The 113,428-nt window shown below is 60.6% G+C and carries 99 protein-coding genes (1 of these 99 only partly in view); 40 read left to right on the top strand and 59 right to left on the bottom strand.

What is annotated here, in order from left to right; translation table 11 throughout:
* The first annotated feature begins 93 nt into the window (after positions 1-93).
* Together VWY75_RS01050 and VWY75_RS01045 are read left to right on the top strand one after the other, a co-directional pair.
* A complete protein-coding gene (locus VWY75_RS01050) occupies positions 94-1,308 on the top strand; it encodes an ROK family protein (protein ID WP_416535395.1) in 1,215 nt (404 codons plus the stop codon).
* Entirely contained in the window at positions 1,298-2,854 is a 1,557-nt protein-coding gene (locus VWY75_RS01045; RefSeq protein ID WP_416537937.1) for a CRTAC1 family protein, read from the top strand. Before VWY75_RS01050 ends, VWY75_RS01045 begins: the two co-directional genes overlap by 11 nt.
* A 17-nt stretch (positions 2,855-2,871) precedes the next feature.
* On the opposite strand, the gene VWY75_RS01040 is transcribed toward VWY75_RS01045, so the two are convergent.
* Complete coding sequence (locus VWY75_RS01040) at positions 2,872-4,125, bottom strand: cytochrome-c peroxidase (RefSeq protein ID WP_416537936.1); 1,254 nt, start codon at positions 4,123-4,125, stop codon at positions 2,872-2,874.
* A 91-nt stretch (positions 4,126-4,216) separates the two neighbouring features.
* Positions 4,217-5,275: an aldose epimerase family protein gene (locus tag VWY75_RS01035; protein WP_416537935.1), complete on the bottom strand. Its 1,059-nt coding sequence runs from the start codon at positions 5,273-5,275 to the stop codon at positions 4,217-4,219.
* Between the two features lie 319 nt (positions 5,276-5,594).
* Between VWY75_RS01035 and VWY75_RS01030 the strand changes: the two genes are divergently transcribed.
* Together VWY75_RS01030 and VWY75_RS01025 are read left to right on the top strand one after the other, a co-directional pair.
* Positions 5,595-6,278, top strand: a complete 684-nt coding sequence (locus VWY75_RS01030; RefSeq protein ID WP_340547574.1) for a sugar transferase — start codon at positions 5,595-5,597, stop codon at positions 6,276-6,278.
* Positions 6,279-6,364: 86 nt separating this feature from the next.
* Positions 6,365-7,909 carry a lipopolysaccharide biosynthesis protein gene (locus VWY75_RS01025; RefSeq protein ID WP_416537934.1) on the top strand — a complete coding sequence of 515 codons (1,545 nt, stop codon included), beginning with the start codon at positions 6,365-6,367 and terminating at the stop codon, positions 7,907-7,909.
* Between the two features lie 830 nt (positions 7,910-8,739).
* Here VWY75_RS01025 and VWY75_RS01020 read toward each other — a convergent pair.
* The 8 genes from VWY75_RS01020 to VWY75_RS00985 all read right to left on the bottom strand — a co-directional run bounded on the left by VWY75_RS01020 (position 8,740) and on the right by VWY75_RS00985 (position 19,171).
* Positions 8,740-10,893 carry a methyl-accepting chemotaxis protein gene (locus tag VWY75_RS01020; protein ID WP_416535388.1) on the bottom strand — a complete coding sequence of 718 codons (2,154 nt, stop codon included), beginning with the start codon at positions 10,891-10,893 and terminating at the stop codon, positions 8,740-8,742.
* A 190-nt stretch (positions 10,894-11,083) separates the two neighbouring features.
* Positions 11,084-12,886 (bottom strand): aminopeptidase P family protein, encoded by a 1,803-nt coding sequence (locus VWY75_RS01015; protein ID WP_416541654.1) that lies wholly within the window; start codon positions 12,884-12,886, stop codon positions 11,084-11,086.
* The gene (locus VWY75_RS01010; RefSeq protein ID WP_416535386.1) at positions 12,879-13,877 is read right to left on the bottom strand and encodes an ABC transporter ATP-binding protein; all 999 of its coding nucleotides are present in this window, start codon (positions 13,875-13,877) and stop codon (positions 12,879-12,881) included. Before VWY75_RS01010 ends, VWY75_RS01015 begins: the two co-directional genes overlap by 8 nt.
* The gene (locus tag VWY75_RS01005) at positions 13,874-14,872 is read right to left on the bottom strand and encodes an ABC transporter ATP-binding protein (RefSeq protein ID WP_374015656.1); all 999 of its coding nucleotides are present in this window, start codon (positions 14,870-14,872) and stop codon (positions 13,874-13,876) included. The genes VWY75_RS01010 and VWY75_RS01005 overlap by 4 nt, the downstream gene beginning before the upstream one ends.
* Before the next feature lie 13 nt (positions 14,873-14,885).
* On the bottom strand, positions 14,886-15,752 hold the full coding sequence (locus VWY75_RS01000; RefSeq protein ID WP_340547568.1) for an ABC transporter permease: 867 nt from the start codon (positions 15,750-15,752) through the stop codon (positions 14,886-14,888).
* Positions 15,749-16,690: an ABC transporter permease gene (locus VWY75_RS00995; RefSeq protein ID WP_340547567.1), complete on the bottom strand. Its 942-nt coding sequence runs from the start codon at positions 16,688-16,690 to the stop codon at positions 15,749-15,751. The genes VWY75_RS01000 and VWY75_RS00995 overlap by 4 nt, the downstream gene beginning before the upstream one ends.
* Before the next feature lie 70 nt (positions 16,691-16,760).
* Complete coding sequence (locus VWY75_RS00990) at positions 16,761-18,347, bottom strand: ABC transporter substrate-binding protein (protein ID WP_416537932.1); 1,587 nt, start codon at positions 18,345-18,347, stop codon at positions 16,761-16,763.
* Positions 18,348-18,544: 197 nt separating this feature from the next.
* Entirely contained in the window at positions 18,545-19,171 is a 627-nt protein-coding gene (locus VWY75_RS00985) for a helix-turn-helix domain-containing protein (RefSeq protein WP_340547565.1), read from the bottom strand.
* Positions 19,172-19,380: 209 nt separating this feature from the next.
* Here VWY75_RS00985 and VWY75_RS00980 point away from each other — a divergent pair, with 209 nt between their 5' ends.
* The 4 genes from VWY75_RS00980 to VWY75_RS00965 all read left to right on the top strand — a co-directional run bounded on the left by VWY75_RS00980 (position 19,381) and on the right by VWY75_RS00965 (position 22,330).
* Positions 19,381-20,406, top strand: a complete 1,026-nt coding sequence (locus VWY75_RS00980) for a trans-3-hydroxy-L-proline dehydratase (RefSeq protein ID WP_416537931.1) — start codon at positions 19,381-19,383, stop codon at positions 20,404-20,406.
* Positions 20,407-20,499: 93 nt separating this feature from the next.
* Complete coding sequence (locus tag VWY75_RS00975; protein ID WP_340547563.1) at positions 20,500-21,168, top strand: GntR family transcriptional regulator; 669 nt, start codon at positions 20,500-20,502, stop codon at positions 21,166-21,168.
* 141 nt (positions 21,169-21,309) lie between these two features.
* Positions 21,310-21,750 (top strand): hypothetical protein, encoded by a 441-nt coding sequence (locus tag VWY75_RS00970; protein ID WP_416537930.1) that lies wholly within the window; start codon positions 21,310-21,312, stop codon positions 21,748-21,750.
* A 106-nt stretch (positions 21,751-21,856) separates the two neighbouring features.
* Positions 21,857-22,330, top strand: a complete 474-nt coding sequence (locus tag VWY75_RS00965) for a Dps family protein (RefSeq protein WP_340547561.1) — start codon at positions 21,857-21,859, stop codon at positions 22,328-22,330.
* A gap of 53 nt (positions 22,331-22,383) precedes the next feature.
* Here the strand turns inward: VWY75_RS00965 and VWY75_RS00960 are convergent, their stop codons facing one another.
* The 3 genes from VWY75_RS00960 to VWY75_RS00950 all read right to left on the bottom strand — a co-directional run bounded on the left by VWY75_RS00960 (position 22,384) and on the right by VWY75_RS00950 (position 25,578).
* Positions 22,384-22,629, bottom strand: a complete 246-nt coding sequence (locus VWY75_RS00960) for a DUF1289 domain-containing protein (protein ID WP_416537929.1) — start codon at positions 22,627-22,629, stop codon at positions 22,384-22,386.
* 172 nt (positions 22,630-22,801) lie between these two features.
* Positions 22,802-23,971 carry a mandelate racemase/muconate lactonizing enzyme family protein gene (locus VWY75_RS00955; RefSeq protein WP_416537928.1) on the bottom strand — a complete coding sequence of 390 codons (1,170 nt, stop codon included), beginning with the start codon at positions 23,969-23,971 and terminating at the stop codon, positions 22,802-22,804.
* Positions 23,968-25,578 carry a GMC family oxidoreductase gene (locus VWY75_RS00950; RefSeq protein WP_416537927.1) on the bottom strand — a complete coding sequence of 537 codons (1,611 nt, stop codon included), beginning with the start codon at positions 25,576-25,578 and terminating at the stop codon, positions 23,968-23,970. The genes VWY75_RS00955 and VWY75_RS00950 overlap by 4 nt, the downstream gene beginning before the upstream one ends.
* Before the next feature lie 139 nt (positions 25,579-25,717).
* Between VWY75_RS00950 and VWY75_RS00945 the strand changes: the two genes are divergently transcribed.
* Both VWY75_RS00945 and VWY75_RS00940 read left to right on the top strand, forming a co-directional pair.
* A complete protein-coding gene (locus VWY75_RS00945) occupies positions 25,718-26,623 on the top strand; it encodes a LysR substrate-binding domain-containing protein (RefSeq protein WP_416535376.1) in 906 nt (301 codons plus the stop codon).
* Positions 26,624-26,746: 123 nt separating this feature from the next.
* A complete protein-coding gene (locus tag VWY75_RS00940; protein ID WP_416537926.1) occupies positions 26,747-28,045 on the top strand; it encodes an MFS transporter in 1,299 nt (432 codons plus the stop codon).
* A gap of 207 nt (positions 28,046-28,252) precedes the next feature.
* Here the strand turns inward: VWY75_RS00940 and VWY75_RS00935 are convergent, their stop codons facing one another.
* A complete protein-coding gene (locus tag VWY75_RS00935; protein WP_416535374.1) occupies positions 28,253-30,958 on the bottom strand; it encodes a methyl-accepting chemotaxis protein in 2,706 nt (901 codons plus the stop codon).
* Between the two features lie 100 nt (positions 30,959-31,058).
* On the bottom strand, positions 31,059-32,219 hold the full coding sequence (locus tag VWY75_RS00930; protein WP_340547554.1) for an ABC transporter substrate-binding protein: 1,161 nt from the start codon (positions 32,217-32,219) through the stop codon (positions 31,059-31,061).
* Between the two features lie 211 nt (positions 32,220-32,430).
* Between VWY75_RS00930 and VWY75_RS00925 the strand changes: the two genes are divergently transcribed.
* Positions 32,431-33,477, top strand: a complete 1,047-nt coding sequence (locus VWY75_RS00925; RefSeq protein ID WP_416537925.1) for a glycosyltransferase — start codon at positions 32,431-32,433, stop codon at positions 33,475-33,477.
* On the opposite strand, the gene VWY75_RS00920 is transcribed toward VWY75_RS00925, so the two are convergent.
* The 3 genes from VWY75_RS00920 to VWY75_RS00910 are packed head-to-tail and all read right to left on the bottom strand — an operon-like array spanning position 33,424 to position 36,620.
* Entirely contained in the window at positions 33,424-34,599 is a 1,176-nt protein-coding gene (locus VWY75_RS00920; RefSeq protein WP_416537924.1) for a glycosyltransferase family 1 protein, read from the bottom strand. The genes VWY75_RS00925 and VWY75_RS00920 overlap by 54 nt on opposite strands.
* 3 nt (positions 34,600-34,602) lie before the next feature.
* Positions 34,603-35,553, bottom strand: coding sequence for a glycosyltransferase family 2 protein (locus VWY75_RS00915; RefSeq protein ID WP_416537923.1), 951 nt, complete (start codon positions 35,551-35,553; stop codon positions 34,603-34,605).
* Positions 35,550-36,620, bottom strand: a complete 1,071-nt coding sequence (locus tag VWY75_RS00910) for a glycosyltransferase family 2 protein (protein WP_416537922.1) — start codon at positions 36,618-36,620, stop codon at positions 35,550-35,552. The genes VWY75_RS00915 and VWY75_RS00910 overlap by 4 nt, the downstream gene beginning before the upstream one ends.
* Positions 36,621-36,801: 181 nt before the next feature.
* Here VWY75_RS00910 and VWY75_RS00905 point away from each other — a divergent pair, with 181 nt between their 5' ends.
* Together VWY75_RS00905 and VWY75_RS00900 are read left to right on the top strand one after the other, a co-directional pair.
* Complete coding sequence (locus VWY75_RS00905; protein WP_416537921.1) at positions 36,802-38,880, top strand: GumC family protein; 2,079 nt, start codon at positions 36,802-36,804, stop codon at positions 38,878-38,880.
* Positions 38,881-38,888: 8 nt separating this feature from the next.
* Positions 38,889-39,671 carry a hypothetical protein gene (locus tag VWY75_RS00900; protein WP_416537920.1) on the top strand — a complete coding sequence of 261 codons (783 nt, stop codon included), beginning with the start codon at positions 38,889-38,891 and terminating at the stop codon, positions 39,669-39,671.
* 15 nt (positions 39,672-39,686) lie between these two features.
* Here the strand turns inward: VWY75_RS00900 and VWY75_RS00895 are convergent, their stop codons facing one another.
* From VWY75_RS00895 to VWY75_RS00885, 3 genes are read right to left on the bottom strand one after another with little or no spacing between them, the layout of a single operon-like run.
* Complete coding sequence (locus tag VWY75_RS00895; RefSeq protein ID WP_416535367.1) at positions 39,687-40,967, bottom strand: O-antigen ligase family protein; 1,281 nt, start codon at positions 40,965-40,967, stop codon at positions 39,687-39,689.
* On the bottom strand, positions 40,951-42,264 hold the full coding sequence (locus tag VWY75_RS00890) for a glycosyltransferase family 2 protein (protein WP_416537919.1): 1,314 nt from the start codon (positions 42,262-42,264) through the stop codon (positions 40,951-40,953). Before VWY75_RS00890 ends, VWY75_RS00895 begins: the two co-directional genes overlap by 17 nt.
* Positions 42,257-43,522 (bottom strand): glycosyltransferase family 2 protein, encoded by a 1,266-nt coding sequence (locus VWY75_RS00885; protein ID WP_416537918.1) that lies wholly within the window; start codon positions 43,520-43,522, stop codon positions 42,257-42,259. Before VWY75_RS00885 ends, VWY75_RS00890 begins: the two co-directional genes overlap by 8 nt.
* A 177-nt stretch (positions 43,523-43,699) precedes the next feature.
* Here VWY75_RS00885 and VWY75_RS00880 point away from each other — a divergent pair, with 177 nt between their 5' ends.
* On the top strand, positions 43,700-44,599 hold the full coding sequence (locus VWY75_RS00880; RefSeq protein ID WP_416535364.1) for a sulfotransferase domain-containing protein: 900 nt from the start codon (positions 43,700-43,702) through the stop codon (positions 44,597-44,599).
* A 21-nt stretch (positions 44,600-44,620) separates the two neighbouring features.
* Here the strand turns inward: VWY75_RS00880 and VWY75_RS00875 are convergent, their stop codons facing one another.
* The 3 genes from VWY75_RS00875 to VWY75_RS00865 all read right to left on the bottom strand — a co-directional run bounded on the left by VWY75_RS00875 (position 44,621) and on the right by VWY75_RS00865 (position 48,790).
* The gene (locus VWY75_RS00875; protein ID WP_416537917.1) at positions 44,621-45,919 is read right to left on the bottom strand and encodes a family 16 glycosylhydrolase; all 1,299 of its coding nucleotides are present in this window, start codon (positions 45,917-45,919) and stop codon (positions 44,621-44,623) included.
* Between the two features lie 427 nt (positions 45,920-46,346).
* The gene (locus tag VWY75_RS00870) at positions 46,347-47,489 is read right to left on the bottom strand and encodes a ParB/RepB/Spo0J family partition protein (RefSeq protein ID WP_416537916.1); all 1,143 of its coding nucleotides are present in this window, start codon (positions 47,487-47,489) and stop codon (positions 46,347-46,349) included.
* On the bottom strand, positions 47,486-48,790 hold the full coding sequence (locus VWY75_RS00865) for an AAA family ATPase (protein ID WP_416535361.1): 1,305 nt from the start codon (positions 48,788-48,790) through the stop codon (positions 47,486-47,488). Before VWY75_RS00865 ends, VWY75_RS00870 begins: the two co-directional genes overlap by 4 nt.
* A gap of 580 nt (positions 48,791-49,370) precedes the next feature.
* Here VWY75_RS00865 and VWY75_RS00860 point away from each other — a divergent pair.
* Positions 49,371-50,054: a DnaA N-terminal domain-containing protein gene (locus VWY75_RS00860; RefSeq protein WP_416535360.1), complete on the top strand. Its 684-nt coding sequence runs from the start codon at positions 49,371-49,373 to the stop codon at positions 50,052-50,054.
* Between the two features lie 83 nt (positions 50,055-50,137).
* Here VWY75_RS00860 and VWY75_RS00855 read toward each other — a convergent pair whose 3' ends face one another.
* The 4 genes from VWY75_RS00855 to VWY75_RS00840 are packed head-to-tail and all read right to left on the bottom strand — an operon-like array spanning position 50,138 to position 53,341.
* Positions 50,138-50,914, bottom strand: coding sequence for an ABC transporter permease (locus VWY75_RS00855; RefSeq protein WP_340547740.1), 777 nt, complete (start codon positions 50,912-50,914; stop codon positions 50,138-50,140).
* On the bottom strand, positions 50,911-51,663 hold the full coding sequence (locus tag VWY75_RS00850; protein ID WP_340547739.1) for an ABC transporter permease: 753 nt from the start codon (positions 51,661-51,663) through the stop codon (positions 50,911-50,913). Before VWY75_RS00850 ends, VWY75_RS00855 begins: the two co-directional genes overlap by 4 nt.
* Positions 51,664-51,672: 9 nt before the next feature.
* Positions 51,673-52,452, bottom strand: coding sequence for a transporter substrate-binding domain-containing protein (locus VWY75_RS00845; protein ID WP_340547738.1), 780 nt, complete (start codon positions 52,450-52,452; stop codon positions 51,673-51,675).
* A 43-nt stretch (positions 52,453-52,495) separates the two neighbouring features.
* Complete coding sequence (locus VWY75_RS00840) at positions 52,496-53,341, bottom strand: ABC transporter ATP-binding protein (protein WP_416537915.1); 846 nt, start codon at positions 53,339-53,341, stop codon at positions 52,496-52,498.
* A gap of 104 nt (positions 53,342-53,445) precedes the next feature.
* On the opposite strand from VWY75_RS00840, the gene VWY75_RS00835 reads away from it, so the two are divergent.
* The 5 genes from VWY75_RS00835 to tviB all read left to right on the top strand — a co-directional run bounded on the left by VWY75_RS00835 (position 53,446) and on the right by tviB (position 59,109).
* Entirely contained in the window at positions 53,446-54,093 is a 648-nt protein-coding gene (locus VWY75_RS00835; protein WP_340547736.1) for a TetR/AcrR family transcriptional regulator, read from the top strand.
* Positions 54,090-55,277, top strand: coding sequence for a pyridoxal phosphate-dependent aminotransferase (locus VWY75_RS00830; protein WP_416537914.1), 1,188 nt, complete (start codon positions 54,090-54,092; stop codon positions 55,275-55,277). The genes VWY75_RS00835 and VWY75_RS00830 overlap by 4 nt, the downstream gene beginning before the upstream one ends.
* Positions 55,274-56,929 carry a 5-guanidino-2-oxopentanoate decarboxylase gene (locus VWY75_RS00825; RefSeq protein ID WP_416537913.1) on the top strand — a complete coding sequence of 552 codons (1,656 nt, stop codon included), beginning with the start codon at positions 55,274-55,276 and terminating at the stop codon, positions 56,927-56,929. Before VWY75_RS00830 ends, VWY75_RS00825 begins: the two co-directional genes overlap by 4 nt.
* Before the next feature lie 3 nt (positions 56,930-56,932).
* Positions 56,933-57,715, top strand: coding sequence for a dimethylarginine dimethylaminohydrolase family protein (locus VWY75_RS00820; RefSeq protein ID WP_416537912.1), 783 nt, complete (start codon positions 56,933-56,935; stop codon positions 57,713-57,715).
* Positions 57,716-57,837: 122 nt separating this feature from the next.
* Positions 57,838-59,109, top strand: a complete 1,272-nt coding sequence (tviB, locus tag VWY75_RS00815; RefSeq protein ID WP_416537911.1) for a Vi polysaccharide biosynthesis UDP-N-acetylglucosamine C-6 dehydrogenase TviB — start codon at positions 57,838-57,840, stop codon at positions 59,107-59,109.
* A gap of 25 nt (positions 59,110-59,134) precedes the next feature.
* Here tviB and VWY75_RS00810 read toward each other — a convergent pair whose 3' ends face one another.
* Both VWY75_RS00810 and VWY75_RS00805 read right to left on the bottom strand, forming a co-directional pair.
* On the bottom strand, positions 59,135-60,043 hold the full coding sequence (locus tag VWY75_RS00810; RefSeq protein WP_416537910.1) for a MurR/RpiR family transcriptional regulator: 909 nt from the start codon (positions 60,041-60,043) through the stop codon (positions 59,135-59,137).
* A 106-nt stretch (positions 60,044-60,149) separates the two neighbouring features.
* Positions 60,150-64,010 carry a PEP/pyruvate-binding domain-containing protein gene (locus tag VWY75_RS00805; RefSeq protein WP_416538085.1) on the bottom strand — a complete coding sequence of 1,287 codons (3,861 nt, stop codon included), beginning with the start codon at positions 64,008-64,010 and terminating at the stop codon, positions 60,150-60,152.
* A gap of 392 nt (positions 64,011-64,402) precedes the next feature.
* Here VWY75_RS00805 and VWY75_RS00800 point away from each other — a divergent pair, with 392 nt between their 5' ends.
* Positions 64,403-65,284 (top strand): PhnD/SsuA/transferrin family substrate-binding protein, encoded by an 882-nt coding sequence (locus VWY75_RS00800; protein WP_416535350.1) that lies wholly within the window; start codon positions 64,403-64,405, stop codon positions 65,282-65,284.
* A 20-nt stretch (positions 65,285-65,304) separates the two neighbouring features.
* Entirely contained in the window at positions 65,305-67,587 is a 2,283-nt protein-coding gene (locus tag VWY75_RS00795) for a response regulator (RefSeq protein WP_340547729.1), read from the top strand.
* A gap of 148 nt (positions 67,588-67,735) precedes the next feature.
* Here the strand turns inward: VWY75_RS00795 and VWY75_RS00790 are convergent, their stop codons facing one another.
* Genes VWY75_RS00790 through VWY75_RS00780 form a run of 3 tightly spaced genes read right to left on the bottom strand, consistent with a single transcriptional unit; the run spans position 67,736 to position 69,788 of the window.
* A complete protein-coding gene (locus VWY75_RS00790; RefSeq protein WP_340547728.1) occupies positions 67,736-68,533 on the bottom strand; it encodes a metal ABC transporter permease in 798 nt (265 codons plus the stop codon).
* Positions 68,530-69,309 (bottom strand): metal ABC transporter ATP-binding protein, encoded by a 780-nt coding sequence (locus VWY75_RS00785; RefSeq protein WP_340547727.1) that lies wholly within the window; start codon positions 69,307-69,309, stop codon positions 68,530-68,532. The genes VWY75_RS00790 and VWY75_RS00785 overlap by 4 nt, the downstream gene beginning before the upstream one ends.
* Before the next feature lie 11 nt (positions 69,310-69,320).
* Positions 69,321-69,788: a Fur family transcriptional regulator gene (locus VWY75_RS00780; protein ID WP_416537908.1), complete on the bottom strand. Its 468-nt coding sequence runs from the start codon at positions 69,786-69,788 to the stop codon at positions 69,321-69,323.
* Positions 69,789-69,884: 96 nt separating this feature from the next.
* Here VWY75_RS00780 and VWY75_RS00775 point away from each other — a divergent pair, with 96 nt between their 5' ends.
* A complete protein-coding gene (locus tag VWY75_RS00775; RefSeq protein WP_416537907.1) occupies positions 69,885-70,889 on the top strand; it encodes a zinc ABC transporter substrate-binding protein in 1,005 nt (334 codons plus the stop codon).
* Here the strand turns inward: VWY75_RS00775 and VWY75_RS00770 are convergent.
* The 7 genes from VWY75_RS00770 to VWY75_RS00740 form a co-directional block, all read right to left on the bottom strand.
* Entirely contained in the window at positions 70,883-72,184 is a 1,302-nt protein-coding gene (locus tag VWY75_RS00770) for an NAD(P)/FAD-dependent oxidoreductase (RefSeq protein ID WP_416537906.1), read from the bottom strand. The genes VWY75_RS00775 and VWY75_RS00770 overlap by 7 nt on opposite strands.
* Positions 72,185-72,355: 171 nt before the next feature.
* The gene (gene modC, locus VWY75_RS00765) at positions 72,356-73,474 is read right to left on the bottom strand and encodes a molybdenum ABC transporter ATP-binding protein (RefSeq protein ID WP_416537905.1); all 1,119 of its coding nucleotides are present in this window, start codon (positions 73,472-73,474) and stop codon (positions 72,356-72,358) included.
* The gene (gene modB / locus VWY75_RS00760; protein ID WP_416535347.1) at positions 73,468-74,166 is read right to left on the bottom strand and encodes a molybdate ABC transporter permease subunit; all 699 of its coding nucleotides are present in this window, start codon (positions 74,164-74,166) and stop codon (positions 73,468-73,470) included. The genes modC and modB overlap by 7 nt, the downstream gene beginning before the upstream one ends.
* A 9-nt stretch (positions 74,167-74,175) precedes the next feature.
* Entirely contained in the window at positions 74,176-74,943 is a 768-nt protein-coding gene (modA, locus tag VWY75_RS00755; RefSeq protein ID WP_416538084.1) for a molybdate ABC transporter substrate-binding protein, read from the bottom strand.
* A gap of 235 nt (positions 74,944-75,178) precedes the next feature.
* Positions 75,179-75,733 carry a chemotaxis protein CheD gene (locus VWY75_RS00750; RefSeq protein WP_340547720.1) on the bottom strand — a complete coding sequence of 185 codons (555 nt, stop codon included), beginning with the start codon at positions 75,731-75,733 and terminating at the stop codon, positions 75,179-75,181.
* A gap of 24 nt (positions 75,734-75,757) precedes the next feature.
* On the bottom strand, positions 75,758-76,696 hold the full coding sequence (locus VWY75_RS00745) for a CheB methylesterase domain-containing protein (protein WP_340547745.1): 939 nt from the start codon (positions 76,694-76,696) through the stop codon (positions 75,758-75,760).
* A 156-nt stretch (positions 76,697-76,852) separates the two neighbouring features.
* A complete protein-coding gene (locus tag VWY75_RS00740) occupies positions 76,853-79,285 on the bottom strand; it encodes a methyl-accepting chemotaxis protein (RefSeq protein WP_416556022.1) in 2,433 nt (810 codons plus the stop codon).
* A gap of 389 nt (positions 79,286-79,674) precedes the next feature.
* On the opposite strand from VWY75_RS00740, the gene VWY75_RS00735 reads away from it, so the two are divergent.
* The 7 genes from VWY75_RS00735 to VWY75_RS00705 are packed head-to-tail and all read left to right on the top strand — an operon-like array spanning position 79,675 to position 84,567.
* Complete coding sequence (locus VWY75_RS00735) at positions 79,675-79,962, top strand: STAS domain-containing protein (protein WP_340547718.1); 288 nt, start codon at positions 79,675-79,677, stop codon at positions 79,960-79,962.
* A complete protein-coding gene (locus VWY75_RS00730) occupies positions 79,959-80,333 on the top strand; it encodes a response regulator (RefSeq protein WP_340547717.1) in 375 nt (124 codons plus the stop codon). Before VWY75_RS00735 ends, VWY75_RS00730 begins: the two co-directional genes overlap by 4 nt.
* 1 nt (position 80,334) lies before the next feature.
* Positions 80,335-82,470 (top strand): chemotaxis protein CheA, encoded by a 2,136-nt coding sequence (locus VWY75_RS00725; protein ID WP_416535507.1) that lies wholly within the window; start codon positions 80,335-80,337, stop codon positions 82,468-82,470.
* Positions 82,454-82,942 (top strand): chemotaxis protein CheW, encoded by a 489-nt coding sequence (locus VWY75_RS00720; protein ID WP_340547715.1) that lies wholly within the window; start codon positions 82,454-82,456, stop codon positions 82,940-82,942. The genes VWY75_RS00725 and VWY75_RS00720 overlap by 17 nt, the downstream gene beginning before the upstream one ends.
* The gene (locus VWY75_RS00715) at positions 82,939-83,802 is read left to right on the top strand and encodes a CheR family methyltransferase (protein ID WP_340547714.1); all 864 of its coding nucleotides are present in this window, start codon (positions 82,939-82,941) and stop codon (positions 83,800-83,802) included. The genes VWY75_RS00720 and VWY75_RS00715 overlap by 4 nt, the downstream gene beginning before the upstream one ends.
* A 37-nt stretch (positions 83,803-83,839) precedes the next feature.
* Positions 83,840-84,226, top strand: coding sequence for a response regulator (locus VWY75_RS00710; RefSeq protein WP_340547713.1), 387 nt, complete (start codon positions 83,840-83,842; stop codon positions 84,224-84,226).
* A 35-nt stretch (positions 84,227-84,261) separates the two neighbouring features.
* The gene (locus tag VWY75_RS00705; protein WP_340547712.1) at positions 84,262-84,567 is read left to right on the top strand and encodes a hypothetical protein; all 306 of its coding nucleotides are present in this window, start codon (positions 84,262-84,264) and stop codon (positions 84,565-84,567) included.
* 93 nt (positions 84,568-84,660) lie between these two features.
* On the opposite strand, the gene VWY75_RS00700 is transcribed toward VWY75_RS00705, so the two are convergent.
* The 9 genes from VWY75_RS00700 to VWY75_RS00660 all read right to left on the bottom strand — a co-directional run bounded on the left by VWY75_RS00700 (position 84,661) and on the right by VWY75_RS00660 (position 92,843).
* Complete coding sequence (locus tag VWY75_RS00700) at positions 84,661-86,049, bottom strand: PepSY-associated TM helix domain-containing protein (protein ID WP_416538082.1); 1,389 nt, start codon at positions 86,047-86,049, stop codon at positions 84,661-84,663.
* 59 nt (positions 86,050-86,108) lie between these two features.
* Positions 86,109-86,489 carry a DUF2946 family protein gene (locus VWY75_RS00695; RefSeq protein WP_416538081.1) on the bottom strand — a complete coding sequence of 127 codons (381 nt, stop codon included), beginning with the start codon at positions 86,487-86,489 and terminating at the stop codon, positions 86,109-86,111.
* A 115-nt stretch (positions 86,490-86,604) separates the two neighbouring features.
* Positions 86,605-87,828 carry an NnrS family protein gene (locus VWY75_RS00690; RefSeq protein ID WP_416538080.1) on the bottom strand — a complete coding sequence of 408 codons (1,224 nt, stop codon included), beginning with the start codon at positions 87,826-87,828 and terminating at the stop codon, positions 86,605-86,607.
* 32 nt (positions 87,829-87,860) lie between these two features.
* Positions 87,861-88,031, bottom strand: coding sequence for an NnrT protein (locus VWY75_RS00685; protein ID WP_416535503.1), 171 nt, complete (start codon positions 88,029-88,031; stop codon positions 87,861-87,863).
* Positions 88,032-88,096: 65 nt separating this feature from the next.
* Positions 88,097-88,279, bottom strand: coding sequence for a protein NnrT (locus tag VWY75_RS00680; protein ID WP_416538079.1), 183 nt, complete (start codon positions 88,277-88,279; stop codon positions 88,097-88,099).
* A gap of 1 nt (position 88,280) precedes the next feature.
* Positions 88,281-90,218, bottom strand: a complete 1,938-nt coding sequence (locus VWY75_RS00675; RefSeq protein WP_416538078.1) for a nitric oxide reductase activation protein NorD — start codon at positions 90,216-90,218, stop codon at positions 88,281-88,283.
* A gap of 4 nt (positions 90,219-90,222) precedes the next feature.
* The gene (locus VWY75_RS00670; protein ID WP_416535500.1) at positions 90,223-91,017 is read right to left on the bottom strand and encodes a CbbQ/NirQ/NorQ/GpvN family protein; all 795 of its coding nucleotides are present in this window, start codon (positions 91,015-91,017) and stop codon (positions 90,223-90,225) included.
* Between the two features lie 2 nt (positions 91,018-91,019).
* Positions 91,020-92,378 carry a cbb3-type cytochrome c oxidase subunit I gene (locus VWY75_RS00665; protein ID WP_416538077.1) on the bottom strand — a complete coding sequence of 453 codons (1,359 nt, stop codon included), beginning with the start codon at positions 92,376-92,378 and terminating at the stop codon, positions 91,020-91,022.
* A gap of 12 nt (positions 92,379-92,390) precedes the next feature.
* Positions 92,391-92,843, bottom strand: coding sequence for a c-type cytochrome (locus VWY75_RS00660; RefSeq protein WP_340547703.1), 453 nt, complete (start codon positions 92,841-92,843; stop codon positions 92,391-92,393).
* 133 nt (positions 92,844-92,976) lie between these two features.
* On the opposite strand from VWY75_RS00660, the gene VWY75_RS00655 reads away from it, so the two are divergent.
* The gene (locus VWY75_RS00655; RefSeq protein ID WP_340547744.1) at positions 92,977-93,201 is read left to right on the top strand and encodes a DUF1858 domain-containing protein; all 225 of its coding nucleotides are present in this window, start codon (positions 92,977-92,979) and stop codon (positions 93,199-93,201) included.
* Between the two features lie 55 nt (positions 93,202-93,256).
* On the opposite strand, the gene VWY75_RS00650 is transcribed toward VWY75_RS00655, so the two are convergent.
* Positions 93,257-93,946, bottom strand: a complete 690-nt coding sequence (locus VWY75_RS00650) for a Crp/Fnr family transcriptional regulator (protein ID WP_416538076.1) — start codon at positions 93,944-93,946, stop codon at positions 93,257-93,259.
* A gap of 296 nt (positions 93,947-94,242) precedes the next feature.
* Between VWY75_RS00650 and nirK the strand changes: the two genes are divergently transcribed.
* Together nirK and VWY75_RS00640 are read left to right on the top strand one after the other, a co-directional pair.
* Positions 94,243-95,466, top strand: coding sequence for a copper-containing nitrite reductase (gene nirK, locus VWY75_RS00645; protein WP_340547701.1), 1,224 nt, complete (start codon positions 94,243-94,245; stop codon positions 95,464-95,466).
* 38 nt (positions 95,467-95,504) lie between these two features.
* Positions 95,505-96,263: a formylglycine-generating enzyme family protein gene (locus VWY75_RS00640; RefSeq protein ID WP_416538075.1), complete on the top strand. Its 759-nt coding sequence runs from the start codon at positions 95,505-95,507 to the stop codon at positions 96,261-96,263.
* A gap of 2 nt (positions 96,264-96,265) precedes the next feature.
* Here VWY75_RS00640 and VWY75_RS00635 read toward each other — a convergent pair whose 3' ends face one another.
* Both VWY75_RS00635 and VWY75_RS00630 read right to left on the bottom strand, forming a co-directional pair.
* Positions 96,266-96,874 (bottom strand): TetR/AcrR family transcriptional regulator, encoded by a 609-nt coding sequence (locus VWY75_RS00635; protein ID WP_416535496.1) that lies wholly within the window; start codon positions 96,872-96,874, stop codon positions 96,266-96,268.
* 97 nt (positions 96,875-96,971) lie between these two features.
* Complete coding sequence (locus VWY75_RS00630; RefSeq protein WP_416538074.1) at positions 96,972-97,979, bottom strand: AraC family transcriptional regulator; 1,008 nt, start codon at positions 97,977-97,979, stop codon at positions 96,972-96,974.
* A 155-nt stretch (positions 97,980-98,134) separates the two neighbouring features.
* Between VWY75_RS00630 and VWY75_RS00625 the strand changes: the two genes are divergently transcribed.
* Positions 98,135-98,575, top strand: a complete 441-nt coding sequence (locus VWY75_RS00625) for a cupin domain-containing protein (RefSeq protein WP_416538073.1) — start codon at positions 98,135-98,137, stop codon at positions 98,573-98,575.
* Between the two features lie 131 nt (positions 98,576-98,706).
* Positions 98,707-100,194: a flavin-containing monooxygenase gene (locus VWY75_RS00620; RefSeq protein WP_416538072.1), complete on the top strand. Its 1,488-nt coding sequence runs from the start codon at positions 98,707-98,709 to the stop codon at positions 100,192-100,194.
* 77 nt (positions 100,195-100,271) lie between these two features.
* Here the strand turns inward: VWY75_RS00620 and VWY75_RS00615 are convergent, their stop codons facing one another.
* Together VWY75_RS00615 and VWY75_RS00610 are read right to left on the bottom strand one after the other, a co-directional pair.
* A complete protein-coding gene (locus tag VWY75_RS00615) occupies positions 100,272-100,856 on the bottom strand; it encodes an MOSC domain-containing protein (RefSeq protein ID WP_416538071.1) in 585 nt (194 codons plus the stop codon).
* 103 nt (positions 100,857-100,959) lie between these two features.
* Positions 100,960-101,517: a MarR family winged helix-turn-helix transcriptional regulator gene (locus tag VWY75_RS00610; RefSeq protein ID WP_416538070.1), complete on the bottom strand. Its 558-nt coding sequence runs from the start codon at positions 101,515-101,517 to the stop codon at positions 100,960-100,962.
* Between the two features lie 83 nt (positions 101,518-101,600).
* Between VWY75_RS00610 and VWY75_RS00605 the strand changes: the two genes are divergently transcribed.
* From VWY75_RS00605 to VWY75_RS00585, 5 genes are all read left to right on the top strand, one after another.
* Positions 101,601-102,359: a hypothetical protein gene (locus VWY75_RS00605; protein ID WP_416538069.1), complete on the top strand. Its 759-nt coding sequence runs from the start codon at positions 101,601-101,603 to the stop codon at positions 102,357-102,359.
* Between the two features lie 243 nt (positions 102,360-102,602).
* Positions 102,603-103,508 (top strand): LysR substrate-binding domain-containing protein, encoded by a 906-nt coding sequence (locus tag VWY75_RS00600; RefSeq protein ID WP_416538068.1) that lies wholly within the window; start codon positions 102,603-102,605, stop codon positions 103,506-103,508.
* Between the two features lie 89 nt (positions 103,509-103,597).
* Positions 103,598-104,752: an aromatic ring-hydroxylating oxygenase subunit alpha gene (locus tag VWY75_RS00595; RefSeq protein WP_416538067.1), complete on the top strand. Its 1,155-nt coding sequence runs from the start codon at positions 103,598-103,600 to the stop codon at positions 104,750-104,752.
* Between the two features lie 15 nt (positions 104,753-104,767).
* The gene (locus VWY75_RS00590) at positions 104,768-105,007 is read left to right on the top strand and encodes a hypothetical protein (protein WP_340547690.1); all 240 of its coding nucleotides are present in this window, start codon (positions 104,768-104,770) and stop codon (positions 105,005-105,007) included.
* Between the two features lie 144 nt (positions 105,008-105,151).
* Entirely contained in the window at positions 105,152-107,572 is a 2,421-nt protein-coding gene (locus tag VWY75_RS00585) for a GcvT family protein (protein ID WP_416538066.1), read from the top strand.
* Between the two features lie 71 nt (positions 107,573-107,643).
* Here the strand turns inward: VWY75_RS00585 and VWY75_RS00580 are convergent, their stop codons facing one another.
* The 5 genes from VWY75_RS00580 to VWY75_RS00560 form a co-directional block, all read right to left on the bottom strand.
* Positions 107,644-108,651, bottom strand: coding sequence for an Ldh family oxidoreductase (locus tag VWY75_RS00580; RefSeq protein ID WP_340547688.1), 1,008 nt, complete (start codon positions 108,649-108,651; stop codon positions 107,644-107,646).
* 63 nt (positions 108,652-108,714) lie between these two features.
* A complete protein-coding gene (locus VWY75_RS00575; RefSeq protein WP_416535484.1) occupies positions 108,715-109,365 on the bottom strand; it encodes a DUF3726 domain-containing protein in 651 nt (216 codons plus the stop codon).
* Positions 109,362-111,053 (bottom strand): hypothetical protein, encoded by a 1,692-nt coding sequence (locus tag VWY75_RS00570; protein WP_416538065.1) that lies wholly within the window; start codon positions 111,051-111,053, stop codon positions 109,362-109,364. Before VWY75_RS00570 ends, VWY75_RS00575 begins: the two co-directional genes overlap by 4 nt.
* A 105-nt stretch (positions 111,054-111,158) precedes the next feature.
* Positions 111,159-112,703, bottom strand: a complete 1,545-nt coding sequence (locus tag VWY75_RS00565) for a BCCT family transporter (protein ID WP_416538064.1) — start codon at positions 112,701-112,703, stop codon at positions 111,159-111,161.
* A gap of 62 nt (positions 112,704-112,765) precedes the next feature.
* On the bottom strand, positions 112,766-113,428 hold the 3' portion of the coding sequence (locus tag VWY75_RS00560) for a membrane dipeptidase (protein ID WP_416538063.1). Its footprint extends 327 nt past the window's final position; only the last 663 of its 990 coding nucleotides appear in the window; its start codon lies beyond the right edge, outside the window; its stop codon occupies positions 112,766-112,768.

Here is a 113,428-nt window from a genome sequence, read left to right as displayed (position 1 = left end):
GAAACTCAAATTAAATAATGTATCATGAGGCCAGATATCTTGTCGGGCGGCGCTTTCCTGCGATAAGTCGCCTGATAATAAGGGGGAAATACGGTGGTTAAATCGGACAGGCTTTCACATTCCGGCGAACTGCGTGAAAACAGTCGCCTTCAGGTATTCGATACCATCCGGGCCGCAGGGCAAATCGCACGAATCGATATCGCTCAGGCCACCCGCATCAGCCCCGCCACCGTCACGGCGATCACCGCCGAACTGCTGGCCGCAGGGCTGATCGAGGAAGTCAGCCCGGATACAGCGCGCGGTGCCAAACGCGGCCGCCCACGGGTCGCCCTCAAAATCTGCGGCAGCGCCCATCGGATCGCCGGGCTGAAATTGTCGCATCACGCCATCACGACCCTGATCACCGATTTCGAAGGCACAGAGCTGGTCAGCCACGAAATGCCCCTGCGTGGCGGTCAGATGTCGCCAGAGGCCCTGTGCGAGAAAATTGTCGAAGCCCTGGACCAGAGCTGCGCCAAGGGCGGGTTCACCCGCGCGCACATCTCCGGAGTTGGCATTGGCATGGCCGGCGTTATGGATGCCGAGCGCAATTTCATCTACTGGTCATCGTCGCTCAACGTGCGGAATATCGATCTAGGCAGCCTTCTTGGCAGCTATCTGAGCATGCCGGTGTTTATCGACAACGACGCCAATCTGGTCGCCAAGGCTGAGCATCTCTTCGGTGAAGGTGACACCCGCAGCAACTTTGTCGTGGTGACCGTCGAACATGGTGTCGGCATGGGCATCGTCATCGACAATCAGATATATCGCGGCGCGCGGGGCTGCGGCGCAGAATTTGGCCATATCAAGGTGCAGCTCGAAGGCGCGCTGTGCCAATGCGGCCAGCGCGGCTGTCTGGAAGCTTACGTCGGCGACTACGCCCTGCTGCGCGAGGCGAATATCACCAGTGGCGTCGAACGGCACAAGGATCTCGCCTCGCTTTATGCTGCCGTCGGCGACGGCGACACCATGGCGCAATCCATCCTTGACCGCGCCGGGCGCATGTTTGCCATGGGACTGGCCAATATCGTCAATATATTCGACCCGCAGATGATCGTTTTGGCGGGTGCGCAGCTGGCCTTTGGCTACCTGTCCTCCGACAAAGTGGTGGAGGAAATGCGCCGCTGGGTGGTTCAGGTGGACGGCCCCCTGCCCGAAGTGCGCGTCCATGGCTGGGGCAACAAGATGTGGGCAAAAGGGGCCGCCGCCTATGCGATTGAAGAAGTCTCCGCACTGACCATCCGCGAAGTTGCCAGCCATGCGGGATAAACTCTCATATATCCTCGCGCCGATCTGGCTCCTGCCGCAGATCGCGCTGGCGGACATCCCCGAGCCTCCGGTGTTCCGCTCCCAACCAGTTCCCGCGCATGTCTATGATGGCGGTTGGGAGCATTTCGTGGGTGGGGGGCTCGCCTCGCTGGATTGCAACGACGATAAATTCCCTGATCTGGTGGCGGCGGGCGGCAGCAACCCGGTTCAGCTTATGATCAACCAGAGCGAGGCACCAGGCGCCACGCTGCGGTTTGCATCCGCTACACCGGCCGCCCTGGCACAGACAGGTGTCACCGGCGTCTACCCGCTCGACATTGATGGTGACGGTATTCTCGATCTTGCCCTGCTGCGCGTTGGCGCGGATCAGCTGCTGCGTGGAACCGGAAACTGTCAGTTCGAACCCTTCGATGGTCTGGGTTTTACCAGTGGTGACCACTGGACCACCGCGTTTTCGGCCACCTGGGAGCCGGGCGCTCAGCTGCCGACGCTTGCCTTTGGCACCTATGTCGACCGAAGCGACCCCGAGGGTCCGTTTGAGGCCTGTGACGACACACTGCTGTATCGGCCCGATGGTGACCGCTACGGCCCGGCCATCCGGCTCCAGCCAGGGTACTGCGCGCTGTCCATGCTGTTCACCAATTGGCACCGAAGCGTTGGGGCAACCGCCCGCGGTCGGGCCGATCTTCGGATCAGCAACGACCGACATTACTATGTCCGGGGTGGGCAGGAGCAGATGTGGAAAATGACCACGCCGCCAAGGCTCTACCAACAGGACGACGGCTGGCTGCCCTTTCACCTCTGGGGGATGGGGATAGCGTCTCGCGATCTGAACGGTGACGGGTTTTCCGATGTCTACCTCACCTCGATGGGAGATCAGAAACTACAGCTGTTTGATCCAAGCGGCACCGGCCCCGCCTACCGCGATGTGACTTATGATTACGGCACCACCGCCCACCGCCCAACCAGCGGCGGCGACGGGCGACCATCCACCGGGTGGCACGCGGATTTTGGCGATGTGAACAACGATGGGCATGACGATATCTTTGTCACCAAGGGAAATGTCGAACAGATGCCCGATGCCGCCATGCGCGACCCGAATACCCTGTTGATTCAAGGGGCAGATGGGCGTTTTGCCGACATGGCCGCCGCTGCGGGTATTGCCAGCATGGAACGTTCTCGCGGCGCCGTGCTGCGCGATCTCAATCTCGATGGGCAGCTTGACCTTGCCGTGATCAACCGGCGCGCGCCAATGGAACTCTACCAGAACACCACCAGCCCATCCGGAAACTGGCTGAGCCTGTCACTCAAGGGCACTGCCCCGAACACGCAGGCAATTGGTGCCTTCGTCGAGCTGGACACAGGCATAAGGATACACACCCGCGAGGTCACTGTCGGCGGCGGCCATGCGGGCGGCTCGGCCGGGGATCTGCACTTCGGTCTGGGAGAGAGCGATGATCTGCGGTTGCGCATTATCTGGCCGGATGGGGAAACCACAATCTGGCAAGAAATCACGCCCAACCAGCATCTTACCCGAACACAATAAACTCCTGGACCGGTAGATCAGCGTTCCACCGGCAGGCCCGATGGAACGCTATCCGGCACCCCAAGCCGCCCCTTGGCTGCGGCACTGTCTGTCAGCGCTTCCAGAAAGACCACGAGATCGGCAATATCCCCGTCACTTAGCGCAATCGGATCCAGATCATTCGCTGCCGCGATACGCTCCAGCTCGACCGGATCATCCATGACCGCCCAATCCGACACCCCATCAAGACCGGGCAAGACCGCCTGGCTGCGATCATAAGACATCAGCGCCGCGACGGGATCCAGATGGTGACGCACAACAGCCTCCAAAGTGGCATAGGCGCCGTTATGCCCATAGGGCGCTGTCAGCGCGACATTGCGCAGCGACGGGGTGCGAAAGCGGTAAGCGTCATCCGGATTTCCTGTCACCCGCAACCGCCCCTCGTCGCGGGCGTGGGTTTCAAATCGGGCGGCCTTGCCCGGACCAAGCTGCGGCATCGCGATTGCATGAAACCTATTGTCCGTCTGCAACCAGCCTGTATGGCACTGGCTGCATCCGGCGCCCCCGTAGAAAAGCTCCTGCCCCCTTGCTGCTGTGGTGGGCAAGGCCTCTCCATACAGCTGAGCACGATCAAACGGGCTGTCATCAGCCCGCCATTCAAACCGGATAAACGCCGCCAGCATATTGCCGATATCGGTAAAGCGGATGGGTTCTTCCGCTCCCAGAACCTCATCGAAACGCTGCCGATATTCGGGGATCTCTGCGACCCGGCCCGCGATGATATCCCATGCCCCACCGGGATGGCTCAGCTGACCCAGACGTACCGCGCGCGAGACACCATTTTCGCCGTAGTGGCCAGCCATCTCATCTGCCGAAAGCACCGGAAACATCGCCTGTGCGGCCAGCGCGGAATCGAATCCTGCGACCATGTCACCTTCCAGCGGCGTGCGGATACCCGACCCATATGCGGGGTCAGCCTCCAGTCGGCCGTCGTGGAACATCACATCCATATCATCAGCGCCAAGATTCCAGAGCGCGGGCGCATTACGTGGAATACGCTGTTCAGGACGGTTGTCCGGATCCGCGCGCCGCTCAGGGCCAAGCGTGGTTGCGCCCTCGCCAAGCGACAGGGAGACGCCGTCACCTGTGCCAAACCGTGGATGATGGCAGCTAGCGCAGCTGATGTTGCGGTTGCCCGATAGAATGGGATCATAAAATAGCAGTTGGCCCAGCTCGACCTCTGCCTGTATCTGCGGGGCAAAGCTTGGCCGCGGCCCCAGATCCAAATTCATGGACTGTTCCTCAGCGCTACCAGCACAGGCGAAAGTCGCGTTCGTTATGCAGATCGCAATCGCGCCACACAGGCGATATCGACGCCGGTATTCAGCCATCTTGCTCCCTCTCCGCTACGGAAAATTTCAGCAGCAACTTCTGGCGATACGGATGACCGGGGTCCACCAGAACACTCGGGAAATGGGGCTGATTTACCGCATCCGGCAAACCCTGCGGCTCGATACAGACGGCAGAAAATGGTGCTAACCGCTGTCCATCCCGCGCGGCGCAGGAACTGTTCAGATGACTCGCCGTGTAAATCTGCGCACCCGGTTGATCTGAAAAAACCCGCATGACAACACCATTGGAGGCGCCAAGCTGGGCTACCTCGCGCATATCACCCGAAGCGTTCGGGGGGAAATTCACATGGATATCCGTGCCAAGCCGCTCTGGATCCAGCGCGGCAAAGCTCCGGCCAGCGCGATAGTCAAATCTGGTGCCGCTAGTTGGTGCAACTTCGCCCGTAGGCACCCCATCCCGGCGCAGCGGCAGATAGCTCTCGGCGCTGCTGCGCAGGCGATGCTCCCAGATATCGCCCTTGATACCAAGCGTATAATAGTTGTGCTGCGCCAAGCTAATCGGGGTGAGTTGGTCCACCGAAGCTGTCATATCATAGCTGACCGTTGTGCCGGACACGGCAATCCTAAGCCGGATATCGGCACCGCCCGGATAGCCGTTTTCACCATCTGCGGAGAAGTGGCGCAATTCAACCGCCCCGGCCCCCAGCCGCCGCATATCCCAGAACACCCGTCCAAGCCCCTGCGCGCCGCCGTGAAGTTGGTTGCTCCCTTCATTGGCATTAAGAGAAACCTCGCGACCCGCGAGGTGGAAACCCGCCCCGCCAATCCGATTGGCCACCCGGCCAACAATGGCACCCAGATAATACGGATCCCCCAGATAGGCCGCCATATCGGCATATCCCAGCACCATGGGTTGCCAGATTTCACCATCGCGCAGATCCAGCCAGGCCGTTATGGCGCCAAGGTTCATCACCCTTAGCCGCAGATGATCATTCTCCAGATCGAGCCAACGCAATCTCTCGTCAGCATCGTCCCGCAGATGCGAGTGCTGCTGTAAGGCTCTGGAGCGAGGCTGGCTGGATGATGGCATACAGGGGCGTCCTTTGGGTGCAGAACCCCGGAAGTCCTGGTGATGATATTTATTTCACCGATCAAATTAATACGCCGAACGGCGGCTGTCAATTCAACTGTTCGGCCGCATCACCAGCTCGGGAACGCTTGTTCAGCCTGGCTGCCGATCTGCATACCCCATCTTTAGAACGCCCCAGCATGACTTTGTTTACGACAAAATCTTGCCACGAATTTGAATCAAATCTTAGGAAAGGCGGACGAGATCGCAGCCAGAAAATCGGCCAGCGACCCTGTCGACATCAATGTCGACACCGCGAGGCTGAAGATCGGGGTAAGGCATGAGCGACATCACGAATTTTGACCACCTGCGCGCGCCATCAGACAGCGGTCAGGCGGCAAAACCGCGCTTCGATATTTATGCAAGGATCGGAAAGCGCCTTCTTGATATGTCACTTGCGCTGGCTCTTCTGCCCGCCCTCGCCCCGGTTATCGCGCTCCTCTGGCTCGTCAGCCGACGCGATGGCGGGCCAGGGCTCTTCGGTCATACTCGTATCGGCAAGGACGGAATACCCTTCACCTGCTGGAAAATCCGTACCATGATCCACGGCGCGGAGGATATTCTGGCCGAGCATCTCAAGTCGGACGCCCAAGCGGCCAGCGAATGGGCCCGCGACCGCAAGCTCAGCCGCGATCCACGGGTCACGGGCTTTGGCCTGTTCCTCCGCCGCAGCAGTCTCGATGAGCTGCCACAGATCTGGAACGTGCTGCGCGGTGATATGAGCTTTGTCGGGCCGCGCCCGATCGTGCGCTGCGAACTGCACAGATATGGTCCAGCCGCTTCTGCATATCTGAGCCAAAGACCGGGAATCACCGGGCTGTGGCAGGTATCAGGTCGCAACGATGTCAGCTATGCTGATCGGGTCTCCTTTGACGTTGATTACCTGAAGCGGCGGACATTCGGCTTTGATATCAAACTGATCCTGCTGACCGGCCGCTCAGTCATTGCGCGCACCGGACGGTAAACGGGCCATTAAGCCCTCTGCGGTAATGTTCAGCCAACGGCGATAGGGATCAGGGTCTGCACCAAGGGTGACAGCCGCGGCAGATTATGCTCCCTAACTGCAAAAGCGGGACCAACAGAATGCACGACAGCAATACCGATGCTTCGACACTCAGCCATATATCGCAGGGCCGCGGCCGCCTGGCGCTGATTGGCGTGTTCTGGTCCTTCGTCAACATCATGGTCAGCAACGGCTTGACCGTGGTTGTGTTCCTGGTGACCTCTCTATTGCTGGAGCCCGCCGATTTTGGCGCCGTGGCTCTGGCCACCTCGATCGTCATCTGGGTCATGACATTGGTGCCGCTGCCGCTTGGAGACGCCATCATTCAACGCAGCGACCTGAGGCAGAGCCATCTGGACAGCGCATTCTGGCTGACGATGGTGATCGCACTGGCCACTATTGCGATCCTGGTTCTCTGTGCGCCGATGATCGCGTCCTGGACCAACCTCGAGGCACTTGCGATCATATTGCCGGTGCTGTCGCTCCGTATCCTTTTTGTATCACTTGGAAATATTCCCGCGGCACTGGTGAACCGGCGGATGGAGTTTCGTCATATTGCGTTGCGGACAACCCTTGCAAATGGGCTGGGCGCGGCAGGTTGCCTGCTGCTCGTGTTGCAAGGATATGCCATCTGGGCACTGGTCTGGGCGCAGGTCATTACCGCGATTGTCGGCTGCGTCGTCTCCTACTGGGCCGCTGGCTGGCGCCCTGGGCTACAGCTCTCGAGGGCCGCTTTGACGGATCTGCGCGGCTTTACCCTATTGACGATGGGTGGCCGGATGATCGAACCGACCAAGATCAACCAGATCCTGCTCGGGATCGTCGCCGGCCCAGCAGTGCTCGGCATCTTCTTTTTCGCCCGCAGAATGTGTGAAATCCTGCAGGAGCTTACCATTGGCACGCTCTTGCCTGTCACAAGGGTCCTATTTGCCAGTCTGCAAACTGAAAAAGAACAACGGCGGGAAGCGTTTATTCTCAGCAGCTTCGCCGCTGCAACCGCCGCCTTGCCGCTATTCATCGGCTTCATCATTGTGGCCCCGACGGCGATACCCTTCGTCTTTGGCAGCAAATGGCTCGCCGCGATCTACCCGCTCCAGTGTTTTGCAATGCTCAGCCTGATGATGAGTATCGGCGTCATGCAGGCCTCTTTGCTCAGGTTCTCCGGTCATGCACGTTGGTGGTTCGGATTTGAATGTGTCGTCAGCCTGTCTGGATTTGCAGCGATCCTGCTGCTTGCCCCGGAGGGTCTGAACAGGATCATGTCCGCATTGGTTGGCATTTCCTTCTTGCTCTGGCCGGTCGCCACGCGCAAAACTCTGAAAACCCTCGAAATCTCGGCGACAACCTATATCTTCGATGCACTGCGCCCCGCGCTGATTTCTGTCTCAATGATGTCCATTGCGCTCTTCGCGCTACGTGAGTTGGGGCCGCCGATGTATGGCACCCCACAGCTTATGGCTCAACTTGCGGTCGCAATCCCCACCTATCTGATCATGATCCTCCTCGTGGGCGGCGACCGCTTGCAGCAAATCCTGGGAAAGATCCGCAACAGAAGAGATCGCGATCCGGTTGAACCTGGCGCTCACCAGTAGACGTTTCCACCGGCGACTGCCGTCAGCATTCTGATTTGCACCCGCATCTCAAATCGCAGGCCTACCGGCGTTCGCAGCCAAACTATGATCCGCAGCACCTCTCCAGCGGACGCCAGTCATCTCATGACGCCATGTCGAGGTTTCGAGGAGCTAGGCCGTTCGGTGCGCGCAGCGGACAAAAGCCGGTACCATGGTCAAAGGTGATACGGTGCAGCATCGGACACTCAGGAAGCAGAGGCTGCCTTGCCGCCCAGAACCATGGAAACCGCCGAAAAAGCCGCGCGGTATTGAAGCAACACCCGCCCATCTGCTTTGACAGGCTTCCGGTTGGCACCGCTCCCACCGCAGGGATGCCAACAGACCGCGAGCCAGCTCAGTATCGTCGCCCCGTCAGGATCAAACATCCGCTGGTCGTTTGCATGCTGATGGGTAGCGGACAATGGATGCTCCAGACTGAATGATCTCAATCGGGTGCTCCACCACTACCCGGCATGATAGGGATCTGGATCGTCAAACCTGCTTTGCGCCGCCCCGCAACAAACCACTTCAATCAACCAGAGTTGGCGTTAGCGTGTCATCCTTGCGACCTCGCTGATTGCGGGAAACTCAGATCACGGAAACGCTGACGGACTGCAAACCATCCAGCTCAGGAATGACCCAAAGATCCGACACGGGGCCATCACCGGCAGCAACAGCGGACATCAAAGACGAGAGCCACCACTCAAAGGAGTGGTGGCTCTTAAGCATTTGGCGGAGCTACTCTCGGACTCACCGGCCCCGCTTGGACACCCATTGACGCTCGCGCCTCCAGAGCAGTCTAAGTCAGCGCCCTAGGCCGCAGCCGTATAACTGTGGTGCTGCGCACTCTGCACGGGCTGGCGGCCAGCATCTCCAGTCTGAAAGGCTGTGACCAGCCGCGACAGATTGGTTGTCTCATGGTCCAGCGAACTGCAGGCGGCGGCGGTCTCCTCGCACATGGCGGCATTCTGCTGCTGGGCAGCTTCCAGTGTGCTCATCGCGCCATTCAACTCCGAAATGCCCCTGGATTGCTCGTCGGCCTGTTTGGCAATATCGCCAACATGTTCCGAAATGCTGCCAATGGCATTCATAATGGTCTCCAGAGAGGAATTGGTCCTGCCGACCAGATCCACGCCATGGGCCACCTGCGCTGCGGAGGCGGTAATCAGCTTCTTGATTTCTAGCGCCGATTCAGACGAACGCAGCGCAAGACTACGGACTTCGGCGGCAACAACCGAGAACCCGCGACCCGCTTCGCCAGCCCGCGCGGCTTCAACACCGGCGTTCAGGGCAAGCAGGTTTGTCTGAAACGCGATATCGTCAATCATACCGGTGATCCGGGTGATCTGCTCGGAGGTGGCGGCAATCGAATCCATCGCATCAACCGTCTCCCGGGCTACCGCCGAGCTGTTTGTTGCACTCTGATTCACGGATGTGACCAATGCCTCAGTTTCGCGCGCGCCGCTGGCGACATGCTGGACGTTCTGCGTGAGTTCGCTCAGCGACGCCGCAGTCTCTTCCAGCTGAAGCGCGGATTGTTCTGTGCGCTGCGACAGATCGTTGGTTGCCGAGGAAATCTCCGTCAATCCGGTATCGATCGAACGTGCCGAGTCATTGACCGAGGTGATCAGCTTGCTCAACTGTTCAACAGTATTGTTGAAGTCCTGGCGCAGCCCCTCATACTGGCTGGGCATTTCATCGTGGATTTTGACATCCAGCCGCCCGGAAGCCAGCTGTTGCAAATTCTGGGCAAGGGCCTGAACAACCGCCTGCTGCTGCTGCTGATCGCGCAGCTGATTTGCTTCCAGCTCCTCCTTGGATGCCAAACCCTGGCGCAGGGTCTCGATGGACAGCGCCATCGCCCCGATCTCATCTTTACGCTTTGGAATATCAACGGGTTGATGCACCTTCCCGGCGGTAAGATCCTTCATGACCCCAAGCATTCGCCCCAGGGGGCGCCGGACAAGCGAGCGCACCGAGAAGAAGATGGTGGCCAGAGTCAGCGCCAGCAAGAGAACATTGGCGATCAGCTGTTCGTAGATGCTTGCCTTTACCGGGTTGACGAAGACATGGCGTGGCACATCCAAGACGACAACCCAGGTCTTGTTCATGCCGTAGGCGGTGAAAGGAAAGAACAGGCGTGTCGACCCATCAGCGCGATCCGAAACGATCTGCACCTCTCCGGTTTCGACAGCGGCCTGGAAATCTGCCACCTCTTCCCCTTCAAAGGCCTGAATCAGCATTTCCGGGTCAGGATGTGACAACCATTTGCCGCCCTGGCCCAGCAGCATCACACTGCCGCCTTCATAAACCGACAGCCCCCGGACAAAATCACCGAGATTATCGAGCACGATATCGACACCGGCAACACCGACGATCTGGCCCTGTGCATTCACAGGCACCGACACCGATGTCAGCAGGCGGTTTTCATTTGAGAGATAAGGTTCGGTGATGACGCTCTCGCCACTGTCGATCGGCAGGCGATACCACTCGGATGTGTCATTGGGATCAACGTTGAACGTCTCGAAATTCAGCCCGCCGGACTCCGCTTTGGTCCAGTAGGCGGCAAAGATACCATCGGCATTTCGTCCCTCTTCACCGGTAATGAAATCTTCGGTGGCGCCGTCCGGAATCGCTGACATCCAGGAAGAGAATACAAGATCATAGCGGCCGGGGACGCCTTCCATGATCTTGATCAGATCGGCGGTGGTTGCATCGCCATCTTCAATATATCCGGATAGCGCGCCGCCTAGCGCCGCCGCAGCTGAGGTCGCTTCGACCAGTTGAGACGACAGGCTTTGCGCGATATCTGAGGCTCGCTGCGACGCGCCCTCCAATACCCGCTCCCTGACCTGTGCAGATTCATTTAGGGCCGTAAATACGCTGAAGCAGAGCATCAGCCCGGTAATTGCAACCGTGGTCGCGGCAAGTAGCTTGCCTGATATTGTGTTGAACAGAGCTGGCATTCATATCTCCACTTGGAAGGCTCGTCTTGCACAACCTCTCGCATATTCGCCTGAACAAAGTGTTGACCCACCGCGCCGGGGGCAGTCCCCCAACCGGTTTACCCAGCAGTTTTCAATTAGATTGAAGATATATTTTAGGCCAGCCCCGAACGAGGACTGGCCGCCGCGCAGCAAAGCGAGAGACAGACCTCTAGATCGGGGCCGTCGCCGCCGACAACCACCGGCCCGCTGCATCGCTGACCAAGGGCGATAACCGCTGCAGCACATCCTGATGATACGTATTCAGCCAACAGCGTTCGTCCTCACTCAGATCTGCCGGGATCAGCATGTCGGTTTGTATTGGTGCAAGCGTCATATTGCGAAAGCTGAGGAACCCATCACTTTCTTCAATAACCTCAAAGATGTTCTCAATCCGGATGCCAAAACGCCCGGCCTCGTAATAGCCCGGCTCGATCGACACAACCATGCCAGGCACCAGATCCACCGGATTATAGGGCTTGCCGATGCGTTGCGGGTGCTCGTGCACCGAGAGCCGATGTCCGATGCCATGACCGGTGCCATGGTCGTAATCCAAGCCGAGGTCCCAGAGCGGTCGCCGACAGATCGCATCTATATGATGGCCCTGCGTACCCCGGGGAAACCGCAGCGTGGCCAGCGCATGGAACGCGCGAAACACCGCCGTATACGCCCGGTCATAGCCGTCGGGGCGCATCCCGAAGGCATAGCTGCGCGTGGCATCGGTGGTCCCGGTGTAATACTGGCCGCCGCTGTCCAGCAGATAGGGATTCTGTGGCATTATCGGAGCATTACGCCCGTTGGTGGCCGCGTAGTGGCACATTGCAGCATTGCCTGCCGCGGCTGAGATCGTCTGAAAGCTCTCGGTCAGAAAACCCGGGCGCGCCTGTCGGCAGGACAGGATCTGTGCTTCCGCCTCACGCTCGGTCACCGGCTCACCAGCCGCCGCGCGCGCAGGAACCGTCTGCGCCAACCAGGCCGAGAACTCGACCCATGCCACCCCGTCTTCCAGATGGCAATCATGCAGACCGGCGATTTCGACCGGATTCTTAACGGATTTGGTCCGGGTCAATATACTGGCCACCGCAGCCGCAGTCGCCCCGGCGTCGGCAATAGTATGACGCACCGCAACCGGCGAAAAATCCGGATCAAACAGGATCCGTTCTCCGGCGTTGCATCGGTTTTGAAGAGCGCCCAGAAACTGCGAGACCGGCTGGGCGGTCACGATGTCCGGCAGGTGATCCTTGACCTCATCATCCAGCTTGGCCGGATCAACGAACCAAGTGACCGTCCCGTTTCTCTCGGCAATGAGAAAGGACTGCGGCATCGGGTTGAAGGCCACATCATCCCCGCGCACGTTCAGCAGCCAGGCAATATTGTCAGGTTGTGTCTCAACCAGACATGCGGCGTCCTGCTCACTCAGATATGCTGCAAGATCCGCACATTTCTCGGCACTGCTCCGCCCGGCCCATTGCATCGGAAAAACGCTGATCCGCCCGGTCGGCGCTGGCGGCTGGTCCGACCAGATCGCATCCACCGGATTGTCGCCTTGCGGCAACATCGTCGCACTGGCCTGCACAGCGGATGTGGCAAACCGATCGAACCAGCCGGGTGGCAGGTGCATCGGGTCGAACCCGATCTGCCAGCCTGCCTGCGCAACCGCGCCCAGCCAGTGTTCCGGTGGCTGTTCAAAAATGTGAAGCCGCGAAAACAGCGGTCCTGAGCATTCATTTGCGACCTGCACGGTATAGCGGCCATCCACAAACACGGCGACGGTCTCAGCCGTGATGATGGCCATCCCGGCCGATCCGGTAAAACCTGTGATATAGGCAAGGCGTTCGTCATGGGGAGCCACATATTCCCCCTGATGCGCGTCGAACCGGGGCAGAATGAAGGCATCCAGATCGCGGGCCCGCAGCTCGCGGCGCAGATCGGCAATGCGGGCAGCGGCAGGGGGGCCGCTCAACATGTCATCCATTTTGATTGATCTCTTCCGCAAGATGGCAGGCGACCTCGCCACGGTCGCCAAGAGGACGCAGGTGCGGGACATCCCGCCTGCAAATTTCCGAAGCGTGGGCGCAGCGCACATGGAACGGGCACCCTGGCGGCACGTTCAGCGGCGACGGCAGCTCTCCCTCCAACCGGATCGCATCCCCTTTGTCATCGGGATCAAGCGACGGGGCCGCACTCAGCAACGCCTGTGAATACGGATGCGCCGGATTGGCAAACAGGCGCTCGCTGTCGCCGATTTCCACGATGCGGCCGAGATAGATCACTGCGACACGGTGGGAAACATGGCGCACCAGCCGCAAATCATGGGCGACAAACAGGATGGTCAGATCCAGCTGCTCCTGCAGCTCCAGCAGAAGATTCACCACCTGCGCCTGAACCGAGACATCCAGCGCCGATACCAGCTCATCGGCGATCAGCACCTCAGGCTCCACCGCCAGCGCACGGGCAATGGCAATCCGCTGACGCTGGCCACCGGAGAACTCATGCGGCAGTTTCTGCGCCGCATCTGCGGGCAGCCGCACCAAATCCAGCAGCTCCGCGACTCGTGTCGGGATCTCGTCGGAGGGGCGCATCTTATGGACCTGCAAGGCTTCGCTCAGGATCTGACCGCAGGTCATACGCGGGTTGAGCGACGAATAGGGATCCTGGAACATCATCTGCACGCGCCGGTTATAGCTGCGGTCGCTGCGCGCGCCGTCGGCGAATATATCCTGCCCATGGTGGCGAATGCTGCCACCCTGCGGCTCGTAAAGCCGGACGATGCAGCGCGCCAATGTCGATTTTCCGCACCCCGATTCTCCGACAACACCTAGGGTTTCTCCCTTCCTCAGCGCCAGGCTGACGCCGTTCAGCGCGCGTACGGCGCGACCGGGTTGCTTGCGCATCACATCAATCAGGCTGCGCGGCAGATGAAACGTCAGGCTGAGATTGTCGATCTCCATCACCGGATCAGTCATGCCACCTCTCCCTGGACCGCGGGAACCGGATTGAAACAGGCCGCGCGACGCCCGGCACTGATCGCCTCCAACGGCGGGCGCGCATTCAGGCAGGCCTCAGTCCGTGCGTCGCAACGGGGCGCATATGCGCAGCCTCGGGGGAGCATCTCCAGACTAGGTGGCGTACCCGGCACAGAGTAAAGCGGCGTCCGTGGCGGCACATCCTGTGGCACCGACTGCATCAATCCGGCCGTATAGGGATGGCGCGGCGTGCGCAGCACCTGCCGCACCGCCCCCTGCTCGACGATCCGCCCAGCATACATCACCGCAACATTCTCGCAGGTCTGCGCAACGACCCCCAGATCATGAGTAACGAGGATCACGCCCATGTTCATCTCTTCAGACAGGCGCAGGATCAAATCAAGGATCTGCGCCTGAATGGTGACATCCAGCGCTGTGGTCGGTTCATCCGCCAACAAAAGCTTCGGCTGCGCCGCCAGCGCAATGGCAATCATCACCCGCTGCCGCATCCCGCCCGAAAACTGATGCGGATAATCCTGCAACCGAGAGGCAGCCGCCGGGATACCTACATGATCCAGCATCTCGACCGCCCGGTCCCGACGCGCCGCACGCGGCAGATCGGTATGTGCCTTCAGTGTCTCGGTCAGCTGCAGGCCCACGGTCAATAGCGGGTTGAGCGACGTCATCGGCTCCTGAAAGATCATTGCAACCTCACCGCCGCGCACCTGGCGCAGCTGCCGATCCGACAGGCGGGAAATATCCCGCCCCTGCCAGCGCACCTCGCCTGTGACCTCTCCATGGCGACGGGTCAGCCCCAGGATCGACCTGAGCGTGACGCTCTTCCCCGAGCCGCTTTCGCCGACAAGCCCCAGAACCTCACCCTGTCGCACATCAAAGCTGACATCGCGTACCGCAGGCAGCATCACACCGCCGCGTCGAAACGTCGTACAGAGGTTACGGACCTCAAGTATCGGCTGGGTCTCTTTCATGCTCATACTCTCTTTCCCCTTAACCGCGAGGCCGCAACAGATCGGCCAGCCCGTCGCCGATCAGCGAGAACCCGATCCCGGTCAGCACGATGGCGATGCCCGGCATCAGACTGAGCCACCAGGCCGTGGTGATGAAATTGCGCCCTTCGGCAATCAGGACACCCCATTCAGCCTGCGGTGGCTGCGCCCCCAGACCGAGGTATCCCAGCGATGATCCCAGAAGAATGGCCAGCGACATATCGGTCATCCAGTAGACAATCACCGGGGTGATCGCATTGGGCAGCAGGTGGCGAAAGATCACGCGCCGGTCAGAATATCCCATGACAATTCCGGCCGCCGCATAGTCATTGCCCATCTGGGTGATCACCTCGGCGCGCATCAGCCGGGCATAATAGACCCAGCCCACCGCCGTGATGGCGATATACATATTGACAAGCCCCGGCCCCAGCACCGCAACAACCGCGATCACCAGGACCAAAAACGGGAAGGTAATTACGGCATCCACGACCCGACCAAAGATCATATCGGCAATGCCGCGATAATAGCCCACCAACGCACCAACCGTGACCCCGATCAGCATGGCAAAGACCGTGGCCAGAACGGCCATCTGCATATTCACTGAATAGGCAGAGATCACCCGGCTGAGGCTGTCGCGCCCCAGCATATCGGTGCCGAAAGGATGCGCCCAGCTCGGCGGCTGCCGCACCGCGTTATAATCGATGAAATTGGGATCATATGGGGCGAAGAGCCCCGGCGCGATAGCCAGCAGCGTCGAGGCTGCGATAATCGCGACACCGATCATGAACCCCGGTTTGCGCAGCGCGATCTTCCACCGGCTCTGCTGCGGTCGCGTCGCCTCGGGCGACAGAACTGTGGCATCGGTCATGTCAGACGCATCCTCGGGTCTAGGGCGCTCTGGATCAGATCGGTCATCAGGAACACGATCGACACCAGCACTGCAAATGTCAGGGTCAGCCCCTGGATCAGCGGATAATCACGGGCAAAGATTGCCTCCAGCATCAACCGGCCAACGCCCGGCACCGCAAACACCGTTTCGGTGACCAGGGTTCCGCTCATCAGGTTGCCGATAGACAGGCCAAGCAGCGTGACTGTGGAAATCAGCGCATTGCGCAACACATGCCGCCCCAGGATCTGCCAGGCCGACAGTCCCTTGGCACGGGCAAATTCAACATATTCCGCATCCACCACCTCAACGATGGCCGACCGCAGATTCCGCATGATGATCGCAGAGGTATAAAGCGCCACTGCCACCGATGGCAAAAACAGATGGTAGAGCCGCTCGGAAAAACTGTCGCCATAGCCCCCCACCGGGAACCAGCGCAGCTGCGCGGCTAGAAATGTCAGCAAGATCAATCCGATATAAAACACCGGCATGGACAGGCCGACCTGAAAGACGGTGCGGATCACCGCATCGGGCCAGCGCCCCCGGTTCAGTGCCGCAACAAAGGCCAGCGGCCCCGCGATCAGCACCGACAATGCCACGGCATAAACCGTAAGAAACAGGGTCGTCGGCAGGCGGCTGGCGATCACATCTATCACCGGCGCCCGCATCAGGATCGAGCGCCCCAGATCCCCCTGAACGGTATTGGACAGGAACTGCCAGAACTGGACCACCAGCGGCTGATTCAGTCCCAGCCGTTCGCGAATAGCGGCCAGATCTGCATCCGACGCGCGATCCCCCGCGATGGCGATGGCCGGGTCTCCGGGTAACAGGCGCACCAGAAGAAAGATGATGATCATGACCAGAAAAAAGGTCACGGCCATCAGCAACAGGCGCTTGAGAATATATTGAATAGTGGCCATTCCGGCATCCGTTCGTCTGCACCGCCAGCCCCAGGGCTGACGGCGCTTTTACATTGCAGGGCGAAACTGATCAGCGGCTGATCGACGCTTCCTCAAAGAGGTTGTTGCCCAGCGGTGTCTGCACGTAGCCGCTGACCTTCTTTGACAGGGCCACCGCAAACGGGGTCTCGTACATGAACAGCAGCGGCGCCGCCTCGGCATAGATCGACTGCATCTCGGCATATTGACCAGCACGCGCACCCGGATCCATTTCCGTTGCCGAGGCCTCAAACAGGCTGTTGAACTTCTCGTTCTCCCAACCTGTGCCAACGGCCTTCGCAGTGGGGAAGTAACCGAGCCAACCAGTGACCTGACTTGGGTCATTCACATCATTGACCCACCCATAGGTATGGATATCAAATTCACCCGACCGGTTCTTCGCGCCACGGGTGGCATTGTCGACCTGCTCCACCTTAAGCTCGATGCCCAAAGGCGCCCACATCTGCTGAAGCGCTGCAAAAATGGTGCTGTCATCCGCCGATCCGGCCAGCGTCGTAAAGGTGATCTCGGTTCCAGGCTCAAGACCGGCCTCGGCAATCAAGGCCTTTGCCTTGTCCAGATCATAGCCGTAAAGCGGATCAGTTGATGTCGCCAGCTGGGTCGCCGCCGCCATCAGAGGCGAGGTCATGGGCTTGCCGGCCCCCTGCAGCACCAGCCCGATCAGGGCCTGTTTATTGGTGGCATAGTTCAGCGCCTGACGCACCCGCTCGTCCGCCAGCGGATTGGGCGATCCATCTGCCCGCGTCGGGCGGGTATTGATCGGCGAATAGATAATCCGGGTCGAGGGGAACAGATTCATATCGATGTTCGGATCCGCCTCCAGCTCGGCCACGCGCGAGAACGGGATGAATTCCGCCGCATCCATCTCACCGGCCTGCAGCTTCAGGATACGGGTGGCATCATCGGGGATAATCTCGAAATGCACACCGTCCAGATAGGGCAGCGGTTTGCCGTCCGAGCCACTGCGCCAGTAGTGCTCATTGGCGCAGAAATCCATCGATGTGCCCTGCTCAAACCCGCAGAGATAGAAGGGGCCAGTGCCAACGCCCGCACTCTTTGCAGCAAAGATGGCGGCTGACTTCTCCTGATCCGTTGCGCCTTCGGCGGCCTCGAACGCGGCTTTGGACACGATGCCGGTGGTAAAGGTTGCCAGCATCGACAGGATCGTCGGATCCGGTGCCGAGAGGGTCAGGGTGATCTCGTTTCCATTATTGGCAACTGTATCCAATGTACCGAGGAGACCCGCCCACGGGCTCAGATCAGCATTGCGAGCACGATCCAGCGAAAACACCACGTCCTCTCCGGTCAGCGGTGTGCCATCGGAGAATTTGATCCCGTCGCGCAATGTCAGGGTCACCGTGGTGCCATCTTCAGAGACATTATATGTCTCGGCGAGGCCAGGAACGACCGAATTTCCGTCGTCGCTGGGGCGCAGCAACGTGTCGAACAGGCTGCCAACCATCCAGATATCCGGATTGCGATCCGCATAGATCGGGTCGATCAAGGTCGATCCGTCGTAACGGGCAAAGTTCAGCACGCCGCCGCGATCCTGCGCCAGCGCCGGTACGGTCAGTGCCGTGGTCAGGGCAGCTGCGGCCGCCACCAGTTTTCTTGTCATTTGTGAGATCCTCCCAGATCGATTCTCCGTCTCATGTGGAGAAGCATAGCGCGGGTTTTAAAATTACTAAAATTATTTTTAGCAAAAGTTCTGATTGCGGTAGAAATCTCCGGTGGCTCAACTGCAGATGGACGCCGGACTTGCCGCATCAGCCCCTAGGCCGGAGGGTAGAGATATGCGCATTAGCGCCTGATCCTTCAGCGGGCAGAGCTCTTCATCGGCATGGTGCTCACCCAAAGTTCAACCGCCTCTTCGTCGCTCAGAACGATCGAATAATGCGGCTTCGAGCAGTCATGGTGAACCGTATCCCCCGGCGACATGATATGCACCGAATCCCCCAGATGATATTCAAGCTGCCCCGAGATCAGGTAGCAGAACACCTCGCCCTCATGGCACATCTTCTCCGAGACATGACCAGGTGGGCGGTGAATGATCGACGGGTAGCAGAGCGCGCCGGAAAACCCCGGCCCCAGCTTCTCATACAATCTTCCGTTGGTTCCCAGAGCGTAGGTCTGCCGGTTATCCTTATGTATATACTCTCTAAACTCTTCCTCAACACTCAACAGCTGCTCGACGCTGGTTTGCAGGGCGGCAGCGATGGACAACAGCGAGGACAGCGAGGGCGTGCTGATGCCCCGCTCAACCTGAGAAATGAATCCGGGCGTCAGTTCAGTGTCCTCGGCAACCTGCACCATTGTCATCCCCATCGCCTTGCGGCGGCGGCGGATCGCGTGTCCAAGCTGCTCGGAATTGTCCTTCTTGCGCGTTTTCTTGCTGGCGCCTGCCTTTATGGTCTCTGTCTTGCGCGTCTCTGAGGCGTCCATATCCGTATCCTGAAATTCCGGCAGCCCGACACCGCGCTGACCAAAGTGACCCATCCAACCAGCCGAACCTGTTTGGTCATGATCTGTGATGTGGGCTTCAGGAAAACATATACTAAAATTTATTGTAGTGCTACATCAGAAACAGGCGATCGATTGGCTTGACCGCCTTTCAGCCCGCCCCAAGCCCGCCGGAACCGTAGGAGACCGAGATGCGCAGCACTAGGACCGTACATGTCATTTCCGCCCATGCCGAGGGCGAAGTGGGTGATGTCATCGTCGGCGGCGTGGCACCGCCGCCGGGCGCCACACTCTGGGATCAGCGCACATTCATCGCGCAGGACCAGACCCTGCGCAACTTTGTCCTCAATGAACCCCGCGGCGGCGTATTCCGGCACGTTAATCTGCTGGTGCCCCCCAAACATCCCGACGCCGACATGGGGTTTATCATTATGGAACCGGAATACACGCCGCCTATGTCCGGATCGAATTCGATCTGCGTTGCGACCGTGCTGCTGGATGGGGGCATTCTGCCCATGCAGGAACCGGAAACGCATCTGACGCTGGAAGCGCCAGGGGGGCTGGTCAAGGTGCGCGCCGAATGCAGAAATGGCAAAGCGGAGCGGATATTTGTCCGCAATGTTCCCAGTTTTGCAGGGGCAATTGGCGTTGCCTTGGATGTCCCGGGGATCGGTACGCTCTATGTGGATACGGCCTATGGCGGCGATAGTTTTGTGGTCGTACAGGCCGCCGATCTGGATCTGACCATCTGCGACGCGGAGGCCAAGGCCCTGGCACAGATCGGAACCTGCATTCTGGATGCGGCAAATGAGCAGCTGGGTTTCAGCCATCCAGACAATCCCGACTGGTCGCATATTTCCTTCTGTGCATTTTGCGGTCCGCTGGAGCGCACCGACATCGGGTGGCGCAGTCGCTCTGCCGTGGCCATCCAGCCCGGCAAGGTGGATCGTTCACCCACCGGAACCGCAGTATCGGCCCGGATGGCCCTGATGCTGGCCAAAGGGGAAATGACCGCAGATGAGGAGTTTGAGGCAGTGTCGATCATTGGCTCCAGTTTCAAGGGCCGTATCGCCGACCAGACAACCGTCGGAGGCCAGCCCGCCATCATTCCGGAAATCAGTGGGCGTGGCTGGATCACGGGAATACACCAGCACATGCTGGACCCCGATGACCCCTGGCCCGGTGGCTACAGGCTGAGCGACACCTGGGGGACGTGATGCCCTGCCCCTTGATCCGCGCGGCCCAGCAGGGCACACCCGAACAACAACCGCCAGATTGGCACCTACGTAACCCCGACCCATGAGGCTCCCATGGCAGCCAAGCGCGCCATCTCCCGCAGCACCCTCCCCGACGTGATCGCCGCCGATTTGCGCGAGCGTATCCTGAGTGGTGAACTTGCCGAAGGTGAACCGATCCGCCAAGAGGCACTGGCAGAGGAGTACGATGTCTCGCGGATGCCGGTGCGCGAAGCTCTGAAGCGGCTCGATGCCGAGGGGCTGGTCCTTTTTGCGAATAACCGCGGGGCAACAGTCACCAAACATTCTCTGCGCGAAATCGCGGAGATTTTTGATCTGCGCATCCTGGTCGAGGTCGATCTGTTCCGTCGCTCGATCCCTGCGATGACCAGCACTGACTTCGCAAGATGCAGCCAGATCCTGGATGAAATGGACGCCTCCTATGATGCTGATGACGTGGCAACCTGGGGCGCATTGAACCACCGCTACCACTCTGCGCTCTATGCTGCTGCCGAACGTAAGCTGACCAATGAGATGCTACAGGGGCTCAGCCTTCATTCCGACCGGTTTGTGCGCATGCATCTCAGCGTGATGAAACAGCGCGAACCCGCCAAGGCCGAGCATCGCGACCTCCTCGCACTGGCGCAGGCCCGCAATGTCGAGGCCGCCTGCGACGCCCTGACCCGACATATTTCCCGCACCAAGGAAGAGCTGCTGGCGCTGGTTGCTGAGAACCGCAGCTAATACCGCACGCCGCAGGGCATACAGCGCGAATTTTACTGGCGCGCCTGTTCATCTCTTGTGAGCGCCCATAAAACCAATATATTTAGTCAGGAATTAGCCGGGGCGCCCAAGTGCCCCTCTAGATAGACGGATTCATCACCCATGATGCCAGTGCAGACCTTGTCCCTGCCGCAGGTGACGGCCCCTGACCGGTTGCGCAGTACCCCCCTGCTCGATGAGCAGGAATATAATGCACTCAATACGTTGCGTCTTGCGGCGATGGGCTGCCGCGCCGCTGCGCGGACCGATCTGTTCGAAGCCTGCGCGCTGCTCTGTGTCGATGGAGAGGATGCCAGACGCACCTATGTCGATACTCTTGTGAAATGCCTGCCAGAGGCAATGCCACGTCGAATCAAATGGTTTCGGCCCGGCACGGCAGAGGTCTCGTTCGACGAAGCTTGGGTGATGCGCTGCCTGTCCTGTGTATCAGCACAGGATTATGACAGCCTCGGTTTCTTGCTGCGGTCGCAAATCGACCCGGCGCGGCGGCGCTACATCGGGTTTCTTCTGGGCCGTATTTCCGAGCAATTTCCTAAGTTTTAGAATCGTTCTAAAAACTCTTGCCATATGCCCCCGGATGGCTATGTTGTGTGTCACAGCAAGCCAGCTTCCTGCCAGCCAGCTATTTTATGGAACAATGGGGAACATGATGACACAGACCGCTGCTGCACTCTCGACCGATGCCAAAACCGCAATCGCCGATGCTCTGAACCAATCCGTGGCAGAAACCGCTGTCACCACGATGTTGGCCCAGAATTTCCACTGGAACGTCAAGGGCATGGCATTCGGCCCGCTGCATGATCTGTTCCAGAAGATCTACGAAGATCACTTTCTGGGGCAGGACGACCTTGCCGAACGCGTACGTGCACTGGATGCCCATGCCGAGGGCACATTGGCCGGGATGCTGAAACGCTCCAAAGTTGCCGAACACGACGGCCATGCGACCGATCAGGAAATGATCCGGATCATGATGGAAGCGCAGGAAACCCTCGCCGCGACCCTTGCAGGCTGCGGTGCGCTGGCCGCCGATCATGGTGATACGCTGACCGAGGATCTGTGCATTGCGCGCGGCCAGACCCATGAAAAATTTGCCTGGTTCCTGCGCTCGCATCTGGCGGGCTGACACGACAACGGCGGTGGGTGAACAACCTAGCCGGTAACGACATATAGTCGCGGTCAGAGGATCTCCTCTGCCGCGATTTTTCGTTTTGCCAGTTTCTTGCGGTAGGCAAGGTCCCAATGTGTGTATCTTCCCAGCTGGCCCTGCTGCGCGGTCAGCATCCTGACAAACGCGCGCCTGTGGCTGTCTTTCTTCAACGCTTTGAACAGCGACTTCTGGGCCTTGGTCATCGAACAGCCGATGCAATGTCCCTCACGCTTGAATTTGCAGACATCAATGCAGGGGCTGGGAGTCTTGGGCATATCGAACCTTATGCGTTACCGGGCATCTTGGCCCACAAATGGGGCGACACGGGTCACTCTGCAACCGCAAAGACGAGTATTTTTGTCAATTTCTCGACACCCCCACTCGCGCGCCAGCTCGGTAGCGCCCTGACGCCAAACCAACCGGCCGTCAGAAGCGCACAGGGCACATCTAAATCTCGCTACAGTTATATGTCGACTTTGACAGCCACTCCGGGTTGATCTCGATGCCCCAGCCGGGCTGATCAGTGACCGTCGCCTGACCGTTATCGATGCGGAATGGATCAGTGACAAACAGATCCCGCTGCCAGGGATAATAGTCATCGCCCTCGATAGAGAATTCCAGATAGCGCCCGGGCAGATCGACGGCGCGGAGCATATGCATCGTGAACAGGGTGACCAGAGACAGGTTCGCGCAATGCGGCGTGCAGGGCAGCCCCGCCGCCGCACCCAGCTGCGCAACCTGCATACTTCGCGTCATCCCGCCCAGATACAGAATATCCGGCTGGATGATATCAACCGCGCGCATCTCGATCATACGACGCCAGACCTGCAAATCCCAATCCTGCTCACCGCCCGCCACATCCAGATCCAGCGTGCGGGTCACCTCCGCCGTCTGCTCCAGCATCCAATAGGGGCAGGGTTCCTCGAAATGCTCATACCCATGGTCCTGCAGGTGCTGGCCTACCTCAATGGCGCGTTTCGGGGAAAACCCGGAATTGCCATCAACCAGCAGGGAGACCTGATCTCCCAATGCTGCCCGGATCGTCGGAATGATCGTCTCCGTCCGCCCCGGCCATTCATCCCGGTCTTCGCCGCATTCGGCGCCGACCCGCACCTTGAATGCGTCAAACCCGTGGCTGTCACGCAGGGTTTTGAGCCGGTCCGCCTCGTCCAGTGGTGTGATATCGCGCCGCATCGAAGAGGCATAGGCCCGGACCGGACCCGGCGAGCCGCCCAGCAACACCGCCACTGGTTTTTCGGCCACCCGGCCGCGCCAATCCCACACCGCCGTATCAAAGCCCGCCATCGCACGCCGCAGATAGGTGCCCGGATATTTATGCTCGCGCAGCGGGATCTCGGTGATCACCGCCTCAAGCGCATCCATACCCCGGCCCAAGGCCCAGGGCGCCACCTGCCGATGAAGGATCTCGCAGGTCAGATCGCTGTTATAGGTCGAAACCTGCCCCCAACCCTGCTGGCCATCCTCCGAGGTAACCCGGACAAACCCCACCAAGGGCGTGCAGAATGTCTCGATCCGGCAAATGCGCGGCCCGATGTCCTGTTGTCCGCGATCATCCTGCAGCGGCACCGCACCCGAGGCTGAATAGGGCGTATTCATCCGGCCTCCAAAATAAGATCAGCCGCCCGATGGGCCAGCATCATAGTCGGAGCATTGGTATTGCCCGAGGTGATATTGGGAAAGACCGAGGCATCCACGACCCGCAGCCCGTCAAACCCGTGCAGCTTCAGCTTGGGGCAGACAACGGCGGTGCTTGCATCCGCCCCCATACGGCAGGTCCCGACCGGATGAAACACCGTGCCAGAGCGTTCGCGGAAATCCGACAGGATGTCGGCATCTGTCATCTGCCGCAGATCAGGCCCCATTGGAGCCTCAATCAGCCGGGTCAATGCCGATGTGCCTGCCAACCTCTGGCAGAGCAGCCCCCCTGCGATAACCTGCGCGCGGTCTTCCTCAGTCGCGAGAGAGCCGGGCTGAATCAGCGGAGGGGCAGTTGGGTCGGCGCTGCGAATGTCGATCCGGCCCCTGCTGGTCGGACGGGCGGGTTGAAAGCCGATAATGAACCCGGCAAACGGATCCGGCTGGATCACCTCACGCTTGCCGTCAGGCGTAGTGGTATAGGTCACCGGATTGAAATAGAGCTGCTGGTCAGGGCGGCCCAGATGCGGCGCGCTGCGGAAAAACCCGCCGCATTGGTTCACCGACAGCGCCAGCGGGCCCCTGCGGCGTATCGCATACTGCAGGGCAGCGTGGAGCTTTCCGGTCAAGGGCGACAACACATTGTTAAGGGTCGGCTCTGTGGCGCGAAAATAATAGTTGATCCCCAGATGGTCCTGCAAATTGCCACCAACATGGGCCTGCTCCTGAACCACCTCGATCCCGTGCCTGCTCAGCAGATCCGCAGGACCGATCCCCGATTGCTGCAGCAGACAGGGCGAGGCAACAGCCCCGGCGGACAGGATGATCTCACGTCCGGCCGATATCGTCATCAATCTGCCGCGCCGCCGCAGCTGTACCGAAACGGCACGACGACCGTCAAAAATGATCCGTTCCACAAGCGCACCGGTCATCAAGGTCACATTCACCCGCTTTAGCGCGGGTGCCAGAAATGCCCGCGCCGAATGCATCCGGCGACCACCGCTTGTGTTGATCCGATAGACCGCCGCGCCTTCGCCACCGGGATCGTTGATATTGCCGGTACTCGGCAGGTCCAGTTCAGCCGCCGCGGCAAAGAAATGCCGGTTCGCCGGGTGTATCTGGTCCGATACATCCTGCACATGCAGCGCACCGCTTCCCTGCCGCCGCCCATCGGGCGCCACTTGGGTTTCCATCGCCTTGTAGGACTGATGCACGGTCTCCCAGTTCCAGCCCGTCGCGCCCGCGGCCTCCCAATCGTCAAAATCCTGCGGCACCCCGCGGGCATAGACCAGAGCATTGATTGCGCCCGAACCACCAACCCCCTTGCCACGCGGCCAGTAGCCGCGCCGCCCCGCGAGCGTCGCCTCGGGTTCGCTTTCATATTTCCAGTTCACCGCAGGATCAAAAAACGTCTTGCCGTAGCCCAGAGGCAGCGCAATCCAGGGGGACCGCCCACGCCCGCCAGCCTCAAGGACAAGCACCTTATGGCGGCCGCAGCGGCTCAGCCGTTCCGCCAGCACACATCCCGCAGACCCTGCGCCAATAATAATGTAGTCAAATCGCGTCACTGCCTGACCGTCCGCAAAGTCTTTATCGTCAGATCGTGACAAAGCTGATCGCAAAGCGGAAACGAAAAATAGTTCGTCGCTACCTTAAAAAAATTCGCAGCATGGGTATTCTGCGCCTATGTACAGCGATCTTCCTCCGATGAATTGGCTCCGTGCCTTTGATGCCAGTGCGCGGCACGGAAGCTTCACCCTGGCGGCGGAGGAGCTGGGCCTCACACCTTCTGCCGTCAGCTATCAGGTTCGCGGGCTTGAGGCGCAGCTGGGCCACAAGCTGTTCCGCCGCGACCACAAGCTGCTCAGCCTCACACGGCTGGGACATGCCTATCTGCCCGTGGTGGCCAAGGCTTTTGCCGATATTGACGCGACCACCTGCAATCTCTTTGGCAAAGGGACCGAGCAGGAGGTGACCCTGCGCTGTCTCACGTCTCTGAACCTCCTGTGGCTGATGCCATTGCTGGGCGACTACAGAAAACAATATCCCGCCAGTCGGCTTCGGGTGCTGTCGTCATCATGGAGTGAGCTGTCGCAGGGCGAATCGATAGATGTCGACATTCGCTATGGCGATGGCAGCTGGCGCGATGGCCCCGTCTTGCCGCTGCTCCAGAACACGGTCATTGCAGTGGCGACACCCAGCCTGCTAGGCACTTCCCCCTGCTCCGAATTGGACAGATTGCCACTGATCGAAATGACCGGCGTTGTCGACACCTGGCGCCATTTCTTTGCGCTGCATGCCCCCGGCGTTACAGTCCCCGAACCAGCCTACAAGGTCGACCAATCGCTGATTGCACTTGAACTGGCCAACCGTGGTCTGGGCGTTGCTCTGGTTGCTGATGTCTTTGCCCAGCCGTATCTTGAGCGCGGCACATTGCGCCGCGCCAGCGATATTGCCCTGTCGACCCAGCATGGCCATCATCTGGTGCTGCCCTCGGATCGAAACAGCCATCGGCCTGAGGTGAGCACGCTTGTCGACTGGCTGCAAACCCAGGCGCATCTAACTGCCGAACGTGTCGCCGCCGCGATTGCCACACCGCCTGCGGCGGGCTAGGGTCAGCGGGAAACAGACCACGCCGACAGGCCAGCCAAACCAGGCAATCCCGCGCCCTGATCACGAGAGATCTGGCGGCTGCGCTGCGCGGTAACTCCAGTCAACATATATGAATAGGTCGGAATGCTCACTGTTCTTGCAAATCGGACCTATCGTCACCTGCTGGCCGCACAGGTCATTGCGCTGCTCGGCACCGGGCTGGCGACGGTCGCGCTTGGCCTGCTGGCATGGCAGATCGCAGGGGAGGACGCCGGCGTTGTTCTCGGCACGGCCCTCGCGATCAAGATGGTGGCCTATGTCGGCCTCGCTCCAATCGCGGCCGCCCTGGCCGGTAGGCTGCCTCGGCGCACCATGCTGGTCTCGCTCGACCTGATCCGCGCCGGTGTGGCGCTCGCGCTGCCCTTTGTCACCGAGATCTGGCAGATCTATTGCCTCATTTTCCTGATGCAGGCCGCCTCTGCGGGCTTCACGCCGACGTTTCAGGCGACCATTCCCGATGTGCTGCCGGATGAGGCAGAATATACGCGCGCGCTCTCGCTGTCGCGACTTGCCTATGATTTGGAAAGCCTGCTGTCGCCGGCACTTGCGGCTGCGCTGCTGACCGTGGTCAGTTTCCCGATGTTGTTTGCAGGCACGGTCATCGGTTTTCTGACCTCTGCCCTATTGGTGCTATCCGTGCCGATCCCATCACCCCAGCCTGGCAAACCGCGCACGATCTGGGCCCGCACGACGCGTGGCATACGGCTCTATCTTGCGACGCCGCGACTGCGGGGCCTGCTGGCACTGAACCTTGTCGTTGCGGCGGCCTCCTCGATGGTCATCGTCAACACGGTTGTGTTGGTGAAAGGCAGCTTCGGCCTGCAGGAACCCGAGGTGGCCATTGCCCTTGCGGCCTTTGGCGGCGGGTCGATGCTGGCCGCGCTGCTGCTGCCACGGATGCTGGACCATATGCCGGACCGTCCGCCGATGCTGGCAGGCGGCGCCATCCTCACCTTCGGGCTCTTTCTCGGCCCATTGGCCAATAGCTTCCTGCTTCTGGTTGTTCTTTGGATGATACTTGGCTTTGGCTTCAGCCTGGCCCTGACGCCAACGGGGCGGTTGCTGCGACGCTCGGCTAATGCAGAAGATCGCCCGGCGCTCTTCGCCGCACAGTTTGCCCTCAGCCATGCTTGCTGGCTGGTGACCTATCCGCTGGCAGGGCAGATCGGCGCCCGCGCCGGTTTCAACACGACCTTTATGGTGCTCGGGCTGATTGCCGCCGTCGGTCTCTTGCTCGCCGCGAAGCTGTGGCACGGAAATGCCGATATGGTGGCGCATGATCACCCTGAACTGCCCGACGATCACCCGCATCTGGCCAAGCATGGCCATGGGCGACAGCACCGACATGCCGCGATTGGTGATGATCTCCATCCGCGCCGCTAGGCGATGAGTCTTATTGGCTTTGCGGATCCGATCTCTACGCCCTGTAGCGCGCGCTGCCAGAATACAGGCCGGATGCGACGGCGCTCTCTTCGCGATCCTGACACGGGTCTTTAGCGGCTCCGAGAAACGTCCCCCCAAAAACCGCGACCGCAGCGGCGCAAAGGCGGCTGCGGTCACAGATGAATCGACACCTAAATCAGGATAGGCTTAGCCGGTGTTCTGCCAATCTTCCGGCTCATCAGCCCACATGTCCTGCTCCTCCCAGCCGTCACCGGAGGTGTGTTGCTCAGCGGCATCGACCACCGCCTCCGGCGTCTCGGAGCCGTCTCCTGCTACGGTGAAAATCGCCACCAGCTCCGCCAGCTTGGTCGCATCCCCGCGCAGCATATGGCTGGCGGCGGTGGATTGCTCCACCATTGCCGCATTCTGCTGGGTCACCTGATCCAGCTGCGACATGCCGATATTGATCTCATGCAGCCCGGTGGACTGGGCCGTCGCGCCATCGGCGATATCGGAGACCTGCTGCGAGATCTGCCCGACCTGTGCCACGATGCCGCTCAGCGCAGTGCCAGCCTTGCCGACGAGTTCGACACCGTAGTCGACCTTCTTCGAGCTCTCGCTGATCAATGTCTTGATTTCCCGCGCCGCCTCGGATGTGCGCTGCGACAGGCCACGCACTTCGGAGGCAACAACCGCAAACCCACGACCCGCTTCGCCAGCGCGCGCCGCTTCGACACCGGCGTTCAAAGCCAGAAGATTGGTCTGGAACGCAATGTCATCAATCACGCTGATGATCTGCGCGATATGTTTGGAGCTCTCCTCGATTTCCGTCATCGCAGAGACAGCGCTGCTGACAACGCTGCCATTCTCGATCGCTTCGCTCTTTGCGGCCTGGGTGGTGGTCTCAACCGACCGCGCGCCCTCAGCTGCGGATTTCACACTGGCTGTCAGCTCATCCAGGGCAGCGGCAGTCTCCTCCAGCGTCGCCGCCTGGCTTTCGGTCCGCCGCGACAGATCATCGGAAGCCTGGCTGATCTCATCGGCGCCATTGCGAATGGAAGAGGCAACATCCACCATATCCATCACGGTTCTGCTCAAGGTCTCAACCGTCTGATTGAAATCCGCCTGCAACTGGGCGTAGCCCTCGGTCAGTTCTTCGTTGATCCGCGCCGAAAGGTCGCCCTGTGCAAGCCGGGCCAAACCCTGACCGATCGCCGTGACGGCAGCGGTCTGCTGCGCCTGATGGATCGCGCGCTCCTCCTCGGTGGCCTTGGACAGTTCCTCTTTCTCCACCAACCCGTCACGGAACACGGTCAATGCCTGTGCAATGCGGTAGATCTCGTCGCTGGTGCGCTCAAATCCCTTGATCGGGCTCAGATCACCATCGGCGAGCCGCTCGGTGGTCCGGCTGATCGCGTTGAGCGGTCGTTGGACCAGGAAATGGGTCAGCAGCAGCGCCACCATCAGGAGCCCGCCCGCCACCATCAGCATCCGTTCGATATTGGCGCGAGCCTCGTCTACGGTCGCTGCAATGTCGGTGGCCATATAGGCAATTTCACCCCGGCTGCCGGAGCCAAGAAGCGAGGCACGGCTCGCGATCTGAAGCACCGCATTGGCGGTTGCATTGGCCGCTTTGGTCGCATCCGCATCCGCCGTGAGCGAGGCAATTCGGAAAACCGCCAGCCCCTGATCGGGTGCCGCCAGCGTGATGATCTCGTCGAGCTGCGCGGCCAGCCGTCCTTCGTCAAACGTCTTGTAGTCTGCAAGAGCGGCAGCGGCTCGCTCCATCGGTTCGGCAGCAGCGCGGGTCTGCACCAGACCCTGCGCGGTCACGACATCCAATGCTGCGACCTGGAAATTGCTGATCCAGGTATTGATCTCAAGCAATGTGTTGAGAAAACCGACCTCATTCGCAAGCAGACCCTGAATTGCCTTCTTGCTGTCGGTGCTGGCATCGTCAGCCGCCAATGTCACCTCAAACACCATGTCATCGACCGCAGTGGCCAGTTCGGTATCGCTTGACAGGCGCGCACTCAGCACCTCCTGACGCAGGGCGCTGGACTGAGCACCCGCGCGCGAAACCGCCTTCTGCAGCACCGCAGCAGCATCACGGATGGCAAAGATCGGTACGACACCAGGCGCCTCGACCTCCAGCGTGTTGATCACCTCGTTCAGACGGCCATCCGATGCCTTGGCCAGATCGGTCAGGATCGACTGCATGGCACGGTCCTTGGTATCGCCGATGGCAAGGGCGATACCGGAAATCAGGTTGATTTCCGCACGCGCCTGCAACAGCGACTGCAGGGTGGCAAATTTCACCTCGACCAGATCGGTCAAAGTCGCATCGACTGCAGACATCGTCTGCTCACCGCCTTTGGTGAGGTTCGAATAGGCCTCCTTTGCCATCTCGGCGAGCGTGACCTGCATGGCGCTGCTCATTTCCTGCAGCTCGGCCGTCATCGCGATCACTGCCGCAGCATTCTTGAAAGCAATGGTACGGGCGTCAATGGAGGCATCCAGCGCCTCCTCGACCATAACCAGATCTGGTTTGAATTCATCACGGAGCACTTCGGGCAGCTGTTCCACCGCGCTATCAAGCGCGCGAACCGCCGTTGTCACATCGCTCTTGGCAAAGTCGAGCGCATTCAGCGTATCAGCCAGCATCACCGCAACCATCGCGTCCTTGGTTCGGGCCGCAGCAGCGGTCATCTGACCGCTCAGTTCCAGTTCAGGAAGCTTTTCCCCGGACAGGACATGCACATCTCCGGCCACCTGTTCAAACGCCCGCGTCACCGCATAGCCGATGGCACCCGAAGTACCGGCCATCGCCAGTAGGATAAGAAACATCTTGGCGCGAATACTGGACAACGGATTCCACCGCCGTGTCGCGCGTTTACGTGTCTGCTTCGTCATTATTCGCCCCATGAGTCCATTAAAACCACTCGGTTTTGCACAGAAATCCGGCAGAGGCCGGGTGATTGAGGCATCAGACATGCCTCAATCTGGCGCTTTTTCAGGATTCGCCGCCTGCCACGACAGGTTGGAAGCTGCCATCCTTGGCGATATGGGTCAGGAAGACGTCATCCATGCCCTGGTTGTCATCCGGACCAAAGCGCATGGTGACTCCGCCCAGATCCACCTCACTCAGCCCGGCGAAGGCCGCGAGATAGCTTTCACGGGTCAGCTCGGCACCTGCCTCTTCCAGAGCGCGGATGGCCAGACGACCTGTCAGATACCCTTCAAGTGTCACGAAACCCGGCTCGGCTGCGGCATCCACCGCCTTCAGTGCGGATTGGTACTGCGCCACGACTGGCAGCGAAGTGTCCCATGGGAACGGCACAACCTGGCTGATAATCACACCTTCACCGGCCTCGCCCAGTTCCTTCGCCAGCGCGTCGGACCCCACAAAGGAAATATTCACGAAGGTCGGATTGAACTTCAGCTTGCGCGCCAGCTTGATGAATTCGGCAACCGGCTTATAGGCGCCAACCATCACAACCGCATCCGGTTCGGCCTTGCGGATGGTCAGAAGCGCCTTCTTCACAGCGGTGGTATTGCGGGTATACGTGCCCTCGGCGGCGAGGGTCATGCCGCGTTTTTCCAGTGCCGCGGTAACACCAGCCAGGCCTACGCGACCAAAACCATCATCCTGATAGAGCAGCGCGATGGAACTCATGTTCAGCTCATCCACCAGATGGGCAATCCAGGCTTCGGTTTCCGCCGCATATGTGGCACGGACGTTGAAGATGTTCCCGTGGCTTGCATCGCGCAGGAAACCAGCACCGGTGAAGGGGCCGATAAACGGCATGCCAGCCTCGGTCGCGATCGGCTGCGTTGCCGATGCGGTCGGGGTGCCAACAGCGCCGATCAGGCCAATATGCTGATCATCAGCAATCACCTGTTTGACCAGCGTGGCCGATCGGTCAGGTTCATAGCTGTCATCCATGCTGTCCAGAACGATGCTGCGTCCGTGAACACCACCCGCAGCATTCGCCTCGGCAAACGCGGCTTGCAGGCCAAGCTGCATCCCCTGCCCCAGCGCCGAAGCCGGACCCTCAAGTGCGGCGACCTGTGCAAATCGAACTTCAGTCTCTGACACGCCCTGCTGAGCCAGTCCAAGCGTCGGCAGGGCCATGGCCAGTACCGCTGCGGTTGTTAGTTTTCTTAGCGACATCGTATACTCCACCTTTCAAAACACCGGCGCAGCTTGCCCTGAACCCGTTAACAAAGGCCCTCCGGGCGAAAATAACCCTGCGCAAAATATGCAAAGCATTTTAACAATCGGTCGAAACCACAGACCAAAGCGCCCAGACCATCGACCTCTTCCCGCGCGACTGTTAGGGTGACAGCACCTTATTTCCGGTCAGCGCCCAGGACCTGCCATCGTGAAAATCCCTTTGTTCTTTGATGGCTATGATCTGAAAGCCTACGATGTCCCACACGGCCAAATCCTGTCGCAGCTGCGTGAGCGCCTGCGCTATGGCTATCGCCTGATGAAAGGCGCACAACCGCGAACCGGCTTCTACGTCGCCTTCACGAATCTTGCCAAAAGCCTTCGGCGTCTCGGTCACGATGTGGTGATAAATGACTTCGACTTTGCCCGCGGACATCCGGATCACCCGATCGGCCTGAGTGGATATCTGCCGCCGCTGGCCCGTTTTGGACTGAGCAACCCTGCCATTTACGGTCCCGGGCGCGTGCCGGACAGCAGCGACCTTGCAACGCTTCGCGAACAGGTGAACCTGAAAGTCGTGACCTACCCGTCAGCCTGGCCGATCCAGCTCAATCCGGCAGAGACACGCGCACAATTCGCACCGATGTTCGTGGGCATCGACACCGATGCCTGGCCCGATATGTCGGGTCACAGCAAAAGCATTGATCTGCTCTTCTACAACAAGGTCCGCTGGCATCGAGAAACCGCCCGCGAATGCGATCTGCTCCAGCCCCTGCGTGACATGCTGACCGCGCGCGGGCTCAGCTGGCGCGAACTGGACTACGGGCATCATACGCCCGCGCAGTACCGCGATCTGGTGAGCCGCAGCCGTGCGGTGCTTTTCTGCACCGAACACGAAACCCAAGGGCTCGCCTATCAGGAAGCCATGTCGGCGAACCTGCCAGTCTTTGCTTGGGATGAGGGGGTGCTGGTCGACCCCTCACAGCGGATCCTGGCACAGGGTGACGTCATCCCCAGTTCGGTGCCCTATTTCGATGACCGCTGCGGGATGCGGTTCCAGATCGACAATATGGAAGAACAGTTTGATCGCTTCTGGACGGCGCTGCCAAACTATCGCCCCCGCGATTACGTATTGGAGAACCTGTCTCTCCAGCGCGGCGGTGAGCGTTTTATGTCACTCTACGAGCCGCTCTTTGACGGGGCCTCATCTCTTCGGCCCGGTCTCACGCCTTTGGCCCGGAACGCCGATCCCGGCTGAAGCCAGCAACGCCGTCACATCATCGGCGGTCTGACGGAACATCGTCTCGGGCAGCGCCGCGATCCGATTGCGACAGGCGGCGATCCGGGCCGGCGTCAGCTGCTGCAACAGCCCGACCAGCTCGGCGGCATCAGCACGGCGCAGGGTCCAGCCCTGCCCTGTCTCCTCAATCTTTCGGCCGGTCTGCGTCGTCGCCACGGCGATCACCGGACAGCCGTGCCAGCCGGCCTCATAAATGCGGTTCGGCAGCAGCAGATCCGAATTGCCACCGGCGCGGGCATCACCCGCCTGCCACAAATCCTGCGCCCAGACCACATCGCAGCCGCGGTAGCAGGCAGCCAGACCCTCCGGGTAGGCGTAGGCCCCGTGAAAGGTGACATTGCCGTGTCCCGCGATCCGGTCATGGAAATCAGGCAAGACATGGTCGTGGATCTTGCCGTGAACATGCACCTCGATCGCCGCCCCCATTTGCTGCGCCACCCTCAGCAGCAGCTCAAAGCTCGGTCGGCAGCGTATGGCGCCGATCCAACCCAGCCGCAACGGCCCGGATGCCGCGCCATGAAAACCTCCCGCGACGGGTCGTGACATGCGGTCCGGCACGACCATCTTGTTCTCCACCAGTTGCCAGGGCCCAACAAAACCATGTACCGGCACGAAATACCCTTCGTGGAAACCGGGCGAGGACAGCCACAGCACCTCCGCCGCCGCGATCAGCCGCCGCTCGACCCAGCGGGCGATCCGGGGTTTCAGGCCGCTGCCTTCGAACAGCGAATGGATATCCAGCACCTCATAGGCAAGCGGCGCCGCGCTGCCGCAGCGCCGCCGCAGCGCGGCGGCCAGCGCCAGCATATCGAGATTGCGCGCCACCAGCAGATCGGCCTGCTGCACCAATGGCCGCAGCCGCGGGTCACCCAACGCAGTGGAGAGCGCCAGACGCCCCCGGCGCAACAGCCCGTGTTGACCAATCTCGCCCAAATCAATGTTCTGCCAGCTCACCTGCGGCAACGGCCCCTTGCGCGAAGACACCGAGATCACCTCATGCCCAAGCGCCTGAAAAGACTCCAGCCGTCTCAGCTGGGCCACGTCAGTCAGATCGGAGGCAAAACAGAGCAACTGCGCCATATGTCAGCCACGGATCCGCTGCGGCGGCGGCTCTTGATCCTTTGCTCCGCCGTAGATCTGCGGCTGTGGCAGGGCAAAACATCCCGCCATCACGCCCAGGTGCAGCAGCCCCCGCAACAGCCAGAAATTCCGGCGCGGCTCGACAGGCAGGACAGGCAGGGTCGCAACGACACAATAGGCAACCTTGGCCAACGCCGCCCCAGCCAGTTTTGTCCGTGCCAGCAGCCCCGATGCGCTGGCCGCATAGCTCTGCCCCATGCGGAACCGCCGTTTTGCCAACCAGCCCAGATGCAACCGATCCGACGCAACCACCTCAAAGACGGCCGCATCGGCCGAGATCGCAAACTGCGCGCCCAGATGTGAGAGCGCAAAGAAATAGGCGGTATCCTCGCCGCCGCTCGTGCCGCGAGAGAGATCAAACTCCAGCCCCTCCCAGGGGCGACCGGCAAACCGCATCAGCGCATTGCAGCTATGGGCGGTCTGTAACTGCACCCCACCGCCATTGCCGGCGCGAAGTTCCGGCCAGTTGCTGTGCCAGTCCTGATCAACCATCCATTGCGGCGCCTGCTGCGGGTAACGTGCGATGGCTGGCCCTGAAATCACATCCGCGCCGGTCTCCATGGCGCGGCGCATCAGCTGTTCGATCCAGTCGGGCGGAACCACCTCATCATCATCGACAAAGGCAACCCAATCCGACCGCCGCTTGCGCGCCATGGCCAGACAGGCGTTGCGGGCCAGAGAGATATTGCGTGCCGGCGCGTGGACATAGCTGACCGGCCAGGAGGTCGCGCAGCCGCGCACCCAGTGGTCCGCCGACGGCGAGGTATCATTGTCCGCCACGATGATATCTATCGTATAGCCCTGCGGTGCGCGCAAAGCTGCCAGGCTCTCCAATGTGTCCACCACGCTGCGGCGCCGATAGGTGCAGAGTAATATCGAAATCCGTTCGCTCATCGCTTCACCCTGCGCCCCGCGGCACCCGCCAGGACCGATTGAACAGAATGCCGCGCCATCGCCCGCACCAGACCAAGCGCCCAGCCCATGTGCATCAGCACCAGAGCCACCCCGGACCAGATCCCGGCACCCCCCAGTCGCAAACAGGCGATGCCCGTCACCACAATCACCACAGTCAGGTAAACCAGCGGCCAGATCAGAGCCAAGGGCCAGAAGGGTGCTGCGACCAGTGCCAGTCCACATAGGAGGAGATTGGCAACCGGCACCATCTGCCGCAGCCGTGGCCGCATCCGATGCTTGATCAATGTTGCCGCACGGCCTGCGCCATAGTTCTGATATTGCCGCCATAGCGCGACAGGCGTGCTGCGCATCACATAGCCAAGCCGCACATCACCGGCCAGCCAGATACGCCCTCCGGCCGCCAGCAACCGCCAATCCAGCTCAGCATCCTCATTGTGGCTGAAACTCGCATCATAACCGCCAACCCGGCGGAACCAGTGCAGATCCATCAGCGCGTGATGCCCGTGATCCACATAGCCCGAGGTCCGACCTCCCCGATGTGCCGCACCACCCGATCCGAAGGGCGTATCCACGACCCAGGCCGCCGCCTTGCCGAATTCACTGCGACCTTCGGACTGCATCGCCACCACGACCGCCGCACGATCATCGTTCTCCCGCAGCGCCGCGCACAGGGCGGTTGCATAATCCGCCGGATAGATCGCATGGGCATCACAGCGCAGCAGCACATCAAAGCCGCCGCCAAATTCAGCAACCGCCCGATTGATGCCTGCGGACTGAATCCGGTCCGGATTATGCAGCACATGTATCTTGATCGGCGCTGTCTCGGCCAAGCTCTCGACGATGGCCACCGTGTCATCATCGCTGCCCCCATCCGCCACCACCAGCGCAGACCGATCTGGATCGCGCAGCAGCGGGTCGCGCAGCAGGCTTTCGAGACAGGGACGGATCGCAGCCGCTTCATTCAGGGTCGGGATCACCACCAGCACCCGCACATCAATGCCCCTGGGTGCAGCGCTGGCGCCCTCCCTGCCTCTCTGACCGCTCATGCCCATGGTCTTTGTTCCATTCCGTGTTATGGACCTGTCTAAAGGATCCGATTATGTTGCGACAGATTGATTTTTGCGCGCAGTCTGATGAACTTGGCACTGCCACCTACTTGCCACCCCTGCGGCGTCGCGCAACGCAGGGCGGGCCGTGGGCAAACCAATAACGATGGGGTCAACCAACGTGTCCACGCCTAAGACGTCCTTTGCCGCGGATGACGGCCAGGAGGTGCTCGATCTCGGCGCCATTTTTGCAATCATCTGGCGCGGCCGCTGGGTCATCGCTGCCTGTGTCATGCTCGGTCTGTTTCTGGGCATCTGGCGGGCCTATCTCGCCGCCACTCCGCTCTACGGTGCCGAGGTACAGCTGGTGCTGGATACCCGCGACGAAAAAGTGGTCGATATCGAAAGCGTGGTCAGTAGCCTTTCCGCCACGGATGAGGTGATCCGAACCGAGGTTCACATCCTTGGCGGTCGGGAACTGGCGGGTCAGGTCGTCGACCGGCTGAATCTTGTTTCCGACCCGGAATTCAATATGATGCTGCGCGATCCCGGCCTCAATCCTGTCCAGACGCTGAAAGATCTGATCAAGGGACTCCTCGGGATGCCCGTCTATAACACGACCATTCCGCCAGATCCCGCCTTTGTCCGCGAAAAGGTGATCCAGACGCTGCTTGCCAACATGCGGGTGGTGAACATACCGGACACCTATATTTTCTCGATCTGGGTGCTGAGCGAGAACCCCTTCAAGGCGGCTGACATCGCCAATGCCTTCGCCGACACCTATATCGAAAATCAGGTGGCGGTGAAGCTGAACGTCACCGAACAGGCCACCGGATGGCTGGCGGACCGGGTGACCGAGCTGCGCGGCCAGCTGGAAGCAAACGAACGGCGGGTTGCCGACATCCGGGCGCAGGCCGATGTGACCAGCCCCGCACAGTTGATCGGGCTGGAGAACCGCCTGATTTCCCTGCGCAGCGCGCTGACCGAGCGGGCCGAGGATGTCGCCGCGCAACGGGCCAAACAATCCGAACTGAGCAGCCTGCAAACAGCCGAGGAGCAGCGCGCCGCCGCCCGCCGCTACGGCTATAGCGCGCTTCTGGCGCGCGCTGATGATCCGCTGGCTGGCTGGCGCGCGGTTCTGGCGCAAGTCGCTCGTGATCTGCGCGAAGCCGAAGCCAAGGAACAGGCAATCCGCCGCTCGATGGCCGATCTGGAGATCACCATCGCCACCCAGAGCGATGCGCTGACCGAAGTTGTGCAGGCCGAACGCGACGCCGAAGCCAGCCGTCTGCTGTTTGAAAACTTCCAGAACCGACTGCGCGAAACCTCCATGCAGATCGGCCTGCAACGCGCCGACAGCCGGGTGATCTCGCGCGCCTTCCCCCCGGACCAGCCTGCCCTGCCCAACAAGGGCCGGATCCTTATCCTGTCGGTCTTCCTTGGCGGGTTTCTCGGCACTGTTCTCGTTGTCGTGTTGCAGCTCTCCCGGGCGCGCCTGCATTCCCCAGCGCAGATCGCAGGCCTGACGTCCGTGCCTGTGATTGCGGTGCTGGACCAGTTTTCGCAGAAAATCCGGCCCGAACAGGCCGGCGCGCTTGGCCCGCAGACCCGCGATGGCGAGGCTGTTCGCAATCTGCGCACCACGCTGCTGATGGCGCGGGGAGATGTCCCGCCGCAGGTGGTTGTCTTTACCTCCGCCGAAAGCGGCGATGGCAAGTCGACGCTGTCGGCGGCCATGGCACATAATATGGCGCAGATCGGTAAATCGGTCCTGCTGATCGACGGCGACCTGCGCCGCCATTCCCTGTCTGACCCGCTGGCCAGTGGCAACAGCAAGCCGGGGCTCTTTGATGTCCTCACCGGGCAATGTGATCTGGCAGCGGCGGTGCTTCCCGGTGCGCTGGGGCAGGCGGATATCCTGCCTGCCGGCACCGTAACCGGCAGTGCCGCGGATCTGCTCAGCCAGGGCGGGCTGACCGAGCTTGTGTCGGTGGCGCGCAATCACTGGGACATCATCATTTTTGACACCCCGCCCATCTCCGTTGTGCCCGATGCGCGGATCATCGGCCTGCATGCGGACCTTCTGATCCTGCTGGCGCAATGGAACACCACCCGGCAATCGGTCTTTACCAATGCCCTACGACAGCTGGAACAGGGCGGGCGCAGTCCCGACGGCATTGTGCTGACCAAGGTCAAAGGCACCGCTCAGCCGCTCTACGGGGCAACCAGACGGTCGCGCGACCGCTATTACCACAGCTGAGAGAGCCGATGCAGCTGTCCCCCCTTTTGCGCAAGGCCAGGATAGCAGGTCGCCGCTGCCTCGGCCGACCTGTGCTGAATTATCAGGTGCTGGGTGAGCGCTGTTCCGGGACCAATTTTCTCGACCAGCTGATCCAGCAGAACTTCGCCGCTGCACGCCCGCGCTATGACATGTGGAAACATGCCTTCCCGAACCTCATCGCGCTGCCGGCGGATGTGCTCTATATCGTGATCTTTCGCGATCCGTTCCAATGGCTCGAAAGCATGTATGGCAAGCCGTGGCACAGCCTGCCAGCGCTGCGTGATCTGCCGTTTTCGCAGTTTATCCGCGCCGAATGGCGCAGCGAGATCGACGTGCCGGCGTGGTTTGACCTACCAAAGACCAGCCCATGCAAAGGTCAGCCGCTGAACCAGGATCTGCATCCGATCACCGGCGCGCCCTTTGCCAACCTGCTGGCGTTGCGTCGCGCCAAGGCAGAGGCGCTGCTGACCCTGCCCCGGCGCGGTGCACGGGTGATCTACACCACCCATGCTGCCATCAGTCGGCGCCCCGAAGACATCATTGCGCGCATCGCAGGCGAAAGCCCGGTGCCCCCAAACAGGCGCTTGCAGGTCCCGCAGGGACACTATGGCTGGTCATGGTCCGACCGTGATGTAAAACCCAAGACCCCCGGCCACCTGATCACGCCGGAAGACCGCACCTGGATCCTCAGCCAGCTTGACCCCGCACTGGAGGCCGCAATGGGGCTACCGCTCGATCCGGCGCCGGATGAGAACCAGAACGCAGGCTAGACCCCAAAAGTACACTCAGATCCGGGGTGGCACATCCCGCCAGCGCCCCAGCGCTCGGCCGGCATAGATCCAGGCCATCGCGATCAGCATGTGCCGGATCGAATGCTCGTTGTAGATCACATTATCCGACAGCGCCGCGACCAGATTGATCAGCACATAGAAGAGATAATACCCCGAGGTCACGCTACCATCCTGCAAATACCAGCGAAAACAGCGCAGCACGACGGCGATCAGCAGGCCAAAGAACGTCACCGCCCCAAGGAGCCCATTGCCCACCATCAGTTCGATATAGCTGTTATGAAACCAATAGAGTCCCTCGTCGACATAGGCCTCAATATAAAGCCGTGCGTAAGATGGCACCGACCAATACGCCCCAAACCCAACGCCGCCAATCGGCGCTTTGGCGATTTCCTCCAGACCAAAGGCCCAGATCACCGTGCGCCCGGTCAGGGTGCTGTCCTTGCCCAGCCGCTCCAGCAGCAGCCCCAAAGCGTCAATGCCTGAGATATAGATCGCGAGCGGCACCAGGAACAGCACCATCAGCGAAAACAGCAGCGCCACCCGCCGCGCTGTCCCGCCCCAGCGACGGATCCACAGTACCGGCACATAGATCGCCAGAATGGCAAAGGTCACATAGGCCCCCGCCGATTGGGCCATGCCCAGCACCGGGATCATCAGCGCCGCCGCCAGAATACCCAGGATCGAAAGCCGCCAGTAGAACCCCAGCGTCACCAGCCCATGCGCTGCATTCACCGTCGCCTTGGCGAGGGAGTTCTTGTGCATATAGATGCCCTTCAGCGCCCCGTTTGGATGAAAGGCCGGAGCAAGGAAGGTCACGACGGAATTCAGATAAGACAGCGCCACGCCGACCGCCGAGGTCAGGCTGACAACAATCATCGTATGATGCGCCGGAATAGCAGAGGCGATACGCACGGCAATCAGCGTTGTCATCGTCAGCTGGAAACTACGATAGGCGGTGACCGGCGGGTTGATGCTCCACAGGGTGGAGGCCATTGCAATCACGCAGGGCATCAGCACCGGCCACGCCTGCCAGAGAATGGCAGCGCTCTGGCGCCAGTCCCGCAGATACCACAGGATCGTCAGCACATAGAGCGCCATCCAGCCGGGCGACTGGAACCCAAGCCGATAGACCACCCCGGTGCCCGACATGGCCGCTAGGATCAGATAACCCATGCGCAGATGGCCACGGGTCAACCACCAGCGACCAGCTCCGCGCCGCAGCACAGACAGCTTCGGCTGCCCGATGTCTTGCGGTGGTTCAACCGTGAGTGTCATGTCGTCCCATATGCCGCCTCAAACGCCCGCCATTATCCCTCGCTACCTGCTCCCCCTCCGCCAATCCAGCCGCGCGCCCAGCCGCGACGCCCGCCCGCGTCTCTGCGGCAACACCGCAGCTCTGCTCCCCTGGGGTTCGAACCGCCGGCACCATCCACAGGGCAGACATGCCCAGGGCATCACTCACCTCCGCATCAATGCGCCTGCGCGAGGCGGCGCAGCACAGGCGCGCCCAGATCGGCGCCGCCGCGGCGCTGAGGTCCAGTTCGCCTGCGCTGTCTGTCGGCGGGCTCATCCCCCCTGCCCTGCCGTCACGGCCCAGTCGCCAGCGCTGCGGACGACACCACAGGCGCGAGATCCCGGCCACCAGCTTCAGCTCCAGCCGGTTGCGCAGGACGGATAACACCCATGGCCAATGATCGCGGCACATTGCGGCGCGCCAGGCGGCGCGGCCCAGCCGACCGCTGCGAACCTCCCGCGCCAGTTCCAGCTGTGCCTGACGCCGCAGAAGTGCCTGCCGACGAATGCCCGCGTGGAGCGCCAGCTCCTCGCGCCTGTCCTGCGCAACCAGACCATCCAGCGCATGGATCTGTGCCGCCAGATCCTCGGGCACGTTGCGATACGAAACCGACGCCGGGTGCCGACGATAGAGATAGGCCGCCATCGGCAGCACCCACATCGTCGCACCCGCCAGCAGAAGACGCAGATAAAGGTCATGATCCTCGCCGATCCGCAGCGCGGGGTCGTATCGCAGATCACGAAGAAGCTGATTTCTGATCAATGGCTTAAGGTATCCGATGTGACTGATGCCCTGAGGGTCAACCCCGCTCAGAACCAGATCCTTCAACGTCAGCGCGCGGGCGTGCTGCGGCGCATGACCACCCAGAATCGTTTCTCCCCGCACCATCGGTCGCTCTGAAAACAGGATCAGGTCATCAGCGACCACATCGGCCCCCAGATCCCGCGCCGCTGCCAGCATCAACTCCAATCGCCGGGGATGCTGGCTGTCGTCACTGTCGCAGATCGCCACCCAGTCCCCGCGTGCAAGGCCGAGCGCATCATTACGTGCCCGAGCCGGACCGCCGCAGTGCGGCCGCCGTTGCGCCCGTATGCGCGGATCCTTGGCCGCAGCCGCACGGATCACCGCCCAGCTGTCATCGTCGGAGGCGTCATCAATGATGATCAGCTCCAGATCCGCCATGGTCTGTGCCAGTACCGCCCGGATCGCCAGCGGCAGATGAGCGGCGGCATTGCGGGTGGCCATAATCACCGAGATCTGCGGGCGCGGCTCAGCCATCCCGGCGGCCCTGCGGCGGCATCAGATCAGAGACCACAGCCCCGCGCGCTTTGATATGCGCGGCGGCCGGGATCCGCCAGGCCGCCGATAGCCCGGCCTCGTCACCATAGGTCACAGTCAGCACACGGCGCGAGGCCCGATAACACAGATCCGCCCATAGACTGCTATGGCCACCATCGGCGCCGGGGTCCGGGACAACGACATGTTGACCCTCTCCCTGCGGCGGCAGCCCATCGGCAGGGCCGATCAGATGGACCCGCTCCGCCGCAGCCTCACCGGCCTGTCCAGCTTGGCCGCCGCCCTGCCCCCTGCCAATACTGCGCATCCTCGCCCAAGCGATCTGCACCAGTCGATACCCCAGCGCAGGATGCCGCAGGATCTGGCGCAGCGCCGCCCCAAACCGCCGCTGTTTCAGCGTCTCTGCCAGCGTCTCAAAGGCCAGACGGTATTGAAGCACTTGCCGTCTCTCTTCAATAATATGTTTTAATTCAAGATGTTGTGATGCACTCAATTGACCCGGCAACGCCTCCATCGCAGCAAGCGCCGCAAGAATCTGCCGTCGGGTCGATCGATGTGACAGGGAATGCGGATGTCGCCGGTAAAGGTAAAGCGCCTCCGGCAGCAGCCACATACGCGCGCCTTGCAACAGCAATCGCAGATAGAAATCCTGATCCTCGCCGATCGTCAGCGCCTCATCATAACGCAAGGCCGCCAGCGCCTGACGGCGGATCAGGGGCTTCAGATAGCCCAGCTGCGCACCAGACGTGCCCGGTTCCGGCACCCGCAGCATATCCGCAGGCCCGATCTGTCGCGGCACCTCCGGCGCATCACTGCCAAGAACGCTGCGCGGACCAGCCAGCGGCTCCGTCGCGAAATGCACCATGTCATCCGCAACCGCATCCGCATCCAGCGCCTCTGCCGCGGCCAGCAGGCGCCGCAACCGGTCCGGGTGCATTATGTCATCGGAATCGCAGATTGCCAGCCAATCGCCACGGGCCGCCGCCAGCGCCCGATTGCGGGCGGCAGCAGGACCGCTGGGTGTTTCATGCAGCAGCACCCGCACGCGGGGGTCCTGGCGTGCAACCTCTCGCAGGATATCCACCGATCCGTCACTGGACCCGTCGTCAGCCACGATCAACTCCCAGTCGGCATGGGTCTGCGACGCCACCGACCGCAGCGCGTCCGGCAAATATGGCGCGCCCTGATGATTGGCCATGATGATCGAAATCATCCGCCCCTGCCCTGCCGGTTCCTGCATGATGCTGCCCACTCTTCTCCCGGCATATCTAGCATGTCCCCGCAGGGTGAGGCCAGATGCCGGGCAGCGGCGTTTGACGGAATGCACGGGGTCATTTCCCGTGGCACCGCCGATCCGAGGTGCTAAGACTGGCGCTCAGTACCGCCGCAATCGCCACGCCGACAGGAAAGACCCGCCATGACCACGCCCCCCCTTGCGCCATCCGGTAACAGCGCGGCACAGGCTGGTCCAACGCTGGTGGGTATTGGCGCACAGAAATGCGCCTCCACCTTCATTCACGCGGCCCTCGGTGCCCATCCTGATGCCGCCGTATCGGATCCCAAGGAACTGGATTTCTTCAGTGCCTATTTCGATCGCGGCTATCAATGGTATCGCAGCCATTTCAGCCATGGCGCGGACAAGACGGTGAGATTTGAGGCATCGCCCTCATATTTCTATGACCCGCGCTGCCCCGACCGGCTGAATGCCTTTGATCCGAACATCAAGGTGATCTGCCTGCTGCGCGATCCGGTCACCCGCGCCTATTCCAACCACCTGCATGAGGTGATCAAGGGCCATATTCCTCCCCTGCCCTTCCACGACGGGCTGGCGAACAATCCGGCCTATCTGGAACAGGGGCTCTACAGCCGCCATCTGGGGCGCTGGCTCGACACCCTCGGCCATGATCGCGTGTTGGTACTGCTGGCAGAGGAAATCAGCGCCGATCCGGTCGCGGCTGCCCAGACTGTCTATCGTTTTGCCGGGCTCGACGATAGCCACAGCTCTCCGGTGCTGCATGAGCGACGAAACGAAAGCGACCGCGCCCGGCTCCCTGCACTTCGCAGCCTGCTTCGTGCTGGTGGTGATCAACTGCGCAAAGCCGGGCTGGAGGATAGCCTGGCCCGGCTAAAATCCACCAAGCCGGTTTCCACAGTGCTGCGTGCCAACAGCCAGAACATGCGTGATGTGGTGCCGCCCCTGCGCGACAGCGATATCGAAGACCTGCGCAGCTGTTTCGCGGAGGATCTGCGCCAACTTCCCGCCCTGCTGGGCCGTGACAGCCTGCCTTGGGAGAGCTGGGCTGCGGTAACAAGGTAGCCCACTAATGTACACATATGTCTAGAACAGGATCGCATCCTGAGCTATCAGCAGATCCAGTGTCAGCGCATCCGCCCGGTCATCGATCACCGCAACATTCACCCAGCCATCTTCGCCCTCGGCCTGCAACAGATCGCGCGTACCACGCCCACGCTCACCATCAAGCCAGCGCAGCTGATCCGCACCATCCAGATTGAACCGCGTCAGATCCAGAACGTCCCCTTGGGACAGGGAGAAATCATTGACCCGGTCCGGCGTCCCGCCCTGGCGGAAGATAAAAACATCCGCGCCGCCCCCGCCGCGCAGCTGATCACGACCGATCCCACCGTCAAGCTGATCGTCACCGCCGCCGCCCGCCAGACGATCCCGACCGCGACCACCAAACAGGAAATCATCTCCGTCCTTGCCGCGCAGAATGTCCCGCCCCTTGTCACCATAGAGGTGATCCGAACCACGATTGCCCACCAGCTGATCCGCACCATCGCCACCGTGGATCAGATCTGCACCAGCGCCGCCGAATAGATCCTCTGCCTGCTCCGTGCCACGCTGTTCGCTGTCGAACTCCGGCTCGGCGGGATCTTCCTGTCCCGGCAGGGACACATCCGCAATCACCGCGACCAGCGGCGGCGCATCCGGGTCAGGTATTCCGGCCCAAGCCGTTTGATTGTCGGACACCGCCCAAAGGTCAGCAAAGCTCTTGACCGCCCCGGAGTACCAAAGCCCACCCGGCATATCAGCCCCGCTGAGATCGGCGCGCACCTCTCCATCTACGCGGAAAATCGCGCTGGTGCCGGTCAATTCGATTTCATAGGTATGCATCCCCTCGGCGGCATCGAACCCAAGATCAACGACCAGCGGCCCCGCAGGGCCATCGGCCAGCCGCACGCGGCTGCCATCCTCCGCCTCCATATGGATGCTCAATTGAACCTGACGGGTATTGGCGCCAACGAATTCAAAATCGAACTCCAGCCAGCGATCGTTCCGATAGTCCTCCTGATAGAGGAACATCCCAAAGACCGTGCCATCCTGCATCTGCGGCGCCTGTGCAGTCCAGCTCCAGATGCCGGTCTCATGGGCCGCTTCGGACTGGATTTCACCACCGGTGAAAAGCCGCTCTCCAACGCCATTGTCCGACGTCAGATGCAGCTCAACCGCGCCGTCACTGTTGATCTGGACATTATCCTGTGACCACGTGGTGTCGCGCGATTGACCGGCATTCCATGTCGACACCAGCCAGTCGTCGCTGTCACGCATCTCGCCGGGGACCCGCAGGTCCAGCGCCGGTGTCGTTGCTGCCTGCGCGCTGTCTGTTGATGCCATGTCGATCACTCCAAACCTTGGTGCCGCGGAAAACGGCTATGCCTTTGGTTTGGTTGTCGGGGCGAACGATGGCAGGATTGTGCCTTAATTATCGCCCATTAATGCCCCATTCAGACAGTTTAACGCAAACTCAAGACCAGTTTTAGAGGGTTGCTTTTTAGTCGAATTGCGCAGCATGCAAGAGCTTGCGGAGCGACAGCCAAGAAGTCACCGCACGGCACATCCCCAATGCGCTAACGAGCGTCATCTCACCAGCACTTGCGGCGTGGCGGGTGTCCCCGCAGGGACAACGATAATGCTCTGCTCCCTTCAGCAGCGCGGCGAGCATGATCAATGCCAATCCACCCATCTGAAGCCTGGCTCAAAGAAAAAAGGCCGTCCCCGCAGGGACAGCCTCATTGATACCGTCGTGTCGGCCAGCTTAGCGCTAGGTCTGATCCCCGTCCAGAGCATCAAAGAAAGCCGTGATCGCGGCCTCAAGCCGACGCTGGTCAACCGCCGAGAAATCACGCTCCATCGCCATTTCAATCCGCCCGTCCCGCGCCAGACATCGCACCGTCCCCGCAGGGACAGAACAGCGCAGCGTGGTCTTGGCCATGCCGGCGCGCTGGCTGGTGCTGGCCTCCCTAACATCCGATGCAGGGGCCTTGAGCGCCTGCCGCAACACGGCCAGCTCTTCCTCAGCGCTCGAAAAACTCCGCTCCCTTAGGCGTTGCCGCAGCGGCTCAAGCGTGGCCGGGTTCTCCAGCAGGTGCTTCTTCAGATCCAGCCCTAATGCACGGGGGATCGCCTCGGCATAGGACAGCTCTTCTCCAATCAGTTCCAGCAGCTCTGCAAAGTGGCGAATGTAGCTGCGCTTCTGACGCCCGGCTGAGGCATAAAGCAGCGCAACAGAGTCTTCTACAGAGTCTGAATCCGTCTCTGGATCCTGCGAATAGGAGAGCGCGAGCTGCGCCATTTCGGCAAAGGAAATATCCCGGCGCACCAGGTTTTCGTCAACCATTCGCCGGTACAGACCCTGTAGCGTCTCGCCCCGCGCCACCAGTCCGGCCGGGATCAGGCGGAACTGTTCCTCTCCCGTTTCCTCGTAAAGCGCGCGATAGGCCGACAGTCGCCGGAAGCCCTGTACCAGCTGATACCCCTCGCCGTCCTCTTCCACCCGGATCGGGTTGGACAGACCAAGATCGCGGATCGACTCCTTCAACTCCTCCAGCTCAGGATCCCGGTTGACGGCGCGATCGCGGATCAGCTTGCTGGTCGAAATCAGATCCAGCGGGATCCGATCGACCACCAGACCAAGCGTCTTCAGCCGGACGAATTCATGCGCCAGGCGATCGTTCTCTGCCCGGATATTCTGCTCGACCTCCGCCCGTGTCCGCAGCGCTTCGGCGTTTTCGCTGATGGCGGTGGCCATCGGGCCACGGCGCGCCTCGCCTGAACGGAACGCCGATTTCGTCTCAAGCGCGGGGGCGCCGGGGTGCGGGTCCACCGGGGCAGGGGAGGCTGCCTCGGGCGTGGCGGGGGTGGGATCCGACGGAAAATCGATGTCGAACATTCTGCGCTTGCTCATGCCTCATCCTCCAGCTGGGCCCATGCGGTCAGGGCGTTGCCCTTGAACTCCATATAGGCCTGGTCAAAAGACGCGCGCGCCCGTCGCCAGGTCTCGCGCGTCATATCCCGGTAGTCGATTTCGTAAATCGAGCTGAGGAAGCGCCCGGATTGTTCCACCGCTCGGGTCATCTCAATCGGGTGTTCCGTCATCCGGTCGCCAAAGACCTTGACGAAGGCATCGCGCATGGCGCGGTGCAGGTCATTGCCGGATTCATAGCGGGTGAGCAGAAACCGGACCTCCTGAAACACCTTCGGCAGGCTGAACGTCCCCGCAGGGACAACCCCGTTGAACGCCGAGAGATCCTCAAGCGCCTCGGAGAGCTGGCCGATGAACGAGGTGGTGGAGTCATACTCCCAATATCCGGGACCTGACGGGATATAGAGCATATCGGCGGCGAAGACCGCATTCATAGACTGATAGCCAATGGCCGGCGGGCAGTCGAAGATCATCATGTCGTAATCGTCCGACGGCAGCTGATCGAGATAACGCGACACCGCTGCAAAGAAGGACCATTCCGGATTGAGATGGCGGTACTGCGCCGATGCAAATTCGACAAAGGCGGCATTGGCGCAGCTGGGGATCACATCAATCGTGGGCCAGCTCGTCGGCTTTACAAAATCGCTGATCCGAAGATCCTGCAGGCCCATGCCGGTGATCGCTTCTGGCAGGCGCCGCTCGGGCAGGGCGGCGCCGGACTCGGCGCCGCGCGCACTGGCGTTCATCCGTTCGGTCTCACGTACGAGGTCCCGCGCCATGATGCCCCAGACCGTATAATCTTCGGTCACATCGCTCAGCCCCATCGAATGGGACAGGGTGGCCTGCGGATCGAAGTCAACACAGAGCACACGATAACCGTCCAAGGCGGCGGCATGGGCAAAATGCAGCGCTACGGTCGATTTGCCGGCACCCCCCTTGAAGTTGGAAATCGCCACCCGCAAGGCCCGCTTGCCCGCCGGTCGCTCCGGCATCAGCGATTTGCGGTTCACCTTCAGCCGACGGCGCAGCTCATTGATTTCCTCAAGCGAATACCAACGCTGACGCCCGTCTTCCTCGACATGGCCCTGCGGCAGGCTGGGATCGGCCGCCAGCCGTCCACGCAGGGTGGACTGGTTCACCTTGAAGATCAGCTCGGCCACCTCCCAGCTAGAGAAGCGCCTCAGCGTCTTTTCCATCTTGGGAGAGAAGGTCTGCTGCCGGATCCAACTCTGCATTTTCAGGGATTGTGCCTGCATATTCGCCAGGTCTTGATGGGTAAACATCTCTGCTCCTCGATCTCTGTAGTGCGGCCTTATTCACCAAGCGGACGCTTTTTCTACCTAGAAACTCGTTTACGCCGAATTTGCAAAAAACGCAAAACCTATTATCGTAGGAATAAGCGTCCTGTCCCCGTGGGGACGTCGACAGGAATAGCGCGGCAATACCCTTTGTTTATCGGGCGATTGCGATTCGGTCGGGCTCCCGCGCCGCCGATGGGTTTTCTGGATACTCGACCCTGATATAGGGGGACGCGCCCAGAGCTGCCCCTGCATATTGGGGGACATTTTTCGATCAATAGGGGACAGCCTGTCTGTCACCCAATACCATGAATACCTATTTTTGATTCAAAAATGGAATTGGAACAGCCCCTCGGGCAACAGCGCTCTTGACAGAATCGTATCGCTGGACGCAAATCAGATAAACCAACCAAAGAACGTTGAGTTCGGATCAAAAGGACCCAGAGTTGCGACGCAGCGCAACCCACGGGCCACCCGGTCCGACAATGAACCCAACAGGATCTCGTGGCAAACATGAGACGACAGAGGCAGCCATCCACCATCGGATGGAGACAAGAGGGCAGCCATGCTTGCCAGCAAACCCGTCGGGCGTCAGGCCGCGGCACTGAAATACGATATCCTCACCGCAATGGGGACCTATGCCCTGTCTCTGGAGAAGGGGCCGCAGCGACTGGTTCTGCGGTTCATGACGCTGATGACCGCGCGCTACAACTGGCAACGCAATGAGCTGGCAGTCGGCCAGCGCGAGATTGCCCGCATGTGGTCCGTCGACGAACGCACGGTGAAACGCGAGATGGCCAAGCTGCGCGCACTCGGCTGGTTGGTGGTGAAACGGCAGGGCGCGCGGGGGCGGGTAACGGAATACGGTTTTGATCTGGAGCGGATCCTAGACGACACCCGCAGCTGCTGGGCCGCCGTCGGACCAGATTTCGATCACCGGATGCGTGGCAGCGATGAGCCGGAGAAAAACGTGGTGCCGCTGATGACCGGCACAACCGCGCCCGCACCTGATATCAGCGACGGCAGCGAGTGGAGCCTCGCGAAGGCGGTCCTGCACCAGGAGGACCCGGCCATTTACGCTGCCTGGATCCAGGCGCTGACGCGGGAGAGCAGGGCAGGGGGCCGTCTGATCCTACGCGCGCCAAGCCGGTTTCACGGAAATTACGTCACCTCACATCTGCAGGAGCGGCTGCTGGCGGCCTGTCACGATATCGATGGGGATGTGGAGCAGCTGACCATCCTGTCCTAGGTGCCTGTGAACCGGACCGGCAGGCACATGGACAAGCCCCCAAGGCGGCACCTGGGGGCTCTTTGATCTTGCTGGGCGGGTGATTATTGCCGCTGCGGGATCCGGTCCTCAAACCGTTTGAAGGCGAGGGTGATCAGCCCGGCAATCACCATATAGACAAGCGCCAGTAGCAGCAGCGGCTCATAGACGATAAACGTGTCAGACCGCACCCGCGAGGAAACCGCGTAGATGTCCAGAACCGTGATCGTGGCCACCAACGGTGTCGCCTTCAGCTGAAGGATGGTTTCGCCCCCAAGCGTTGGCAGGACGTTGCGCACCGCCTGGGGCAGCCAGATCCGGCGGAACATGGTGCCGCGTGGCATACCGTAGGCCTTGGCGGCCTCCAGCTGGCCCTTGGCAACGCCTGAGAAGGCCCCGCGCATCACCTCGCCCTCATAGCCTGCATAAGACAGGGTCAGGGCAAGCACCGCATATGGCCAGGCTTGCCGCAGATAGGGCCACAGTTCGCTGGACCGGATCCACGGGAACTGCGGGAACAGCGATCCCAGCCCATAATAGAGCAGCCATATCTGCAACAGCAGCGGCGTGCCGCGAATGACGGTGCAAAAAACCCGTGCGGGAACCGACAGATACCAGGGGCCAACCGCCTGGGCGAGGCCAAGCGGTACCGCCAGCGCAAATCCGAGGATACTGGTTACCACAAGGATCCAGATTGTCGTCCAGAGCCCTTGGAGCGCGAGCGGCGCATAGGCTGGAATCCAGTCCCAGCGCAGGGAAACCGCGCACCAGACAATTAGGCCTGCGAATAGCGCCATGAGGACAAGCCGGTGAGGCTGCATCAGAGGTTTCAGCACACTCATTGGCGGGTCTCCCGCAGGGAGGGCTGCCCACGTCTGGCCCAACGTTCAATCCAGTTGAAAATCACGCCAGAGCAGAGGGTTACCATCAGGTAAAGCGCCCCAGCCGCGAGGAAGAAAGTGAAATAAGCCCGCGTACTGCTGGCGGCCTGCCGGGTTTCCAAGGTCAGCTCGGCAAAGCCAACGATGGCCAGCAGGGCGGTGTCCTTGGTCGCGATCAGCCACAGGTTGGCCAGCCCCGGCGTTGCAAAACTCATCATGGCCGGGATGGTAACCCGGCGCATGGTCATGAAAGCGGGCATGCCATACGACCGGGCGGCCTCAATCTGGCCCGGCGGTACCGCCTTGATGGCGCCGCGCAGGACTTCGGTCGCATAGGCACCCTGCACGATGCCAAGCACCCAGATGCCTGCCACAACGCCGCTGATTTCGACCCGGCCATAGCCGAGGCCGGCGGCCAGCCTGTTGATCAGATCGGTGCCGACATAATAGAGGATCAGGATCAGCACCAGTTCGGGAACGGCGCGGATCACGGTGGTGTAAATGGCGAGCAGATCCCGCAGGATCGGCCCGCCATAGAGTTTTCCATAGGCCCCGAAAAGCCCGATAATCAGCCCCATGCCAAATGCGCCAAAAGCGATCTGAAGCGAATTGGCGAGGCCCCGTAACAGGTTGCCCCCCCATCCCGGCGGCGAGAGCGACAACAGCTGCGCGCTCTCGGCCAGACCAAACAGGTCGAGGAGTCCGGTCACGTTATGTCCTTACTCGGAGTAGATGCTGGTCGTGAAATACTTCGAGGTGATATCGGCATGGGTGCCATCGGCCAGGATAGCGGCGATCCCTTTGTTCAGGGCTGCCAGAACATCGGCGTCGCCTTTGCGCACGCCCGCGCCGACGCCTTTGCCGAGGATCGCCTCGTCATTGGCCACCGCGCCCTTGATCTCACAGCAGCTGCCCGCGTCCGAGCCGACAAAATCGGCCATGGCGATGCTATCGGCCTGGGTGGCGTCGATACGGCCGGCAAACAGATCCTGATTGGCCTCGTCCTGGGTCTGGTAGACGCGCAGTTCGGAATCTTTGAAGTATTCCTGCGCATAGGTCTGGTGAATTGTAGAGGCCTGAATGCCAATCACCTTGCCCGCCAGCGAGTCCGGGGTCGGCTCGATGTCCATGGATTTGTCGGCGACAATCACCGCCGGGGTGTTGTAGTAGGGGTCGGAGAAATCAATTGTTTTCAACCGCTCTTCGGTGATCGACATGGAGGCCATGATGGCGTCGATCTGCTGGCCGGTGAGGGAGGGTATGATGCCATCCCAGGCAACCGGCGTGATCACGCAGTCCAGTTCGGCGGCAGCGCAGACGGCATTGATAATGTCGATTTCCCAGCCCACCCACTGGCCGGATGAATCCAGCGAGGCAAAAGGCGGATAGGGTTCTGCGGCGACACCGATCTTCACCGGTTCGGCCTGGGCAATTGCCCCGCTAGCCGCCAGCAGAGTCGCAGCAAGAGCTGTGCGTTTGAGGTTTGATTTCATGGACATGACTGTCTCCCTGTTTTGTTATTTGTTTGTTCGAATGGCGAAATCATCCGACTGAGCTGAGGAACTGTTTGAGCCGCTCCGACTTTGGATTGCCGAAGACTTCGGCCGGCGGGCCCTGCTCTTCGATGCGGCCCTCAAAGAGATAGACAACATGGCTGGCAACCTCGCGGGCGAACTTCATCTCATGGGTGACCAGCAGCATGGTGCGCCCTTCGGCCGCCAGATCGCGGATGACCGTCAGCACTTCGCCCACCAATTCGGGGTCCAATGCGGATGTCGGCTCGTCAAACAGCATCACGCTGGGATCCACGGCAAGGGCGCGGGCGATGGCGGCGCGCTGCTGCTGGCCGCCGGACAGAAAAGCGGGAAAGGCATCCGCCTTGTCACCAAGCCCGACGCGGGCGAGCAGCTCATGGGCGCGGGTGATGGCCTGCGACCGGGGCACTTTCAGCACATGAACCGGCACTTCGATCACGTTTTCCAGCAGTGTGCGATGGGTCCACAGGTTGAACTGCTGAAAGACCATCGCCAGCCGGGTGCGGATACGTTCGATCTGGCGGCGGTCGGCGGGGCTTCCATCGGGGCGCATGGCGATGGTTTCGCCCGCGATGACGATTTCGCCGGAATTGGGTGTTTCCAGAAAATTGATACAGCGCAGCATGGTGGATTTGCCGGACCCGCTGCCGCCGATAATTGCCACCACATCGCCCTGTCGGGCGGTCAGGGAGACACCCTTCAAGACCTCCAGAGACCCAAAGGATTTGTGCAGGTTGCTCACCCGGATCGCCTCGGTCCGTTCCGCGGCCCGGATGTTCGCGGCACCGGCATCCGACGCGGGGACTGGGGCTGTTGAAAGCGGGGCAGGGCCAGCGGCAGCCGGATCGGGCATTTTCTATTGTCCTCATATTTCGGCTTGTAGTAAGGCTGACTTGACGTAATTATGCAAGTGTATAATTACTGAATCCCAGCAACCACTCAGCCCTTGGAGAGCCCGTGTCAGGTGAACGCCGGAAGTTTAAGCGTGCGACCGCGGAGGAGCGCAAGGACGCGCTGATTGCCGCAACGCTGGAGCTGGTGGCCGAAAAAGGCGTGCGCGGTGCCACCGTGCGCGACATAGCCGAGCGGGCGAATGTGACCCAGGGGCTGATCCGACACTATTTCTCCTCCAAGGAAGAGCTGATGACCGCGGCCTATGAACACCATATGGTCACCATCAGCGATCTCACCTATGCGCCGATCGCCGGGATCGAAGGCGACGCCCGGTCGCGTCTGGCGGGGTTCGTCGTGTCCTCGCTGCGCCCGCCCGTTGTCGAGCCGACCGCCGTGGCGCTTTGGGCGGGGTTTTTGAACAAGGTGCAGCAGGATCCCGACATGCGGCAGATCCACCAGCGCACCTATGATTATTTCCGCGACAAGCTGGGCGAGCTGATCGCCGCCGCGCTGGACGAGGCAGGGCGGCCGGTGGATACGGCGCGGCTGCATCATCTTGCGGTGGCCTGCAATGCGGTGATCGACGGGCTATGGATGGAGGGCGGTGCCTTGCCGGAGGCCTTTGACGAGGGGGAATTGCCTGCCATCGGATTGGAATCCGTCAGCGCAATTCTGGGACTGAATTTGCAGCATAAGGCGGAAGAGCCATGAGAATGACCGATGTGACCAAGCGGCTTGCGGGGCTTGGCGGGGCCAAATGGGCTGTGCATCTGACTGCGCGGGAGATGATCGCCGCGGGGGCCGATATCATCGAAATGACCATCGGCGAACCTGACGTGCCGCCCCCGGATGTGCTGATGCGTACCGCCAGCACTGCGATGGTGTCGGGCCGGACCGGTTATTCGGACGGACGTGGTGAAGCGAACCTGCGCCAGGCGCTCGCTGCGCGTTATTGCGCCAGCACGGGGCGGCCTATAGGGCCGGACAACGTCCTGTGTTTTCCCGGCACGCAGACCGCGCTTTATGCGGTGCTGATGGGTGTGGCCCAGCACGGGGACGAGGTTCTTGTCGGCGATCCGATGTATGCCACCTACGAAGGAGTGATCCGGGCAAGCGGTGCCGATATGGTGCCCGTAGCGCTTCGGGCCGAGCATGGTTTTCGGATGCAGGCCGATGATATCGCCGAGAAAATCACGCCGCGCAGTCGCGCCATCCTGCTGACGACACCGCATAATCCGACCGGGTCAATTCTGACGGTTGAGGACCTTGATGCGATTGGACGACTGGCCGAGGCGCATGATCTCTGGATCATCTCTGATGAGGTCTACGAACAGCTGGTGTTTGAAGCGGCGGAGTTTGTCTCGCCGCTGGCGCGGGCGGCCTTCTCGGAGCGGGTGATTGTTGTCTCCTCGATTTCCAAATCCCATGCCGCACCCGGATTTCGCAGTGGCTGGTGCATTGCCAGTAAAGCCTTCTGCGACGGCTTGCTGCCGCTGTCGGAAACAATGCTGTTTGGTAACCAGCCCTTCATCGCGGATATGACCGAGCTGGCCGTGCGTGACGGATCACCGGTGGCGGCGGGGATGCGCAGGCGATTTGCCATGCGTGCGGCGAAACTGGCAGAGCGGCTGCACCGCGACACGGCATTGCGGGTTCACAGCCCGCAGGCCGGTATGTTTGCGATGATTGACGTCTCGGCCACCGGTATGGATGGCGATGCCTATGCGCAGGATCTGCTCAGACGGGGTGGGGTTGCGGTGATGCCGGGATCCTCTTTTGGTGACAGTCTGCGGAGCTGGGTCCGGGTGGCGTTGACGATTGAGGATGAGGCCTTTGACCGCGCGCTGACGCGGATCGTCGATCATGCCAGCCAGCGATCGGCGGAGGTGGCATGAGCAGGTCCGCCCAAGACGCGGCACCGCACACTGTCGGCGAAGCGCTGGTTGAGGCGCTGGCAACACGGGGCGTGCGCCATGTTTTCGGCATTCCCGGTGTGCATACGGTAGAGCTTTACCGTGGGCTGGCGCACTCAGACCTGCGCCATATCACACCGCGTCACGAGCAGGGGGCCGGGTTCATGGCCGATGGCTATGCGCGGGTTTCCGGCCGACCGGGTGTGGCCTTTGTGATCACCGGACCGGGGCTGACCAATACGCTGACGCCGATGGCGCAGGCGCGGGCGGATTCGGTGCCGATGCTGGTGATATCCGGGGTCAACGCAAGCGGCTCTCTCGGTCAGGGGCTGGGCCATCTGCACGAGCTGCCGGATCAACATGCGCTGGCGCAGCTGGTTGCGCTGAGGTCCGAGCATGTGGCGGCGCCGGAGGGTCTGGCGCGGGCGCTCGATCAGGTTTTTGCACCGGTTGACGGCAGCGCGTTGTCACGTCCGGGTCCGACCCATCTGCAGGTTCCGCTGGATGTTGCAGGGGCGGCGGCGGTCCAAACCGGCCAGTCGTCGGCAACTGATGTGAACAGGGCAGGGCCGTCCGCCGCGGATCTGGCTGCAATCACGCAGCGCCTGTCGACAGCACAGCGCCCGGTGATCCTGGCAGGCGGAGGCGCGCGGTTCTGCGCCGATCAGTTGCGCCAGCTGGCGCAGCTTCTGGGCGCGCCGGTGATCCAGACCGTTAATGCGCGTGGGGTGCTGTTTGACCATCCGCTGTCGGTGCCCGCAAGCCCCAGCCTCGCCTCGGTGCGGGGGCTGATCGAGACGGCGGATACGGTGCTGGCGCTGGGAACCGAGCTGGGGCCGACCGATTACGATATGTATGCCACCGGAGTGATGCCACAGATGCCGGGGTTGATCCGGGTTGATCTCTGCGCTGAGCAGTTGGCCCGACACCCGGCTGAGCTGGCGATCCATGCGGATGTGGCGGATGTTCTTTCTGCGGTTCTCGCCGATCTGCCGTCAGTTGCCAGCCCCTCCGGCGACTGGGGCCTCACACAGGCGGGTCTGACCCGCGCGGCAGCCTGGGAGGAAATCGGCGAGGGTTACCGCGCGCAGGTCGAGGTGCTGAATGCGCTGCGCGCAGCAGTTCCGGGGGCAATCATCGTTGGCGATTCTGCGCAACCGATCTATGCGGGCAATCTCTACTACGATCATGACCGCCCAGGGGGCTGGTTCAATGCGGCCACCGGCTATGGTGCGCTTGGTTATGGCATTCCGGCCGCGATCGGCGCCGCCGTTGCGGCACCGCAGACGCCGGTTATCTGTATCGTCGGCGATGGTGGCGCGCAGTTTTCCCTGCCCGAGATCATGACAGCCGTGGATGAAGCCTTGCCGATCACGTTCGTCGTCTGGAACAACCACGGTTATCAGGAAATTGCCCGCTCGATGCAGGAGGTGGGCGTGGCTGTGGTGGGCTGTGATCCGACACCGCCGGATTTCGCTGCGGCGGCGCGGTCCTTCGGGATCTTGCATCGGGCGGTTTCCGCCGATCCGCAAGAGGTTGCCGCGGCCATCAAAGACCGCGCCGCGCAGGCAGGCCCCAGCATCATTGAGATCATCACGCCCAAATACGTGCCGACACAGGCTACAAAGGACTGAGACATGACAAACCCAACATATGAATTCTCCCGCGCCATCACCCGCCGTCCCGCGTCCAGTATCACCGACGGCCTGCGGGCCGAGGATATAGGCACGCCCGATCTGGACCGGATGCTGGCCGCTCATGCCGATTATGTTGCCGCACTGAAAAGCACGGGCGCCGAGGTGATCGAGCTGCCGCCGCTTGAGGCCTTTCCCGATGCGGTGTTTGTCGAGGACACCGCCCTCTGCCTGCCCAAGGGCGCGGTTCTGATGCGCCCCGGCGCGCCGTCGCGTCTGGGGGAGGTGGCCGAGATGGCACCGACCCTGCGGCAATGCTACAGCGAGCTGCGCGAAATCAACGGCCCCGGCTTTATCGAAGGCGGCGACATTCTTGTGACGGACCGCGAAATCCTTGTCGGTCGTTCAGCGCGGACCGATGCGGCCGGCGTGGCGGAACTGGCAGAGATCGTGTCTGACTGGGGCCACAGCCTGCGCGAGGTTTTCACGCCAGAGGGCGTGCTGCATTTCAAGACCGACTGTTCGCTGATGGACGGTGAGACCATCCTTGCCACCAAACGGCTGGACGCATCGGGCTGTTTTGAAGGCTACCGCGTGCTGCATGTCGCCGAGGGCGAAGAGGCTGCGGCCAATGCCATCCGCTACAACAACCTGGTGATCATGGCGGCAGGTTTCCCGCGCACCGCCGAGATGCTGGATCGCGAAGGCTATGAGGTTGTTCAGATCAGCAATACCGAGTGCGCCAAGCTGGATGGCGGCATGTCCTGCCTGTCACTGCGCTTCTGAACTGGCCCAAACGGTGGATCTCTCCCGGTTTCGGGAGGGATCTGGCCACATGAGGTTGAAACCTGGCGCCGCCGCCCCTTATGAAAGGCAATCGGGCAGACAAAGACCATTGAGGCGGCGGTATGAGCGGGACAGAACGGATTTGCGTGATCGGGCTTGGCTATGTCGGTCTGCCGCTTGCGGTGGAATTTGGCCGATCGCGCCCGGTAGTGGGCTTTGACATCAGCGACGACCGGATTGCGGCGCTGCGCTCAGGGCAGGACAATACCCGCGAGATCAGCGCCGAGGCGCTGGCGGCTGCGTCGCATCTGACATTGACCAGCGACCCGGCAGAGATTGCCGATTGCACGATCTTTATCGTCACCGTTCCAACACCGATCGACAGCAGCCGTCGCCCGGATCTGACGCCATTGCTGCGGGCGTCAGAAACGGTTGGTGGCGTGCTCAAACCCGGCGATCTGGTGATCTATGAATCCACGGTCTATCCCGGCGCCACCGAGGAGGACTGCGTCCCGGTTCTGGAGCGCGTGTCCGGGCTGACATTCAATCGCGATTTCTTTGCAGGCTACAGCCCCGAGCGGATCAATCCCGGCGATAAGACGCGGCGTCTGCCGGATATCGTCAAGGTGACCTCCGGCTCAACGCCTGAAATTGCGGCGCGTGTCGATGCGCTCTACCGTGAGATCGTGACGGCGGGCACCCATCAGGCCGAGAGCATCCGCGTCGCCGAAGCGGCCAAGGTGATCGAGAACAGCCAGCGCGATATCAACATCGCTCTGATCAATGAGCTGGCCAAGATTTTCAACCGCATGGATATTGATACCGAAGCAGTGCTGCGTGCTGCCGGAACCAAGTGGAACTTCCTTAACTTTCGTCCGGGTCTGGTCGGGGGCCATTGTATTGGGGTCGACCCCTATTACCTGACCCACAAGGCAGAGCAGCTGGGCTATCACCCCGAGATCCTGTTGGCAGGGCGGCGGCTGAATGACGGCATGGGAGCCTATGTGGCGAGCCAGATGGTCAAATCCATGCTGAAACGCAAGATGGCCATTGCCGATGCGCGGGTCCTTGTGATGGGGTTGACCTTCAAGGAAAACTGCCCCGATCTGCGCAATACACGGGTTATTGACGTGGTGCGCTGCCTTGAGGAATACGGTCTGACGGTGGATGTGCATGACCCCCATGCCGATCCAGATGAGGCGCGGCAGGAATACGGCGTCAATCTGGTGACAACTCCGCAGACAGGGGCCTATGACGGCATGGTTCTGGCGGTGGCCCATCAGGAATTCCGCGATATGGGGGCCGCCCGGATCCGGGCCTTGGGTCGGGACCATGCGCTGCTGTATGATCTGAAGTATGTGCTGACGCCGGACCAGTCCGACCTACGGCTCTGACCGGCCGATCAGGCTCTGAAGCGGGCTACTTCGGGACCTTTGGCAATTTGCCGCCGCGCCAATAGGCGCCGGTGTCTTCCCGCAGGGTCTCGTAGGTGCGGAACCTGTCCTGCGCCGCCTCTCCTCCGGCATCGACCAGATGGGTCAGCAGACAATCAAGCACTGCCATCGCGCCGCCATAGCCACCAAAAGGATGCAGCGTATTGTCGGCCACCAGCAGCAGGTGGTCGGGCTGCAATCCGGGCGCGATTACCTCGCTATCTGAGATGAGGATCAGCGTCGCGCCTTTGTTGCGCGCCTGTCTCAGCGCCTGCAGCGTCTCCGATGAATATGGCGCGAAGGTCATGGCAATCAGGCAGTCCCCGGCGCCGATATCCATCAGCTCGTCCACGGCGGTGCTCATGTGGCGCGGCACCAGATCAAGCCCCGGCAAGGCCATTCGTCCGACGTAGTGGAAGTAATAGGCCAATGCGTAACTGGCGCGGGTTGCAGTAACATAGCATCGTCGCGCCGAGGTCAGCGCCGCAACGATGGCCGCAGTGCGCCCGGGGGTCATCAGGCGCAGCGAGCGGGCGACGATGTTCACCTCATTGCGGGCGATGCGACCGTGGCGGGTGGTTTCGGGAGCCTGTTCAAGCCGATCGAGCCAGCCAAGGCCCAATCCGCCCTCACGCTCGGTTGTCAGCGCGGCCCGAAAGGGGGCGCGCAACGCCTCGAAACTGTTAAATCCAAGATGTGCGGCCAGTCGCACCAGAGAATTCGCGCTGACCCCTGCCTTGGTCGCCGAGACACGGATCGGATCAAGACCAAAGTCGCCGGGGGTGTCGATGATGTATTTCGCCGCCGCCGAGAGGGCGGGGGGCAGGCTGTCGATCTCGGTCTTCAGCTGGTCGAGCAGGCGATGGGTCTGTCGGGGATCAAGATGCGGGTCCATGGCCCCAGTTCAGACCGTTTGCGCGAAAAGATGCAAGATGGAACATATGTTCTTCCCCTGCCTTTGAGACCGGAAGGGTCAGGCAGGGGCAAAAACGGATGGTGGATCAGGCCGAGACCTGTTGCAGATCCGGCGTCTCGCTCGGGGTGATCGAGCCGTCCTCGCCAACCATGATCAGCTCACCATGGGACAGCTGGTCGAGCCCTTTGCAGGCCACCAGCATCAGGATGTTCTTTTCCCGCGCGACAATCGCCATATGGCTAAGCCAGCCGCCCACCTCGCTGAGGACAGCGCCGGAGCGCTGGACATAAGGAAGCCAGGCCGGGTTGATCATGCGACATGCCAGGATGTCGCCGTCCTGAAACCCGTCAAAGACCTCCGGGCCGATGGCGGTTTCGTCTTCAACCCAGAATACGCGGGCCTCCACGGTGCCGCTGCCGGCGACACAGGTGCCGCCCAGATGCCCATCAGCGGACCCTGCCTGCACGCCGAGCGAGAGCAGCTCGCAGTCACGCAGGGTGAGGCTGACATCGGTTGGCGCCGAGGCCTTGCGCAGATCTTCGACGTGTTTGCGGCTGGCGGCGCGGTCTTTCAGCAGCTCAGGTCGGGTCCAGTCGCCGGTCATGATCTCTTCCATGGTCAGGTAGAAGATCAGATCCTCCAGCTCGGTGTCGATCCCCAGGGCCAGCAACGCCCGGCGCAGCTCCGCCAGAACCCGCAGTGCCTCGTGTTTGGCCTGTTCCTTGAGGTCCTGATAGGCGATCGCAAGCTCTAGCGTGTCGCGCAGATCTTCCGGCAGGTTTGCCGGAGTGGCCACGGTGCCGCTGATCGGCTCAACCGAACTGTCGAGCAGGGAGGCCAGCAGGCCGGGTGCTTCGCTATAGCGGGGTGCCGACAGTTCGTAATCAAAGATCGAGCGATGCCCCATTAGCAACTGCGCATGGGTTTCTGCATTGGCACCGATACAGGAGGCCAGCAGGCTGGACGGGGCGTGGGGCAGTTCGGCGTGCATCAGATGGGCGCGCAGGGCCGGATCGCCTGCGGCGGCGGCGCTGGCTTCGCCCATGGTAAAGCCTGCGACAATATTCACCTTCTCCGCCTCGACATAGATGTCGGTGACAAAGAGATCGCGCAGGGTCGCAATCGCCTCGAGCTGTTTCTGGCGGGGCAGGGCGGTGTAGTCCACAGCCTGCCAGAACGCCAGCTGATCGGTGAGCTGGGGCAGCACCTCCTCGCGCATGTGGGTGATCATCGGGCGGGCCTGCCTGCGCAGCTGCTTGGCCTTGGCGGCGGTCAGTTTCAGCGTCATCTGCTCTTTTAGGCCGACATCGACGTAGGTCTTGCCAAAGAGGTTCACCAGATGACCCGCCCGGCCTTCCGGCAGGTTATAGGGGACGCTCAAGGCGCGGCAGGCCAGATCGACGCTGCCGCCCGGCGCCCAGAGGCTGCCCATCAGCGAGAAAGACAGCGGGGTTGGGCGCGGCAGCACTTCGGACATCTCATCCTGTTCCAGCAGCGGCTTATCCGGATCCACCCCGGCGTAATGGTCCAGCAGATCGCGCCATTCCTGAAGCCGGATCCGCTCAGCTTCGGTTCCAAGCGACAGGGTGGTAATGTCGCGGCTTTGCACGATCTGGAACTGGCCGTTTGCATAGGCCCATTCCACATCCTGCGGGCAGCCAAAGGTCTCCTCGATCTGGCGGCCAAGCGCCAGCAGCGGCGCCATGTCCAGCGTCTGGTCCTGATCTTCCGCCGCTGGCAAGCCCGAATAGCGGCCAAAGCGCAAGGACGTCGGGGTGACGCGGCCAGAGACCAGATCCTCGCCGCAGCCTTCGACCCATTCGATCATGCACATGCCGGGGGCCATTGGATCCTGGGTGAAGAGAACGCCGGCGTAGTCGGCCTGCACCATTTCCTGCACTACGATGTTGCCCTGATCGGTGCTGTCGCCCTCGCCCGAATAGCTGGCGGCGCGCTCGGACGAGAAGCTGGTCACAACTTCATCCAAGGCGGCGCGCATGGTCTCCGCGGTGACGTCCAGCACGGATTCGAACACTCCAGCAAAACTCTGGTCAGCGCCATCTTCGTTGCTGGCCGAGGAGCGCACGGCGACCGGCTTGCCGCCAGCCAGCCGATAAACATATGCGGCAAATGCGTCTTTTCGGGCGTCAGGCATCTCGCGATAATCGTGAATTGCATCGGAGCGCAAGACTACGCCGCCCGGCACCGGTAGCCCTGCGTTTTTGAGAATGGACAGCCGCAGCGCCTTGTTGCCGGCGTGCTCCAGCTCCTCGGTATAGCCCATCGGGATCACACCGCGCGGCAGTTTGGCGAGGCGGCGCTTGTGGGCGCGCAGCGACAGCGCCTCAGCCAGTTTGCGGTGCATGCCGGTGACATAGGCGCGCTGCATCAGCAAGAGCGTCAGGCTGAAGCAGAGATAGGCATTGGCGGCGCCCGAGAGGCTGAACACCATGGCAAAGAGCGCGGGCATGCCCAGCACCATCCACAGGGTTTTCTGGCGCTTGGTCTTGGCCACGGCCCACAGCAGATAGATGGCGGCGAGGGCGCAGAACAGCACCGGCATGATGAACAGAGGATCGGGCGCTCCGAGATCCGCCATCCACAGGAACGGGGTCTGAAGGCTGGCGCTGGCCTCTTGCGCGGCGGAGACGCCCAGCATCATCACCGGCAGGAACAGCAGCGCGGTGAGGTTCTTCATCGGCGTCAGGCCCTTGTCCTTGTAGAACGCCTGCACCGCGCGCGCCTTGCGCACCGGGTCATGGGCCAGTTTTTCCTTCAGCGCCTTCATCTCATCGGCGGTCTCACTGGTGGTGATCTGGTCGCGTTCAGATTTCAACGCCACTGGCAGGATCATGATCCGGGTGATCAGGGAGAGGGCGAGCAGACCCAGCAGGATATGGCTGCGCTCATGCACCCAGAGCAGCGCGGCGGCCAGCGCCGAGATCGCCTTGTCCCAGAGGCCGCTTTGCTGATCGGCAAGCCAGGCCTGCACATGAGGCTTCGGCTTGGGGGCTACAAAATACTCCCATGGCAGGGTGTAGCGGCCACGGAAATCGAACCCTTTCTGCGACAGCTCCAGCCCCAAAACCTGGCTCATGAAACAGCTGCGACGGTCGTAGCAGGCCGCCAGCGTTGGTTTGGTCGGATCAAGTTCACTGATGCGCTGCATCAGATCGGCGGTTGTCATCTTGCGGATCGGAATGTTCACCGCGCCGGGAAGGTGGCCCGCCTCAAAATCCCCGGGGTAGCGGGTATCGACGATCTGCAGGTCCTCGGTGTTCATCAATTCGGTGAAATCCGCGGTGCTGAGCAGCACATCACGACCGGGATATTCCGGAATGGCACGCAGGTCAGAGAGGGATTTCACGTCCTTGTCAGAGAACGCGCGCCCTTCGACAATCCATTTCTCGATGCCGCCGGCGATGAAGCTGCAGTCGATGCCCATCGCCGCCAGCTTGGCACAGGTTTCCGAGCTGCGGTTGCCGTTATGGCAGAACAGCACGACCTTCTGGCCGGGTTTGACCGGCTGGCTCTCGACGAAGTCCGGAAAACGGATATGGGTCGCGCCGGGCAGGGTGCCCATGGCATTCTCGCCGGTTTCGCGGATGTCGTAGAACAATGTGTTGCCATCCTCCAACGCGGCGGCGGCGTCGGCTGTCGACATCGCAAGCGGATGATCTGACTGGCGCGAAAAACTTGTCTCTTTCAGCGCCGCGTCCTTGATCTTGGTTCCGTCAAACTGCGCCGGCCGCATGAGGGTTGCCTGCAGGCGCGCCTGCTCCGCCGCCCGCTGGCTGCTGAATTGCCAGTAATTCATAAAGGCCAGTGTCAGCGCCGCCAGCACCAGACCGGTGATCAATCGGACCGGATAACGTGTTGCCACCGCAGAGCTCTTCGGCTTCAGACCAAGCTTCGCCGCAACCACCGCGCCGAGACCCGACATCATCGCGATCGCCACGGCCAACACCTGCGACAGGGATGATACCGATCCGATCACCAGTTCCGGTGAGGGAATGGCCCAGGCAGCAGCGGGGGCGAAGCCGGAAAAAAGGGCGGCCGCAAGCAATAGGCGGGGAACGGGTCTGCGGGAAATTATGTGGTTTTTGATCACGGGAGGTCCTGCCGGGCTTCTGCCCGATCTTCAAATTTATGATGAATTTTATAAAAGAGCGCTGAAATCGTTACTGAAACGTTAATATTCATGCCACGCTCTGAGGCGAGCCGTAAAATTATTTATACTATTTCAGGGCCACTTAACCAAATTTTCTCACTATTCAGGGTAAACAGATGCGCGAGACCACCGATCGGGCAGCGCCTGGATTCAGACTGGAGACGATGATGCATACCGCTTCGAAACATCATAATAAGCCAGCCGGCATGGGCCGCCTGTGGTTGGTATTCTGTGTCTGTCTGATGGCGCTGCTGGCGCCGATGACAGCACGCGCCGAAATAACCCTGACGTTTGGGACCTATGCCGCGGATAAACCGACGGTAACGGTTAAGAAATACCGCCCCTTCCTGACGTTCCTGTCGAACCGTCTGGGCGAGGTGCTGGGCGAAAAAGTTGTCATTCGGATGACAGTTGCCAAGGAATATCAAGAGGGTATCGACCAGCTCGCCAATGGCGAGGTGGATTTCGCGCGTTTCGGTCCGGCCTCTTATGTGCATGTGATGAAACAGAACCCCGACATCAGGATTGTTGCCATGGAATCCAAGAAGGGGCGCAAGCGTTTTAAGGGTGTGATAGTCGTGCATCGCGACAGCACCATCACTCAACTGTCGGATCTTGCGGGGCTCAGCTTTGCCTTCGGGGATGAGCTGTCGACGATCGGGCGCTACCTCGCCCAAAGCCAGCTGCTTGAGGCCGGGATCGACAGCGGTGATCTGCATACCTATGAGTACCTCGGCCGCCACGATCTGGTGGGGGAGGCGGTTGGCGCCGGAAAATTCACGGCAGGTGCCCTGAAAGAGAGCACCTACAAGAAACTGATCGCCAAAGGGGTGCCGATTCGGATCTTGGCGAGCTTTGATAATGTGACAAAACCCTGGCTTGCATCCTCGACCCTCTCGGAGGAGGTGCTGCTGGCCATGCGGGAGATCATGCTGTCGTCAGAAAATGAAGAGATCGTGCGCCGAGTGTCCAAAAACGGCTTTCTTCAGGGGGCCGACTCCGACTACGACCTGATCCGCGATGCGATGGAGCAGAGCCAGGCATTTTAGCGTCGTCACCGAGGTCTCCCATGAAACGTACGGGCATACTCTTTCAGATCGTCTTGTCATTGTCGCTGGCTGCCCTGCTGGTGGCGGTGGCGATCGGCGATGTTGCGCGTCGCTACGAGACCCGCAACCTGCAGGACCAATTGAAAGAGCAGGCTGAGCTGACCATCTCGTTGCTGAGCGGGCTGATGCTTGAATCGATCATCGTCGAAGATGTGCCGGTGCTGGAAACCGGATTGACCGAGGCGATTACCCGCAATCCCAAACTCCTGAAGATCCAGATCCAGGATAGCGCGGGTACTCCGATCGCGGAGGCGGGCCGTACGGATCAGGTGGGGCCGGATGACTTTGTGATGTATGACCGCCCGATCACGCTCGACGGGTTCGATTTTGGCAATATGGTTGTTCACTGGTCTACCCGTGAGGGGCAGGCAATGGTTCAGCACAAGGTCAGCCAGACCATCATGTGGACGGTGGTGGCCGTGGCAGTGCTGTCCATTCTGGTGCTGATATTGGTGAGCGTGCTGGCCTTGCGCCCATTGCAGATCATTCACCAGCGCATGTCGGATGCGATCGCCGGCTTGTCGAACCGGCAGGCCCGGCTGCCCTGGTTTGCCTCGCGCGAGTTTCGGGCCTTGGATTTCTCTGTCGGTGTGCTTGAGGATACCTTTGAAGAGCGGGACGAGCGTGAGTACGCATTGGATGAGGCGCGGAAATCGGCTGATATCGCCAACCGGGCCAAATCCGAATTCCTGGCCAATATGTCCCATGAAATCCGCACTCCGATGAATGGCGTCATCGGCATGGCGGAACTGATCCTGGAGACGGATCTGGACGAAGACCAGACCATGTATGCCGAGACGATTGCCAAGTCTGGCTCGGCGCTGCTGACGATCATCAACGACATTCTGAATTTTTCGAAGATCGAGGCGGGCAAGATGGAGCTGGACCGCGCGCCCTTCAACTTGCAGACCGCAATTGAGGACGTCGTGACACTGTTGTCGCCCAAAGCCGCGGAGAAGAATGTCGAGGTGACACTTCGCTATGATCCGAACCTGCCGGAATGTTACGACGGCGACGTTGGTCGTATCCGCCAGATCCTGACCAATGTGGCGGGTAACGCGGTGAAGTTCACCGGCAGCGGCTATGTCTATATCGAGGTCTCAGGCGAGTCTGAGGATGGCTACACGGATCTGCGTATTTCGGTCACCGATACCGGCACCGGCATACCGGAGGACCGGCTGGACCTGATTTTCAATGCCTTTGAGCAGGCCGACGGAGCCGCGACCCGCAATTATGAGGGCACCGGACTGGGCCTTGCGATATCCACGCGCTTGCTTGCGCTGATGGGCGGGCGGATCTCTGTACGGTCGGAACTGGGCAAGGGCTCGGTGTTCACCATTGAGCTGCCACTGCGGATCCGGCCCAACCAGCCGAAGCCTGCTCAGGATGAGCGGGATTTCAAGGGGCTGCGGGCACTGGTTGTTGATGATCTGGAACTCAACAGGATTATTCTGACTGAGCGGTTGGCGACCTGGGGGGTGAAAAGCATCGCCGCCGGATCGGCCCATCAGGCGCTGGAGATTCTGCTGGATGCACGTCACGACGGTGTGCGTTTCGACGTCATTCTGCAAGATTTCCAGATGCCCGGGATGGATGGGAAAGAGTTGGCAGAGCGGATCCGAGATATCCCGGAATATCGCGATCTGCCGATCGTTATCCTGTCCTCGGTTGAAAATACGCTGGACCGGGCCGCACGCGAACATCTGGGTCGCTGCGAAGTTGCGCTGAAGCCACTGCGTGCAGCGCAGCTCCAGTCGGTTATGAGTCGGGTGCTCGAGATACCCGCCGATGCGCCTCAGGACACGGTTCAGCCACCGGTCGCGGATGATATGGAGGCCATACCGCAGGTGAAACTGCTGCTGGCGGAGGACAATCGAACCAACCAGCTCGTCGTATCACGCATGTTGAAGGCGGCTCCCATCGAAGTCTTGATCGCCGCGAATGGTGAGGAGGCGGTGACCATGTTTGCGGAACACCAGCCGGATATCGTGCTGATGGATATGATGATGCCGGTCAAAGACGGGATAGATGCGACGGCTGAAATCCGTCAGCTCGAACGGGAGCAGGGGATGCGCCGCTGTCCGGTCGTCGCGTTGACGGCAAATGCCCTGCAGTCCCACCGCGAGGAATGCCTTGCCGCAGGCATGGATGACTTCCTGAGCAAACCGATCAACAAGAAGGCCCTGCTTGGAGCGGTAAGCAAATGGGTGGAATGCGGCCCGTTGCTGAAGACCGGAACCTGACGCCACCTGATGGCACCGGGCGCCAGCCGACAGAACCGCCGCGATCAGACAATAACCCCCTGGTTGACGGCGACCGATTGCTGATCCGGCCTGCGGTGTTTGCTGATGAGGGTTTCCTGGCGCATCTTCCTGGTGCTGCGGCGTTGCCTCAGGCTCGGCTGAAGAGCTGTTTGAGGCTCGAGAGGGCAAACAGGCTCGCGGCGAGGCAGACAATTGTCGGCCCGGTGGGCGTGTCGAACATGAACGCCAGTTGCAATCCGCCCAACGCCGAGATCGCGCCCGTGATGGCTGCAATCACCGTCATGCGTTCCGGTGTCGCGGCAAACGGGCGCGCGGTGGCGGCCGGGATGATCAGCATGGCTGCAATCAGCAGAACTCCGACAACCTTGATCGCTACGGCGACCACAACCGCCAGCGCCAGGGTCAGCACCAGTTGTTCGCGGCGCGGATCAATGCCTGCGGCGTAGGCCAGATCCGGGTTCAAGGTCGCGGTCAGCAGGGCGGACCAACGCCACCACAACAGGGCCACAACAAGGATCGCGCCGCCCCAGATGATCATGAGATCCTGACCATTGACCGCAAGGATATCGCCGAAGAGATAGGCCATCAGATCCAGCCGTACACCATGCAGGAAAGAGACGGCCACAAGACCAAATGCCAGCGATGAATGAGCGAGCACCCCGAGCAGCGTGTCAACGGCATAGCCCCGACCGCTGAGGGTTGAGACAACCGTCGCCATGATCAGGGCCATGGCAAGGACGCCGACAAAAATCGACGTGTCGAAGCTGAGCGCAATTGCGATGCCGAGGATGGACGCGTGGGCCGTGGCATCACCAAAATACGCCATCCGTCGCCAGACCACGAAACAGCCCAAAGGGGCCGCCGCAAGGGCAACACCGACGCCTGCAAAAGCGGCGCGGATCAGGAAGCTGTCGAAGATTGTCATGACTGTTGTCTCACCAGATCGGGCGTTGCAGGTTGCGGGTCATGCGCGTGATCATGACCGCAGCTGTGATCATGGGAATGATTGTGTTCGTGCCGGTATAGCGCCAGAGCGCCCTGGGTGCCGGTGCCGAACAGCGCCCGGTATTCCGGGGCGGAGGCGACATGCGCAGGCGCGCCTTCGCAACAGATATGACCGTTGAGGCAGATCACCCGGTCCGATGCGGCCATAACCACGTGCAATTCGTGACTGACCATCAGAATGGCGCAGCCCAGATCGCGGCGCAGCTGTTCAATCTGCTGGTAGAAGGCGGCTGATCCGGGCTGGTCCAGCCCCTGCGTGGCCTCATCAAGGATCAACAGCTGTGGATCGCACAGCAGGGCGCGCGCCAGCAGAACTCGCTGGAACTGACCTCCCGAAAGACCGGTCATCTGGCGTTTCATCAGCTGCCCGGCGCCCGCTTGCTCCAGCGCTGTTCGTGCTGCGGCGTCGGTCACGGGGCTGGGCAGGCTCAGGAAGCGGCGCACTGTCAGCGGGAGCGTCGGGTCGATATGCAGTTTTTGCGGCACATAGCCGATCCGAAGTCCCGGTGCCTTTGACACGGTCCCGCGGGTGGGACTCAGCGCGCCGATGATGGTGCGCAAAAAGGTCGATTTGCCGGAACCATTGGGGCCAACGATCGTGACAATCTCTCCGGGGTTAATGGCAAAGTCGACGTTGTGCAGCACGGGGTTTGCATTGTGGCGTACGGTGACGCCGTCCAGATTGACCAGTGTCATTGCGCGTCGTCCTACTGGCATTTGGGGCACAGGCCCTCGGCCTCCATCACCGTCCGTTCGATCAGGAATCCTGCCTCGCGGGCGGCAGTTCCCAGACGACCGTTGGTGGTTTGCGAGGGGGCTTCGGCAACCGCGTTGCAGGTGCGGCAGATCATGAAGACCGGCGCGTGATCGTCGCCGGGATGGCTACAGGCCACAAAGGCGTTGAGTCGTTCGATCTTGTGCACAAAGCCGTTCTTCACCAGAAAATCCAAGGCGCGATAGGCGATTGGTGGCTGTGATCCAAGCCCTTCGTCGCGCAGGATGTCGAGCAGATCATAGGCGCCCATGGCGCGATGGGCCTGGAGCAGGATTTCCAGCACGCGGCGGCGTACCGGGGTGAATTGCAGGCCATGTGCACGGCAATGGGCATCTGCAACGGCGATACCGTCGTTTATGCAATGGCTGTGGTCGTGCGCATGAAATCCGATGGGGTCCATCTGAGGCTCCGTTGGGCGGTCTCTCTTTCGGGGTTGATATGTTATGTTATGACGTTTATCAACCGCCGTAATGTTATACAATTACATGAGGCCATCATGGGACATCTCCGCTATCTTGCAATTGCCGCAACTGTCTGTACCACAGCGACGACAGCTCTCGCCGAGGTTCCGACGGTCGCGGCTGATATCACGCCCGTCCATGGCCTCGTCTCGCGGGTGATGCAGGGGGTTGGTGCCCCTGAGCTTGTGGTGCCGCCCGGCGCTTCGCCGCATAGCCACGCGATGCGCCCCTCCGAAGCGCGGGCATTGGATCAGGCGAATCTGGTGTTCTGGGTTGGCCCGAGGCTGACCCCATGGTTGGAGGGGCCTATCGCGACGCTGGCCTCTGACGCCACGGTTATCTCCCTGCTTGAGGCTGACACAACGCGGCAGCTGACGGTGCGTGACACAGTTCAGTTCGGGCGCGGTGATCACGATGAGCACGCAGAAGAACACTCCGATGACCATCATGAGGGGCATGGGGATGACCACAATGATGCCCATCACGATGAGGAGGGGCACGACGATCACGGCCACAGGCACGAGCCGGGAAGCCTGGATCCGCATGCCTGGTTGATGGCGGAGAACGGCAGCGCCTGGTTGCAGGTCATCGCCGAGGCCCTGGCTGACGCCGATCCCGACAATGAAGCGCTATACCTGCGGAACGCCGCAGAGGGGCAGGCTGAAATTGCGGCGGCGACCGCTGAAATCTCCGCCAAACTGACCCCGGTTGCGGGCAAGCCGTTTGTGGTTTTTCACGATGCTTATCAGTATTTTGAAACCGGGTTCGGTGTTCAGGCCGCCGGTGCGATCTCGCTCAGCGATGCCTCTGATCCAAGCCCGGCGCGGATCGCGGAGATTCGCGCGACGGTCCAAGAGATGAAAGTGCAATGTGTGCTGTCAGAGCCGCAGTTTAACCCGGGCCTGGTTGCGACGGTTCTGGACGGTACGAAGGCGCGCACAGCTGTTGTTGATCCACTGGGTGTAACGCTGGATCTTGGCCCGGATTTCTATTCGAAGCTTCTGACATCTGTCGGGGCGGCCATCGCCAGCTGCTATTGATCAGCAGCTGGCGATCTTGAGCCCGAGCGTTCGGCCAGCAGATGGATCAGCGTGGCCCCTGTTTCGTAATAGGCGCCACGCAAACCTGCGAAGGGCAACCGGTGATGGTGGCTCAATGGGACTGGCAGCTGGGATGGGTCTTCACCAATCAGCGCGTCTGCCATGCGTCTGCCAAAGAGCGTGCCGGGACCGATGCCCCGGCCCGAATATCCAAAACAGGCAAACCCTTGACCAAGATCTATAATCTTGGGGATGTGCTCCGTTGTCATGGCGATTTTGCCTGCCCATTGCGTCTCGAGCGGGTAGTCTGCAAGAGCAGGGAACATGCCCGCCAGTTTGCGCCGCAACCAGTTGCTGTGCACACGGCCGGCTGGGTGTGAGAGTTCCCCCATGCCGCCGATGATCAGCCTCCCCGCACGGTCGCGGCGCCAGGAAGACATGATCAGACCCGTGTCCCAGCAGCCTTCGCCCTGCGGCAGGATCTCGTTGGCCAAATCATCGGGCAGCGGCGCTGTTGCCGCCTGAAAATAGCTGACCGGAATAGACGCCGGTGCTGCGTAGCCCGCGATGGGTTGCGGATAGGCATTGGTCGCCATGATCAGATGTCTGGCGCGCACCGTGCCACCGGGCGTCGCGACGAGCCAGCCAGTGGCGTGACGGTCAAGAGTCACAACCGGAGACTGGGCGTGCAGACGGGCCCCCTGGGCCATCGCGGCGCGGGCCAATCCGATGGCATAGGCCAGCGGTTGAATCGTGCCGGCCCGGGGGTCGAACAACGCGCCATGGACCGCGTCGCTGCCGACCCGAGCAATTGCCTCGCTGCGCGACAGCAACCTGACCGAAGCGCCAATCGCAGCCAGCTGCCGGTGGCGATTGTGCAGATCCTTCAACCCAGAGGGCGCATGGGCGCAGTGCAATGTTCCATTATGGACCGGTTCACAGTCGATCTGATGGGTCTTGATCAGATCAAAGACAGCTGCGGGCGCTGCTGCCAGCAGCTCCGAAAGCCGCGCGCCAGCCACAGTTCCCAATGCGGCGTTGATCTCTTCTGGCGGCAGCCAGAGACCGGCGTTGACCAGCCCGACATTCCGCCCGGATCCGCCTGCGCCAAAGCTATCGGCCTCCAGCAGGCAGACATCAGCACCCATCTCTGCCGCGCGCAAAGCGGCGGAGCAGCCGGTGTAGCCGCCGCCGATGACAACGAGATCGGCCGAAACCTCGCCCGTCAAAACGGGGGCCGAGAGCACCTCGCGGGTGGTTTCCTGCCAGAGGCTGCGACCCGGCTCGTGCGTCATGACCGACGGCCTATAACCTCGGGAGACGTCGTCTCGATTGTCTGGTGCTGCACTTGCGCCTCCCTCCTTGGCGTGACGGGTGTCGGACACCGTTTGCTGATGGCCTGTCACCCTTCGGGCATACCGCAGCGACTGGCCTCTGCCGAGAGAAATCAGCAGAGGGCACACGGTTTACCGTGAGATTTCATTCGGCATATGTTTGCCCGTGTGCGCACCGCCCACGTCCTCGGGTGCGACGGACACGGATTTAACGATAGCATGGCACTGTGTCCCAACCGCGAGGTTCAGCGCAACGGCAGATCGTCGGGTGACCCGCGCCAACAGGGCGCCGGCGGGCGTCTGCAATGATATCATAATACCCGGTCCCCCGCCGCTGCGCAGGGCGGTGATCCGGCCCGGAAGAATGTTCAGCGCAGACAGGCCGATGGGGCGCTCACGCGAGAGGATCACCTCGTGTGCCGATATTCGCACACGCACGGTTTGACCCGGCGGATGTGGCACCTGCGGCAGGAACAGCGCAATGCCACCGGCATTCAGTTCGCTCAGCCCATCTGGATGGTGCTGCTCAACGACGGCCTGAAGGATAGCGCCCGCGCCGCGCACGCCGGTCGGCATGATGGCCGGATCAGCGAGGACAACATCGGCAGGACCAACGCGACTGCATTTTCCATCCTGCAGGGCGACCACTGTCGTTGCCAGGCGGGCAACCTCGGCAACGGAATGAGTCACATAGAGTATCGGCACCGAGAATTCGTCGCGCAGCCGCTCAAGATAGGGCAGGATCTCTGCCTTTCGCGCCTCGTCCAACGCGGCAAGAGGCTCATCCGCCAGTATCATATCCGGTGCGGCCAGCAATGCACGGCCGATGGCCACGCGCTGTTTCTCGCCCCCGGAGAGATGTGTCGGGTGGCGTTTCAGCAGCCCGCCCAGCCCGAGCATGTCGACCACGGTGTCAAATGGCGCTGCCTTACGGTTCTTGCCGATAAACCGTTGACCGTAAGAGAGGTTTTTCGCCACCGTCATATGCGGGAAGAGCCGGGCATCCTGAAAGATATAACCGATGTGGCGTCGATGAGGCGGGATGTTGATGTCGGCACCGGTGTCCAGAACAATGCGATCCTTTACGCGGATCTTGCCAGTGGCCGGTTTCAAAAGACCTGCGACCGCGTTGGTGACGGTGGTTTTCCCGGCGCCTGAGCGGCCAAACAGGACGGTCACCCCGGCCGGCGCTGCAAAATCGACATCAACGGCAAGTCGCCCCAGTTGATGGGTGAGCTTGACCTCTAGCATGTGGCGCCCCGCACACGTTTTGCCACCCGTCGCGCCAGCCATTCGGAGGCCAGCAAAGCTGCCATGGCGATGACAACGGAGACGATCACCAGACGCAGCGCGGCATTTTCACCGTCAGGAACCTGCAGGAAGGCGTAGATCGCCGAGGGAATGGTCCGCGTCTGGCCGGGGATGTTGGAGACGAAGGTGATCGTTGCTCCAAACTCGCCCATCGCCTTGGCAAAGCCAAGCACAGCACCCGCAAGCACGCCGGGCAGGATCAGGGGCAGAGTGATGGTCACGAAAACCCAGAACCGCGATGCGCCAAGCGTTGCAGCGGCCTGTTCCAATCTTGGATCTACGGCCTCCAGCGACAGGCGCATGGCGCGCACCATCAGCGGGAACCCCATGATCGCGGCGGCGAGCGCAGCGCCGGTCCAGCGAAAGGCAAATGTGATCCCGACCGCATTCAAGGCCGTGCCGACCGGGCTGGGGCCGCTGAACACAATCAACAGAATGTAGCCGGTCACCACCGGTGGCAGGATCAGAGGCAGATGGACCACCCCGTTCAGCAGGGCCTTGCCCCGAAACTGCCCGCGCGCCAGCGCCAGCGCCACCATCAGCCCCAGAGGAAGCGACAGCAGGGTTGCCCAGAACGACACTTTCAAGGACAGGGCGACCGCCTGCCATTCCTCGGGACCAAGCCACTGCATGTCGAAGGATCACTCCACTAGAACGGTGAAACCTTGCCCGACAAAGATGTCTTTCGCAATCGGGCTGCTTAAGAAGGTGAGGAAATCCATGGCCTTCTGCCCATTGTGGGTTGCCGCGGCAGGGTAGACTATCGGCCCGTGGCTGTCTGCCGGGAACCGGTCAACGACGCTAACGTCGCTCACTCCGACAATGTCGGAGCCGTAGACGATGCCAAGCCCGGCCGCTCCACGGCGGACAAGCGCCAGGGCTGCCCGAACATTATCTGTCTGGGCAATATGTGGGTGCAATTGATCCCAGAGCCCGAGGTGCTGCAACGCGGATTTGCCGTAGATGCCTGCTGGCACCGCATCAACCAACGCCATCGCCAGCGGGCGATCCTGGACCTGTTCCAGAAGCCCTGACCCGTCGTTCAGTGACAGCGCGTCACTCTTTTGTTGTGCGGCGGCGGGTGCAATCAGGAGCAGAGAGTTGCCGAGCAGATCGAACCGGGTATCCGCAGCAATCAGGTCTTGGCTCTGGGCCCAGTCCATCCAGGCTGCGTTGGCAGAAATGAAGACATCCGCCGGTGCACCATATTGCAGCTGCCGGGCCAGAAGGGAGGACCCGGCCAGGGACAGATCAACGGCGATGCCGGTTTGCTCCTCATAGACCTGCGATATCTGCTCCAACGCGGTTTTGAGACTGGCTGCGCCAAAGATGGTCAACCGATCGGCCAATGCTGCCCGGGGCAGCACGAAGGTGAGGGCAAGGGAAAGGCAAGCAACGCACCGAATTATCCACGATCCCAGACCCTTGGGCAGGGTGAACTGCTGGTTGTGTTGCACGGTAGATCCTGTCGTCGGATAACACATTGGATCATAGCGGCTCATCCGGGCAGGCTGCAAGGCGCAAGAGGGTTGGTAAAGCCTCAACCCATGACCAAAAAGAAGGGCCCGAAACTAGCGGACCCTTCCTGAAATTTCTGGCGATTGCAGACACGGGACACAGGCGTGTTGCCCGTCCCTTTCTGCCTTAGAACAGCGTCACTGCGCCAACATCTGCCGCAGGCTTGGCAGCCGGTGCCGGACGCGCCGCGACCCGTTCCTGTTCGCCCAGACGCCGATCATCCTTCACCTGTGTCTGCTGTGCAGCACCCGAAACAGCGTGGAAGCGGACCCGTCGTGCCGAGGTTCCACCGACGCTGGAGGAGACAACAGCGATGCCCTCATCCCTCAGAAAGCGCTGGACAAAATCCGCATTTGAGGCCCCGATATCGGAGAGGTTGGCCGACATCTTGGCGCCGCCAAAGACCTTTGCCTTCAGGTTTTCGCGGCGAGCGCCCTTTTTCATGATGCCGTTGATCAGCAGTTCCATCGCGTGGATCCCATAGCGGGCATTGACGCTATCGCTGGCCGTCGAGGAGGCCAGCAGGAAATGGTTCATGCCGCCGACGCCCACTTGGTCATCGTAGATACATGCCGCGATACAGGACCCAAGCACGGTAGAGAAGACCACGGTTGGTGATGTCGATACGCGATACTCGCCCTGTAGGACGGTCACCGTGGTAGAGTTAGCAAATACGCTCAAGGTGATTTCCTTCCCAGTTATCTGTCAGGTCTTGCAAGCCTGAATCAATGTTCCGGCCATTCGCGCAAGCGAGACCTGTTGCTGCGCGGCGCCCATTTCCCAGGCGACACGTGGCATCCCGTAGACGACGCTGCTTTTTTCGTCCTGAGCAAAGGTTTTCGCCCCAGCTTTGCGCAGTTCAAGCAGCCCTTGCGCCCCATCTTGGCCCATACCGGTTAAGATTGTCGCAACAACGCTCTTTGCCATCGGGACTGCAGACATAAAAAGCGCATCAACCGACGGCATGTGACCCGAAATCGGCGGGCCTTCCTTGAAGCGTGTGCGATAGGGTTTGCGAGGGGTGAGCCCCATGTGGCGGGGCTGCCCTGCGGCCACATATACATGGCCGGGCGACAAGTTCATATTGTCATCCGCAGACAGCACCTTTGCCGGACAGATGCGATCCAGAAGCGAGACCAGCCCGCGCCCAAAATTCTTGCCGGTGTGCTGAACAATCAATGTTGGCGGACAGTTCAGCGGAAATCCGACCAATACGCTGCGCAGGGCTTCGACACCGCCGGTGGATGAACCGATGAGGATGATCTTGTCGCTGCCGGGGCCTGCGGCAGCGGCAGTGCCCTTTTGCATGGGAGAGGCCTGATCCCGTCGCGGGGCCTTGACCATCATGTCGAAGTAGCGGGCAAAATCACGCGGATTGTCGGATTTTGTGAGTTCGAAGATCCCGGCACCCACATCGAGCAGGGGGGATGAGCTGCGCGCCGGCGTCGATGTCTGGCTGTCCATCACAGATACCCAACGGATATCCAGCGCAGAGAACAGGGCCAGCATCATTTCGAATTCGGGCAGTTTGGTGAACCCATCTTCGACAAAGGCGAATGTGGGTTGCCCGGCTTCCGCCTGATTATAGGCCATCATCAGATTATTGGCCAAGAGCACTTGGAGGCCAGGATAGGTGGCCTCCATGTGGTGTTGTATGGTCTGCGCAAAACGCCGGTCCGTGGTGATGATCAATAGGCTCTGTGACAATGCTCATTCCGCTTGTTGCGTTCGGACAAGGGCCGAAGTGTTTCAGATGTAGGGGCGCCCGGTCCAACTACGGTCCGGGCGCCTTCCGCAGGATCAGAAATCCTGCCAGATGTCCCTGGCCGCGTTGCCATTGGTGCTGGCAGCTGCCGGTGCCGGTTGCGGTGTGACCGCCTCCAGATCCCAGTCGTCGCCATGGGCGCTGGGGGCAGAGGGCGCCTCGTCAGGAGCTTCGTCAAACGCCATGGTTGGCGGCTTCTGCATCGCTCCGGTCTGGCCTTCAGTCGATTTTGGCATGGGGGCTGTATTGCCGAGGGATTGGGCTGCGCCCGCCGCGACCCGGAAATGGGCGACCAGCTGGGCCAGCTTGGTGGCATCGGCATTGAGCATATGCCCGGCGGCAGTGGCCTCTTCGACCATGGCGGCGTTCTGCTGGGTGACCTGGTCAAGCTGGGTCACGCCGGTGTTGATCTCATGCAGACCGGTCGACTGTTCGCTGGCACCGGTTGCGATGCCCGAAACCAGTTTCGAGATATGACCGACCCGCTCCACGATGCTTTGCAGCGCGTCGCCGGTTTTGCCCACCAGATCAACGCCCCGCTCCACCTGCTTGGTGCTGTCGCCGATCAGCGTCTTGATCTCCATCGCCGCATCCGAGGACCGCTGCGCCAGGGCGCGCACCTCGCTGGCGACCACGGCAAAGCCCTTGCCCGCCTCGCCGGCCCGCGCGGCCTCGACACCGGCGTTCAGCGCCAGGAGGTTGGTCTGGAAGGCGATGTCGTCAATCACCCCGATGATCTGCGAAATATGGGTCGAGGACTGCTCGATCTCGGTCATTGCGGAGACGGCGCTCTGCACCACGGTGCCACTTGTTTCGGCCTCCTGTTTGGCTTCCTGCATGATGCTTTCGACACTGCGGGCACCTTCGGCGGCGGATTTCACGCTGGCCGTCATCTCGTCCAGGGCGGCGGCGGTTTCCTCCAGCGTGGCGGCCTGGCTTTCGGTGCGGTTGGACAGGTCGTCGGAGGCCTGGCTGATCTCATTGGCGCCGTTGCGGATGCTTTCGGCGGTGTCGATCACCTGGGTCACAGTGGCGCTCAGCGTTTCCGCGGTGCGGTTGAAATTCTCCCGCAGCTTCTCGTGATGCGCCGGGAACGGATCGCTGATCGGCTGGGAGAAATCGCCACCGGCAAGACGCACCAGGCCGGAGCTCAGCTGTTCGACGACGATTTCCTGTTGCCGCTGCAGTTCCGCGCGCTCCAGTTCCGCCGAGCGAGCCTGTTTCAGATCATCCTGCAGGCTTATCAACTGCTTGCCGATATCGCCGATTTCATCGTTTTGATTCGCTTCCGGGATCGGTGATTCGAGATTCCCGGACGCAACCTCTTCGATTCGACCGCAGATCCGGTTGATCGGCTTGGTGATCGAGCGCGCAAACAGCCAGCCGAATACAGACATACCTGCGGCACAGGCCAGCGAGATCAACAGCAGACGATTGCGATCGCGGTTTACGGGGGCAAACAGCTCTGCGCGGTCCTGTTCGGCCACGATCGCCCAGTTGGCCTGCGGCAGGCCTACGGGCTCAGAGTAGGCGACTACAGCACTGCCTGTCACACCAGTTGTGTTGGCATAGAAGCCTGAATTGCCAGCGAGGGCGTCAGACAGGTGCTCGGCTGTGTCCAGTTCGTCAAGAACCTTGTGATGGTCGTCATGGCGCGATTTGGTGCGGACTTTCATATCCTGACCGACGATGAACACATTCAGCGTTTCGGTCATCTCGCTTGCCGGGTTTACGATATTCGTCAGCATCTCGACGGGCACTTGCAACGCCAGGACACCCTGAAGTTTGCCTGCACCATCGAACACTGGAGTCGCAACAAATGCGGCCGGATCGCCGTTGCTGGGCGCATAGCCTTCGAGATCGGCAAAGATCACGGTTCCCGCCGATGCCTTGATGGCCGAGCGGAATGCCTTGCCCAGACCTGATGCGGCATAGGCGCCATCAACCAGATTGGAGGCATAGTCCGCTTCCTTCGTCACGGAATAAACGATGTCGCCTGCCGGGTTGATCAAGAAGACGTCGTAATACCCCTTGTTCTGCAGAACGGCAGTCAGTGACGGATGAAAACGGGCATGGTGCATGTGATAGGGCGAATCGCCGACCCCCCGGTTAAGGAGGTGTTTTTCGCCGGCTTTGTTCGGGTTGGCGTCAACATAGGCGTTCCGCAGAACCTTCTGTGCGTCACCTTCGATCCCGTCCCAGGTCATCGTGAACCACTCCAGCGCGGTGGCCGTCGACGGAATGGTGGCCAAGGTCGACGCATCCGCCTCGATACCCTCCATCAGCGCACGCAGGGCAACACGGCGATCCTCTGTCATCGCGTGGAATTGTTGTTCGGCGTGTTTCATCGCCGCATTTTGCAGCGCAACCGAGCTGATCGTGACGAAAGCCGCCGTTATCAGCACACCGAACCCCACAATGAAGAGGGGCAACTTATACGCCAGACGCAAGGTGGGAATAATTTTCATCGGACACTCCATTCACAGGCACAAGAAGAGGATGGTGGCCTCTGCTTTCCCTTCTTGATGCCTGCTAGGAGTTAATTTCGAGCTTACGAGCGGTTGGTTTTTCACGGCAATTTCCCGGTAAAACTCCACAGCCGGGGCACCGCCGGAGTCCGTATAATTATATTACCCTACGCTGCTGCTGTTTTTGTGGCGGTACGCCAGGCGGAAAAATTCAGACGATTTGCAGCCGGTAAAATTTTGCGAAATTGCAGTTGGTTTTTACCGCCAAATCCTCGCTAATTCCGGGCCCCGGGGCGCCGGTCCGGCAATCAAATATTAAGGCCCGGCGTCTACTCCTACCGTATCGACTTGAAACCTGTCGCCGAATACGGGGGTGCGAATCGCTGACCATGACGACGGAAACGCAAAAACACATCTTGGACCTGCCCAATGCCTTCTCGGATCTTGATCCGCTGATTTCATTCTTGCGCGGGGCGCGCACTCAGGCAGTGGAGATTGATTGCAGCAGTGTGGCGGTCATGCCGTCACGCTGTCTGCAGCTTCTGCTGAGCGCAGAACAGCAATGGCGATCGGAGGGACTGGGGTTCTCAGTCTCTAAGATCACTGAAGGGTGCCGGAAATCGCTCACTCTTTTGGGGCTCGAGCCCAACCGATTTGAAGACGAGGAAACAGCATGAAGACGAAAGTTCTGGCAATCGACGATTCCCGCACGATCCGGAATCTCCTGGCCGCCGCTCTTGAAGAGGCCGGTTTTGAATACCATTGCGCGGTGGATGGCCGCGAAGGTGTGGACATGTATGCCGACGTGGCTCCGGATGTGGTGATTACCGACATCAACATGCCAAACCTCGACGGGTTCGGCGTCATCGAAGAGCTGCGCGGGGAAGGCATCAATTCCAAGGTTCCAATCCTGGTCCTGACCACCGAGAGCGCGCCCGAACTGAAGGCCCGCGCCCGCGGTGCCGGCGCGACCGGATGGATCACCAAACCATTCGACGACGCATCCCTGATTTTCGCGCTGAAACGCGTCACCGGGGCAGCAGCCTAAGATGGCCGGGTCGATACAGGACACATTCTTCGAGGAGTGCGAAGAGCTCCTCGAAGCAATGGATGAGGGTTTGACCGCTATCGAAGGAGGCGATCATGACCCTGAGGTGGTCAATGCTGTCTTCCGGGCGGTTCATTCGATCAAAGGGGGAGCGGGCGCATTTGGCTTGGATGAGCTGGTGGCCTTTGCCCATAAATTCGAAACCGTCTTTGACGAAGTGCGGGCCAACCGGCTTGGTCTTGATACCAAGCTGATCCAGCTGTTGCTGCGCTCCAGCGATCATCTCTCTGATCTCGTTTCGACCGCGCGCGATGGTGGCAGCACCGATGAGGCCCATCACGATGTGCTCATCGCGGCTCTCGAGGAATATATCGATGAGGATGAAGAAGAGGTGGTTTTCCAGCCCATGGGGTTGGGCGGTGCCTTTGAGATGTCGCCAATCGAGGTGGAGAAAGAGCGGGTTTACTCGATCCGTTTCCATCCATTGAAAGACATGTACGGGACCGGTAACGAGCCTTACTTCCTGTTCCAGACGCTAGCTGATCTGGGCACGCTGGAGGTGGCGCTTGACGAGAGCGAGTTGCCAGGTTTCGATGCTCTGGATACCGACGAGAGCTATCTTATCTGGGCCTTGACGCTCACCACAACAGAGCCAAAGTCTGCAATCGAGTCTGTGTTTGAGTTTGTCGAAGGGCTGTGCGAGCTGTCCATCGAATCCGACATGGATGAAGAAGACGAGGCCAATGCTCTGGCTGCACTGGAGGCTGCATTTGGTGCCGCTCCAGAGGAAGGCGGTGATCAGGTGGCTGCCCCTTTTGAACCGCCGGTCTCAGCTCCAGAACCGGAGGCTGTGGCGGCCCCGGTGGCCGCGAAAGCGGCTGCGCCAAAAGCTGAGGCCGCGAAGTCCGAGCAGCGTGGGCCAAATCCAACGCTGCGGGTCGACCTGGAACGCGTCGATCGTCTGATCAACGCCGTCGGCGAATTGATCATCAACCATTCGATGTTGGCACAGCAAATTGCCAACCTTGATGTTGCGGATCTGCGGGATGTCGAGACCGAACTGGAGGGCTTTAAAAATCTTGCCCGCGATATCCAGGAAGGTGTCATGTCTATTCGCGCGCAACCCGTCAAACCGCTGTTTCAGCGTATGGCGCGGATTGTTCGTGAGGCCTCAGCCGCAACTGGAAAAACAGCTAAGCTGATCACCGAGGGTGAGAATACCGAGGTCGACAAGACGGTCATCGAGCGTCTCTCCGATCCGTTGACCCATATCTTGCGGAACGCGGTCGATCACGGTGTCGAAAAGCCCGACGATCGCGAAGCTGCGGGTAAAAGCCGCAGTGGCGAGATCCGTCTGTCAGCCTCTCACCGGTCCGGTAGTGTCTGTATCGAGATCAAGGACGATGGTGCCGGCGTTAATCGCCCGCGGGTGAAGCAGATCGCGATCGACAAAGGTCTCATTCCAGAGAATGCGGACCTGACCGACAGCGAGATCGACAACCTGTTGTTCTTGCCTGGTTTCTCCACAGCCAAAGAGATTTCCAATCTCTCCGGGCGTGGTGTTGGCATGGATGTGGTCAAAAACGCTGTCACAGCTTTGGGCGGGCGGATCAATATTGCCTCTACCCCGGGCAAGGGGTCGGTCTTCACCATCATTCTGCCCCTGACACTTGCAGTCATGGATGGAATGGTTGTTTCGGTCGCCGACCAAACGATGGTTGTCCCGATCACGTCCATTGTCGAAACAATGCGCGGCAGTGATGACATGGTCAACAATCTGGGGGCCGATGGCACGCTGCTGTCGATCAGGGGTAACTTCGTCCCTGTTTGCGATGTGGGCGGGGCGCTTGGATTGTCCAAGGCCGACCAGGATCAGCCACCGGGCGTCTATCTTCTGGTAGAAACGGAGACTGGTCAGCGCAGTGCCTTGGCCGTGGACGATATTCACGATCAACGCCAGGTGGTCATCAAAAGCCTCGATGGCGTTTGCGGGAATATTCCCGGCGTCGCCGCTGCCACCATTCTTGGTGACGGTAAGATCGCTATGATCCTTGATCCTGAAAGTATTCTTGCGGCTTCGCCTTCTGCAGCCGCTTTCGACACAGAGCGGAGAATAAGCAATGCAATCGCAAGCTGAAGCCAAATATGAAGATTCAGAAGTCAAACACGCCCAGCACAGCGAATTTGTCAGTTTCACCGTTGCTGGTCAGGCGTTCTGTCTGAAAATCACGCAGATCCGGGAAATCCGTCGCTGGTCTCCGGTGACGATCCTGCCTCATGCGCCCGCAGATGTCTTGGGCGTGATGAACCTACGCGGCGCGGTGATCCCGATCTACGATCTGTCCGCGCGGTTTGGGCTGCAGCAGACCGAAGCGAGCGAGCGAAACGTCGTGATCGTTGTCTCGGTGCACGGCAAGCCGGTTGGTCTGCTGGCAGAGTCCGTATCGGAGATCATCTCGATCAACCCGGATGATATCCAGGACACCCCGCCGGTGGATAGTCGCAACACGATGGACTACATCCAAGGGATTATTTCGCACGATGAAACCATGGTGCGGATCATCAATCTGGATGCGGTCATCACTGTACCGGAACAGGTGATCTCGTGACCATTGCCAATCCCATTGATTCTCGTGCGGATGGTTTCACCCTGTCTGATCAGGATTTCGAAGCCATCGCCGATTTCGCGCACAAGCACTTTGGGCTGGCCATGTCCAGCAGCAAGAAACCCTTGGTTTCTTCTCGCTTGGCGCGGCGGTTGCGCAAGCTCAACTATACCGATTTCAAATCCTACCTGAAGGAGTTGAACGGACCAAATGCGGATGTGGAGCGCAGCGAGCTGCTGTCTCTGCTGACGACAAATGTGACGCAGTTCTTTCGAGAGCCGCATCACTTTGACACTTTGCGCGACGACGTGCTGCCGCCGCTCCTGGAAAAGGCGCGTCGCGGAGATAGGGTGCGAATTTGGTCGGCAGGGTGTTCGAACGGGCAGGAACCCTACACCATCGCGATGGTGCTAAAGGAACTGTGCCCGGATGTTGAGAAACTGGATGTCAAAATCCTTGGCACCGATATCGATCCTGTTGTTGTCCGCAAGGCGTCGTCGGCACGCTACTCTGCTGAAGAGCTGTCGCAGATCCCGCAGAAATACAGCGGCTACTATAAGATCGAAGGGCAAGATGGTGCGATCCGCGAAGATCTGCGTGCCCTGCTGACATTTGGTGTGCTCAACCTGATCGAACCCTTTCCGTTCAAAGGAAAGTTTGACGCCATCTTCTGTCGAAACGTGGCCATCTACTTCGACACCCCGACCCAGCAAAAGGTCTGGCACGCCTTTCAGCGCAGTCTCAATCCGGGAGGCTATCTGTTTATCGGCCACTCGGAACGTATGTCCGGCCCTGCGGCATCGGCGCTGCAGACCGTCGGGATCACCACTTACTTAAACTCTCCTGCCGGTGGGAACACCTGAGCAGTCCGGCAAAAAAAGAGAAAATGAGGAACTAAAAATGAGCTTGAAAGACTCTCTGCGTGTGATGGTCGTTGACGATATGTCTACCAGCCGAGGCATCCTGACCCAATGTCTGGACGAGCTTGGCGTGAGTAACTACATGGTTGAAAACAACGGGCAATCTGCGTTTCAGAAGCTTGTGACCAATCCGGTTCACCTGGTGCTGTCCGACTACAACATGCCGGGCATGGATGGGCTTGGCCTGCTGAAAGCGCTGCGTGAGCACCGCGTGACACAACGTGTAGGCTTTATCCTCGTCACGGGCAAACCGACACCGGAGATCGTTGAAGTCGGTCGTCGCCTGGCGATGAATAACATCATTCGCAAGCCGTTCACCGTTGCCACTATGAAGCAGGCAATCGAGCAAGTGGTTGGCCGCCTATGAACATGCAGTCGACACCACCGCCAAAGGGTCACACGGTGAGTGATCTTTGCGATGTGTCACGCGCGGAAATGCAGCGGTTGCAAACGCAGGTGCAGGCGCTTGAAGATACGGTGCTTACAATCTTTGAGCGTGGGACGCCTCCAACCCGCGAAGAGCGGCAATCTCTGCAGGATTTCGATCTTGTCGTGCAGACGCTTGCGGCCCTGGGAAAGTTCTATGCGGAACTACAGAAGCTTGCGAAGGAAACCGGCGGTATCAATCTCAACGATAGCAGCGCCGTGGTGACATTGCACAAACTGCGTGACCGGCTCCGCGATCCGGCCAGCGCATCTCAGAAGTGAGACCCTCTGCACCGCCCATCGGGCGGTGCAGTCATATCTTGGGTCGTGGGCATGCCTGGTCGCTGGCGTATCTGCCGCATGTTTCGACTGATGTTATGTCAGGCGGTGGCGTAGCGCGGGCAGGCGCGTCAGGATCAACCCGTCCAGCATCAGCAGCGCCAGAAGAGCCAGCCCCGCCATCGGAAAGGCAATGCATACGGCAATTCCGACCAGTCCTGCGCCTTTCCAGAGAGGCAGCTCCTTGGGCATCGGGGGGGCGGAGAGGCGGCCTGATTTGGTAGGACGACGCTTCCACCAGAGCACCACGGCACTGGCACATAGAAACAGGATGGAGAGGCAAACCAGCGTATTTGCCAGAACGCTCCACAGCCCCAACGTGCCCATATGGAGGGCAATCCCGACGGCCATCGCCTTTCCGGGCCAAGAATAATCGGCAAATCGGACATCCGCCAGAATCTTGCCGGTGTAGCGGTCGACATGGACAGTCCGGTCAGAGGTGGGGTTGATACTGTCGGTGCTCATGGAATCGCGGCTTAGGGTCCAGACACCGGTATCGCCGCGTGCAATGCTGAGCTGATATCGTCCGCCAAATCCGATCTGGCGCGCCAGGGCGTCAACGCTGTCGATGTCGACAGTTGCACCGATAATACCGCTGATGCCCGCAGTTCCCCCTGAAGCTGGCATCGGCGTCTGCTCAAGTGCCCAGGGAACCTCGCGGCGGGTGTGGTCCATGCTGGCATGGGTATCGCCGGACAGGGGGACGTTGTCCCATTTCTCCGCCGGAAACTGGCTCCAGGCCTGAACCATTTTCCCACCCCAGAGACCGGCCCAGGCAAGGCCTGAAACCAGAAACAGTGCAAGGAAAAGCGAAATCCAGAAACCGACCACCCCGTGCAGAGATCTCCACGTCGTCCGGCCGCGTCCCCGGCTCGGCAGCAATGCGTGGCGCCAGCCCAGATTTCGGGGCCACCACATGTATAGGCCGGTCGCGATCAGCAGCATGGTCAGAGAGGCAGCGGTTTCCAGGATGCGGTCGCCAGTGACGCCGAGCATCAGATCGCTATGCAGACTGTCGGCGAAATCATACCATCCGCTGCGGCGCGGGAAGGTTTCGATGACCGTGGCCGTATAGGGGTCGACCGCAACCATCACTGCGTCACCGTCGTGATCGATGCGAAAGAGCGCGGCGAGGTCGGCCCCTCGGGGGGCCACATATGTTTTCAAGATGCCATCAGGCAGGATTGCCTGCGCGGCATCGGCCTGCGCCGAAAGTGGCAGGGCGTGGGCTTGGGCAGTGACGGGGGTACGTTCGCCATCGCGCCCGTCGACCCAGGCGATCCACAGCATGGCCAGCCCGGTTAGCGCGAGTGTTGCGAGAAACGGAATGACGAACAGACCGGTGTAGAAATGCCACCGCCAGGCAGCAAAATAGAGTTTCTGCGTGCGGCCCTGCGGCTGCACGGGGGAATGGGGCAGGGTCATAGGTTGGCTCCAGGCCTTTTTTCGCTGCCGGTGTGGCAGCGCATAGTTTGCAATTGACGTCAGAGAAGGAAGGTCAATGGCGCTGGAGGGGCCCGGGTGCGATGTGCCGGACCACGCGGGCGGTCTCGGCGCAGCGGTTTGACGACGGCTGCGCGTGTTCTCGGACGCTGTACCAAGCGCAGGCCGGGCGTTTCTGGATGGCTCGGCATCAGGGCCGCTGCGGTCAGTCGGCAGGCCTCACATTTTGCAAGAGCACCGTGATCTGGGTCCGTGCTGTCACCACAGAGATCGCTTAATGTGCCGCCTGCGGCGACAAAGGCGGCATAGTCGGGCGAGTCAACGGCGCGGTCATAGCGATGTGCAAATCCGGTGCCGACCATGGCCAGCACCAGCGCTAGCATCATGGCCAGCCGTGGCAGGATATGTACCGCGAATCGCATGTGCAGTATGTTACTTCGACTGCGGCGTGATGGCGAGTGATTCTGCTGTATTACCTAAGGTTTTGTGAGCAAAATCATTGCACTAGGTTGGTACAGTCCCGACGATGGTGTCGCGCTAGGTGTCCGTCGCCGGTCGTCGGGTGGAGACCAGGGCCCGTCCGAAGAGCAATGCGAAGCCGAAGAAGGCGATGCACCACGCGATTGCTGAGATCAGATAGAGCTCATGCGCTATATCGGACCCGCTGTTCGCCACAAGCCGCGCGAAGGTGGCTATGATGATCGCCAACAGGAGCAGTCGGGTGCCTGCTCCTGCGACCAGTGGGCGGCCGGTATGTCCGAGCGTGGCACGGATCATGACGGCCAGCGTCATTATGCCAATAGCTCCGGCCATCCACAGATGCTGGGCGGATGCGGGATCCAGCGGCAGCCGCAGCAGCCGGATCGAGGCCATCAGGAGGGCGCCGATGGGGATCATTGCATAAGCCAGATGCAGAATGCCCAGCAGTGGCTCCGCTCCTGTGTGATGTCCCTGCCAGCGGACCAGTCGCAGCATCTGCGCAACACCAAAGATGGCCAGCGCCGCTGCGGCTGCGATGTGATCTGGTACAGCAACCCATATGGCCAAGGTCGGCAGGCTGAGTGCCAATGCGATTTTGTCCAGAGATTGCATTGGATCCGCAGGACGCACATCAGCCCCCTGTTTGACCAACCAGTTCCGGGTGAAACTGGGGATGATACGTCCGCCGATCAGGCAGATCATTCCAATCGCGTTGGCCAGTCCCAGACGCAGCCCCAACCCCTGTGCGGGATAGCCGCCCGCAGCCGTTTCCAGATGCAGCAGAATCAGCGCCAATGCGTGTATTGCCAGCAATAGAAGGATGACGAGGTTGCGCCAGTTCTTTCCTGCGATGATCTCGCGCAGGACCACGGCGCCAAGCATGAGTGGAAAACTCACATCGACCAGAGTGACGGTCCAGACCGGAAGAAATGCGCCACATAGCGTCACGAGACGTCCCACCATCCACAACAGAACCAGTGCCAGCAGTGGTCCTCCGGTGAGCGGAGCGCGACCGGTCCAGTTTGGCACGGCGGTAAGCAGAAAACCCGCGAGAACGGCGCTGAGGTAACCAAAGAGAAAAGTCTTCGCGTGCCAGGATACAGGATCAAGCCTGAGCGGTAGGGTCAGCGTGCCGCCGAGCAGCCCGATCCAGGCGATCATCGCCAGTCCTGCCCAAAGCGTCGCAAGCAGGAAAAACGGCCGGAAACCATAGGAGAGTATCGGCGGGGTGCGCAATGTCGTTGTGGAATTTCCGGCATCTGCCTTGGTGGTCACGGCCATGGGTCAGCTCCGCTGGTATTCGGGTAACAGGTTCAGGATTGCGGCACTTCGGCGCTGTCCATAAGGCGTCGGATATGTCCGGCAAAGGCGTAGGTGGCGGGCAGGGCGATTACCGCACCTATGATGATCGACGGGGATATGCCCAGAACGGGCAGACCCAGCCAGCTGGTGATCAGAGCAGCGAAATATACGTTCAGTGCCATCGCACCGGAGCCAAACGGGTAGAGTGTGACGGCTATGCGCAAGCGCGACCAACCGGCTCGCGCAGTCATCGCCGCATCACCAGCATGTGCACCGCCGCAAGCGCCATAACCAAGGCGATGCAGGCCAGTGCAAACCAGAATTCGGCAGTTGCCGATTGCGCCTGCGGAACAGGCCGGTCAAAGCCCTTGGCTATGGCGGGCGAAGCGACGGTCGCGGCGCAGGATAGGATGAGCAAGATACGGCGCATGTCAGGTCTCCTGTGTGAGTGTTCGGTAAATGTCGGGCAGCGCGCGGGTCAGCCGTGTGGGATCCGACAGCAGTGAAAACCCGCCGCGTCCGAAAATTCGGGCAAACCAGTCCTGACCGTCTTCGTCGATGATGATGCCGTGCAGGCGCTGGCCTGCGCGCCGGGCTGTCCGAACGGCCATGCGGCTGTCTTCGATGCCGTGCTGGCCTTCGTAATGGTCCAGATCGTTGGGTTTGCCATCTGTGAGGATAATCAGCAGCTTACGGCTGGACGACTCCGTTGCCAACTGCGCGCTGACGTGGCGGATTGCGGCGCCAAGCCGTGTATAATGGCCCGGTTGCAACGCGCCGATATTGGCGGTGACGTCCTCAGACATCGGCGTGTCGAACCCCTTGCAGCGGGTCAGGAAAACGCGATCGCGGCGGAGCGAGGAGAACCCCCAGATCGCCAATCTGTCGCCGGCCACGTCGATCCCGAACGCCAGCGCCGCCATGGCATTGCGCGCAATCTCAATCACGCTGCTGTCCGCAATTGCGGCCTCGGTGGAACGCGATGTGTCGATCAGAAAGGCGACCGATAAATCCCGCTGTTGCTGGCGTGTGTTCTGCCAGAGCCGGTCACTGCCGCGCCCTGTTGCGGCCAGCTCGGCGCGGGCGCTGATCACCGCATCGAGATCCAGCTCGGCGCCGTCGATCTGGCGCGGTTGCAGGATCCGGCGTGGACGCAGGGTCTCGAACTGGCGACGGACGCTGCGGATCTGGCGCGGATTGGGGCGGAAGGGACGTGTGGTGTCAGGCTGCGCTGCGGCCTCCAGCACGCGGCAATGATCCGCCATCTCGCTTTGGCTACGATGGTTCCATTCGGGATAGGTGAATTCAGCGCTCAACCGTTCGTGTTCGGCATCTGCGGGCGACAGGTCCAAATGCAGTCGAAGCCGCGAGGCAAGGCGACGGTCGTGTTTGGTCAGAGTTATCAGATCCTGATCCTCGGCGGCTTTCTGGGCATTGTCCGGATCGTCGTCATCAACGCTGCGGTTGATGTTCATGGATTCGACCCAGGACAGGATTGATTCGAATCGGTGCAGGATGAAGCTGTCCTTGCGACGGGCCTGCTCCTGGTCTGCACGCACGCCGAGCTTGCGTTGGCTGATGGTGGCGGCGGCCAGTGGCGTCCTTTGGTCATCAGGATCGGCCGCAGCCGAGGCGGAACTCTCGGGGGAGGAATAGCGCAGCCAGATCGGCACCGGAGCGAAGGGCATGTATCTTTGGGACCTGCTGCTGTCTGTCGAGGGAGTGAATTCGCCCCAGTCGGCCGCCATGGCCCAAGGATCCAACGACAGGGCGGCGACGATCTGCTCTGCCACTGCGCGTTCGGCCGTATGCAACGGTCGTGATTGGCGTTGTGTCACACATAGAGCGGCCATCCGGAGATAGGCGGGCCGCAGGCCCGGACAATGTTGGGCAGCCCGCCTGCTGGCGGCAATGTTGGCCCGGATCCGGGCCATGTCCAGCGCCTGCGCAGGCATGTCGGCGCGCGGGTGCAGTTCTGCTGGATCGGTTGCCGCCGCCAGCGCAACAAGCCAGAAATAGGCGGCCCGGTTCAGATCGTAGCTGGGAAAGCAGGCGATCACCGGCGGCAGGGCCAGCCGGGTGCCGTCATAGCAGGGGATATATTCACGCAGCCGGTCAGCGGCGATCCGATGGCCGAAGGAGCGACGATGCTGCGCGACGGTAGCGGGGGTTTCGACCAATTCCACAGAGGCAGTTCCCCCCAAGGCGCGAAACAGGACGGCAAGGCTGCGCCGCAGGTCCTGCAACCGGCAGGCCGCAGCAGATAGCATTTCACCATCCGTTGCGACCTCACCGGCGAGATTGCTGGCCATATCGTGCCAGAGGTTGCCAACAGTTTCCTCCGGCTCCATCAGGTCGAGCAATTTCATGGCGCTACCCGTAGATCGTGGCGATCAGATCGCGCAGCGCTTGTTTGATATCCTCTTCATCGGTGAGGGGCTCGATGATCGCGGCGTCCAGTGCCGCTTCTATCGCCATGCCGCTTTGGATCAGGCTGGCGGTGTAGATCAGCAGCCGGGTCGAGACACCTTCCTCAAGATCCATGCCCGACAGCGACCGGATGTGCCCGGCCAGCCGGACCAGAGGCTGAACACGGGACGGATCCAGGCCGCTTTCCTGCACAACGATGGCGATTTCCGCCTGCGGGTGCGGGAAGTCGAAGCTGGCTGAGAGAAAGCGCTGACGTGTTGAGGGTTTGAGACGCTTCAGCACGTTCTGGTAGCCCGGATTGTAGGAAGCGACCAGCATGAAGCCTGGCGGTGCCACCAGCTCTTCTCCGGTGCGGTCGATCATCAGCCTGCGGCGGTTGTCTGTCAGAGGGTGCAGCACAACTGTCACATCCTTGCGCGCCTCGACGACCTCATCGAGATAGCAGATCCCGCCTTCTCGGACAGCCCGGGTCAGTGGTCCGTCGACCCACTGGGTGTCGCCGCCCTTCAGCAGGTAGCGGCCAATCAGGTCGGCGGCCGAGAGGTCATCGTGGCAGGCCACAGTGTATAGCGGGCGGCCGAGCCGGGCGGCCATATGTTCGACGAAACGTGTTTTGCCGCAGCCGGTTGGCCCCTTTAGCAGAAGGGGGAGGCCCTGGCTGTATGCGGTTTCGAACAGGGTGCATTCTCCTGCTATTTCAGAGTAGTGCGGGATCGCGCAGGGGGTTTGCATATTCATGGCTATTCTCCTGCGATGGTGCTGGTCTCATGGACCGGGCCCGGTGCGATCAGCTCGTTCCGACGCACCACGAGCAGCGCATAGATGAACAGGAGGGCGCCAATCACAACGGCGGCCCCGGCACCAAACCGCATCAGGTAGAAAATCGCCAAACTATCCTGAACATCCATGTAGTAGTCGCCAATGACGCGCTGCATATGGGTCTGGATGGTGCCAGCAAAGGTGAGGACGAAGGTCATGAAGGCCATGCCGCCTGTCATCAGCCAGAAGCTCGCCATGTTCAGGACCTGGTTATAGGGTGCCCGTCCACGCAGCATCGGCATGGCATAGGTGAAGACCGCGAGATTCAGCGCCACATATGCCCCGTAGAAGGACAGATGCCCATGTGCAGCAGTGATCTGAGTGCCGTGGCTGTAGAAGTTGACACCATGCAGGGTATGAAGGAACCCCCAGACACCGGCGCCAAAGAACGCCACGGTGCTCGATCCCAGCGACCACAGAAGCGCGGCCTTGTTGGGGTGGTTCTTGCGCCCCTTCCAGACCATCACAAAGGCAAAGGACATCATCAGGAAGAAGGGGATCACCTCAAAGGTGGAGAAGATCGAGCCGATCCACTGCCAGTAGCCGGGCAGGCCAATCCAGTAGAAGTGATGTCCGGTGCCGAGAATGCCCGAGAACAGCGCAGTGGCAACGATGACATAGAGCCATTTTTCGACCACCTCACGGTCCACGCCCGTCAGCTTGAGCAGCAGGAAGGCCAGAATCGCCGCCATAACCAGTTCCCAGGTCGCTTCGACCCAGAGATGGACGACGAACCACCAGTACATTTTGTCGAGGGACAGGTTCTCGGGGTTGATAAAGGCAAAGACCCAGAGCAGCGACAGCAGCCACAGGCCCATCAGGAGCACGTTGGTAATTGCGGTTTTCTTGCCCGCGAGCACGGTCATCGACACATTGAACAGGAAGATCAGCGCGGCCACGAGGATGCCGAATTTCACCCAGAGCGGTTGCTCCAGAAATTCGCGCCCTCCGTGGATGCCCACCAGATAGGAGCCAACAGCGCCAAGTGTGCCGATCATCAGGATGGCAAGTTGCAGATAGGCAAGTTTGACCGAGAAGATCTCCCGTTCGGATTCCTCAGGGATCAGGAAATAGGCAGCGCCAAAGAACCCAAGCAACAGCCAGACGATCAGCGCGTTGGTGTGGATCATGCGAATGATGTTGAACGGCAGAAGCTCGGACAGGAAATTGGGGGCGACATAGATCCAGCCTGCCAATAGCCCGCCGATCACCTGAATTCCGAACAGCGCCAGAGCGCAGATGAAATAGGCCTGAGCGACCTTCTGAGATTGATATTTCATTGTGTCTCTCCCTTAGCCCGCGTCATTGGGCGGCCAGCCCTGAGTGTCGGTCTGATCGGCCCATCGCAGAAATTCGGCCAGGCCCCGGATCTCTTCGTCGGTGAGTTGGAAATACGGCATCTGACGGCGACCCTCGACACCGCTGGGCTGGCTCTCCATCCAGTTCTTCAGTGTCTCGAAGGCCTCTTCCGGTTCGTCCTGAACGCCCCAGCGGGTCATGACATTGCCGACTTCGGGGGCAAAATAGGCACCTTCGCCGTGCAGCGTGTGACAGTTGATGCAGGAGTGACGCTCCCAGACACGTTTGCCGAGGCTGACCTCTTCGGTCAGGGGCATTCCTGCGGTCGAGGTGGTCACGACGTAGCGGTGGCTGTGCACGGTCATGCCAATGAACACGACGACGAAGAAGATTGACCCTCCGTAGAACACATTGCGCGCCCGCGACTTGGTCAGAAATTCAGCCATGGCTTGGCCCTTTCCGGCAGTTGCTGATCATCCGGTGATAGCGCGCGGCGCAGCGGCAAAGGTTGCGCAAGCGCAAGGTTCGGCGCGATTGCGGCTGTTAGCGTGATATCGAAGAGAGGACAGGCTTGTGAAATTGCCACCAAAACTGGATGACCCTGACCTGCCGCTTGACGTGCTGCTGACCACCTGGCCGGAAACACTGCGGGTTTTCATGGATCATGGCATGTTGTGCGTCGGCTGCATGGTCAGCCCATTTCATTCGGTTGCAGAGGCCTGCGCCGAATATCACCTTAACGAGGATATGTTTCGCCTCGAACTGGCTGAGGCAGTTCGCTTGGCTCGCGGCGACCGGGGTTAAGTCGGTTCCTGCGGCCAGCGATGACGCTAGGCAGGCAAGCCGACCCGCCGCGCGATCAGGGATCGCTGAGCCGCATCAGTCGATGCGGATCACAGATTGTGATCTTCTTGCGTTTACTGCTGACCATGCCGTCTTTTTCCCAGGCACTCAGCAGGCGGCTGACCGTGTGCAGCGTGGTGCCGGTCAGTTCAGATACATCCTGGCGGGTGATCGGAAATCCGATCTCGATGCCCTCGGCCACCTTGACACCGGATTGATTGATCAGCCGCAGCAGCGCACGGGCGATGCGCTGTTCGACATGCTGGGTCGACATTTCCATGATGCGGGTGTTCATCTCACCCACCCGGGCGCCGACAGTTTTATATGTCTCAGTTGCAAAGCCCGGGTAGTCAGCGGTGAAGCTGTTCCACAGCGAGGTCGGCCATGACAGGATCAGCGCCTCACTGGCGGTCACCGCCGTTGCAGGGTAGCGGTCCTGTCCCAATGCCTTGGCGATACCGAAGAGCTGCCCGGATGGGATGTGGAGAGAGGTGACCTGATCGCCGTCGCTGGTGATCCTGACGACGCGGATGGTGCCGTCCAGAAGCAGGTAGAAGCGATCAGCAGGCGCCCCTTCTTCAAAGATGGTCTCTCCGGGTCCGAGGCCGCGGCTGCTTGCCTGATCAAGAATTCTGCGGATCTGGATATCCTCCAGCTGCGAGAAGGGCGGCAGCGGTCGAAGCAGGCTTTCATGTAGGTGGCGCACGGCATCTCCGAACAAGGAACTGGTTCATCCTATCGCGATATCGCGGTGATGGTCACCCATGTCTTTAGTCTGTTGCCGCTCTCGCAGCCAAAAAGCCGCGCCGTCTTTGCGCTGCCGCAAAGTTCTGTCGGGTGTGACGAGCTAGATTAATCGCGACACTAAGACCTGCGGGATGCGCTGTCTTCCGGCTGCATCGGCGCAGGAAAGGACGCCTCCGCCCCTGAGCGGCCGGAGACCCCTATTCCACTCACAACGCCCGCCGATTTTGGGCTGATCGAATGATAAGGAGAGTGACAATGACCAAACGCTTCAATCCCGGACTTGCACCGACAAGCCGTCGCAACGTTTTGCGTGGGACAGTTCTGGCGAGTGCTGCGGCCCTGACCGGCGGACTGGCATCCGCGGCGAATGGTGCAGCCCGTCGGGCCGCTGTTCCGCCACTGCGCGGCGCGGCGCCGCGGTTCATTCAGGCCGAAGCACAGGCTCAGGCCGAGGCGGCGCCGGTTGATCTCTCCGGCTATACCCGCGTCAAACAGGAGCTGGTTGCACCTCCCTTTGCCCCCAAGCACGAGCAGGTCGCAACCGGTGGTCCGAAAATCGTCGAGATCGAGTTGATCACAGAAGAGCGACTGATGGTTGTGGATGAGGATACCGGCGCCGAAATCTGGGCGTTGACCTACAACGGGTCGGTCCCCGGTCCGCTGATTATCGTGCATGAAGGCGACTACGTCGAACTCACTTTGCGCAATCCGACCGATAGCCAGATGGAGCACAATATCGACTTCCATGCCTCGACAGGGGCGTTGGGCGGAGGCGGTCTGACCCATGTCTTCCCCGGCGAAGAAACCGTCTTGCGCTGGAAGGCAACCAAGGCCGGCTGCTTCACCTATCACTGTGCGCCGGGCGGCGCGATGATCCCCTATCATGTCACGCATGGTATGAATGGTGCCATTATGGTGCTGCCGCGCGATGGTCTGAAAGACGGTGAGGGTAACCCGCTGCGCTATGACAGTATCGCCTATATCGGCGAGCAGGATTACTATCTGCCGATGGATGAAAACGGCGATTACCGGACCTACGATTTGGCCGGTGACGACTACGCCGACAGTATCGAAGCGATGCGCACTCTGGTGCCGACCCATTCCGTGTTCAATGGTGCGGTTGGCGCGCTGACGGGTGAAAACGCCCTGCGGGCTAAGGTCGGTGAGACCGTTCTGATGATCCACAATCAGGCCAATCGCGACTCGCGTCCGCACCTGATTGGTGGGCATGGCAACTATGTGTGGGAAACAGGGTCGTTCACAGATGCGCCGCTGACTGGCATCGAGAGCTGGTTCGTGCGCGGCGGAAGTGCCATGGCGGCGATGTATACCTTCGAACAACCCGGCGTTTATGCCTATGTGAACCACAATCTGATCGAGGCGGTTCTACTGGGCGCCACAGCGCATTTTGTGGTCGATGGGGCCTGGAACAATGCGCTGATGGAACAGGTGGTTGCTCCCCGCAGCTTTGAAACCTGAACGGTTGCGCCACCAGCGCTTGCAGAAGGAAAGCCCACATGACTGCCGCCATTTCGCACGATACCGGGAACCGGATAGCCCTGCTGGGTCTTGGCCTGGCTGTGGCGGCAGCGCTGATCTGGGCGCTTGGACAATATCTCCCTCGCGGGCCCATCGGGTCGGCGGGGGAGAGTGTCCATCCAGAGCTGGTTCTGGCCGCCATGGAGCCAGATGCTGGGCGCGGACTTTATGTCATGAGACATGAAGTCACCGTCGCCGAGTGGAACCGCTGTCACGCAGATGGGATGTGCAGCCTAAAGCTGCGCACTCGCGCCAATCAGGATGCAAAGACAATGCCTGCAACGGGAGTGAGCCATGTTGATGTGAGCCAGTATCTGGCGTGGATCAATGCGGGCAGTGATGGCGGCTATCGCCTGCCAAGTGTTGCGGAATGGGCCTATCTCGCGGAGCCGGTACTCCCAGCCGAGCCTGAACCGATCTTTAGCGATCCCGATCTTAGCTGGGCTTCGGCCTATCTCCTTGGTGAGCAGCGCAGCCGGACGCTGCGCCCCCAGGGCAGTTATGCAACTTCGCCTTATGGTGTTGTCGATCTGGATGGCAATGTATGGGAATGGACACAGGACTGCTATGCCGGCGAGTCCGGGGCCAGCCCCGATCGCTGTCCGGCGTATTTCGTTGCGGGCGAGCATCTGGCGGCAGTTCCGTTTCTTGTCCGCGATCCCGCTCGTGGGGGCTGTGCAGTAGGGTCACCCCCGGCGCATCTGGGCGTGAGACTTGTCCGTGATACGCCCATCTGAGGTTATTCTGCCCTAACTGCCGCAGTGATGAATCCTTGCAGGTTTGCGCGCATACGCCGGATCGGAACCCTGTCCAGAACACTGCGATAGGCGCTGCCTTCGATCAGATCGACAATCATCTGCGCCGTGCCCTCCGGATCGAGATCGCGGCGCATGTCACCTGTGGACATACCGCGTTCGATTACCTTGGCGAGGGCTGCAACCAGCGCGTTTCGATTGTCCAGAAACAACCGAGCGATATCGGGTTTGCGGATGGCCTCGCTGGTGATCTCCAGACCCAGAATAACGTTTTCAGGCACTGCGAGATATTTGGCATAGGATTTTACAAAACTGTCGAGCAGTTTAAGCGGCGGGCGCGCTTGGGTGAGCGCGTCGATAAACGGCGAGAGTTCCTGTCGTTCCAGCGCAGCGATTTCGACCAGCACATCATGTTTGCCGGGGAAATGATTATAGAGATTACCGAGGCTGACGCCGGCGCGCGTCGCGATATCGCGGACACCGGTCTGGTGATAGCCGGTTTCGAGAAAACATCTGACTGCCGCCTCAAGGATCTGCTGCCGCCGTTTGGCGGTGGTCTCGGTCCGGGTGAGTTTGGGCTTGCCGTCTGACATCAGTGTCCTGAGGTGAATGCTCTGTCGCGCAGCTGTGCGGGTCTGCGGTCTGCGGAGAGATGTAGCCCCCGCGCAACAGGCTGACAAGGTCGAGGCCCTAAGGGGTGTATTGCCGCCGCGCGGTTTGGCTGGGCGAATGCCCGAACCGTCCCTTGTAGTCGCGCGCAAAACGGCCCAGGTGGGAAAACCCGTTGGAAAATGCAGCGGTGGTGACGTCGGGTGTGTCGCGCTGCGCCATCAGTTGATAGTGGGCCGCATCCAGTCGCGCGTTGCGCAGTACCCGCATCGGGCTCTGCCCAAAAGCGCGGCGAAAGCCCTTTTGAAGGGTGCGGACATTCATGCCCGCATGTTCCGCAATGTCGGTCAGCTGTATTGGGTTGCTGAGATTGGCGTGGATGAAGTCCATCGCCGCGCGAACGCCGGGTGGCAGGGACCCGTGGTCAGCCCGTTCAATGATGTGGGAGATATTGCTGGGCAGCCGCGTCAATAGCTCTCGCGCCAGATCCTGTTCCACCCGGATATCCGAACCACGCAAACGCCCCTGGAACAAAATGCCGACTTCTGCCGCCTGAACGCAGGCACAAACCATCTGCCGCAGCCGCCGCCCGCCAGGAGCAAGCAGATCGACGCGGCTGGCAAAACGGATTGGCCCCGGCAGTTCTGCTCCGATCAGCTGCCGCGCAACCGTTTCAAGGTAATTCCGGTCGATCTGAAGCAGCAGCTTGCGGCAATCGGCGCTCCACCGCATCAAAGCGTCCCGATCGGGATTGAGCACCGTTGCAGTGGTTGCGTCGGCCAGGATCTCGGCGCCGCGATGCCGGACGCTGGCCTGGCCGCAAAGCGGGATCTGCAACAGGTAGAACGAGTCCAACATACCGGGGTCAATAGTCACATCGGCGCCGTAGTGCAGGTAATTGATCGAGCAGTGACGCCCGGCTGCGTGATTATGGCGGACCGCGAGATCCTGATGCCGTTTGGCGAAATCCAGCCGGTGATCGCAGAATTTCTGCCCCACCCGGTGGCGTGCCTCGTCCAGATCCCCGGTGCGCAGCAGCGGATGATTGCTCAAATGCTCAACTGTGTCCGGGTTGGCTGGGATGGCCATCTTGCCTCCAGATCAGAGGACTGCAGCTTAGATTGCCCCGGAGATATTTCAAGCCTCAACCATCCTGCCATCAATTGGGTTCGTTTTCTGGATAATCGAATGTGCGACGCTGGTGCAGTCTGGCGGTCTCAGATCAATTTCAGGGAGGAGACCTCATGGAAAAAGGGATCACCAAGGCAAAAGACGGTATTCGCGGCATGTCCTGGACCGTTGTCGGGCAGACCTATGTGCCCAAGTTGCTCAGCACCGATGCCTTCATATGGGATGCGGTTCTGCCGGCCGACACCTTTGTACCGCCGCACATCCATCCAACCCAGGATGAATGGATCAGTGTCCTGTCGGGGGAGCTTGAGGTGGAATTTTCGGGCGATGTGCATAAGGCGGGGCCGGGGGATACAGTGCGTATGCCCAAGGGCGAAGCACATGCGATATTCAACCGTTCCGGTGCTGAGGCGCATTGTATTTTCGGCGTCGCACCCGCGCGCAAACTGTTTGACCTGTTCATTGAGCTGGACGGTGTGACCGACCCGGAGGAGCTGGTGCGTCTCTCTGCGCTGCATGAGGTCGATTTTCTGCCACCCCCGGCCGACGTATGAGCAATCCGGAGCGCGGGTAGGGCGGTGCCACCGTCCAACCCCGTTCCGGCAGGAAACACACCGGCCTGCGGGGAGGCAGGTGAGGGACAGAACGGTTCATCGCAGATTGGATCGAGAGGGGAGAACAGGACATGACAACACGCAAAACAGTTGCGGTTATCGGCGGCGGTGTCAGTGGTCTGGCTGCGGCCAAAGCCTTTGATGAACGCGGCCACCGGGTGATCGGTTATGAACGCAGCCATGATTTCGGCGGTGTCTGGGAGCTGTCGCGGTCATACCCGGATGTGCAGACACAGTCGCCGAAGGATCTATATTGCTACACCGATCATCCGATGCCCGCAGATTACCCGGAATGGCCGAAAGGTCCGCAGGTTCATGCCTATCTGCATTCTTACGCGCAGAAACACCGGCTGGCGCGACTGTTCCGGCTCAACACTTCCGTTACGGTGATGGAGCGGCGTCAGGATGGGCAGCCCGGCTGGACCCTCACACTGGAGGCCGCCGGGAAGAGTTGGCAACAGGATTTCGATTTTGTTGCGGTCTGTACGGGTCAGTTTTCGGAAAAGAACATCATCACCCATCCCGGTCAGGACGCATTCATCGCCCGTGGCGGACAGGTGATACATTCATCTGATTATACGGATCCCGGCCTGATTGCGGGCAAACATGTGGTGGTGCTGGGCGGCTCTAAATCGGCCACCGATATTGCTGTCAATGCGGCCAAGAGTGGGGCGAGATCTGTTCGGCTGGTCTATCGGGAGAATGTCTGGCGGGTGCCCTATTATGTCGGCGGCATCAACTTCAAGAAGCTGCTATATATGCGGGCGCAGGAGCAGCAGTTCAATCAATGGGGTAAGTCGCCTTTTCAACGCGGTGTCGCCGCGCTGCTGAAGCCTCTGGTCTGGGCCAATTTTCGCGGTTTGGAGACCCTGCTGAAGCTGCAACTGGGTCTGAAGAAGCACAATATGGTCCCCACCACGCCGATTGAAAAAGAGGTGTCCTGCTCGGTCCCGATTGTGACTCCAGGTCTGTTTGAGGCGTTGAACGATGGCAGTATCAAGCCCGTTATCGGCACGTTTGAGAGCTATCAGGAGGAAGGTTTGCGGCTGAGTAGCGGCGAGGTGGTGCCATGTGATGTGGCGGTGCTGGCGGTTGGCTGGAAGCTGGGTGTACCCTATCTGGCGCAGGAGTATCGTGACAAGCTGATCGAAGACGATGGGCAGTATCGCGTTTATCGCCTGTCGGTGAACCCGGATCTGCCCGATATGGGGTTTGTCGGTTTCAACTCCAGCTTTTGCACGGTCCTGTCGGCCGAGATGATTGCCAATTGGCTGGTTCGCTATGCCGATGGCAAACTGGTTCACCAGCCCAGCCGGGCGGAGATGGAGCAGAATATCGAGATGATGCTGGACTGGCGCCGTCGGGAGCGACCTGCGGCGCAGGTCTATGGCGGTCTGTGCTCAGCACCGTTTCATTTCAAACACTTCGACGAGCTTTTGGCCGACATGGGAGCACAGCTGCGCAAGCGCAAGAATCCCCTGGTCGAGCAATTCTCGCCCCCGGATGCGGCGGCTTATGGGCAGTTTCTGGCCTCGGCCCCGCAGTATCAGGCCGGCTAACGCTGCCAGATCGGGGAATAGGCTGGCGTCCAGGGCGGCGCTCACGGCTGCGTCCTGGACGCTGGGTTTCACAGCTCCTAAGCCTGCACGCCGCCCAGTCGGGCGCTGGTGTCTTCGCCCGCGTCGCCGCCTGCCATTCGCGCAAAGGCGGCGCGCCAGCCTGCGGCGAGATCAGCGAGATCGGCCAGGCTGGCGGCCTCTCCGGCTGTGATCTTGCGAGTCAGCCTCGCATGGGTCACGCGGTGTACGGTCCATTCGGGATGGCGCCGTTCGATAAGCCTGATCTCGTCGTGCGTCTGTGCCGCCCCCGGCTCAAGGACGCGGTAGTACCATCCGGTGCGGCCGGTCTTCTGGAACAGGTAGGGCATCCGCTTGTTCTGAGTATAGAGGCCGAGTTTCCAGCAGGGCTGTCTGCCCTGGCTGATCTGAACGACAGCACTTCCCAGTCGCAGGATGTCTCCGATGCAGAGGGTGTCCTCAGTCAGCCCGTAACTGGCGATGTTTTCGCCAAAAGCTGCCGGAACCGCTGTCGGAGGCAGCTCGGCCTCGTCCTGCCACAGGCGGTAGTGCTCGCTGGCGTAGTGGTGGATTGCCTTGTCCGCTCCACCATGCACCGTCAGATCGGCCTGCGAGTCGCCGGTGAAGCCGTTGATGTCGATCATCTGAGATCCGGCGACTGGGGACTTGTGAATGGCGGTTGGCGGTTTGTCGGCCCATGGGCTGTGGACAGCGCCATGAAAAATGCCCGCGATCGGGGCGGATAGGTCAGGTGGTGTCATCTGAAAGCGCCTTATGTTCAACACATATTAAATCTCGATCGCCGGGCTGCAGCGGAAGCTGCAACAGGGTGCAATACCCATCGGCAGGGCCTGCGTCGTGGTAGGCGCAGGTCCTGCACAGGCCAAAGGGGCGCCCGCCACGGGCTTCCAAAGCCGCACGCAGGGTCGCGCTGAGCGCCTCTTCCAACGCGGCGGTTTCCACGTCCTGCATTGCGGTCAATGCGCCGCCGATGACCGAAGGCGCTTCGGCCAGTGCCTGCCCCTCAGCTGTCACGCCGTAAGAAATCGAACGCTGATCGCCAGTTTTTGGCTCTTCGCGCACGAACCCTTTTCGGGCGAGTGTCTTGAGCGTTTGCGACATGGTGCCGCGTGTAGTGCCCAGATAATCGGCCACATGCGAGGGCGCCCGTGAGTAGCGATTGGCGCGCGCGAGGTAGTCCAGCGCCGCTGTTTGGGCCGGATTCAGGCTGTCAGACCATCCCCCGGCGGCGTCGAGACGGGCCAGACGATTGATGAGCGCGCGGATGCGGTGGTGTGATGTCATGAACAATTGGTATCGACTCGAAATCAAAACTGCAATAACTCTTATTTGGTAGCGAGTCGCTACGAACTAAGATGGAGACGAAAATGACACGATTTCTAGTGACGGCTGCGATCCTGGGCCTCGGTGCGGCGGGCGCGACCGGCGCGTTCGCCGATGGCGATCATGCCGTGCATCAGCAGGGCGCTATTATCTCGGCATCCGATGCGGGGAAGACGGCATCCTTTGATATTCTTGCGGCTCATGCGCACCGCAAGGGGAACACTGTCACCTTCCACATGACGACAAATGGCAGCGCTGGCGCGGATACGCCCGAAGCAGTCGGTTCGGTCGGCGGGGCTGAGGTTTTCTCCTATGTTTGGCCGACCTCGCTTGACCCGGCTGCCGTCGGGTTTGAGGCAGGCAGCGGAATACTCGCGCTGGCTGCAACCAGTCACCCGGACTTTGACGACACGCCATTGGTGGATGAAAACAACGACGGCGATACCGGCAACGATGGTCTCCTGTGGCACAGTCATTGGGTGGTTCTGACCCCGACCGAAGCCTGCGGGCCGGGCGCGTTGGCGGTGCGTGACATTCCAGAAGGCGCCACCCCGCAGCTGCCGGCCACCTGGCCGGGGCTTCCGATCTATCTGGATAGCCCGGGATTTACGCCCCTGTTCAACGGGCCGGAAGTGACTGTGACGGTCGGATTTCGCAGCGATGTGACTCTGGCTGATGTGGCGTATGATGGTGTTACGTCGGCCCTGCGCGTCAATGCAAATGTGCATGCGCCGTTGCTCTGCGTGGTGGATGTTTTCGATATTGCGTCGGGCGACCTGAGTCTGCCGGGAAAAATCAACTGAACGCAAATGGCGCGGCACATGTGCCGCGCTACCTCATGCTCATGAACTATCGGTGCTGGGATCGTGATTTGAGGCGTTTCAATAGATTTCGGAACGGTTGCCCCGGCCGATTATGGATCGGCAGGGGCCGGAGGTGATGAATGCGATCTCTCACCAACGCATTTGGATTTGCCATTCAATTCGAAAACCACTCATATTCAGGTGAACTGACTTAACCCCTGGCCCCACGAATGGCGGCGCATCATGTCCAGACGACACTACGACCTGCCGCCGCTAACCACATTGGCGGCCTTTGAAACCGCAGCCCGGCACCTGAGCTTCAAAAATGCGGCGCAGGAACTGTCTGTGACACCCGGAGCGGTCAGCCACCAGATCAAGGCTCTCGAAGGCGAGCTGGGTGTGGCGTTGTTCCAGCGGAAACATCGCGGTGTCGAGCTGACGCGCGAAGGTCAGGCGCTCTTTGAGACTTTGGCCACATCGTTCCGGCAGATCTCGCGGCAATTGTCTAAGACCCGTCAGATGGGCGAGGAGGATGCCGTGACCGTCGGATCGACGACGGCGGTCGCAGCCCTTTGGCTGTCGCCGGTGATCATCCGATTTTGGCGTGATCATCCGGATTTGAACATTCACCAGATCACCCAGGATCGACCATTTCACGACACGCGGGAGTTCGATTTCTTTATCAGGTATGGGCGTGATCCCGACGCTACGCTGGCCCATACGGCGATCTATCGGGATCGACTTGTCCCGGTTGCCCGGCCGGATATCGCCGAAGGACTGGCGGGCTCATCGCTACAGGATCTGGCAGCGCAGCGGCTGATCCATCTGCACAACGTCAGTCAGAGCTGGACCACCTGGGTCGACTGGTTCCACGAGTTGGGTCATCGGGGCGACATTTCGGTTGGCACCCGCGTGACCAGCTATTCAGTGGCGTTGCAAATTGCCCGTAAGGGGGCGGGCGTAGCGCTTGGCTGGAAGCGGCTTATCCAGCCGATGCTCGACAGCAAGAAGCTTGCCATTGTCGGCAATCAGAGCGTTCCGGCACCGCAAGAGTTCTATCTGGTGGGTCTGCCGGATGATGAACTGTCGCCGAATGCCCGCAAGTTGAAAGCCTGGATCCTGTCGGAGGCAAGCCGCAGTTCGGTTTAGTCAGGCTCATTCATGAATGAGGTTTTCCCCTATTGAGCGGAATTGATCCGATCCTCCAATAGGGAAAAGCTCACGCCATGGAGAGTTCGATGAACACGCATACCCCCCTGTCGTCCGTGCTGACCGAGGTAAACACGGCAAACGGCCTGCCAAATGAACACTATGTCGACCCCCGCGTTTTCGATGAGGAAAAGCGCTCGGTTCTTTTTGCCAATTGGTCAGGAATTGGGTTTGGCAAGGATATTCCGGAACCAGGCGATGCCAAACCGGTCGACTTTCTTGGTATGCCGCTGCTGCTGGTGCGCGACCGAAACGGTGACATCGGCGCGTTTCAAAACACCTGCCGCCACCGGGGTATGATCCTGGTGGACAAGCCACAGAAGATCCGCGGGGCCATACGTTGCCCCTATCACAGCTGGTGCTACGGGCTCGACGGGGCATTGCGTGCGACCCCGCATATCGGTGGTCCCGGGCAGAGTACCCATGACGATGTCGACATCAGCAAGCTTGGCCTGATCCGCGTCCGGGCGCATATCTGGCGAGACGTGATTTTTGTGAATGTCGATGGCGAGGCGCCCGAGTTCGCCGAAGCCCATGCCGCATTGCTGGACCGCTGGCGCGAATTTGAGACACCGATTTACCACGGTGGCGAAGGGTCATCGCTGAAGCTGGAGGTGGCAACCAACTGGAAGCTGGCGGTCGAAAACTACTGCGAGAGTTATCATCTGCCGTGGGTTCACCCCGGGCTTAACAGCTATTCGCGGTTGGAAGACCACTACAACATTGAAGAGCGGGGAAAATACTCGGGTCAGGGCACGCTGGTCTATCGCCAACTTACCGACGAAGCCGGTGCGAAACTGCCGGATTTCGACGGGCTGAGTGATCAATGGGATGAGGGTGCGGAATATGTCGCGGTCTATCCCAACGTTCTGTTGGGGGTGCAGCGTGACCATAGTTTCGCGATTGTTCTGGAGCCGAAGGACTGCGGGCATACGGTCGAGCATATCGAGCTTTACTATGCCAGAAGCGAGCGGGACACGCCGGAACTTGATGGTTTGCGTGCCTCTAATGCGCAGCTGTGGAAGACCGTCTTCGAGGAAGATATATTTGTGGTGGAGGGCATGCAGAAGGGGCGTCACGGCGTGTTGTTCGATGGCGGCCGGTTCTCTCCGGTGATGGATGGGCCAACTCATAACTTCCATCACTGGGTGGCGACCGAGGTTCAGAAAGGTCGTGCAAAATGAGCGAGTTCCTGAGCCATGGAACGCGATGAGCTTGATCGCGCCCTGTTGCAGGCGCATGCCGCAGATGATGGCGCGGCTCTCGTGCGGCTCTATTCACTCGCCGCCGATTATGCAGAGGCGGCCGACGATATCGACAGGGCCTGTTTTTTCCTCACGCATGCCTTTGTCTTTGCTCTGGAACTCGGCGCGCCCGAAGCCGATCCGCTGAATGCGCGGCTTGCGGCACGGGGGCGCGTGCAGCGCCTCAGCTTCTGACATGTCACAGACGGGTATTTGTGCTGAAAAAACCGGCTGGCATGGTGACCTGTGCGACCGGCCACAGGCACCAAGCGGTTCAACCGATAGCGGAGGCTGTGTGGATCGCTGCTCCGTTAAGATAGGCTCTTGAAGGGAGCAAAGATGCGTAGAGAAGCACAGGCAGTTGTCATCGGTGGAGGGGTTATTGGGTGTTCAATCCTCTACCACCTGACCAAACTGGGATGGTCAGATGTGGTGCTGCTGGAGCGGAACGAGTTGACGTCCGGGTCCACCTGGCACGCGGCGGCAAATATCCACGGGTTGCATGACAGCACCAATATCAGCCGTATCCAGCACTATACGATGTCTCTCTACAAGGAACTGGAAGCTGAGACCGGACAGAGCTGTGGCGTGTTTCAGCCTGGGTCCCTCTATTTGGCGCAGACAGTGGAACGTGAACACCAGCTGAGGTTGCAGGCCGCAAAGGCCAAGCTCTATGGGATGAATTTTTACGAGATCAGCATCGAGGAGGCCAGGCGCCTGAACCCGCTGGTCAATTACGATGGCATCCGCTGTGTTATGTATGAACCCGATGGTGGCAATGTCGATCCCTCTGGCGTGACGAATGCCTATGCCGTCGGGGCGCGCCAGCGGGGCGCCGAAATCCATCGTTTCACCCCTGTGACGGCGACCGAGCAGCAAGACGATGGCAGCTGGATTGTTAAGACGCCCAAAGGAGATATCCGCACGCTTTGGGTGGTGAATGCGGCAGGGCTCTGGGGCCGCGAGGTCGCGGCGCTGGCGGGGATCGAGCTGCCGTTGCAGCCAACTGAGCATCAGTATTTCGTTACCGAAACCATGGCTGCCGTGGCCGCGCATGGGACCCGCCTGCCATCCGTCAGTGACCGGGACGGTGAGTATTATCTGCGGCAAGAAGGGCAGGGGCTGCTGGTTGGCGCCTATGAAAAGGATATGAAGTTCTGGGCCGAGGAGGGCACGCCGCTCGACTTTGCACATGATCTCTTTCCAGATGATCTGGAGCGGATCGAAGAGAACATGATGAACGCCATCGAACGCCTGCCTGCGGTTGGTGACGCTGGCATCAAGCGTGTCATCAACGGTCCGATGATCTGGTCGCCGGACGCCAATGTCCTGATGGGGCCGGTGCCCGAAATTGATGGATATTTCTGCTGCAATGGCATTATTCCGGGTTTCTCGCAGTCCGGCGGTATGGGGCTGATGGCGGCGCAATGGATCATCGAGGGTGAGACCCAATATGATATGTTCGCCTGGGACATGGCGCGGTTTGGCAGTTGGGCGACCAAAGATTTCACCAAGGCGCGGGTGCGGGATCAATATGCCCATCGCTTTGCCATCCATTTTCCCAATGAAGAACGCAGCGCTGGTCGCCCGGCACGGACGCGGCCGATATATGAGCAACAGGCGGAAATGGGCGCGGTCTTTGGCCTCAACGCGGGTTGGGAACATCCCCTCTGGTTTGCAGAAACGCCCGGCGCCAAGGATACCAATGGGTTCACCCGTCAGAACTGGTGGGGACCCGTTGGCGATGAGTGCAGAATGCTGCGGTCCCGTGCGGGCATTATCGACATATCCAACTTTGCCAAATACCGGTGTGCGGGACCCGGGGCCGAAGAATGGCTGAACGCGGTCTTTGCCAATGCCATGCCAAATGCGGTGGGACGGTCCTGCCTGACGCCGCTGATTTCGAAACGCGGTGGGATTGCCGGGGATTTCACGGTGACCCGTGTTTCTGAGGATGAGTTCTGGATCATCGGATCCGGCATGGCCGAGCGCTATCACAAGCGATTCTTCAAGGAGGTTCCGCTGCCAGCAGGCACTATGTTCGTGTCGCTGACAGACGAGATCTGCGGTTTCAATGTCGCGGGGCCGAAATCACGTGAGATGCTGCAACGGCTGACAAATACCTCCCTCTCGACCGATGAGTTTCCGTTCATGCGTTCGGCCTGGATTGATCTTGCCGGGATTCAGGTGCTTGCACTGCGGGTTTCTTTCACCGGCGATCTGGGATGGGAGCTGCATTGCAGGCGCGAAGATCAGCCGCGTCTCTACTCGGCGCTCCTGGCTGCTGGTGAGGAGTTCGGCGCAGGTCCTGTCGGGAGTCGGGCGTTGATGTCCTTGCGGATCGAAAAAGGTTACGGCTCTTGGAGCCGGGAATATAGCCCGGAATACTGGCCGCAGGAGGTCGGGCTGGACCGGCTTTGCAAGTTGCAAAAAGACTTCCTGAACAAAGCTGCCGCAGAAAAGGTCCTCGAGAACCCGGCACGTGAACGGATGGTTCTGCTGCATCTGGATGAGGCCGGAACGGCAGCTTCCAATGCCGATGCGACCGGCGGAGAGCCTATTTTCAAGGATGGTAAGGGGATCGGCCGCGTAACCTCGGGCGCCTATGGATACAGCGTGGGCATGTCGCTGGCGCTTGGCTTTGTTCGAGAGGCAATGCCCGGTGATGCGGTGGAGGTCATGGTCCTGGGGCGTCCACACCGGGCGGTCATTCTGGAGCGACCGCCGTTCGACGCAGATGGTGCCATTCTGCGGGGCTAGCGTTCAGGAGAACGAATAAAGGAGGCCATATGGCCTCCTTCATCGTGGTGTCTTGTGTTCCTCGCGACGGATCAGAGAAGGTCGCGGACCTTCTCCAGCAGTGCGGCGTTCACGGCGACGCCTTCAGACGCGGCGCGTGTGCGGCAGCCACGACGACCATCGCCCGGCAGCCGTGCGCCATCCTGATCATGGATTGATGCGATCAGGTCGGTCAGCCGGTCGTGGAATGCGCCGCCCGAGGTCGCTGCCGGATCGATCGCAATGAAGAACTGGCCGGTTTTTGGTGGCCCACCCGCGGTGCCAGAGAAGGGGCTGGCGACGGAGCCGAGGGTCGCGCCGGTCATGGCAGCCGCCATCAGTTCAACAGTCAAGGCGATGCCGACGCCCTTGTATCCGCCGGAAGGAACCATTGACCCCTTGAGCCCGGCCTCGGGATTGGTGGTTGGTTGCCCGTCAGCATCCAGCACCCAGCCTTCGGGGACCGCTTTGCCCTCCCGGGCGTGTTTCATCACTTCGCTCTTGGCGATTGTGCTGGCGGACTGGTCGATCAGCAGCGCGGCATTCCCGTCTGCGTCCGGGGCCGCGATCGAGAAGGGGTTGGTGCCGACAACCGGCTTCGCACCGCCGGAGGGCGCGATCGACGCGGGCGCATTGGTGAAACCGATGCCAAGCAATCCTGCCTGCGCCAGCCGTTGCGTGTGAACTCCGAGGACACCGCAGTTGTAGGAGTTGTTCACCGCCAGAACCGCAACCCCCATCTCGCGGGCCAGCGGGATCAGTTTTTCAAAGCCGAGATCAATGGCGCTATGGGCAAAACCGGTCGCTGCGTCCACGGTGACAACCGCCGGGCGGGGCTGATCCACAACCGGCTTTGCCTGACCATCCACCTTTCCACATTCGACATGTTGGGCATAGATCGGGATATAGGCCAGCCCGTGCGAGGCGACGCCATCGGCTTCGGTCATGGCGGTTGCAACAGCAAGGGGGCGGGCGTTGGCTTCGGAGGTGCCGGCCTTGACCAACACGCGGAAGGCCAGGTCTTCGATTTCGGCAAGGGTCAGGGTTTCGGTTGCGGTCATATCGGGCTTTCTGTTTTTCAGTCTTCGGGTCAATGCCGGGCTGACCGGCAGTCGATGGGTGGATCAGTCGTTGTCGCTGAGGCCGGCCCCGGCGCCGCGCAGGCGGCTTTCCTCGGTCGCCGGGGCAAAGGTGCGATGGGCAAACTTGCCCAGCTGATCCCAGCTTGCGTTGGAGACGCTTGCGCGCATCACCGGTTCTTGCTGGCCGGTCATCTCCGCAGGGGCGGAGAATACCATCCGTTCCGCCAGCCGGCTGTGCAGCGCCTCGCTGGAGCCCTGCACGCAGAGCCGCTTGCCGTCGGTGGCCAGTCGCGCGCCCTGCCATTCGGCGGCAACCGGTCGGCCCAGTCGCAAGGCCGCGCCGCCCATGAAGGGCACCGCCAGCAAGGGAAAATTGACGTTTTCCATCGTGATCTTGCCACGCTCCAGCAGGCGCACGGCACAATCGCTGAGTGCTGCACCGGCGATCAAGGGGCTCATCCGGCGGGCAGGGGCGTGCCAGACCTCGGCCCGCAGCGAAACGGGCGATACGTCAATCGAGGGAATGCGATCATTCATCGTCAGCAGATCTGCCAGCATCTCGGTGCCGGGAAACCCAAAAGACGAAAGCCAGCGCGTGCCCTTGGCGGCCTCTTCTGCCAATCCCCAGGACAGGCCCGCGCCACGGGCGGCGCGCTTGCTCATGGCCTCGATTTCATTCAACGAATGGCTCATGCCAGACCCTCTTCCAGTTCGGGGAATACCCAGAATTCCGCGTTCTCAACGGTGAGTTCGGTGGGCAGCGGAGCATTGCCATACATGCAAATCCGCACCCAACGATCTGACCGGGGATCAAATTTCGTCGCGCCAAAGAATGCCAGCTTGCAGCGCAGCATATCGATCGGCAGGACCTGATCGGAAATCGTGTTGTCACGGATTTCCGCGTAGGGCGCGCGGCCGACGATCTGAACACGGCGCAGAACATGGCGGTGTTCGGAATGGCGCAACAGGAAATCTGCAACCTGCGCCTCGTCTGGCCAGTGGGCCAGAGCCTGGTACAACATCGCGGCATCTCGACCCGGTGCCAGCGGCTGCTCATATTCTTCGATGGGCTCCTCAAAGCGCTCACCCAGACGGGGTTCGAGCTTTTCCTCCGAAACATACCAGGCGCGTGCCTTGTTCTCTGGGGCCTGCCAGTTTGTGTCGATGGCCCAAGCGTATACGTCCCGCAGGATCTTGCGAAGATCGCCAATGGTCATAGCACCCGCAATGCGAAAGGTTGCGGTGTTATCTGCTGACATATCTTCGGCGAAGCCATCGACAAGCCCGCCGTAGGGCTCCAGCATCAGCGACGCGATCCATTCCTGACCCTCGAGCGAGAGCGTCTCTTCGGCCCAGCGGTAGAGGGCATCCCAGGGCTTCGGACCGGCCAGCGTCTGGATTTCTAGGTAGCTGGTCACCTGATCAGCGTCGGCGCGCAGCGCGCTCAGTTTCTGGATCTGAATCGGATGCTGTGACTGCCAATCTGCAATTGTCAGCTTGCTGCGTGCCACCAGAGAGCGGAACACAGCGATATCGTCCGGATGCGCTTCCTCGATATTGCGCACCGCCTGGATCGCCTTTTCGCGCGCCGCGACCCAGTTGTTGAACAGCACCGGGTGGTTGAGCAGAAACGGCGCCATTCCAAGGCCGGTGGAATTGCCGATCCCCATTGACCGGGCCAGATCCGGAGCCAGTTTTGCGGCGGTGGTGCCCTCAGCCTTGGCGCGACAATCGGCCATATGCTGGACCAGATCGGTGACAAACCAGCGGGTCAGGTAGACCGATAGCATCTCAACCTGGAACGGCGCACGGAATTCGGGGCGTTCCGCGATCATCTCGCGGTCAGCCGCACCCAGTTTGCCGGACCCGTAGACCGCCGTTGTCCGCATCAGATAGCCGACGGCGTCGATCTGCTCTGCGGAGGGCTGCTGGCCAGAGGCCAATGCGCTGACCACATGTTCCCAGAGGCGCACCGACCGGTTGGCACGGGATACAGAAAGCTCCGACCCGGACACACGTCCGGCTTCCTGCACGGGGATATTCTGTGACAGCCGGGCGATATCCGCGCCAGAAGGAATGCCGTCAAATAGTGTGAAAGTGGCGTCCCAGGCCTCTGCAATCACTCGGTCGGAGCGTTTTTCAGGTGGCAGGTCATGGGCAAAGGCGACCAGGGAATATGCGCGCTCCGGCCCATATGCGGTGTAGACTGCATGGCCCTGACCGCTGTCGTCTATGTCAAATGCGGTCTGTTCAAATCGCCAGCCTTCGCGCGCCAGACGACGGGTCAGCACCCGCATGAATGACAGGCGCGACTGGTGCATAGAGCCAAGGCGTGCCAGACGCATGACGGTGTTCGGTTCACGGCAGAGAATGTCGGTCATTCGGATTGGCCTTTGTAATCAGGTCGTTAGTCGTATCCCGTATGATCTGAACAGGTCGGGCAGTTTGGATAGGTGGGCCGGGCGCCAGCAGCGCCCGGCAGCTATTCAGTTCTCTTTGCCTTTTGCCAATGTGATGCGCAGAGCATCCCAGAGCGATGGCAGAAGAATGAGCGACACCGGAACCGCGGTGACCACGATGAAGCTCTGTAGTTTTGATACGCCACCGGAACCGACGGAGATCAAAATGATCGCCATCACACCCATGGCGATGCCCCAGAAAACACGTACAGCGATGCTTGGTGTGTCGCCGTTGGTCATTGTAGCGGAAATCACGTAGCTCATCGAATCTCCGGTCGTGGCCACAAAGATCGTGGTCAGGATCAAGAACAGGATTGAGATCAAGAAACCCATCGGCAGATTGTTCGTGATTGCCAGCAGTGCCGCAGGCAGGTTGAAGCCTTCGAAAGCTGCGGAGATGGTGCCGGGCTCAGCCAGTTCCATCGCAATGCCCGTGCCCCCGATGATGGTGAACCAGAAGTTGGTCACGATGGGTGCGATGATCGACAGCATGATGATGATGGACCGGATCGACCGTCCGCGTGACACGCGGGCAATGAACATAGCCATCAGTGGCCCGTAGCCCATGAACCAGCCCCAGAAGAACACGGTCCACCATCCCAGCCAGCCGGGAGCGCCGAATATGCCTGCATCACCGCGATAGAGCGCCATCTGGAAGAAGTTGCCCAAATAGGTCGTAAAACCTGAGAAGAACGATCCGAAGATGAAACCGGTAGGCCCGGCAATGAGCACATAGACCAGCAACACGGCGGCCAGGATCACATTGATCTTGGACAGCATCTGGATGCCTCGCGACAGGCCGGTCATCGCCGAGATCGTGTAGAGTGCCACCAATGCGCCGATCACCACGAACTGAGTGGCAAAAACGTCCGGGATGCCGAAGAGATCGGAGAGACCATAGCTCACCTGAAGCCCAAGAAAGCCGATCGGACCGACGGTACCCGCTACCACGGCGATAATCGATGATGCGTCGGCGATCACCCCGATGGGGCCGTTGATAGCCTTGTCCTTGAACACCGGATAGAGCAGCGTCCGGGGGGCCAGCGGCAGGCCCTTTTCATAGTGATAATGCATCAGCATGACCGTGGAAAGCGAACCGAGGATCGCCCATGCCAGAAACCCCCAATGCATGAAGCTTTGTGCGATAGCGGGGGTAACGGCGGCTTCGCTACCGCCTTCGGCCCCGTAGAGGGGAGGCGAGTAGAGGAAATGCGCAATAGGCTCCCCGGCCGCCCAGAACACGCCACCACCAGCAAGCAGAGTACACATGACCATGGATCCCCACTGGAATGTGGTGAATTCAGGCGCGGCCAGCCCGCCGAGAATAGCGCGCCCACCGGGCAGGACGCAGAGCAGCAAACCGATCAGAAAGGTCGCAAGCAGTAGAATTTGCCAGTACAGGCCAAAATAGGTCGCCGAGATGTTGAACCCCCAGTCGACCAGTGCCGACAGCCCGTCAAGATTGACCAGTGCTGCGGCACAGAATAGCGCGATAAAACCGCCTGAAAGCAGAAATAGCGGCTTGTTGATCCGGCTCTCCTGCGGTGTTGTCTCCATAGATGTCTCTGACATCTTTCCCTCCCATTGGTTGGCCCGCGCACTGGTCGGGCCGATATTTCTGTCTATCCCGGTCTTTAATCCCCCGATTTTGGACCGAAATTCTCTTCAAAGAAGCGATACCAGTTGCCTCCCATGACAGCTGATACCTCGTCGTTGTTCATGCCGACCTTGCGCAGCCCGTCTTCGATATTTCCGAAGTCGCGGTTGTCTTCGAACCAGCTGGGCATTGGCGGGAAACCCGGCGCGGATTTGGAGCCTTCGCCGTAGTCGATCTCCCTGGTCCAACGACCCACACGCATCCATTCGACGACGCTGTCCGGCTGGTCCTGGCAAAGGTCAGTGCCGATCCCGAGATGTTCAACGCCGAATTTCTCGGCGGTTCGGGCAATCATCTCGCAGAAGCTTTGCAGCGTGCAGTTGGACTTGTCCTTCAGGTGATGCGGATAGACCGAGAAGCCCAGCATCCCGCCGTGGCCGGTCACTGCGCGGATGACATCATCCTTCTTATTGCGCAGGGCCGGCGACCATTCATGCGGGTTGGCATGAGTAATGGCGATCGGGCGGCTGGAAATTTCCGCTGCTTCGATGGTGGAACGGTCGGCGGAATGGCTCATGTCCACGACCAGGCCGACCCGGTTCATCTCCTTGATCACCTGCTTGCCCATGCGGGTGATGCCCATGTCCTCGGCCTCATAACACCCCGTCGCCAGCAGCGACTGGTTGTTGTAGGTGAGCTG

Source organism: Phaeobacter sp. JH20_08, assembly GCF_048056635.1.
Classification (GTDB): domain Bacteria; phylum Pseudomonadota; class Alphaproteobacteria; order Rhodobacterales; family Rhodobacteraceae; genus Phaeobacter; species Phaeobacter bryozoorum.
Note: the sequence above shows the minus strand (reverse complement) of the source record. Positions and strands in the feature narration are given on the sequence as shown.

Excerpts from the sequence above, each read along its gene's own strand:
- VWY75_RS00870 (WP_416537916.1), bottom strand. The coding sequence starts at position 47,489 with ATGAGCAAGCGCAGAATGTTCGACATCGATTTTCCGTCGGATCCCACC.
- VWY75_RS00790 (WP_340547728.1), bottom strand. The coding sequence starts at position 68,533 with ATGACAATCTTCGACAGCTTCCTGATCCGCGCCGCTTTTGCAGGCGTC.
- VWY75_RS01030 (WP_340547574.1), top strand. The coding sequence starts at position 5,595 with ATGAGCGACATCACGAATTTTGACCACCTGCGCGCGCCATCAGACAGC.
- VWY75_RS01010 (WP_416535386.1), bottom strand. The coding sequence starts at position 13,877 with ATGACTGATCCGGTGATGGAGATCGACAATCTCAGCCTGACGTTTCAT.
- VWY75_RS00820 (WP_416537912.1), top strand. The coding sequence starts at position 56,933 with ATGACAAACCCAACATATGAATTCTCCCGCGCCATCACCCGCCGTCCC.
- VWY75_RS00910 (WP_416537922.1), bottom strand. The coding sequence starts at position 36,620 with ATGAGCGGTCAGAGAGGCAGGGAGGGCGCCAGCGCTGCACCCAGGGGC.
- modC (WP_416537905.1), bottom strand. The coding sequence starts at position 73,474 with ATGCTAGAGGTCAAGCTCACCCATCAACTGGGGCGACTTGCCGTTGAT.
- VWY75_RS00860 (WP_416535360.1), top strand. The coding sequence starts at position 49,371 with ATGCTTGCCAGCAAACCCGTCGGGCGTCAGGCCGCGGCACTGAAATAC.
- VWY75_RS00575 (WP_416535484.1), bottom strand. The coding sequence starts at position 109,365 with ATGAGCCATTCGTTGAATGAAATCGAGGCCATGAGCAAGCGCGCCGCC.
- VWY75_RS00745 (WP_340547745.1), bottom strand. The coding sequence starts at position 76,696 with ATGGAGGCCACCTATCCTGGCCTCCAAGTGCTCTTGGCCAATAATCTG.
- VWY75_RS00675 (WP_416538078.1), bottom strand. The coding sequence starts at position 90,218 with ATGAAATTGCTCGACCTGATGGAGCCGGAGGAAACTGTTGGCAACCTC.
- tviB (WP_416537911.1), top strand. The coding sequence starts at position 57,838 with ATGAGCGGGACAGAACGGATTTGCGTGATCGGGCTTGGCTATGTCGGT.
- VWY75_RS00920 (WP_416537924.1), bottom strand. The coding sequence starts at position 34,599 with ATGGCGCAGTTGCTCTGTTTTGCCTCCGATCTGACTGACGTGGCCCAG.
- VWY75_RS00940 (WP_416537926.1), top strand. The coding sequence starts at position 26,747 with ATGCTCACTGTTCTTGCAAATCGGACCTATCGTCACCTGCTGGCCGCA.
- VWY75_RS00660 (WP_340547703.1), bottom strand. The coding sequence starts at position 92,843 with ATGGCTGAATTTCTGACCAAGTCGCGGGCGCGCAATGTGTTCTACGGA.
- VWY75_RS00975 (WP_340547563.1), top strand. The coding sequence starts at position 20,500 with ATGGCAGCCAAGCGCGCCATCTCCCGCAGCACCCTCCCCGACGTGATC.
- VWY75_RS00600 (WP_416538068.1), top strand. The coding sequence starts at position 102,603 with ATGTCCAGACGACACTACGACCTGCCGCCGCTAACCACATTGGCGGCC.
- VWY75_RS00800 (WP_416535350.1), top strand. The coding sequence starts at position 64,403 with ATGCATACCGCTTCGAAACATCATAATAAGCCAGCCGGCATGGGCCGC.
- modB (WP_416535347.1), bottom strand. The coding sequence starts at position 74,166 with ATGCAGTGGCTTGGTCCCGAGGAATGGCAGGCGGTCGCCCTGTCCTTG.
- VWY75_RS00865 (WP_416535361.1), bottom strand. The coding sequence starts at position 48,790 with ATGTTTACCCATCAAGACCTGGCGAATATGCAGGCACAATCCCTGAAA.
- VWY75_RS00770 (WP_416537906.1), bottom strand. The coding sequence starts at position 72,184 with ATGACGCACGAGCCGGGTCGCAGCCTCTGGCAGGAAACCACCCGCGAG.
- VWY75_RS00730 (WP_340547717.1), top strand. The coding sequence starts at position 79,959 with ATGAAGACGAAAGTTCTGGCAATCGACGATTCCCGCACGATCCGGAAT.
- VWY75_RS00680 (WP_416538079.1), bottom strand. The coding sequence starts at position 88,279 with ATGCGCCGTATCTTGCTCATCCTATCCTGCGCCGCGACCGTCGCTTCG.
- VWY75_RS00945 (WP_416535376.1), top strand. The coding sequence starts at position 25,718 with ATGAATTGGCTCCGTGCCTTTGATGCCAGTGCGCGGCACGGAAGCTTC.
- VWY75_RS00670 (WP_416535500.1), bottom strand. The coding sequence starts at position 91,017 with ATGAATATGCAAACCCCCTGCGCGATCCCGCACTACTCTGAAATAGCA.
- VWY75_RS00665 (WP_416538077.1), bottom strand. The coding sequence starts at position 92,378 with ATGAAATATCAATCTCAGAAGGTCGCTCAGGCCTATTTCATCTGCGCT.
- VWY75_RS00845 (WP_340547738.1), bottom strand. The coding sequence starts at position 52,452 with ATGTCCATGAAATCAAACCTCAAACGCACAGCTCTTGCTGCGACTCTG.
- VWY75_RS00735 (WP_340547718.1), top strand. The coding sequence starts at position 79,675 with ATGACGACGGAAACGCAAAAACACATCTTGGACCTGCCCAATGCCTTC.
- VWY75_RS00590 (WP_340547690.1), top strand. The coding sequence starts at position 104,768 with ATGGAACGCGATGAGCTTGATCGCGCCCTGTTGCAGGCGCATGCCGCA.
- VWY75_RS00605 (WP_416538069.1), top strand. The coding sequence starts at position 101,601 with ATGACACGATTTCTAGTGACGGCTGCGATCCTGGGCCTCGGTGCGGCG.
- VWY75_RS00625 (WP_416538073.1), top strand. The coding sequence starts at position 98,135 with ATGGAAAAAGGGATCACCAAGGCAAAAGACGGTATTCGCGGCATGTCC.
- VWY75_RS00895 (WP_416535367.1), bottom strand. The coding sequence starts at position 40,967 with ATGACACTCACGGTTGAACCACCGCAAGACATCGGGCAGCCGAAGCTG.
- VWY75_RS00695 (WP_416538081.1), bottom strand. The coding sequence starts at position 86,489 with ATGCGATTCGCGGTACATATCCTGCCACGGCTGGCCATGATGCTAGCG.
- VWY75_RS00595 (WP_416538067.1), top strand. The coding sequence starts at position 103,598 with ATGAACACGCATACCCCCCTGTCGTCCGTGCTGACCGAGGTAAACACG.
- VWY75_RS00805 (WP_416538085.1), bottom strand. The coding sequence starts at position 64,010 with ATGATGTCGGGTCTCGGCGCGGTGGTTGCGGCGAAGCTTGGTCTGAAG.
- VWY75_RS00580 (WP_340547688.1), bottom strand. The coding sequence starts at position 108,651 with ATGACCGCAACCGAAACCCTGACCCTTGCCGAAATCGAAGACCTGGCC.
- VWY75_RS00890 (WP_416537919.1), bottom strand. The coding sequence starts at position 42,264 with ATGGCTGAGCCGCGCCCGCAGATCTCGGTGATTATGGCCACCCGCAAT.
- VWY75_RS00980 (WP_416537931.1), top strand. The coding sequence starts at position 19,381 with ATGCGCAGCACTAGGACCGTACATGTCATTTCCGCCCATGCCGAGGGC.
- VWY75_RS01040 (WP_416537936.1), bottom strand. The coding sequence starts at position 4,125 with ATGAATTTGGATCTGGGGCCGCGGCCAAGCTTTGCCCCGCAGATACAG.
- VWY75_RS00740 (WP_416556022.1), bottom strand. The coding sequence starts at position 79,285 with ATGAAAATTATTCCCACCTTGCGTCTGGCGTATAAGTTGCCCCTCTTC.
- VWY75_RS00785 (WP_340547727.1), bottom strand. The coding sequence starts at position 69,309 with ATGACACTGGTCAATCTGGACGGCGTCACCGTACGCCACAATGCAAAC.
- VWY75_RS00840 (WP_416537915.1), bottom strand. The coding sequence starts at position 53,341 with ATGCCCGATCCGGCTGCCGCTGGCCCTGCCCCGCTTTCAACAGCCCCA.
- VWY75_RS01020 (WP_416535388.1), bottom strand. The coding sequence starts at position 10,893 with ATGCCAGCTCTGTTCAACACAATATCAGGCAAGCTACTTGCCGCGACC.
- VWY75_RS01035 (WP_416537935.1), bottom strand. The coding sequence starts at position 5,275 with ATGCCATCATCCAGCCAGCCTCGCTCCAGAGCCTTACAGCAGCACTCG.
- VWY75_RS00635 (WP_416535496.1), bottom strand. The coding sequence starts at position 96,874 with ATGTCAGACGGCAAGCCCAAACTCACCCGGACCGAGACCACCGCCAAA.
- VWY75_RS00780 (WP_416537908.1), bottom strand. The coding sequence starts at position 69,788 with ATGGACCCCATCGGATTTCATGCGCACGACCACAGCCATTGCATAAAC.
- VWY75_RS00965 (WP_340547561.1), top strand. The coding sequence starts at position 21,857 with ATGACACAGACCGCTGCTGCACTCTCGACCGATGCCAAAACCGCAATC.
- VWY75_RS01015 (WP_416541654.1), bottom strand. The coding sequence starts at position 12,886 with ATGGATGACATGTTGAGCGGCCCCCCTGCCGCTGCCCGCATTGCCGAT.
- VWY75_RS00995 (WP_340547567.1), bottom strand. The coding sequence starts at position 16,690 with ATGGCCACTATTCAATATATTCTCAAGCGCCTGTTGCTGATGGCCGTG.
- VWY75_RS00930 (WP_340547554.1), bottom strand. The coding sequence starts at position 32,219 with ATGTCGCTAAGAAAACTAACAACCGCAGCGGTACTGGCCATGGCCCTG.
- VWY75_RS00875 (WP_416537917.1), bottom strand. The coding sequence starts at position 45,919 with ATGGCATCAACAGACAGCGCGCAGGCAGCAACGACACCGGCGCTGGAC.
- VWY75_RS01045 (WP_416537937.1), top strand. The coding sequence starts at position 1,298 with ATGCGGGATAAACTCTCATATATCCTCGCGCCGATCTGGCTCCTGCCG.
- VWY75_RS00970 (WP_416537930.1), top strand. The coding sequence starts at position 21,310 with ATGATGCCAGTGCAGACCTTGTCCCTGCCGCAGGTGACGGCCCCTGAC.
- VWY75_RS00775 (WP_416537907.1), top strand. The coding sequence starts at position 69,885 with ATGGGACATCTCCGCTATCTTGCAATTGCCGCAACTGTCTGTACCACA.
- VWY75_RS01005 (WP_374015656.1), bottom strand. The coding sequence starts at position 14,872 with ATGAGCATGAAAGAGACCCAGCCGATACTTGAGGTCCGTAACCTCTGT.
- VWY75_RS00710 (WP_340547713.1), top strand. The coding sequence starts at position 83,840 with ATGAGCTTGAAAGACTCTCTGCGTGTGATGGTCGTTGACGATATGTCT.
- VWY75_RS00935 (WP_416535374.1), bottom strand. The coding sequence starts at position 30,958 with ATGACGAAGCAGACACGTAAACGCGCGACACGGCGGTGGAATCCGTTG.
- VWY75_RS00885 (WP_416537918.1), bottom strand. The coding sequence starts at position 43,522 with ATGCAGGAACCGGCAGGGCAGGGGCGGATGATTTCGATCATCATGGCC.
- VWY75_RS00725 (WP_416535507.1), top strand. The coding sequence starts at position 80,335 with ATGGCCGGGTCGATACAGGACACATTCTTCGAGGAGTGCGAAGAGCTC.
- VWY75_RS00565 (WP_416538064.1), bottom strand. The coding sequence starts at position 112,703 with ATGTCAGAGACATCTATGGAGACAACACCGCAGGAGAGCCGGATCAAC.
- VWY75_RS00830 (WP_416537914.1), top strand. The coding sequence starts at position 54,090 with ATGAGAATGACCGATGTGACCAAGCGGCTTGCGGGGCTTGGCGGGGCC.
- VWY75_RS00880 (WP_416535364.1), top strand. The coding sequence starts at position 43,700 with ATGACCACGCCCCCCCTTGCGCCATCCGGTAACAGCGCGGCACAGGCT.
- VWY75_RS00795 (WP_340547729.1), top strand. The coding sequence starts at position 65,305 with ATGAAACGTACGGGCATACTCTTTCAGATCGTCTTGTCATTGTCGCTG.
- VWY75_RS00990 (WP_416537932.1), bottom strand. The coding sequence starts at position 18,347 with ATGACAAGAAAACTGGTGGCGGCCGCAGCTGCCCTGACCACGGCACTG.
- VWY75_RS00810 (WP_416537910.1), bottom strand. The coding sequence starts at position 60,043 with ATGGACCCGCATCTTGATCCCCGACAGACCCATCGCCTGCTCGACCAG.
- VWY75_RS00855 (WP_340547740.1), bottom strand. The coding sequence starts at position 50,914 with ATGAGTGTGCTGAAACCTCTGATGCAGCCTCACCGGCTTGTCCTCATG.
- VWY75_RS00915 (WP_416537923.1), bottom strand. The coding sequence starts at position 35,553 with ATGAGCGAACGGATTTCGATATTACTCTGCACCTATCGGCGCCGCAGC.
- VWY75_RS00570 (WP_416538065.1), bottom strand. The coding sequence starts at position 111,053 with ATGACCGACATTCTCTGCCGTGAACCGAACACCGTCATGCGTCTGGCA.
- VWY75_RS00955 (WP_416537928.1), bottom strand. The coding sequence starts at position 23,971 with ATGAATACGCCCTATTCAGCCTCGGGTGCGGTGCCGCTGCAGGATGAT.
- VWY75_RS00960 (WP_416537929.1), bottom strand. The coding sequence starts at position 22,629 with ATGCCCAAGACTCCCAGCCCCTGCATTGATGTCTGCAAATTCAAGCGT.
- VWY75_RS00685 (WP_416535503.1), bottom strand. The coding sequence starts at position 88,031 with ATGGCACTGAACGTATATTTCGCTGCTCTGATCACCAGCTGGCTGGGT.
- VWY75_RS00610 (WP_416538070.1), bottom strand. The coding sequence starts at position 101,517 with ATGACATCACACCACCGCATCCGCGCGCTCATCAATCGTCTGGCCCGT.
- VWY75_RS00720 (WP_340547715.1), top strand. The coding sequence starts at position 82,454 with ATGCAATCGCAAGCTGAAGCCAAATATGAAGATTCAGAAGTCAAACAC.
- VWY75_RS00985 (WP_340547565.1), bottom strand. The coding sequence starts at position 19,171 with ATGGACGCCTCAGAGACGCGCAAGACAGAGACCATAAAGGCAGGCGCC.
- VWY75_RS01000 (WP_340547568.1), bottom strand. The coding sequence starts at position 15,752 with ATGACCGATGCCACAGTTCTGTCGCCCGAGGCGACGCGACCGCAGCAG.
- VWY75_RS00630 (WP_416538074.1), bottom strand. The coding sequence starts at position 97,979 with ATGGCCATCCCAGCCAACCCGGACACAGTTGAGCATTTGAGCAATCAT.
- VWY75_RS00690 (WP_416538080.1), bottom strand. The coding sequence starts at position 87,828 with ATGGCCGTGACCACCAAGGCAGATGCCGGAAATTCCACAACGACATTG.
- VWY75_RS00640 (WP_416538075.1), top strand. The coding sequence starts at position 95,505 with ATGACTGCCGCCATTTCGCACGATACCGGGAACCGGATAGCCCTGCTG.
- VWY75_RS01025 (WP_416537934.1), top strand. The coding sequence starts at position 6,365 with ATGCTCCCTAACTGCAAAAGCGGGACCAACAGAATGCACGACAGCAAT.
- VWY75_RS00825 (WP_416537913.1), top strand. The coding sequence starts at position 55,274 with ATGAGCAGGTCCGCCCAAGACGCGGCACCGCACACTGTCGGCGAAGCG.
- VWY75_RS00700 (WP_416538082.1), bottom strand. The coding sequence starts at position 86,049 with ATGACCCTGCCCCATTCCCCCGTGCAGCCGCAGGGCCGCACGCAGAAA.
- nirK (WP_340547701.1), top strand. The coding sequence starts at position 94,243 with ATGACCAAACGCTTCAATCCCGGACTTGCACCGACAAGCCGTCGCAAC.
- VWY75_RS00900 (WP_416537920.1), top strand. The coding sequence starts at position 38,889 with ATGCAGCTGTCCCCCCTTTTGCGCAAGGCCAGGATAGCAGGTCGCCGC.
- VWY75_RS00615 (WP_416538071.1), bottom strand. The coding sequence starts at position 100,856 with ATGATCGACATCAACGGCTTCACCGGCGACTCGCAGGCCGATCTGACG.
- VWY75_RS00585 (WP_416538066.1), top strand. The coding sequence starts at position 105,152 with ATGCGTAGAGAAGCACAGGCAGTTGTCATCGGTGGAGGGGTTATTGGG.
- VWY75_RS00620 (WP_416538072.1), top strand. The coding sequence starts at position 98,707 with ATGACAACACGCAAAACAGTTGCGGTTATCGGCGGCGGTGTCAGTGGT.